Here is a 113,207-nt window from a genome sequence, read left to right on the forward strand (position 1 = left end):
GACAGCATTGCCTTCTATATCGATTTTTACAACAACCGCCGGCCTTGCTCAGTGATCGGCAACATCCCCCCGTCAGAGTACCGGCAGCAGCGCCAGAAGGAGAAACAGGAAACGGTGTCTTGAATGCTGCTGATTACGACAGAAATTTTTTCGAGAAATTGAAAAGCCGGATGCCTAAAATAATTCCGTCTTACATCTGTCCAAGAAATCCATACCAGTTCACGCGCATCTTCATGGCGCACGGGAGCGGCTTTGCAGTATCATGCCTTTTGGCTCGAAATAAGCGTTAATAGCTAATTCACCGCCTGCCGCCGCGGCAACTGGAGAATCGTTCAAATGAAAGAGACAAAAAAGAAACCTCAGCCGATCTACAAGCGAGTCCTGCTCAAGCTCTCCGGTGAGGCTCTGATGGGGCACGACCAGTTCGGCATCAACCGGGATACGCTGCACTACATGGTCTCTGAAATCAAGAAGATTCTGGACATTGGCGTCCAGGTCGGCATCGTGGTGGGAGGCGGCAACATCTTCCGCGGCGTCGCTCTCGGTGCAAGCGGCATGGATCGGGCGACCGGAGACTACATGGGAATGCTCGCCACCGTGATGAACGCCATGGCTCTGCAGGATGCCTTCACCAAGGCGGGCATACCGGTGCGCATTCAGTCGGCCCTTCACCTTGAGCAGGTGGTGCAGCCCTACATCCGCGGCAAGGCTCTGCGTTATCTCGACCAGGGGCGCGTCGTGATTTTCGCCGCCGGCACCGGCAACCCGTTCTTTACCACCGACACCACGGCGGCCCTGCGCGGCGCCGAAATGGGTGCCGAGGTGGTGCTCAAGGCGACGAAGGTCGACGGGATCTATACCGCCGATCCGATGAAGGATCCGACGGCAACCCGCTTCTCCGACATCACGTTCGATGAGGCGATGAAGCGCGACCTCAAGGTGATGGACGGGACGGCTTTCGCCCTGTGCCGTACCAACGGTCTGCCCATTCGAGTCTTCAATATCGGCCGTCCTGATGCTCTGTTGCGCGTTTGCACGGGCCATGAGGAAGGCACGCTGGTTCATCTTTGAACCGTACCCTGTTTTAACTGTCACAAAGGAAAGAGTTTCAAATGGCAACCATTCAGGAAATCCGCACCCAGGCGGAACACAAGATGCAGCGCAGCGTCGAGGGCATCCGCGAGGAATTCCGCAAGATCCGCACCGGCCGCGCCTCCACCGGGCTGCTTGACTCTATTTCAGTGGATTACTACGGAGTGCGCACGCCCCTGAACCAGTGCGCCACGGTGAATGTGGCCGACGCACGCACTCTGACGGTCCAGCCGTTCGACCGCAGCCTGGTCAAGGCCATTGAAAAGGCCATCTTGGAAAGCGACCTGGGGCTCAACCCTGCTACGACCGGCACGATGATCCGCATTCCGCTGCCGCCGCTCACCGAGGAGCGCCGCCGCGAGATCACGAAGGTGGTCCGCCGCATCGCTGAGGAGGGGAAGATCGCCGTTCGTAACGTCCGCCGCGATGCGAACGAGGCGGTCAAGAAGATGCTCAAGGACAAGGAGATTTCGGAGGACGAGGCGCGCGGCTCTGATAACGACATTCAGAAGCTGACCGACAAGTACATCGATCTGGTCGACACGGCCACAGAGGAGAAGGAAAAGGAGGTCATGACCGTCTGACCGGCCTGGAAGGCGGTTTTCCCTTCATGAATTTTTCCAAGATCTCCGAACAAAGCCTGCCCGGGCACGTTGCTGTCATTATGGACGGCAACGGACGATGGGCGAAGCAGCGCCGCCTGCCGCGCGTGGAAGGGCATCGCCGCGGCGTGCGCGCGGTGAACGCCTGCACGGAGGCCGCGCGGCGGGCCGGGATCCGCTCGCTCACGCTCTTTGCCTTCAGCAGCGAGAACTGGAAGCGCCCGGCCGATGAGGTGAGCGCCCTGATGTCTCTTTTCGTGCAGGTTCTGCGCGTTCAGCAGCCGCGGCTGCTCAAGTACGACATCAGGCTCCGCGTGGCGGGTGACACCTCGGTTTTCAATCCGGAGCTTCGAGACCTTATCGCTGAAACCGAACAGGCAACGAGCGGCTGCCGCGGCATGACTCTCACCATCTGCGCGAATTACGGCGGCCGATGGGACATCGCCCAGGCCGTGCGCCGTCTTCTTTGGGAAGAGCCGCTTGCGGCCTCTCACCCGGAGATGATCGATGAGGAGTCCATCGGCCGGCATCTCGCGCTCGACTGGGCGGGCGACGTCGATCTGCTCATCCGCACGGGGGGCGAGTCGAGGCTGTCCAATTTCCTGCTCTGGCAGTCGGCTTATGCCGAGCTTTATTTCACTCCCGAGCTCTGGCCCGACTTCACCGAGAAGAGTTTCCTCGCCGCGCTGCGCTGGTATGCGGGGCGCGAAAGGCGCTTCGGTCTGACCAGTGAGCAGGTGGCGAGCGGAGCTCTTCCCTCCGGCCGCGGCTTTTAATTTCTCTCTTTTATTGCTGAGGCGTGCGGTGACGGAAGACCGCACTGGATCCATATGCTGAAACAACGCGTGCTTACCGCCACCGTCATGCTTGCCGTGCTGGTGGCCTCCATCCTCATTTCCCCGCTCGCCTTCTGCGCCGTCATGACATTCTGCGTTTCCGCGGCTCTTTGGGAGTGGCTGCGGATGCTTCATGTGCGCGCGGCGCTTCCTTTGGCGGCGGTCATTGGCGCGACTCTTTACGTCTCCTGGCTGGCGGGGCTGCGGATTCCCGACGGGGCGCTGCTCGCGTTCACTGCGCTCGACAGTCTGGTCTGGCTCGTGATTGCCGCGGGGCTCTTCCGGCACCGCGTCAGCGGCTACCGTCTGCCCGTTCCTCTGCAGGCCGTCTTTGCGTTCACCATGCTGCCTCTGGCCTGGTGCAGCCTCATGCGGCTGTTTGAGTCGGGCTCCTGGCAGCTCGTCCTTTCCGTGCTCGTGATCGTCTGGACGGCGGACATAGCCGCCTATTTCTGCGGACGGGCTTTTGGCCGGCACCGTATGGCGCCCGCCATTTCCCCGAAGAAGACCTGGGAGGGGGCCGCGGGCGCCTACCTGTTCGGGATTGCTGTGGCGGCTGCTCTTGCCGCAGTGTTTGCCGGCCGCTCCGATGTCTTTCAGGTTCTCATCTTCAGGCGGGTCGGGTTCGTTGCGGCTTTCTTCATCATCGTCTTTCTCACCTTCTTCTCGATGGCCGGCGATCTCCTCGAATCCGCCGCCAAGCGTCAGGCGGGCATCAAAGACTCAAGCAATCTCCTTCCGGGGCATGGCGGATACTTCGACCGGCTCGACGCCTGCATCCCTGTGATGCCTGCGGCGGTGCTGATCCTGCTGCTCACCGCTTGAAGTCTGAACCGGCCGCCTTCGCGAAGCCATGAGGGACGGGTTTCTGTGACGTTTGTGAAGAAGCACTTAACAGAGGCACTCCTATAGGAGTAGGATTAACAGAATCTGCTGACGGCTAATCGAGACGCCAGCCGCCCTTCCTGAGACCCGGCGCCCGCCGGGCGGCGGGGAGAACTCTGCGGGCCACAAGCTGCAGATGCGTTTCCGATCAGGAACGGACTCCGGCCCCGGCGGACCGGTTTAGGCACAAAAAATGGATTGCAGGATTTTTTATTAAATCCTGAGTTTTTGGTTTAAAGGTATGAAGATGGAAAAGAAAAACATAGACTGGAGCAGCCTCGGCTTCGGCTACACTCCTACGGATTATCGCTGGGAGACCCGCTGGCACGACGGGGCGTGGGAAAAGGGCGGCCTGACCACGGACAGCACGATTACGCTGTCGGAAGCGGCCTGCGTTTTCCATTACTCTCAGTCCTGCTTTGAGGGACTCAAGGCTTATACGACCCGCGACGGCCACATCGTGACCTTCCGTCCTGATCAGAACGCGAAGCGCATGCAGGACTCCTGCCGCCGCCTTGAGATGCCTGTGCTGCCTGTCGAGACTTTCCTTGAAGCCCTCGACGCCACCGTGAAGGCCAATGCGGCCTGGGTGCCTCCGTTCGGCACCGGCGCAACCCTCTACATCCGTCCTCTGATGATCGGCTCGGGCCCGCAGATCGGCGTGGCTCCCGCTCACGAATTCCTCTTCCGTCTGTTCTGCATGCCGGTGGGGTCCTACTTCAAGGGCGGCGTGAAGCCGATCAGCCTTCAGGTCTCCAAGTACGACCGCGCCGCCCCGCGCGGCACCGGCCACATCAAGGCCGGGCTCAACTACGCCATGAGCCTGTATCCGACCATGGAAGCTCACCGCGCGGGTTTTGCCGAGAACATGTATCTCGATCCTGCGACCCGCACTTACGTCGAGGAGACGGGCGGTGCGAACATCCTCTTTGTCGATCAGGACAACAATCTCATCGTCCCGAAGAGCGACTCCATCCTGCCGTCCGTCACCCGCCGCTCGCTCGTGTATGTGGGCGAGCATTACCTCGGGCTCAAGGTGATCGAGCGCAAGGTGAAGTTCTCCGAAGTGAAGGACATGAAGGAGTGCGCCCTTTGCGGCACGGCCGCCGTTCTGGCGCCTGTGGGCCGCATCCACAGCGACGAGGGCGACATTTACCTGCCCTCCGGCATGGACAAGATCGGCGAGATCTCCGGCAAGATCCGTGAGACGTTGCTCAAGATCCAGTCCTGCGAAATCGAGGCTCCGGAAGGCTGGATCCGCCGCATCCTCTGATTTTCAGAGCGTGCCTCCCTCCGCATGCGGGAGGCGGACGCCCCGGCGTCCGCTTTCCTCTTGCGGCGCACTGCGAAAGCCGCTGATTCCCCCCTGAAGGGAGCCAGCGGCTGTTTTTATCCAGGAAAAGCCTGGAGGCGGTGAAAGGAAAGAGCACGGGGCCTGCCGGGCCCGTCAGGCGGTCCGCAGCCCCTTCCTCAGGACAGAGGCCGGGGACCGTAGGTGTTGCTCTGCCTGCTGCCGGGAAGCATCGCGGCCACGAAGAGAATCAGGAAGGCTGCCGTCGAAATCCACCGCAGCCAGGCGTACTGCTCGTAAACCGCCAGGGCTGAGGTCGCGAGGCTCAGCAGGAAGACGGCAGCGACCCACCGGCCTGACAGCCCGACATCATGAAGCCTCCGTACGAGGGCTGCGGCGTAAGGGCAGATCGAAACCAGGGCGAAGCCGCCGATTGCGGCGCTGCCCAGCGATGGAACGAGAGCTGCGAAGACGATCAGCAGGGCGTTGCAGGCAAAATACGCAAGAAAAAACCACCAGAACTCGGAGCGGCTCGAGCGGCCCTTGAATCGGGCGTACTTATAGTAGGCGCAGTTTTTAACCGCCTCTGTGAAACGCATGGATAAAGTGTCCTTTCCAAATCGGAGTGCTTAAAAACCCAAAGCGGTCCTTTCGGCCGTGTTTTATTTAGAGGCTTCAGAGCCGGAGGCTGTCCCCTGGCCGGCCGGCCCGTTGCCGTGCTCCGGCTGCTGCGCGGACCCGGGCTTTGCGGCGGCAGCCCCGGAATCGTCCGGCTGTGCGGCCCGGCCCCGCCTCCGAGCGCCGAAGGAGAAACGTCCGGAGCGTCCGGGAGCCTTGCCGCCGGAAGGCGTGAGAAACGGATAAAAGCCGATTGGGAGGTTTTCCCAGAGCACTCCTGGCAGCGCCGCCCAGGCCCAGGAGAGGAGCATGTAGCGCCAATCGATCCAGGCGACGCGCTTTTTGGCCAGGATCGCCTTGACGATTCGGTCGGCCGCGTAAGGCAACGGCATCGTAAGAGGATAGCGGTGCCCGGCGATCAGAGGCGTGTCAATGAAACCTGGCCGGATGTCGGTGACGTAGATGTCCAGCCCCCGGGCCGCGGAGCGCTGCCGCAGGGCTTCCAGGTAGTTTTTCTGCAAGGCCTTGGTAGCCGAGTAGGCCGGCGCGATGCCCAGTCCGCGGGTGGAGGCGACCGAGGAGATCGCGGCGATCTGAGCCCCGTAGGGCTGGCTTCTCATGATGGTGAAGACCGCATCGATGCAGCGCACGAAGCCGTCGGCGTTCGTGGCTAAGGTGTTCAGTTCAATTTCCGGGGTGAGGTCGGGATTTTCGGAGCCCACGCCTGAGGCGTGGATGTAGAGGTCAACGCCCCCCAGCTCTCTGACGAGATGCGACAGCCCGAGGGGCGCCTCGTCTGAGCGGACGTCGATCTTCTCCCAAATGACTTTAGCGCCGGTTTCGGCCTGGAGCTTTTCCGAGATCTGCCGCAGCCGGTCCTCGCGTCTGCCGGCGATCGCAAGGTCGCAGCCCAGGGCCGCGAAACGGCGGGCGAGTTCTTCTCCGATGCCAGATGTGGCGCCCATGATGACGACGTTTTTTGCCATGGCTCTAGTCCCATTAAAAGAGCGGCGGCCGCGTCCGAGGAGCAGACATCTCGGCAGCCCGTTTCGGTTGTTATGTATGATAGACAAAGATTTTAAGGCCTCAGATTCGGATTATGACAAGCTCTGCTCTCGCAAGCGTTCCCTCGCTCCGGCGCTGGAAATTTGTGGACGGCGCAGGCACCCTTGCCGTTCTGTGCGCTGCGCTGGCGGCCGTGCCGGCCGCCCTGGCCGATCCGTCCGAGGATCCCGTCGAGGCCTTCCTGCTGTCCGCAGCCGCGGCAAAGGGCAGGCCCGGCGCCTCCCTGAGGCTTTCAGATCTTCAGGCTCGAAGGGATGAGTCTCTGCATTTCTCGCTGCTTCCTCCGGCCGCAGCCGCCCGAAGCGCCGCTCCGGGCGAGTCTCTGCTCTATACCCGGAGTCGGGCGGGCTTCCTGCAGGACGAGCCCGCCCCGGCTCCAGCCGAGACGCCGGGCATCGCGGTGACTCTGCGCGAGAAGAACTCCTCGATTGTGAGGGAATCCGACGGTGGGCTGCAGCTCGCGGGGCTCGGCCCCCTGAGTCTGGTGGGCTTCTACGGCTTTGGCGGCATCACCCGCGACAACGGCTACCACTTCACCGGTACGGGCTACTCAAGCATCGACGGCACTTCCCGGGTGCTTCCCGCGTCGCTGTCGCTTGCCGGCTTTACGGCTGATCCGAGGCAGAACATTTATTCGGCCGAGATGCGCGCGGAGGCCCCGATGCAGATTTCCGGCCAGACGCAGGTGGTTCCGTTCATTGGCTACAGGGCTGTTCTCACGCAGCAGTCCGATGCGGGGCTTTTCAATGCGTTGGGGGGAGAGGGATCCGCAGACTCGGGCCAGAAGAGCGCCCGGCAGATTCCTCTCGGCGTGGGGCTCGTCCACACGAGGCAGGTCGATGCGAAAACGCGGTATCGCTTCAAGAGCGTTCTCGGGGCGGTGACGAGCGTTCCCGAGGGCTCGGGGGCCTCGGGCGAGGAGGCGGGAAACTCGGTCACCGGCATTGGGTCGCTGGGCATCGAGCTGCAGCGCGGCACATGGAGTCTGGAGGCGGGGGCGGATCTCGGTGTTTCAAGCGAGAGCCGGAGCGAGAAAGGGCTTTCGATTAATTTCAAGCGGGCCTTTTGAAGGCGCATCCCGGGGACGGGGCGGGCCGCGGGGGCAGGGTTTTCCCACACGGGTCGGAGGAACACCATTACAATCACACCACTATGACTAAGACCGTGAATATTCTCGGAGCGACGGGATCCATCGGCCGCTCTGCGCTGGACGTGCTTTCGCGGCACCGCGGCGAGTGGCGCGTGCGCGCGATAGCCTCGGGCAGCCGCGTTCGGGAGCTGGCTGAGGCTGCGGCCGCCTGCGGCGCCGAGGCCGCCGCCGTGGCCGACCCGGCCCTGAAGGATGCGCTGGCCGCGGAGCTGCGGGCGAGGGGACTTGCCACCGAGGCTTTGGCCGGCCCTGAGGCGCTCTGCTCGATCGCCGGCGACCGGGGCGCAGATGCCGTGGTTCTTGCGGCAAGCGGCGCGGCGGGCCTGCCCCAGGCTTTTGCCGCGGCGCGTGCGGGCAGAAGAATGCTTCTCGCGAACAAGGAAAGCGTCGTGTGCGGAGGAGCGCTTCTGCAGTCCGAAATCAGGCGCCATGGCGCGTCCGTTTTCCCGGTGGACTCCGAGCACTCTGCCATTTTCCAGTGCCTCGCGGCGGCTACGCCGGGGCAGCGTGCCTCGGCCGTGATCTGGCTCACATGCTCGGGCGGGCCCTTCCGGACCCGCCGCGACCTCTCGGGCGTCACGATTGAGGAGGCGAGCACGCATCCGCGCTGGAAGATGGGGCGGAAAATCACGGTGGATTCCGCCACGCTTATGAACAAGGGCCTGGAGGTGATCGAGGCCCGGTGGCTTTTCGACATCCCCGCCGAGCGCATCCGCGTCGTGGTGCACCCGGAAAGCGTCATTCATTCGGCCGTGGCTTACTGCGACGGGGCGGTGATGGCCGAACTCGGGGTTCCGGACATGAGAACCCCGGTCGCGGTGGCACTCGCCTGGCCGCAAAGAATTGAATCGGGAGCTCAGCCGCTCGATTTCCTGCACCTGAAGCCGCTGACCTTCGAGGCTCCGGACACGCAGCGTTTCCCGCTGCTTGCCATGGCCTACGAAGCCCTCAGCGAGGGCGGCGGCGCTCCCATCGTGCTCAACGCCGCCAATGAGGTGGCCGTGGAAGCTTTTCTCGGCGGCAGGATCCCCTTTCTGTCCATTGCGGAGGTCTGCCGCAGGACCCTCGACCAGGTGCATTTCGGTTCTCCGGATTCACCCGAGGAGATCCTTGAGGACGACCGCAGGGCCCGCGAGGCTGCCCGCGGCCTGATCGACTCATCCCTGCGATAGGCAGATGGAGCCCCTTCCCGGAGGAAATGCACTCGTGAGCCTGCTCATTACTCTTGTTGCCTTTTCCGTGGCGCTCGAGCTTCTCGTCGTCGTTCACGAAGGCGGGCATTTCGCCGCTGCGCGGCTCTGCGGCGTGCGTGTGCTGCGCTTTTCCGTGGGCTTCGGGCCCGTCCTGTTCAAGCTCACCGGCCGGAGGAGCGGCACGGAGTACGCCCTGTCGCTGCTGCCTCTGGGCGGCTACGTGAAGATGCTCGACAGCCGAGATCCTTCGATGCGCGAGCAGTCGGAGCAGCATCCGCAGGAAGACTTCAACCGCAAGCGGCTCTGGCAGCGCGCCCTGATCGTTTTCGCGGGCCCCTTCATGAACCTTGTGCTTGCCGTGCTGATCTTCTGGGGCATCGGTATGGCGGGAACCTATGAGTTGTCGTCGCGAATCGCCCAGCCCGCAGAGGGCACGCCTGCCGCTGCGGCCGGACTCCGGGGCGGACAGTACGTGACCGAAGTCGGGGGACTTGAAGTGCACAGCTTCGAAGACCTGCAGATGAAGGTGCTGCGCGCCTCGGGCGGGCCTTCGACGATTACGGTGAGGGACAGCGGCGATGAAAAGGGCGAGAACGCTACGCGCTACCCCATCGATCTCAGCTCCATCGGCTTTGAGCAGGATCCGGCCAAGTCCCGGCCCATGGAGAAGGTGGGGCTGCTGCCCTGGCAGGGGCCGCTGACCGTGGTGGAGGTGCTGCCCGGGTCGGCCGCTCAAAGCGCGGGTTTTGCCGCGAAGGACCGCATCCTCGCGGTGAACGGCGAGCCCATGGGCGGCGCCCTCGACTTCATGAAGGCGGTCTCCGCCCTGGGCGGCCGGCAGGCTGACATCAGGATCGAGCGGGCGGGCGCCGAGCAGACGATCCGCCTCGAGGTGCCGGAAGCGACGGACTCGAAGACCGGGCAGAAGGTCGGCCGCATCGGTGTGAGGATCAGCGGCCTGCCCGACGTGGTGAGGGTGCAGCTCGGGCCTCTGGAGGCCTTTACAACGGGAGTCTCCAAGCTCTGGGATACGACGGTGCTCTCCATGCAGGTGATGGGCAGGATGCTGATCGGGCAGGCTTCGGTGAAGAACCTCTCCGGCCCTGTGGCCATTGCGGACTACGCGGGGCAGGCGATGCAGGTGGGGCTGCTGCCTTATCTCACTTTCCTTGCGGTTATGTCGGTGAGCCTAGGCATCCTCAATCTTCTGCCGGTCCCGGTCCTGGACGGAGGGTACCTTGCCATTTATGCGGTCGAGCTGGTGATCCGGCGCAGGCCTTCCGAGCGCGTCATAGGAGCTGCCCAGCGCATCGGGCTCGTCCTCATTCTGCTTCTTACGCTGATCGCGCTCACCAATGACCTCACCAGGCTGATGGGCGGTTAAAATAAAACAACTTTTTGACTTCTTCCAATGCCCGGCACTGGTTCGCGGATCCGAAAGAGCCTTTTCTGGGGAACTGCGATTCATTCTGCGGAATTAACTCATGACATTGAAGACTTTTACCATTAAGGCTGCGGCGGCTGGCGTCATCGCGGCCCTATCGCTTTCTGTTTTTGCCCAGCAGTTCAAGATCAAGGACATCCGGGTCGAGGGTATTTCCAGAACCGAACCGGGCACGGTGTTCTCTCACCTGCCCTTCCGCGTGGGCGATGACTACACGCCTGAAAAAGGCGCGCAGGCGATCCGCTCGCTCTACCAGTCCGGGCTGTTCCGCGATGTGAACCTGACCCAGGACGGCGACGTCATCGTCGTGAACCTGACTGAGCGTCCCGCGGTGGCCACGATCCAGACCAACGGCATCAAGGCCTTCGACAAGGACGAGGTGGAGAAGTCTCTGAAGGGAGCAGGGCTTGCCGAGGGACGCATATTCAACTCGGCCACGCTTGACAAGGCGACGCAGGAGCTGCGCCGCCAGTACCTCGCCAAGGGCTTCTACGGGGTTGAGGTTTCGACCAACGTGACGCCTCTTGAGCGGAATCGCGTGCGGGTGACGATTTCAGTCGACGAAGGCTCTTCCTCCTCCATCAAGCAGATCCGCTTCACGGGCCTGCACGCTGCTGACGAAGATGATCTGCGCGATGTGATGCAGCTGGGCACCCCCAACTGGTTCTCCTGGTACACGAAGCGCGACCAGTACTCGCGCGAGAAGCTCGCAGGAGACCTTGAGGCGATCCGCTCCTGGTACCTGAACCGGGGCTATCTCGACTACAGGCTCGACTCCGTGCAGGTGACGATCGCTCCGAACAAGGAGGACGTGTTCATCACGATCAACATCGAGGAAGGCAAGCCCTACAAAGTCGCCTCGGTTAAGATCGAGGGCGAGGAGCTCGGGCTCGACAAGGAGCTGCAGGGGCTTCTCAAGCCGGTGAAGATCGGCAGCACCTACAGTGCCGAAACCGTGAACGCCGTGGGCGAAAGCCTGAAGGAGAAGTTCTCGACCCTCGGCTACGCCTTCGCCAAGGCGACGCCCAATCCTGTGACCGATCGGCAGAAGGGCACGGTGGACGTGATCTACACCATTGACCCAGGCCGCCGCGCCTACGTGAGGAATGTGATCATCACGGGCAACACCCGCACGCGCGACGAGGTGGTTCGCCGCGAGGTGCGCCAGTACGAAGCCTCCTGGTTCGACTCCGACAAGGTGAAGATTTCGAAGGACCGCATCAACAGGCTCGGCTTCTTCGATGACGTGACGGTGGAGCCCGCTCAGGTCGCGGGCACCCGCGACGAGGTTGACCTGAACGTCCACGTGAAGGAGCGCCCGACCGGCAACATCACGCTTGGCGCGGGCCTGTCCTCCTCCGACGGCATCATCTTGTCGGCTGGCATTTCGCAGACGAATATTTTCGGCACGGGCAATTCCGCGAGCGTCGAGGTGAGCAATTCGGATTCCACCCGCACTTACGCGCTTTCTCTCACCCAGCCGTACGTCACCCCAGAGGGCGTCTCCCGCACGATCGACATCTACGACAGGCGGGTGGACCTCGATGAGCTCGACGTCTCCAACGTCATGTACGAAACGCTCGGCGCGAGTCTGAGCTATGGCGTGCCGGTGACCGAGCTGGACCGCATCTACCTCGGCGCGAAGGTCGAGCAGACCAAGGTGACGCTGCGAGGCTCCCGGGACGCCAACGGCGAACCGATCGGCGACTCCTCGCCGCGGCGCTACTGGGACTACGTCGACAATTTCGGCAAGGATCCGAAGTCGGCGGCGCTCACCTTCGGCTGGTCGAGGGACTCGCGCGACAACGCGCTTGCGCCTAACAAGGGCCGCTACCAGCGCTTGAGCGGCGAGGTGACGCTGCCGGTGCTCGACCTGCGCTACTACAAGGCGAGCTACCAGTTCCAGCAGTACTGGCCGGTGGCGAAGTACGTGACGGCCGCCTTCAATACGGAGATCGGCTACGCCGACTCCTACGGCGACAAGGAGTACCCGTTCTTCAAGAACTTCTACGCGGGCGGCATCGGTTCGGTGCGAGGCTTTGACAGCTCGTCACTTGGGCCGCGCGACAGCAACGGCGACAACCTGGGCGGCCAGAAGATGTTCAACTTCTCGGCCGAGCTCTACGTGCCGCTGCCGGGCGCCGACCGCACGCTGCGCGCCTTCGGCTTCTTCGATGGCGGTTGGGTCTGGGGCAAGGGCGGCTCCAATCGCTATGAGGGCACCGACACGAGCAATGTCAGCCTCTCCGACCTTCGCTACTCCGTGGGCGTGGGCGTGGCCTGGATCTCTCCGCTCGGGCCGCTCAAGTTCTCGATCGCCTTCCCGCTCAACGACAAGAAGGGCGACGACGTGCAGCGCTTCCAGTTCCAGATCGGTACCGGTTTCTAAGGGTCGAAAGGGCGTAGAATCGGGCTGTTTCCTGCGGCGGGCGCGGAGCCTGCCGGAGGCTTTCGTTTAGAAGGTTTTGACAAAATGACAAGAAAGTTAGTTTCTACGGCTGTTCTCGCGGCTGCTGCCTGCGCGGCCATCGCATTGGCGGGTTCGGCGCCGGCCTTCGCCGCAGAGACGGCGCAGAAGATCGGCGTAGTGAGCCTCGACCGCGTCCTGCACGAATCGGCTCCGGCCAAGGCCGCCGCGGACAAGCTCCAGAAGGAGTTCGCCCGCCGCAAGGCTGAGATCGACAAGATGTCAGCGGACTTTAAGGCCAAGGCCCAGGATTTTCAGAAAAACGGTCCGACGCTCACTCAGAGCCAGCGCATTAACGAGCAGCGCGACCTCGCAGAGGCTGAGCGCGCGCTCAGCCGGGCCCAGCGCGAGTTCCGCGAGGAACGCGGCCAGCGCGAAAACGAGGAGATCCAGATCGTGATCGCCCGCGCCAACCAGGTGATCCAGGACCTCGCGCGCCGCGAAAACTACGACCTGATCTTCCAGGACGCCGTCTATGCGAGCCCCCGGGCCGATATTACCGACAAGGTTCTCAAAGCCATGAAGTGAGGGCCGGAAGCCCTTCCGGGCTTCGGAGGTCCTGCGGAAAGCCTGATCCGGCAAGCGCCCGGGCCAGGCTTTCTCCGTGAATGAACGCAGCCGTTTGATTTGAAGAGGTGCCCATGAAAGAAGCTGGCCAGTCGTTTTCGGTGTCCCGCCTGATCGAGGAGGTGAGCCGCCTGTCGGGCGGCCGCCTCGCTTCGGAAGCGAAGGCGGGGGCCGGGTCGTGCGAGGTCGAGGGCTTTGCTCCGCTCGAGGAGGCGCAGCCGCGCCACATCGCCTTCGTGGCCGGCCCGAAGACGATGAAGCCTGCGGCCGCGTCGAAGGCGGGCGTGCTCGTGCTCCGCGAGGAAGAAGCGAGGGCGGGCGGCGAAGCTTTTGCGGCGCGGCCCCTCGTGCTTACCGCCAACCCTTACGCTTGGTTTGCCTGGGCCTCCCAGGCCATGGAGGGAGAAATCCTGCCGCCGCCTGAGGCCGGCATCCGCCCGGGCGCCTTTGTGGCTCCTTCGGCCCAGGTGGATCCGAGTGCAAGGATCGACGCCGGCGCGGTGGTGGAGGCCGGTGCGAGGATCGGTCCGAGGGCCTGGATCGGAGCCGGGGCCTATGTGGGCGAAAATGCCGAGATTGGCGAGTCGGCGAGGCTTTATCCGCGCTCCCTCGTGGGCAGCCGCTGCCGCATCGGAGCGCGAACCATCCTCAACATGGGCTGTGCGATCGGAGGCGACGGCTTCGGCTTTGCGCCTTTTGGCGGGGAATGGGTGAAAATCCCGCAGGTGGGCGCAGTCACGGTCGGCTGCGACGTCGAGATCGGGGCCAACACGACGATAGACCGCGGAGCGCTTGACGACACCGTGATCGGCGACGGCACGAAGATCGACAATCAGGTGCAGATCGGGCACAACTGCCGCATCGGGCGGCACTGCGTGATCTGCGGCTGCGTGGGCATCGCCGGCTCCACGACGGTGGGGGACCACTGCGTGCTGGGCGGCGCGGCGATGATCAACGGCCACATTTCCATTCCCGCGGGCTCGATGGTCGGGCCCGCCACCCCCGTGATGAGTTGGGGCGAAAAACCCGAGGTGATGACGGGGATTTTCCCGTCGCAGCCTCACAAGGACTGGGAGCGCACGGCGGTCATGATTCGCCGCCTGCCGCAGATGCGCCAGTCCCTCAAGACGCTTGCCCGGGACGTTGCGCAGCTCAAGTCCGGGCAGGATCGTTAACCCGCGCCCGGGTTTTCTCCGGGCTTTATGGAGCGGACAACCCCGAAGAGAGGGCCTATTTCCCCCGGGGATCCGATGAAAAAATGATAAAGATCTACGAGATCATGGATCTGCTTCCCCACAGATTCCCTTTCCTGCTTGTTGACCGTGTAGAGGAGGTGAGCGAGGACCTCACGACGATTACGGCCTACAAGAACGTGACCGCGAACGAACCGCAGTTCACAGGGCACTTTCCCGGGGCCCCGGTGATGCCGGGGGTGCTCATTATCGAGGCGTTGGCGCAGACCTGCGGCATCCTCGCCATGATGAGGCTGGGCGAAGAGGCCCGCAAGGACAAAGACTCGCTTTATTATTTCGCCGGCATCGACAAGGCCCGCTTCAAGCGCGTGGTGCTGCCCGGCGACAGGCTCGTGATGAAGGGACGCTATCTGAAGGACCGGCTGGGCATCGGCTGGTTCGAATGCGAAGCCTCGGTCGACGGCAATTCGGTGTGCAAGGCGACGCTCATGTGCGCCCGGCGCAAAATCCACGAGTAAGGCCCGCCAGGGGTTCACACGGCGCGGACGCTTCCTTCCCGCGGAAAACGGCCTTTGAGGAAGAGGCTTTTCCCGCGCCGTCCGCATGAAATCAAGATTAAGAGGTGCTCATGGCAAAAATCCATCCGATGTCGGTGGTCGATCCGGCCGCCGAGATTGACGAAGGTGTGGAGATCGGTCCCTTCTGCGTGGTCGGACCCCATGTGAAAATCGCTTCAGGCACGGTTCTGATGAGCCATGTTTCGGTGCTCAACCGGACCACGATAGGCCGCAACAACAAGATCTTCGCGGGAGCCTGCATCGGTTGCCTGCCGCAGGACAAGAAATACGCGGGCGAGGACACGAGCCTCGTGGTGGGCGATGACAATGTGATCCGAGAGAACTGCACGATGTCGATCGGCACCGTTCAGGACGAGGGCATCACGCGCGTCGGCTCCCGGGGCCTGTACATGGCGAACGTGCATGTCGCCCATGACTGCCGCGTAGGCAATGACGTCATTCTTGCGAATAACGTGGGACTTGCGGGTCACGTGCATGTGAAGGACTTCGCGATCATAGGCGGACAGGCGGGCGTGCACCAGTTTGTGCACATCGGCGAGCACGCGATGGTGGGCGGCGGCTCCATGGTGGTGCGCGATGTGCCTCCTTTCGTCATCTGCTCGGGCTATCCGGCCGAGCCTCACGGGCTCAATTCGATCGGGTTGCGCCGGCGCGGCTTTACGACCGACCAGCTCTCCGCCCTCAAGCACTGCTACCGCATCATTTACCGGGAAAACCTCACGGTTGCGGAGGCGAACGTGAAGCTGCAGGCTCTGGAGGCCGAAGAGCCGCAGTTCCGCGAACTGATTGAACTTATTCGAGTCGCAGTGGTCGACAGCCCCCGTGGCATCATCCGCTGAAGCGCCGGCGGGGGGCTCCGGGGCCTCTCTGGCCCTGCGGAGCCGCCGGGACAACACAGAGGAAGCATCAGATATGGAAGGATCGCCTTCGAAGACAAACCCAGAGGAGACGCTCTCGCCCGACCTGGCGCACCGCAGCGGCGTGATGTGGCTTGCCGGGGAGAAAAGCGGCGACGCGCTTGCCGCTCTTGTCCTTCCGGCCGTGAGAGACCGCATGGGCGGGGCGCTTCAGTACGGGATCGGGGGCGAAGCGATGGTGCGCGCGGGGCTCTCGGCCTGGAAGGGAATCGAGGCGCTTTCCGTCCGCGGCTACGTCGAGGTGCTCCGGAAGCTTCCCTCCCTGCTCAAGCTGCGCTCCGAGGTGATCGAGCGCGCCCGTGCGGCTTCGCCGCGCGTCTTCGTGGGGGTCGATGCTCCGGACTTCAACCTCGGGGTCGAGGCGGAGCTGCGCCGCAGCGGCATCCCCACAGTTCACTTCGTAAGCCCCTCGATCTGGGCCTGGAGGCCCGAGCGGATTGAAAAAGTCCGAGCGGCCGCCGACCTTGTGCTTCTCGTCTTCCCGTTCGAGCAGGCTATCTACGACCGGGCCGGCATTCCCGCCGTCTACGTCGGCCATCCGATGGCAGCCCAGATTCCCGAGAAGCCGGATTCCTGGGCCGCCCGCAAGCGCCTCGCGATCGATCCGCAGGGGCCGGTTTTTGCGCTCCTGCCGGGGTCGCGCTTCGACGAGATCCGCTGGAACGGGCCGTGTTTTTTAGAAACTGCCCGGAAGGTGCTCCGCAGCGAGCCCGAGTCTCTTTTCCTTGTCCCTGCCGCAGACGAACCGAGGCGCCTGCAGATTGTGAGCCAGCTCTCCGGGTTTCCGGACGTCGCAGCGAGGGTCCGGATTTTCCTCGGGCGCAGCCATGACGTGCTGGAGGCCTGCGACGCGGCGCTCATCGCCTCCGGCACGGCAACGCTCGAGGCGGCGCTTTACAAAAAACCCATGGTCGTGAGCTACAGGATGCCCGCCCTCTCCTCGATCATCATGCAGAGCAAGGGCACCACCTCGTGCGTGAGCCTGCCCAACATCCTCGCGGGCCGGAACATCGTTCCGGAGTTTCTGCAGTATTACGCGCAGCCCCAGTTCATGGCGGTGAGTCTGCTCGAGCAGCTGCGGCCCGAGCGGCGCGAAGCCCTGCTCCCGGTTTTCGAGCGGATGCATGAGTCGCTGCGGCGCGACACCGCGGCGCTCGCCTCCGAGGCCGTGGCCGGAGCCGCCCGGCGGGCGCCATGAGACGGCGCCCGTCAGCGCCGGATGCGTCCGCCTTCATGGGGGATCTTTTTGGCGCAGAGGACTGGTCGGGGGAGGTTGTTGCCGGGGTCGATGAAGCAGGGCGCGGACCGCTGTGCGGCAATGTCGTTGCTGCCGCGGTGATCCTTGACCCCCGCAGGCCGATCGAGGGCCTGCGGGACTCCAAGAAGCTCACCGAGGCGCGGCGCGAGCAGCTCGCGCCTGAGATCCGCGAGAAGGCGGCGGCCTGGGGCGTGGGAGAGGCGACACCTCAGGAAATTGATGAGCTCAACATCCTGCAGGCGACGATGCTCGCCATGCGGCGTGCGCTCGAGGCGCTGCCGGAGAGCGCGCGGCCGACCCTGGTGCTGGTTGACGGCAACTGCACGCCGAAACTCGACATTCCCTGCCGCGCGATCGTGAAGGGCGATGACCGGGTGAAGGCGATCTCGGCCGCCTCGATCCTCGCAAAGACTTGGCGGGACGCCGAGCTGCGGCGGCTTGATCAGGCTTATCCGCAGTACGGCTTCGCCCGCCACAAGGGCTACGGTACGAGTCAGCACCTCGAGGCGATCCGCCGCTACGGCCTGATCGAGGGCGTGTACCGCAGGAGCTTTGCGCCGATCAGCGCCATCACGGGCTGGAAAAGGGAGAAAAAATGATCAGGGAGTGCTCCATTTCAATTACAAGCGAGGCCAATGAGCGCGTGAAGGGCTGGAAAAAGCTGGCCGCTCAGCCGCGGCAGATCCGCCGCGAAAGAGTCTGCCTCGCCGAAGGGCTGCACATCGCCATGTCGGCGCGCGACGCCTCATTCCCTGTGAATGCATTGATCCTGAGGGACGGGCAGGCTGCGCCGGAGGCCGAAGCGCTCGTCCGCGAGATTACCGGCGCAGCCTGCAGATCCGGCCGCAGACCGCCCCGTATCTACCTCCTTGCGCCCGCAGTCTACGAGTCCATCGCTCCGGTTGAAAAGGGCTGCGGACTCATGATGGAGCTGCCGCTGCCGCCGGAGCCGGCGGCCGGGGACCTGCGCGGCCTTGACGCTCTTTTTCTCGACGGCGTCCAGGATCCGGGCAACGCCGGCACGCTGATTCGGACGGCCGTCGCTTCGGGAGTGCGCGTGATCGCCGCAAGCCCGGGCACGGTCGAGCTCTGGTCTCCCAAGGTGCTTCGAAGCGCCATGGGAGCGCATTTCGGGGCTTGTATTCTGGAAAACGTGAAGGCCTCCGAGCTCGCTCTCCGGTTTGCCGGCCGCAGAATCGCAGCCGACGCCCGCGGCGGACTCGATCTCTACGACACCGAGGGCTGGGAGTCCGGTCCCGTGGTCTGGCTCATGGGCGCCGAGGGCCCGGGGCTCTCCCAGCAGGCGCTTGCAGCGGCTCAGCTGCGGCTTTATATCCCGATCGAACCGGCGACGGAAAGCCTCAACGTGGCCGCGGCAGCCGCCGTTTGCCTTTTCGAGCAGCGGCGCCGCAGGCGCTTTGGAGCAAACGGCGCCCGCCGGGGCTGATTCCCTTTTTTGTCAACTCTTCACATTTTTTCAGGCGACAATCCTATGCATCCCTGGCTGGATTTCAAAAATTACCGCAACCCCCTGCAGTTTTTCATCCGCGAAGCGCTCCTTGCGGCCGCCTTCGTGGTGCTTGTCATTCTGAAACCTTTTCTCAACTCTCTGGTGAATTCGGGGATGTCGGAGGGCTTTGCCTCAATTATCGTGGGCGTGGTGGGCTTCCTGATCCTGCTGCTCATGGAAAGGGTCTGGAAGCAGTTCGGGCCGGCCGGGGACGGCGGAAAGAAGCGCCCCTGAGGCTTCGCAAAAATGCGCAGGCCCCCGCACGCATCAGCGCGGGGGCCTGCGAGGGGCTTTTAAAGCGCTTTCCGGGCTTCTTGCCGGGGCTGCGCCGCCGCCTCTCTCAGTGCGAGAGGATCTTCGAGAGGAAGTGCTTCGCGCGGTCCGACTTCGGGTTGCTGAAGAACTCGTCCTTCGGAGAGTCCTCGAGGATCTCGCCCGCCTCGAGAAAGATGACGCGGTCGGCCACGTTCTTCGCAAAGCCCATCTCGTGGGTGACCACCATCATCGTCATGCCTTCGTGCGCGAGCTCGACCATGACGTCAAGCACCTCGTTGATCATTTCCGGGTCGAGCGCCGATGTCGGCTCGTCAAACAGCATGCATATCGGATCCATGGCGAGGGCCCGGGCGATGGCGACTCGCTGCTGCTGGCCGCCGGAGAGCTGTCCGGGGAACTTGTCCGCCTGCTTGCCGAGCCCGACGCGATCGAGAAGCTTCAGTCCCTTCGCGGTGGCCTCTTCGCGGCTGCGCTTGAGGACCTTCATCTGGGCGAGCACCAGGTTCTCGCGGATCGACAGGTGGGGAAAAAGCTCGAAGTGCTGGAAAACCATTCCCACGTGGCTGCGAAGCTTCGTGAGGTTCGTTTTCGGGTTGGTCACCTCGACGCCGTTGACGAAAATCTTTCCCTCCTGGACGCTTTCAAGTCCGTTCACGGTCTTGATGAGGGTGGACTTTCCGGATCCCGACGGACCGCAGACCACCACAACCTCGCCCTGGCGTACCTGGCAGCTGCAGTGCTTGAGAACCTGAAAGCTGCCGTACCATTTCGAAACGTTCTGGATGTCAATCATCAGGGCGTTTTTGTCTTCAGAGGTCATGTTCAATTTCCTAAGCGGTTAAAGGCTTTTTCAGCGGATGATAGCTAGTTTTTTCTGCATGTGCTTCACGCCCGAGGACAGGGTGAAGGACACGACGAAGTAGCACACGGCGGCAAAGCAGTACATCAGCGTGAGCTGGCTGTCGCGCTGCGCGATTTTCGAGACCGCCCCCATGAAGTCGGTGGCCGAGAGCACGTACACGAGCGAGGTGTCCTGGAAGAGCACGATCGTCTGCGTGAGCAGCACCGGGCCCATGTTGCGGAACGCCTGCGGCAGGATCACGTGCCTCATCGACTGCCAGAAAGTGAGTCCGAGGGCCTGGCAGGCGTAGAGCTGGCCCCTGGAGATGGACTGGATGCCCGCGCGGATGATCTCGGCGTAGTAGGCCGCCTCAAAGAGAATGAAGGTGATGAGAGCCGTTTTTTCCGGTCCCACGGGGACGGGGATCGGAGAACCGGTGAACCAGGCGATGAACACCGGAACGAGGAAGAAGAACCAGAAGAGTATCAGCACGAGCGGCACGGCGCGCATGAGGTTCACGTAAGCCGAGACCGTCAGGGAGAGCAGGCGGTTTTTTGCCATCTTGCCCAGGGCGAGGAACGTGCCGAGGATGATGGCCCCGAGGGCGGCCGAGGCCGTGAGCTCAAGCGTGTAGGCGGCTCCGCGAAGAATGAAGGGAATGGAGCCCGTGATCGAGGTGAAGTCCATGTTCTCTCTCCCCTGCTTCAGCGGTGTATGTATCCGGGAATCGCCACGGCGCGCTCGAGGGCGGCCATGCTGCGGTTGATCGTCATCGAGATCACGATGTAGACGATTGTGGCGAAGCAGAACGCGACGAAGAACTGGAAGGTCATCTCGCCCATTTCATGCGAGCGCAGCGTGAGGTCGGCCAGTCCGATCGTGAGCGAGGTCGCCGTGTTCTTCATGAGGTTCATCGCCTCGGAGTTAAGAGGCGGCAGCGTGATCCGGAAAGCGACCGGCAGCAGCACGTAGCGGTAGGCCTGGGCCGTGGTCATGCCCAGCGCGTAGGCTGCGGAGAGCTGCCCGCGAGGCAGCGACCGGATGCCCGACTTCACGTTTTCCGCCACGCGCACGGAGGTGAAGATTCCGAGGCACATAAAGGCGCAGAAAAACTCCCCGTAGACCGGATCTGTGCTGATCATCCAGTTTTTAAGCGGAGGGACGAACTCTGGCAGCACGAAGTACCAGAGAAAAAGCTGGACGAGCAGCGGGACGTTGCGGAAGACCTCGACCCAGGTTTCTCCGAACCAGTTGAGAAAACGGTTCGGCACCGTGCGGATCACGCCGATCAGGGTTCCAATCGCGAGCGCGAGAGCTCCAGCCGAGAGCGTGAGGGCAATCGTGATCACCGCGCCGCTCAGCATGTACTCCCACCAGGGTTCGTCTGCGAGGTCGCTCATCGCCAGCAGCGTGGACCAGTCCATGTCGAGACCCATAGCGCCTGACTCCTTTATCTGTGTTTTTATCAACTGCCTTTCGCCGGCTTCCGGGGCGGGAGGGTGAAGGCCGTTTCAGGGATTGCAAAAGGGCCTCGCCTCGGACCGTTCAATCCGGGGCGAAGCCTGAGGGCTGCTGCGGCACGCCGGCCGCGCTTAGATGCCCTCCGAGTTCGGGCTGGCGAAAGCGCGCTTCGTCGGCTCGTTCATCGGGAAGTTGAGGTTCACGTTGTGCGGCTTGATCGGTTTGGTGAACCAGGTGTCGTAGAGTTTCTTCATTTCGCCGCTCTTGATCATGCCGGTGATCGTCTTGTCAACGAGTGCCTTGAACTGCGGATCCTTGCGCAGCATCGGCCCGTAGGGCTCCTCGGAAATCGACTCCTTCAGCAGCCTGAAGTCGCCCGGCTTCTTGGAGTTCGCAATCTGCCCGGCAAGCAGGATGTCGTCCATCACGTTGGCCACGACGCGGTCCTGGGCGAGCAGCTGGAAGGCCTCGGCGTGGTCCTTGGCCGGGGTGACGCGCGTGACGATGCCTTTCTTCCTCAGGTCGCGCAGCAGCGTGACGGAAGTGGTGCCGGCCGTGGTCGACACGTTCTTGCCGTTGAGGTCCTTGAAGGAGTTGATGGAGGAGTTCTTCTTTACCGCAGCCGTGACGCCGATGCGGAAGTAAGTCGTGCCGAAGTCGACCTGCTTCTGGCGCTCTTTCGAGTTGGTAGTCGATCCGCATTCGAGGTCGTAGGTGCCGTTGAGCAGCAGCGGGATGCGGTTTCCGGAGGTGATGGGCTGCCACTTGATCGTGAGCTTGCGGCCCACGGCCTTGCCCACTTCGGCGGCGACCCGCTTGCAGATCTCCATGCCGTAGCCGATAGGCTTGCCGTCGGCGTCGAGGTAGGAGAAGGGCACCGAAGAGTCGCGGTAGCCGATCGTGAAGATGCCGGTGTCCTTCGCCTTCTTGAGCGTGCCGGTGAGGGCGGGGGCGGCGGCCGCTGTGCCGGCGACGGCGAGGCTGACGAGGGCAACCATGACAGTGCTGAGCTTCATAACTATCTCCTTCGAATGGAATCGGTTCTGGGTGAATAGAACTGCTTGGTGTCATGCTTTATTCAGCAAGTAGCGTGCCAGATCCGGCCTGAATCCCGGATATTGTATTCAACCTATTGAGTTTTCTTATTAAAATTAAAATATCTAGTTCTTGAGAATAATCGCAAAATTGCGATAACAAGAACAAACAAAATCTTGTAATCACAAGAGTGGTGCAAATTATCACTATTTTTGTGCATAAAGGCCGATTTTGCCCCGCGATGGTGATCGGCCCGACGAATGGCTCGAATCGTGTTAGCCTCACCGCAGGAGCCGTCCCGAATTCGCGGGCGGCCAATGTTGGGTTACAGGCAGGACTCGCTTCAATTGTTCAAACTTCTTCACACATCGGACTGGCATCTCGGCAAGGAGCTGCTGGGGGAAAGCACCATCGAGGTAAGCCGCGCCATGCTTGAGTGGCTTCTCGGGGTGTGTAAGGAGCGTGCAGTGGACGGCCTGGTCGTCGCGGGCGACGTCTTCGATGTCTCCACGCCTTCCAATCAGGCTCAGAAGATCTACTACGGTTTTCTCGCCCGGGTGCAGCGCACGGGCTGCCGCCATGTGGTCATTACGCCGGGCAACCATGACTCTGCCAATTTCCTGCGTGCGCCGGCCGAGATGCTCTCCCAGCGGGGCATCATCGTCTCAGGCCCGGACCCGGAAAGCGAGGCCGTGGTGCTGTGCGACGCCGCAGGCCGTCCGGAGCTGGGCGTGGCCGCGGTGCCGTTTCTGCGCGAGAGCGACATGCGCGCGAGTGTTGAGGAAATCACGGAGGGGGAGCGCTGGGCGCTTTACGGCCGGGGAGTGGCCGCGCATTACAGCAGGGTGCGTGCGGCGCTGGAGCGCAAGATGGGGGAGAGCTCCGCGCCCAGGATTGCGACCGGGCATTTTTTCGCCACCGGCGCAGCCGTCACTCCCGACCCGGACACCGGTGAGGCGCCTGTCACCGTCGGGACCCTCGGGGCTGTTCCGGTTTCCGTGGCGGGCGGGGACTGGGACTATGTGTGCCTGGGGCACATCCATCGCCCGCAGAAAGTCGGGGGCGATGCCGTGCGCTACTGCGGCTCGCCTTACCCGCTGTCCTTCCGCGAGGTGGACAACAGCAGCCAGGTGGTGCTTGTCACGCTGCGCGGGCACGGTGAACCGCCTGAAATCGAGCCGATCCCCGTGCCGCGCTTCCAGCCCATGGTGCGGCTGGAGGGCGATGCGGATGCGCTGCGGGCGGCCTTGGACCGTGTCTCGCGCGAACAGCCCGGAGCCTGGGTGGAGGCCAACTACACGGGGGTGAGCGAGCAGCTCGAGCTCAACGAGGAGCTTGGCAGCCTCGCCGGGCGGCTCGGCGTGAGGCTGCTCGCGGTGCGCAACCAGCTCGCTTTCCGAAAGGCGCTCGAAGCCACCGCGGATGCGGTGTCCCTCCACGATTTCACCCCCGAGCAGGTTTTTCTCCAGTTCCTGAAGGACGCGCACGCCGACGAAGCCTCAACGCGCAGGATGCTTGGAACTTTTCGCGAGGCTGCGGCCCTGGTTGAAGCCGATCGGGCTGCCCGGCGCGCATCCTCCCGAGACGACGGCCCCGCGCAGCCGCAGCCCAAGGAAAGCAAATGAAGCTGCTCTCGATCGCCTTTGAAAACATCAACTCCCTGGCTGGCGCCTGGAAGATCGACTTTACCGACCCGGCCTACCGCGACGGGATTTTTCTCATTACAGGACGCACCGGCTCGGGCAAGACTTCGATTTTCGATGCGGTGACGCTTGCGCTGTTCGGCAAGACCGCGCGGCAGTGCGCCGAGCGGGTGAGCCGCGAGGATCGCCGCACGGACTCCTGCCCCTTCATGACCAAGGGGGCGCTGCACTGTTGGGCCGAGGCCGTGTTCGATTCCTGCGGCAGGAGCTGGAAGTCGCGCTTCAGGATCGATCGCTCCGAGCGGCGCGGAACGCTCACGAAAACCTGCGAGCTCGCCGTGAAGGACGGCGCCGGCCCCTGGCAGCCGGTGGCGACTTCGCTGGAGGAATGGAAGCAGAAGACCGCCGAGGCGGTCGGGCTGCATTTCCAGGAGTTTCTGCGCTGCGTGCTGCTCGCCCAGGGCAGCTTCGCCGAGTTTCTCCACGCCAAGGGCAACGAGCGGGCCGTGATCCTCGAGGGCATTACGGGAACGGATATCTATAAGGATATTTCGCGCCGGATTCATGCCTGCGCGCGCGACAGGCAGCTCACGCTTGAGGCCTGCCGCGCCCATCAGGAGGGCATCCGGCTGCTCGCGCCTGAGCGGCTGCGGGAGCTGAGGGATCGCCGGCAGGCGCTTCGCGACGAAATCGAGGCGCTGCGCCGCAGCAAGGAGGAGCTTGCCGCCAGGCTCGAGGCGCTGCGGCGGCTTGAGGCGCTCCGGGGCGAGCAGGAGCGGGCGAAGGCCGAGCTCGATCGGGCGCAGACCGAGGACCAGAATTTTTCCGCAACGCGCGCCAAGCTTGAGCTGGCGCGTCTGGCGCGGCGCTACGAGCCGAAGTACTTGGAGCTGCAGCGGCTCGAGCAGCAGCTTGCGGGCGAGAAAAGGCTGAGCCAGGATCTTTCGGACGTGGAAAAGGACAAGCAGCGGCTGGTGGAAAAAATGCGGCCGCAGATCGAGGAGGCGGGCCGGGAGCTTGAACGCGAGCGTGATGCTCTGGCTGAGCTCGAGCAGAAGGCGCCGGAAATCCTCCGCCTGGACGAGCAGTGCGCGGTTCTGTCGACGCGCCTCGAAGCGGCTCGTGAGGCGCTGGAGGCTGCCAAAAAGGAGAACGCCGGGCGAAGCGCCTATCTGAAGGAACTCGAAGGGCGTCAGAGCAGGCTCCTGGCCGACCGGGACCGGATCGCGCAGAGTCTGAAGAAAACGCAGAAGAACGATGCTCTGCTTGCGGGCTTTTCCGGCCTCGAGGCCAAGGCCTCGAGGCTCACCGAGGCGAGCTCGCAGCTGGAGAGCCTGAAAGCGCAGGAGCGCTGCGCCGCGGCAGCCTCGGCGGCAGCCGCGGCATCGGCGCGCGAGTCCGAGCGCCGGGTCGCGGCCGCCCGCGACGGACTGGACCGCGCCCGAGAAAAGGCGGAAACTGCCCGGGTGAACCTCCAGGCCGCGCAGGCCGGGCAGACCCAGACCGGACAGATGGCGGCCCTGGTCGAGGTGCAGGAGGAGATGGCGCTCGCCGGCTCGTTCATCACGGCCCGAAAGGAGCTTGAGCGTGCTTCGATTGCCCTTGAAAAAGCCGAGGGCAAATGCCGCGCCGCCGAGCAGGCGAGCCAGGAGAGCGAGCAGCGGGCGCAGCAGGCGAAGCGCTCCGGCATTGAGACCGCCGTGAGCTTTGCGCACGTCGCTGGCGAAAAGGCTGAGCGGCTTCGCACCATCAAAAACGACGAGATCCCCCGCTGCAGAACCGAAAAACTCGCGCGCGAGGCAGCTCTGTCGCGCCTCGCTTCGGGGAACCCTTCTCTTTTCAAGCGCTTTCAGAGCGACGGTGCAGCCTTGGCGCAGCAGCTGGTCCGGCAGCGCGACGCGATCCTCACCTGGACCCGCCAGACGGAGGCCTCGGCGAAGAAGGTCCGCGAGGCCGAGAAGGCTGTGCAGGAGGGCAGCCGCAGGCTCGAGGAGCTTAAGGAGGCGCAGGCCGGATTCCGCTCGGAAGCCTCAAGGCTCGGCCAGGCCGCGCAGACCGCCGCGGACCAGCTCGAGGCCGCCGGCGCGCGCTGCGCCGAAATCCGCAGCGACTGGGAGGCGGCCCTTGAGCCCCTGGGGATCGACGGTTCCTCGCTCTCCCCGGATCTGATCATGCAGCGTCTCTCAGAGCTGCGCGCTTCCAGGCTCGAGGTGCTGCGCGAGCGCGACGAAAACGAGCAGGCTCTTTCCTCTGGCCAGTCGCTCATCGCCCGGGCGCAGTCCGAGCTGCAGGACGCCGCCTCGGCTCTTGACTCGGCCCTCAAGTCCGAGGCCGAGTCGCGCGCACGCCAGCAGTCGGCGCAGGCTGAGCGGCGCGCGCTTTTCGGGACGGCTAGCCTGCAGGACGAGCGCAGGGAGCTTTCCGGACGCCGGGACCGCGCGGCCGCCGCTCTTGAGAGCGCCCGCGCATTGAGCCGGAGTGCGGAGGATGCGCTGCGGGACGCCCGCACGCGGTCTGCTCAGCTTGCCGGGCAGATCGCTGCGCGCGAGCAGGAGCTGCGGGCCCTCGATGCCGGTTTCGAAAACGCCGTGAGCGAGTCCTTCGAGAGCCGGCAGGCTTTTCTTGCCGCCCGGCGCGACCCCGAGATCATCACGCGGTGGGAAAACGAGGACGCGGTGCTGCGCAGCAGCGTCAAGAGCATTCAGGAGAGGCTCTCGGCCCTCAGCCGCAGGCTCTCCGAGCAGACGGCCGCCATCGCCCGCCCCGCGGGGGTGAAGGACGTGCAAAAGGAGATCGAGCAGACGGACGATCGGCTGCTTGCCGCAGCGGGCGAGGCCTCTTCCGTTGAGACCGAGCTCTCGGCTGACGAGGCCCGGCGCCGGGAGGCCGAGGAGGCGCGCCGGCTCACGGCCGAGGCCGAGGCCGACTACGAGCGCTGGCAGGAGCTCAATGCAAGAATCGGCAGCGAGGACGGCTCGCGCTTTGCCCGGTACGCCCAGTCGCTTACTTTCAGGCGGCTGCTACATTTCGCCAATGAGGAGCTCGGGCGGCTTTCGCGCCGCTTTGTGCTGGAGCCTGCCGAAGGAGACCCCCTTGACATTCAGGTCGTGGACAACGCGCTGAACTGCATGAGGCGTTCGGCGACCAACCTCTCGGGCGGAGAGTCTTTTCTAGTGAGCCTCGCTCTGGCCCTCGGCCTTTCCCGCATGAGCAGCGAGAGCTCCGAAGGATGCCTACGGGTGGACACCGTGTTCCTCGACGAGGGCTTCGGCACGCTCGACCCCGAAATGCTCGAGAATGCGCTTTATGCGCTCTCGCAGCTGCGTGAGCAGGGAAAGCTGGTGGGCCTCATCTCCCACATTGAGGAAGTGCGCCAGAAAATCCCGGTCCAGATCGAGGTGTCGGCCAATTCCACGGACGGGCACAACACGATTTCGGGGCCTGGGGTGAAGAGGCTGGGGAGCGCCTGAGGGTTCAGGCCGCCCGGCCTGCGGCCGGAGGGGCGGGCACAGTCCAGTCCGCTCGGTCATTCTGTGACGGCGGAAGCCGCCGCAGAAAAGTCCCGGGCTTCAGCGCAGCGGTCTTTTCAGCGCCTGCCCGGTCCCCTCGGCGGAGGCGGTGGCGGGGGACGGTGGCCGCGCGGCGGCGGCCACCAGAACATCGGCCCACCGAACCATCCGCCCCAACCCCAGCCGTCCATCATCTCGAGGTCTCTTTCTGCCGCTTCAGCCCGCGCTCGTTCGAGATCGGCCCGGCGCTGCGCGTTGCGAAGCGCGGTCCTCAGGTCGTTTTCCAGCCCGGGCGCATCCTTTGGTCTGTCAAAGCGGATCTGAAAGGTGACGTCCCGCGAGCCGCCCGGATCGCAGAGCTCAAGCGGGGAGGCGCTCGCGGCCTTCGCGCCCGACCCCCAGACCGCCTCGTAGCCTGAAGGCAGCCGGTAGCAGCCGGGCCTTGTCATCAGGTTTGCGATCTTGTCGCGCTCCATCGTCACCGTAAAGGGGGTGGTGCCTACGACTGAGCCGCTGTCGAGCGCCTTTACAACCGCGCCTTCCGGGTCCGAAACGAACTGGAACGAGGCGGTCGCGCAGCCTGTAAGCGCAACGGCTGCGGCTCCCAACGAAACAAGGGGTCTGGCAATGCGATGATTCATGGCGATCGCCCTGAAAACGTGATATCTGAAGTGAGGCGGCGGCAGCCTGCCGCCGCCTCCTCCTTAATGTAGCTCGAGGAACCGCCCGCGGATTTTATTTTTTGTAAGAAATTTCTGAAAGGGCCGTTCCCATCCTCAGCCGATGCGCTCGTGCTTTTCAAGATGCAGCGTCGCGATGATCGTGGCGGCGATTTCCTCGATCGACTTCGTGGTCGAGGAAAGGTAGGAGATGCCGTTGCGGTTCATCATCGCCTCGCAGGCCGCAATCTCGGCGCGGCAGTTCTCGAGCGAAGCGTAGTGCGAGTTCGGACGCCTTTCGTTGCGGATGTCGTGCAGCCTCTCCGGGGCGATCGTAAGCCCGAAGAGCTTGTCCTTCACCGACTGGAGCGCCTCGGGCAGGGTCCCGCGCTCGAAGTCCTCGGGAATGAGGGGGTAGTTGGCGGTCTTGATCCCGAACTGCATCGCGAGGTAAAGCGAGGTGGGGGTTTTGCCCGAGCGCGACACGCCCACGAGGATCACCTCGGCTTCCTCCAGCCCGTAGTCGGTCTGGCCGTCGTCGTGAGTGAGCGTGTAGTCGATGGCGGCAATCCGCCGGTCGTAGTTCTCCTCGTTGCGGATGCGGTGGGTTTCGCCCACCTGATGGGAGCTTTCCATGCCGAGCTCTTCCTCGAGGGGATTGACGAAGCTGCGGAAGAGCTCGGTTACATAGCCCGTGCATTCCTCGCAGAAGGCCTCGCTGATCGTCTTGCGCGAAAAGGTTGAGAAGACGAGCGGGCGCATTCCGGTGCGCTCCTGCACCTGGTTGATCCGGTCTGCCGTCGCGGTGGCTTTTTCCACCGAGTCGATGAACGGAATGCGGCGCTGTTCATAATTGAGGTTCGGAAACTGCGTGAGCACAGCCTGGGCGAGAGTCTCCGCTGTGATGGCCGTTCCGTCCGAGACAATGAAGACGGGGCGCGGCGCGGTCTGATTGGGGCTGTTAGAGATGGTCATAGGATTCCGGAGGGGCGGGATCGCACGTTTTGGGGCGTGGATTTGCGCCTGCTAGTAAAATTAACGATTACAATCCCGTTCGATTCTAAACAATCCCCGGTTCGGGGGCAGTTAAAGAGGACAAGGTATGCAGGGTACGTACGTTATTCCGTTCAGCGAACTGAGATACAAAGACGTCGACCGCGTAGGCGGCAAGAACGCTTCTCTCGGAGAGCTGCTTTCTCAGCTGACGAGCGCGGGAATTCGCGTGCCCGACGGATTCGCTACAACCGCGGATGCTTTCCGCCTGTTCCTGAAGGAAGGCGGGCTTGACAAGCGCATTGAGGAGCGCCTGAAGGACCTGAACGTCGAGGACGTGAAGGAGCTGGCGAAGGCCGGTGCCGAAATCCGCTCCTGGGTTGAGCAGGCCCCGTTCCCCGCCGCCCTCGAAAAAGAGATCCGCGAGTACTATGACTGGCTTTGCGCCGGCGAGAAGATCTCCGTGGCCGTGCGTTCCTCGGCCACTGCGGAGGACCTGCCTGACGCGTCCTTCGCCGGTCAGCAGGAAACCTACCTCAATGTGAACGGCATCGATCAGGTGCTCGCCCGCATGCGCGAGGTGTTTGCCTCGCTCTACAACGACCGCGCCATCTCCTACCGGGTGCTCAAGGGATTCGATCACTCCAATGTGGCGCTGTCCGCGGGCGTGCAGCGCATGTGCCGCTCCGACAAGGGCGCGGCCGGCGTGATGTTCACGCTCGACACCGAGTCGGGGTTCGATCAGGTGGTGTTCATCACCGCTTCCTACGGCCTGGGCGAGACGGTGGTGCAGGGCGCCGTGAACCCCGATGAGTTCTATGTACACAAGCCCATCCTCGAGCAGGGCAAGTACCCGATCATCCGCAAGAGCCTCGGCTCCAAGCTGATCAAGATGGAGTTCAACCCCGAGCCTGGCGCGAAGGAGTCTGTCCGCACGGTGGACACCACCGCCGAAGAGCGCCGTCACTTCGCGATTACCGACGAGAACGTGATCGAGCTCGCCCGCTTCGCGCGGCTGATTGAGAAGCACTACGGCTGCCCGATGGACATCGAGTGGGGCAAGGACGGCATCGACGGCAAGATCTACATTCTGCAGGCGCGTCCCGAGACCGTGAAGAGCCGCCAGAACAAGGCTGAAGTTCAGGAGCGCTTCGCCATCAACACCAAGGGCCTCAAGGCTCTGGTCACCGGCCGCGCGATCGGGCAGAAGATTGGTGCGGGTCCGGTTCGCGTGGTGCTCTCCGCCAAGGAGATGGACCGCGTGCAGACCGGCGACGTGCTCGTTACCGACATGACCGATCCCAACTGGGAGCCGGTGATGCGCCGCGCCTCCGCGATCGTGACCAACCGCGGCGGACGCACCTGCCATGCGGCCATCATCGCCCGCGAGCTCGGCATTCCGGCGGTCGTCGGCTGCGGCAACGCCACCGAGACGCTCAAGGAGGGCGAGGAGGTGACGGTCTCCTGCGCCGAGGGCGATACGGGTCACGTTTACGCGGGCATCGTGGATTACCAGAAGTCCGAGGTGAAGCAGGGCGCGCTGCCCGAGATCCCCGTGAAGATCATGATGAACGTGGGCAATCCTCAGCTCGCCTTCGAGTTCCAGAAGATCCCCGCGAAGGGCGTGGGTCTCGCGAGACTTGAGTTCATCATCAACAACAACATCGGAGTGCACCCGAAGGCCTGCCTCGAGTACCCGAACATCCCCGGAGAGATCCGTGATGCGGTCGAGCGGCTTTCTGCGGGCTACGCTAATCCCCGCGAGTTCTACATCAGCAAGATCGCCGAGGGCGTCGCCACCATCGCCGCCGCCTTCTATCCGCGCAAGGTGATCGTGCGCATGTCCGACTTCAAGAGCAACGAGTACCGCAAGCTGATCGGCGGCAAGCTCTTCGAGCCGCTCGAAGAGAACCCGATGCTCGGCTTCCGCGGCGCCTCGCGCTACATTTCGAACTCGTTTGCCGAGTGCTTCGAGCTCGAGTGCCTCGCCATGAAGCGCGTCCGCGACGACATGGGCCTCACGAACGTCGAGCTGATGATCCCGTTCTGCCGCACGCTCGATGAGGGCCGCCGCACGGTCGAGATCATGAAGCAGCACGGCCTCGTCCAGGGCGTGAACGGACTCAAGATCAACATGATGTGCGAGATTCCGAGCAATGCGCTTCTGGCCGACGAATTCCTCGACATCTTCGACGGCTTCTCCATTGGCTCGAACGACATGACGCAGCTCACCCTCGGTCTTGACCGTGACTCGGGACTCGTTGCCGCTTCGTTCGATGAAAGAAACGAGGCCGTGAAGAAGATGCTTTCCATGGCTATCAGCGCCTGCCGCCGCCGCGGCAAGTACTGCGGCATCTGCGGTCAGGGCCCCTCGGACCATGAGGATCTTGCCCGCTGGCTGATGGAGCAGGGCATCGAATCGATGTCGCTTAATCCCGATACGGTCGTCTCTACCTGGAGGCGGCTGGCCGAGCCGAAGGCCTGACGGGAAAAAGCCTGCCGTCTGCCGGATAACCCGGTAGACTAAGGGAAAGGGGCTGCAGCGCGTGTGAAAGCCGCTGCAGCTTTTTTTCTCGAAGGAGTAAACGACAATGCCGATCTGGATCTGGCTGGTGGCGGCCGGCGTGCTCGGGGCGGCCGAACTGCTCACGGGAACCTTCTACATGTTGGTGCTCGCAGCGGCCTCGCTGTTCGGCGCGGCCGCCGGCGCCCTGGGCTGCGGGCCCGAGCTGCAGGTGCTTGCGGCCGCAGCGGCTGCCGTGCTCGGCTGTGCCCTCGTGTGGAAATTCCACCGTTCAGCAGGCGCAGCGGAACCTGCGCAGTCCTCGCTCGACGAGGGCCAGAGCGTGGAGGTGCGTTCCTGGCGCGAGGACGGTACCGCCGAGGTGAAGTACCGCGGCGCCGTCTGGACGGCGGTGGCGGCCCCCGGCAGCAAGCTCGTCCCCGGGATCTGGGTGATCGTGCGCACCGAAGGCCCGCGGCTGCTTATTTCACCCGGCCCGCGCAGCGGCACCGGTCCCGCCTGACCCTTTCTCTTTTTTGTCAACTTTAGGAACAGCAGCTATGTCATCTGGTTTGATTTTCACGCTGGTGCTCGCGCTGATTGCAGTCATCATCGCCTACAAGGGCATCTGCGTGGTGCCTCAGCAGACGGCCTGGGTCGTGGAGCGGCTCGGGCGCTTTCATGTCGTGCTCAACCCCGGTCTCAATTTCATTGTCCCGTTCGTCGACCGGGTCGCGTACAAGCATTCACTGAAGGAGGTCCCGCTGGACACCCCGCAGCAGGTCTGCATCACCAAGGACAACACCCAGCTGTCTGTCGACGGGGTGCTCTTCTTCCAGGTGACCGATCCCCAGCGCGCCTCCTACGGAACCAGCAACTACGTGATTGCCATCACTCAGCTCGCACAGACGACCCTGCGCTCGGTGGTCGGCCGCATGGAGCTCGACCGGACCTTTGAAGAGCGCGACGCAATCAACCATTCGGTGGTCTCCGCCATCGATGAGGCCGCCCTCAACTGGGGCGTGAAAGTGCTGCGCTATGAGATCAAGGACCTCACGCCTCCTTCGGTGATCCTGCAGGCGATGCAGCGCCAGATCACGGCCGAGCGTGAGAAGCGCGCCGTAGTGGCCGCCTCCGAGGGCAAGAAGCAGGAGGAAATCAATATCGCCGAGGGCGAGAAGGCGGCAGCGGTCGCCCGTTCCGAGGGCGAGAAGCAGGCGAAGATCAACGTGGCAGAAGGACAGGCCGCGGCCACCGTGGCGCTCGCGCGCGCCACGGCCGAAGCACTGCGTCAGGTCGCGGCGGCCACGCAGGAACCGGGCGGCATGAACGCGGTGAACCTGGATGTGGCCAAGAAGTACGTCGAGGCGTTCAGTAAAGTGGCCGGCTCGAGCAACACGCTGGTCGTTCCCGCCAACATGGGCGACCTCGCGAGCCTGGTCACTTCGACCCTGGCCATTGTGAAGGGCGGGGATGCGAAGAGCTCCGCCGGCGGCTCGCCCAGGGCCTGAGTGAGCGCGGCTTGTCCGGCAGGGGGCGAAGGCCCCCTTTTTTCTGACTCGCCCGGGCTGCGTGAAGGCCCAGGCGGTTTTTCGAAAATAAACAGAAAGGCTCAGGGAAAAAAAAGTGGAAAACGACAGCAATGATGAAGCCCGCAGCGCCGGGCAACCCGAAGCGCAGGCGGTCCGGCTCTCACTGGGTGACCGCGATGACGTTTACCAGATCTGCTTCGCATTTATCGAGAACGTGAGCGAAATCCTCGTTTCGGCCTCGGCCGGCGAAATCACAAGCGAGGAGGCTGAAGAGCGCATGGCCTCCGTGAATCAGTGGCTCACCGCTGCGCTGCTGGGAAAGATTCCCGGAATCAAGGCCGAGCCCGGCTGGACGGGCGCACCGCTTGCCCGTAGCCTCGCCTCGCAGCTCGCCTCGGAGCTCTCGCGGTTGCCGCGCGAGGCCCAGGAGGAGCTCTCTTCTGTCGAGGGCGTGCTGATGTTTACCTCGATGGTCTTCATGCACGAGGTTCAGGAGATGGTGAGCGGCATCAACCACGTGCCCGAGTCCGAAGCCGAGAAGGCCGTGGAACGCCAGGGACGAGCCATGCACGAACTCTGCTCGAAGTGGGCGGAACGCTTCACGGGCGGTGGCCGCCCTGATATCATCATTGCTTCGTCATAATCCGAACCTGGCCCGGGGCCCTGGCTCCGGGGTGCGGTTCCCGTACATCTAGAAGGAGGCTGAAAGAAATGGCAGAAGAAAAGAAGGCCGAACAAGAAACCGTTGAAAAGAAAGAAGAGGTCGCGAAGGTTCCTGCCGGCAAGCCCCGGTTTGTGCACCTGCTGGTTCTCGGCGTGGGCGGAACGACGCGCAACGTGCAGCTCGTCACGGACTCCGCCCAGATTCCGAAGCCCTTTGCCGAGTTCATCAACGGATTCCGTTCCGGCAAACTCGATCTGATCTGGACGCCCACGCCCTCCAACCCGGTGTTTGCGATCCGCATGAATTCGATCGACTTCTATGAATACCGGTCAGGCCAGGCTCAGGAAAACCCTAAGGGCTCGCTTTCCTGAAAGCGCGCCGACAGCGGGCTTTCTGTGAAAAAGCCGAACGCCGCCGGCCTGAGGCTCTGTGCGAAAAAAGGAGGCTGCCGCCATGAGACCCAAGCCCATTCGGGCGGGCTACAGCCCGTGCTGTCCGGCCCGCTGCCGCCTCGATCTGTCCTCGCACCGCGATCTGGGACCGCACCTGACCGATCCGCAGGTCATTGAGGAGATTGTGCGCGCCGTCGTCTTGAAGACTTCCATGCGGCTGCAGGCTTGTCAGGAGGGGCGCATGAGCCCGCAGGAGCTCAGCGAGGCCGACCGGAAGCTCAGGGAGTGGCTCACCGTCACTCTGATGGGCGAAAACGGCAGCTTCAGAACCACGGAAGACTGGAATCCCTCGGGGCTCGCGCGCTACCTGCGGGAGACCATCCCTGAGGCCCTCCGGCAGGCCTTGGGGCGGTCTCCGGAAAATGATCTGGAAACCATCAGCGCTGCGGTTGAACTGCTCGTCGCGGAGGTTTGGTCGGCCGTTCGGCGGGGCGGTGCGGAGGCCGAAAGCGTGCCGCTGTGGTGGTCCTCGCTCCTCACCGGGGAGCCCGATCCCTTGCCTTGAAGGAGGCAGCAAAAAAACGGCGCCGAAAAAACGGTGCCGTTTTTTTGTAGCGGGCCCGGCAGGGCCGGTGTCCTGAAGTGCGCAGGCTCAGAGGGGATCGCCGCAGCGCATCAGCAGCCTCGCGATTTCGGCGGCGTTGTGAATCTCGAGCTTGCGGTAAGCCGAACCGCGGTGCACCTGAACCGTCTTCTCGGAAATCCCGAGACCTTCTGCGACCGCCTTGTTGGAGGCTCCCTGCGCGACCATGCGAATCACCTCGCGCTCGCGCTGCGTGAGCGACTCAAGCTTGGCGCGGAAGCTGGCTACTTCCGCATCTGCGCGGCGCTCGTTCAGATTCTTCAGAACTGCGTTGTTGATCGCCTCGAGAAGCTTTCGGTCGTCAACGGGCTTCTGTAGGAAGTCCATGGCGCCGCTCTTGAGTCCCCGGACCGCCATGTCGATGTCGCCGTGTCCGGAAATAAAGATGATCGGCAGGTCCACACCCTTTTCCTTCAGGGCGTCCTGAAGTTCCAGTCCGCTCATTCTCGGCATTCTCACGTCCAGCAGCAGGCAGCCCGGGCGCGCGAAGTCATTGGCCGCGAGGAAGGCGAGCGCATTTGAATAGGTCACGACTTCCCAACCTTCGCCCTCGATCAGAAAGGCCCAGGAACGGCGCATGGCGTCATCGTCATCAATGACGCGGATGAGTGGTTTTAAGGTTTCCACAGTTGGTCTCCATGTCGTTTTCGGGATGACCGGCCTTACAGCCGCGTCCCGTCGTGCGGCAGCTTCGGGCTGCATGTGCGTCCGAGCCTCCGGCTCGGGCGTTTTCCGAAGTTCAGCTCCGCCGCCGCATGATATAAGCCGATTTTAATCAAACCGGCCTTTAATGTAAGAAAACGCCCGGTAAAGCGCGGGATGGTCCCGCCAGGGGCCGCGCCGGACCGGATTCGGAACAATTCCTTCAGTTATATTGGTCTATTCAAGAGCAACCTTATTTTTTGCATAACACCCATAAAACCCTGTCATATCTAGGTGTTTCATAATGTAACAGCCTTGTCTAAAGGAAATAACGGAACTTATTTAACGAAAAAATAAGCTTTTTAGTTTCATAATATCCTTACTTAAAAGACAGGGAACAGGTTTCCCGCGATTCGAGGAGTCAACCAATGCTGATGCATGATATCAACCTGCTTCTTCCCTCTGCGATTCGGACGATGCGTTCTGCTCTGAGGGATATTTCCCGTCAGCAGATTCCCTTCACCATTGAGGGGCTGGTCAAGCAGGGGCTGCCGCAAAAATTCGCAGAAATGCTGAGGGCTTCCGTGAAGCAAAGCGGCGGCGAGCGTCTGGTGGTCGCGCGCTTTATCGCTGACCTTTTCGCCATGAACCATGAGGACTACAGGGCCAGAGAATCTCTGAAGCGCTGGCTCGACAGCCATGAGGGAGAGCACCGCGAGGCGGTGAGAGCTCTGACCCGTTCGGTTTTGAAAAACTGGTATCGGGACGAGTTCGGGCCGGGGCAGCCCGAGAGCATCGAAATTTCGGACAACGAGGCTCCGGCCTCCCGCTCGAAAGCCCGCTCCGTGGTTTTTCGCCTGTTTTAATTATTCCTTCAAGCGACTCTGAAGCCGAAGGCCGGCCCGTTCACGGGCCGGCCTTTTTTTATGGGCGGTTTTCGCCAGCAGCAGCCTTTTTCTTTTGCGCCGGATGGGGAAATGAGTCCGCACGTTTTTTAAGCGCCGGGCCGGCCCGTCGGGCTTCCCGCCAGGGCGCGTCTGAAAGGGGGAAGGCGCGTAAAGAAAAATAAATGGAAGTAGAAATAATTCTCAATATGGATTAATATGCAGGCATCTCTCGGCGCCGGCAGCTGCCGGTTTGTCTTTTCAACAGGGGGTGGGGAAATTGGTTAAGCCGCTGTCCAAACAGGAACTGAACGTTCCTGGAACCGTTGCCTTTCTGCGCGGTTCCGACAAGGACCTGAAGTCGCTCAAGGACCTTGGACTACGCACGGGCTCCCAGATCACGGTGCTTCATCGCGGAGAGGGCGATTCGCTGCTCGTGGCGATCGGGGACACGCGCATCGGCATCAATTTTGAGCTGGCAAAAAACATCCTCGTTAACTGAATTCTTTCGACACAAAAAGAGCATGAGATGAAACTCAATGATTTAAAAGTGGGAGAAAAAGGGAAGATTCTCGCCTTTAACTCCGGGGCTCCTGATTACCGCCGTCATCTCCTGATGATGGGGGCGACTCCGGGCTCGAACTTTGAGGTCGTGCGCGTCGCCCCCATGGGAGACCCGATCGAAATTCGCGTCCGAGGCTCCATGGTTTCCGTGCGCAAGCATGAGGCTGCCATTGTGGAAGTCGAAAAACAGTAAGGGGGTGAAAAGTGGCTCAGCACAGAATCTGCATTGTAGGTAATCCGAACTGCGGCAAGACCACGCTTTTTAATGCTATGACGGGCTCGCGCCAGGAAGTGGGCAACTGGCCCGGCGTGACGGTTGAGAAGAAAAGCGGTTTTTACCGTTCCGGAAACCGGGAAATCGAGCTCGTCGATCTGCCCGGCATCTATTCCGTCACTCCTTCCCGCGCGACCGGCGAGGACGAACGAATCGCCCGTAACTATCTCGTGTCGGGAGAGGCCGAGGCGGTGGTGAACATTGTCGATGCGAGCAACCTTGAGCGTAACCTCTATCTCACCACTCAGCTCACCGAGATGAGGATCCCGATGATCGTGGTCCTCAACATGATGGACATTGCGCGGCAGCACAAGCTCTCCATTGACCTGGAGGCGCTGTCCGCCTCTCTCGGCTGCCCGGTGCTCAGCGTTGTGGCCAGCCGCGGCACGGGCGTCGAGGCCCTCAAGCACAGCATTGACGAAATGCTGGAAAAGAAGACTGTTCCGCCGCTCAGGCTTCATTATCCGACGGACATCGAAGGGGTGATTTCTCTGTTGGGCGGGCGTCTTGAAAGAGCCGGTCAGAAGCATGGCCGCTGGAATGCCACCCAGATTCTGGAAGGGGCGGAGCCGGTCGAGCCCATGCCAGCCGAAATTGAGGCTGACCTCGCGGAAATCCGCAAGCCGCTTGATCACTACGGAGAGGATCTCGACATCGAGATCGCCAACGCCCGCTATCAGTTGGTATCCGACATCATCGCGAGGGTCGTCCACCGCAAGGGCGAGATCGGCGCCACGATCACCGATAAAATCGACCGCGTCGTGCTCAACCGCTGGCTCGGCATCCCGATCTTCCTGTTCATGATGTACCTGATGTTCGTCTTCGCCATTAACGTGGGAAGCGCGTTCATCGATTTCTTTGACATTCTGGTGGGCGGAGTGCTGGTCGATGGCTTTGGCGGCCTGCTGGAGAGCCTCGGAACTCCGGGTTGGCTCAAGACCCTGCTGGCCGACGGCGTGGGCGGCGGCATTCAGACCGTCTCGACCTTCATTCCGCCGGTGACCTGCCTGTTCCTCTTCCTGTCCATACTGGAAGATTCGGGCTACATGGCCCGTGCGGCTTTCGTGATGGACCGCTTTCTGCGGGCCGTCGGCCTGCCCGGACGCGCCTTCATTCCGATGATCGTGGGCTTCGGCTGCGGGGTTCCTGCCATCATGTCGACCCGCACGATGAACCGCGAGTCCGACCGCATCATGACGGCCATGATGGTGCCGTTCATGTCCTGCGGCGCGAGACTTCCGGTGTATGTGCTTTTTGGCGCAGCCTTCTTTGCAGGCTCCGGTTCGCTGCTGATCTTCACGCTTTACCTGATCGGCATCATCGTTGCCATCATCACCGGGTGGCTGCTCAAGAAGAACACGTTCCCGGGCGACAACGCTTCCTTCATTATGGAGATTCCTCCCTATCACATTCCGACCCTCAAGGGGGTGCTCACGAACACCTGGGAGCGCCTGCGTGCCTTCATTAAGCGCGCCGGCATTGTGATCACGGGCGTTGTGGTGGCCATTTCGTTCCTCAACTCCTGGGGCACGGACGGGACGTTCGGCCATGAAGACAGCGACTCGAGCGTCCTGTCGGCCATCGGCAAGACGATCATTCCGGCTTTCGCTCCGATGGGGCTGCAGCCTGACAACTGGCCGGCGTCTGTGGGCATCTTCACGGGCGTGCTCGCCAAGGAATCGGTCATCGGAACGCTCAACTCCCTCTATGGAGCCGCTGCTGAGCGCGAAAACGCCCACGCCGGCAAGGCCGAGGAGGAGAAGCCCGATGAACCCTGGAGCTTCACCGACACGCTGCAAAAGGCTGTCGGCTCGATCGGCGAGAATCTCTCCGGTCTGGGCGACCAGCTTGCCAATCCGTTCCTCCAGGGCACCAGCATCGGCGATCTTTCAGACACCGAGGCTGCTGTTGAGGAGGCCGAGGGCACGATGACGACGGTCACGATGATGCAGAAGCTCTTCGTAACCAAGACCGCCGCGTTCGCCTACCTTCTGATGGTGCTACTGTACATGCCCTGCTGCGCTGCGATCGGCACGATCTGGCGTGAAGTCGGAACCCGCTGGACGATTTTCGCCTGCGTGTGGACCACCGGCGTCGGCTACAGCGCGGCCACCATCTTCTACCAGCTTTCGACCTTCGCCTCGCACCCGGCTTATTCCGTCGAGTGCCTTGCCGGAGTGCTGGTGTTCCTCGCGGTCATGATTTTCTGGATGCGCTCCATGAAAAAGAAGGCTGACGAGAAAGGCCCGAGAATCATTCCGATCCGTCTGGCCTGAGGTCCGCGATGGCTTTATCCCGGCGGCCTGCGCCGCCGGTTTCTTGAAAAAAAGGAGACTCCGCGGGGCCTCCTTTTAACTCTGGAGAATCTAAGGATGGTTTCGCTTATGGAACTGCGCGACTTCGTTCGCAGCAGAGGCTCAAAAGTGAGCCTGATTGAACTGGCCAACGAATTTCGCGCGAGAAAGGAAGCGATTGAGCCTATGATGCATAGCCTCGTGGACAAGGGACAGGTGGAAACCTGGGAAAGCACCCCGGTGACCTGCGGCTGCAAAAGTTCCTGCGGCTGCCAGGAAGCACCGGCCGAAGGCCCCATTCGGTTTTACCGCTGGAAAGTTCAGTCCTGAAGCCCGGGGCCAGCCATTCGGAAAACATCGGCCTGAAGGGGAGGGCGCAGGCCATTCACCTGCTCTGAAGCGAGGATTCCAGCAGGGGAATTCCGCTTCGGAAGCCGCACCTCAGGCCTGCGGCGCGGTTTCAGAACCGGCGGGCCCGGATCCTGCGGCCCTCCTTCCGTTTTTACGCTCGCGCTTCGCACGAAGGTTTAGTCTGCACGGGCAGAGCCTCGTCGCTTTTCTTCTTTTTTCATCTCCTGCTCGTCCGTTTCAGGACGAGTTTCAAACTTTTTAGATCTAATCCTGAAGGACAGCAGCGGAGCTCTTTTCTGTACCACCGCTCCTGCATTTCCTTACGCTGAAAAAACTACCTCTCCTGGGAGAAAGGGAAAAGTGTGCCCATTAAATGTGTATTTTAAATACATTTTTTAAGTGAAAGAAAAAAAACACGACCAGCTGAAGCCGCAGCCAGGTCTGAGCCGCTCCCCGCCCTTAGTCGTTTGGAATATGGCGCTTTTTTCAGCCCTCACCTAGACTGCGCACCGCTGTAACAGAGAAGCGCACCCGCTTGCCGGACGCGTTGATTTCATTGGTACTTTCCAAGGTGCTGTCGGACCGAGGAACACAGCCTTAACCAGAAGACCCCGCAGCCGCGGCCGCTTGCAGCTTTCCGCGCCGTCGAGCCGGGCAGAGCGAATGAACAAAACTGACTTCAGATTGAACGGCACGCCGTCACAGGCGCTGGCCGCGGCGACCCTGGGCTTTTTCTTCGGCGCCATGGCGATTTCCCTTTTCGGCCCTACGGCCCGGGCCCTCAGTACTTCCATGGGGCTGTCTCCGCTGCAGGTGGGGCTGCTTGTGGCCGCCCCGTCGCTCACCGGGTCGCTTTTACGCATTCCCTTCGGCGCCTCGGTTGACGTCAACGGCGGGCGGCGCTCCTTCAACTTCCTGATGGCGGTCTCTGTGATCGGGCTGATCGGCCTGTCCGCGCTCTTTTCGACCCGCTACCCGGACCGCATGGACGGGCTCTACGGGCTCGTGCTGCTGCTCGGCTGCCTTGCCGGCTGCGGCATCGCCACCTTCTCGGTAGGGGTCTCTCAGGTGTCCTACTGGTTTCGCAGGAAGGAGCAGGGCTTCGCGCTCGGCTTCTTCGGAGGTCTCGGCACGGCTTCGGCCGGTGTGCTCGCGCTGGGTCTGCCGCTCCTGCTGGCCGGTTTCGGGTTCGTGTGGGCCTATGACATCCTCACCGGCATCATGCTCGCCGGAGCGCTGATCTATTTCTTCCTCTCCTGCAACGCTCCGTATTTCCAGCTCAGGCAGGCAGGGTTCAGCGAGACGGAAAGCAGGCAGCGGGCCGCGGACCTGGGCCAGGAGCTTTTCCCCGCCGGCAACATCAGGGATTCGCTCAGGATCTCGGCGGGCATCCCCCAGACGTGGCTGCTGGTCGGCACCTATTTCACGACCTTCGGAGGCTTTATCGCACTCACCGCGTGGTTCCCCACGTACTGGCAGCAGGCTCAGGGGCTCTCCGCGATTCACGCGGGTGTGCTCACCATGGTGTTCTCGGTTCTGGCCGCGCTCATGCGGGTGCCGGGCGGCGCGATCGCCGACAGGCTGGGCGGCGTGAAGGTTTGTTTCGGCGCGCTTGCTGCGGCCGCTGTCTCCTGCGTGCTCATGAGCCTTGATCTCGGCTGGCCGGGGCTCTTCGCTGTGTCCGTCGTGATGGCTGTGGCCTTTGGGTTCAACAATGCGGCCGTGATGAAGCTTATCCCGGTTTACGTTCAGAAGTCGGTAGGCGGAGCCTCCGGCTGGATCGGCGGACTGGGTGCATTCGGCGGCTTCGTGTTTCCGCCGCTTCTCGGACAGCTTGTGGCGATGTCGCCCGAACGCGGCTTCGGCTGGGGCTTCCTGATGTTTGCAGCGCTGGCCGTCCTCAACATGCTGCTGAACTATTTCGGCATGGTGCGCAGGGCCTGAGCGTACCCGAAGCGAAACCCAAAAACAGAAAAAAGAACTGCAAGTGCCGGAGACCGCTCCGGCTTCAGGAGAAGCAATGACAGATCCATTTTCCAGCTACCGATATTTTTCCCGCAGGGACACGGACAGCCGGACCTGGGAGAAGTTCTACCGCAACCGCTGGCAGCACGACAAGGTTGTGCGGTCAACGCACGGCGTGAACTGCACCGGCTCCTGCTCCTGGCGTATTTTCGTGAAGAAGGGCATCGTGACCTGGGAGCTGCAGGAAACCGATTATCCCCACACGGCCGACGGCCTTCCGAACCATGAGCCCCGCGGCTGCCCGAGGGGAGCGTCCTATTCCTGGTACCTGTACAGCTCCGGGCGGGTGAAGCACCCCATGATCCGCCGCGAGCTGCTTGAGCTCTGGGAGAAGGCGAAGCGCGAAAAGAAGGATCCTGTGGAGGCCTGGGGTTCCATCGTCTCGGATCCCGCGAAGAAGCTCGCCTACAAGAAGGTGAGGGGTCTGGGCGGATTTGTGCGGCTCGACTGGGACAGCGCCCTCGAAATCATGGCGGCGGCCAACATCTGGACCACCAAGGTCTACGGTCCGGACCGCAATGCGGGTTTCACCCCGATTCCGGCCTTCTCCCAGGTTTCCTATGCGGCCGGCATCCGCTACCTCTCACTCATCGGCGGCACGAGCCTTTCCTTCTACGACTGGTACTGCGATCTGCCGCCCTCGTCTCCCCAGACCTGGGGGGAGCAGACGGACGTGCCCGAATCGGCCGACTGGTACAACAGCGCCTTCCTGATGCTCTGGGGCTCCAACGTTCCGGTGACCCGCACGCCTGACTCGCCCTTTCTTACGCAGGTCCGCTACAAGGGCACGCAGGTCGTCGTCATTTCCCCGGACTACAGCGATGCTTCCAAGTTCGCCGACGTGTGGCTCGCGCCCAAGCAGGGCACGGACTCCGCGCTCGGTATGGCCATGGGCCACGTGGTGCTCCGGGAGTTTTTTGTGGAGCGCAGGACGCCGTACTTCGAGGACTACGTGAAGAAGTTCACCGACCTGCCGTTCATGGTGAAGCTGGAGAAGCGCAAGGACGGCTTCGTGCCGGGACGCTTCCTGCGTGCGTCCGACTTCGAGGGCGACCTCGGCATTGAAAGCCGGGCGGATTTCTACCCCGTGCTCACCGATGAGAAGACCGGGGAGTGGGTCGTTCCGAACGGCACGATTGGCAGCCGCTGGTCGGGCAAGGGACGCTGGAACCTGAAAAACGAGGACTACCGCACGGGGCGGCCCTTTACGCCTCTGTTGTCGCGAAAGGGCTGCGAGGACGCCCGTCTGACGGTTCTTTTCCCCTATTTCGGCGGAGAGACTTACAGCAACCCCAACTTTGCCTTCACCCGCCACCAGGACATCCTGAAGCGCGTTGTTCCCGCCAAAAGAATCGTCGGCAAGGACGGCCGCGAGATCTGGGCTGCCAACGTCTATGACCTGATGCTCGCGCAGTACGGCGTCGACAACGGTTTGGACGATCCCGGCACAGCCAGGAGCTACGAGGACGACATTCCCTATACGCCGAAGTGGCAGGAGGCGATCACGGGCGTGCCGGCTGAGCGCGTCATTCGCGTGGCGCGCCAGTTCGCAAGCACCGCCGAGAAAACCCGCGGCCGGGCGATGATCATCATCGGAGCCGGGGTCAACCAGTGGTACAACACGGACATGACCTACCGGGCCGCCATCAACCTGCTGATGCTCTGCGGCACCTGCGGCGTGAACGGCGGGGGCTGGTCCCATTACGTGGGCCAGGAAAAGGTCCGAGCCGCTGCCGGCTGGGCGCAGCTTACCTTCGGGCTGGACTGGATCCGTCCGGCTCGTCAGATGAACACGACGAGCTTCATCTACATGCACTCCGACCAGTGGCGCTATGAAAAGGTCCAGGTGGCGAACCAGCTCTCCCCGCTGGCCGACAACCGGGATGAGTGGAGCCGCATGACGCTGGTTGACTGCAACATCCGCAGCCAGAGAATGGGGTGGCTGCCGGCCGAGCCCGAGCTGTCGCGCAACCCGCTGCAGCTCGCACGGGAAGCGCAGGCCGCCGGCAAGCCGGCCGCGAAGTACATCGCCGAGGAGCTGGGCGCCGGTCGTCTGCAGCTCGCCTCCGAAGACATCGACGCCGAGGGCAACTCGCCCAAGACGCTGTTCATCTGGCGCGCCAACCTGATCGGCTGCTCGGCCAAGGGCATGGAATACTTCATGAAGCACCTGCTCGGCTCTGAAAATGCCGTTCTCGGCCAGAACATCGAGCAGTGCGGACTGCCGCTGCCGGAGTTCACGAAGTGGCGCAGCGAGGACGTGACCGGCAAGCTCGATCTGGTCACGACGATCGACTTCCGCATGACGACCTCCGCGCTGTACTCCGACATCGTGCTGCCGGCCGCGACCTGGTACGAGAAGGAGGACATGAGCTCCACCGACATGCACTGCTTCCTGCACCCCTTCAGCAAGGCGGTGGAGCCGGCCTGGGAGGCCCGCTCCGACTGGGACATCTTCAAGGCTCTCGCCCGGCGCTTCAGCGAGTTCTGCAGAGGGCATCTCGGCGTCGAGAAGGATGTCGTGATGACGCCCCTGCAGCACGACTCACCGCAGGAGACGGCCGCCCCGATGGTGGAGGACGACTGGCGCGTGACCTGCCGCGAGCCAGTTCCCGGCGTCACGATGGGCAACCTCGTCACGGTCGAGCGCGACTATCCGCACACCTACGAGCGCTTCACCTCCGTGGGCCCGAACCTGCGCGACAAGGGCATTGGCGTGAAGGGCTTTGCCTGGGACAGCCGCCCCGAGTACGAGCTGCTCAAGGGGCTCAACGGCGTGGTCCAGGAAGGCCCGGCCAGGGGAGCCCCGAGGCTGGACGACGCCGTCGACGGCGTCAACATGATTCTCACGCTCGACCCGACCTCCAACGGCCGGGTGAGCCGCCGCTCCTGGAAGGCTCTGGAAAAGGAGGTGGGGGTGGAATTCGCCGACAGGCTCTGCGAGGAGCTGGGCGACACGAGGTATACCTACCACGAGCTTCAGGTCCAGCCGCGCAGGGCGCTGAACACGCCCGTCTGGAGCGGCGTGAACAGCGGCGGAAGCACCTACACCGCGAACTGGACCAACGTGAACTGCCTGATTCCGTGGCGCACCCTCACCGGCCGCCAGAGCTTTTACGTGGACCATCCTTGGCTGCTTGCCTTCGGGGAGGGGCTCGCGGGCTACAAGCCGCCGCTGTGCAAGCAGGAAATCAACAACCTGAAGGAGCGGCTTGGCATCACGGGGCCCACTCTGGCGCTCAACCTGCTCACGCCGCACAACAAGTGGACGACGCATTCGACCTGGTCGGACAACCTCATCATGCTCACGCTCGGACGCGGCGGCCCCGTGATCTGGATGAGCGAGAAGGACGCTGCCAAGCTCGGCATCGCCGACAACGACTGGGTGGAGGCGCTCAACGACAATGGCTCCACCGTCGCCCGGGCCTGTGTCTCACAGCGGATCCCGGAGGGTGCGCTCTTCATGTACCACAACCAGGGCCGCACGGTGAATGTTCCGCTTTCCCCGACCACCGGCCGGCGCGCCGGCGTGCATAACTCCATTTCCCGCGTCTGTCCGAAGCCCACCCACATGGCGGGCGGCTATGCGCAGTTCAGCTTCGGGCTGAATTACTACGGCACGATTGGAGCCAACCGCGACGAGTTCGTGCTGCTGCGGCGCCTCGATCGCGTCGAGTGGTGAACGGGAAATCGAAAAGGAATCGAGGAAACGATGGAAATGAAAGTTCAAGCTCAGATCTGCATGGTCCTCAATCTGGACAAATGCATTGGCTGCCACACCTGTTCGGTGACCTGCAAAAACGTCTGGACGAGCCGCAGGGGCATGGAGTACGCATGGTTCAACAACGTTGAGACCAAGCCCGGAGTCGGCTATCCCAAGTCCTGGGAGGACCAGGAGAAGTACCGCGGCGGCTGGGTCGTGAAAAACGGCAGGGCGGTGCTGCGCCACGGCGGGCGGGCGGCCGTCATGTCCAAACTTTTCAGCAATCCCAGCCAGCCGCAGGTGAACGACTATTACGAACCTTTTACCTTCGACTACGAGAGGCTGAAGGAGTCTCTGCGGACCCGGACCGCACCGAGCGCCAGACCCTATTCGCTCGTGACCGGCAGGCTGATGGACACGGTGAAGGACGGCCCGAACTGGGAGGACAACCTAGCCGGACCGTTTGCGAAGCGGCGCGCGGATCCGGATCTCAGGGGCATGGATACCGCGGGCTTCGAGGCCTTCGAGGCTTCCTTCATGTACTACCTGCCCCGGCTCTGCGAGCACTGCCTTCATCCGGCCTGCGCGGCCTCCTGTCCCTCCGGAGCAATTTACAAGCGGGCCGAGGACGGCATCGTGCTCATCAACCAGGACAAATGCCGCGGCTGGCGCCAGTGCATCAGCGCCTGCCCTTACAAGAAGATCTACTTCAATCCGGCCCGCAGCAAGTCCGAGAAGTGCGTCTTCTGCTATCCGAGGCTTGAAAGCGGCGAGCCCACGCTTTGCGCCGAGTCGTGCGTGGGCCGCATTCGCTACATGGGCGTGGTGCTCTTTGACGCTTCCCGGATTGACGAGTACGCCTGCGCGGATGAAAAGGAGCTTTACGAGAAGCAGCTTTCGCTCATCCTCGACCCGAACGACGCCGAGGTGATCCGGGCCGCGCGGGAGCAGGGCGTCGCGGACAGCTTCCTTGAAGCTGCGAAAAAGTCCCCGGTCTACAAGATGATGAAGGACTGGAAGATCGCCTTTCCGCTGCACCCGGAATACCGCACCATGCCCATGGTCTGGTACGTCCCGCCGCTTTCACCGCTAGGCGGCCAGGATATTCCCGGGGATTTCTTCGCGAAGCTCGACCAGATGCGCATTCCGGTCCGGTACATGGCGAGGCTGCTCACCGCGGGAGATGAAAAGCCGATCCGCAGGGCCCTGATGAAGCTGATGGCGCTTCGCGCCTACATGCGCTCAAAGACGGTGGAGGGCTGCGAGGCCCCGGCCGTGCCTCCTGAACTGGGGCTGAGCACCAGGCAGTACGAGGACATGTACCGCTATCTCGCCATCGCCGATTATGAAGACCGCTTCGTGATTCCGACCGCCCCGGCGGTGCACGAGCAGACGGATCTGTTCTCGCTGCGGGCGGGACTGGGCTTTGAAGACGAAGAGGGCTGCCGCACCCTCTTTGGCGGCCGTTGAAGTGGAGAGGGCGAAAATGCTGAAAACCTACCGTATTCTTTCGGCCCTGCTCGACTACCCGTCCGAGGAAACGTGGAAAGCGGGCGGACTTGTTGGACCGCTGCTGGCCGAAGAGGGCGTGCTGAATGCCGGGCAGCAGGGCTGCATCGGGCAGTTCCTCGCCTGGAGCGGGTCCTTTCCGGATCTCCGGTCCTGGCAGCAGGCCTACTGCTCGCTTTTTGATTCGGCCGCCCGGGAGAGCCTCTATCTCTTTGACCTCGTCTACGGGGAAAACCGAGAAAGAGGCCAGGCCATGGTGGATCTGCGCGAGACCTATGAAAAGTCCGGAATGATTGCTGCCGACAGCGAGCTGCCCGATTACCTGCCGCTTTTTCTCGAATATGCGGCGAGTCAGCCTTCGAACGCCGACGCGCTTCGAATGATGGGAGAGGTCGGCGGCGTGCTGCGCGTCATGGAGCGAAGGTTTCTTGAGAGCGGGAACCCCTATCTGCCTCTGGTCACCGTGCTTCGCGAGCTCTCCGGCGCGCAGCCCATGAAGACTCCCGCGCGGATCATTCCAATCGAGCCGGCGCAGCGCCGTCCGGCTCCCTTCGGGCGTCCCGACGCCGATTTCTGAAAAGGTGACTGACATGGAACAGACTCTCAGCCCGGCCGCAGTCTGGGCGTATACGTTTTTCTTTGCGTACTATCCCTATCTGGCTGCGGGCATCTTTTTCAGCGGCCTTGCCTGGAGGCTGACGCACGAAAACAAAACCGTGCAGGCGCTCTCCACGCAGTTTCTGTCCAACGACAGGGCGCTGCGCTGGGGCAGTAGCCTTTTTCACTTCGCCGTGATCGGCGTCTTTTTCGGTCATATCTTCGGCCTGCTCGCTCCCGAGCCGCTCTACATCTGGCTCATCAGCAACGAGACCAAGCGCGCTCTCGCGGTGGCGATGGGCGGAGCGGCCGGACTCGTCGCCTTTGCCGGCATCGTGCTGCTCTTCGTCCGCCGCTTCCGCAATGAGCGCGTGGCGGCCTTCAGCACGGCCGCCGACCGGGCGGTCGTGACGCTCATTCTGCTGCAGATCGCCACGGGGCTCGGCGGCACGATGGTGACCGCGGTCTCGCCGCTCGAGTCCTATCTCGCGATTGATCACTGGGCGCAGGGGCTTGTCGTCTTTCAGCCCGAGGCCTGGAAGTGGCTTCTGGACGCAAGCGCGGTCCACAAGGTTCACATCCTGCTCGGCTTCCTGATCGTCTGCATCTTCCCGTTTACGAAGCTGATGCACATGGTGGCGGCGCCGATCCTCTACTTCGTGAGGCCCAACCGGGTGGTCAACGGCGGGGGCATGTGACGCCGGCCCCCGGGGCAGACTTTTCCGGCTCCGGTAGAATGCTGGAGTCGATCCCCGCCGGGGCCGCCCCGCGGCAACTTCGGCCCTGGGCCCCCGGCCCGGGGTGCGTCCGGAGAGGACCGTTGTTTTTCTCTTTCCCGCATCCGGCCGGAGAGTGAAGCAATTGAAGAAGCCCGAATACAAACGTTCCAGAGCTGAGACAGCCGCCCTTTTGCGCAGGGCGGCCGGACTCGCGGCGGCGCGATTCCGCGAGACCAATATCGTCGAGGTGGCCAGTTCGATGACGCTCGCCACGTTGCTTTCGATCGTTCCGCTGCTGGCCGTCGCGCTGGCCATGTTCTCCGTGGTGCCCGCCTTTGCGCCTTACAGAGCGAGCCTCGAGGAGTTCTTAAGCGGGGTCATTCCAGGCCAGTACAGCGTTCAGATTTTCCACTACCTGCGCTCCTTTTCCCAGCACGCGAGCGGGCTGTCCGTCTTCGGCGTGGCAGGCCTTGCGGTTTCGGCCTATTTCCTGATAGACAAGCTGTTCGTGACTCTCAACCGGATTTTCCGCGTCCGTCACCGCCGCACAGTGATTCAGAACGCCATCCTCTACTGGGCGATTCTCACGCTCGGCCCGCTTGTGGCCGTAGCGAGCATCTCGGTCACCACGTACCTGGCGAAAATGGCCCTGTCTGGGCTGTCGAGCGGAGCGGCCGCCTGGGGGCTCACGTTCTTCACGGTTGCGCTGCAGGGGCTGTTCTACACCGCGCTCTACACGCTCGTCCCCAACTGCTACGTCGAGTGGCGGCACGCCCTTGCGGCGGGCCTGTTCACCGCGCTCGCCGGACTTGTCGTGAAGCGCTGCTTTTCGATCTACATCAGCAGCGGCACGCTCACAAACCTCTACGGGGCCTTTGTCGCGCTGCCCGTCTTCATTCTGTGGATCTACGTGACTTGGATTCTGGTTTTCGGCGGCGCGGCGCTCGCGGCCACGCTGCCCATGGTCCGCTCGGGGCGCTTTGCGGACGCCTTCAGACCTGGCAACGATCTCGCCACTGGAATCGCACTGCTTTCGGTTCTTCTGAGCCGCAAGGATGCGGGCTGCCCCGTGGTTCCGCTCGTGCAGCTGGCCCGCGAGGCGGGCAGCTGGCCGGAAGCGGCGGAGACGGTGCTCGAAAAACTCGCCTCCTCCGGCTATGTCGCGGAAGTAAAGGGAGCGGGGCGGCCCAGAAGCGGCGCCTGGGTGCTGATCGCAGATCCGGACCGGACGACGCTTCGGGCGGCTTTCGATTCGATGGCGATAGATCCGCGGATCAGGTTCTTTCATCCGCAGGGCGGGAAGGCTCCCGCCTGGTACAGCGGGCTCGCTTCGAGCCCGGCGCTTTCAACGCCGCTGCGCAAGCTGCTTGAGCCGGGCGCCGGGGTCGGCCGTCCTGAAAAAGCCCCGCCTTCGGCTGCTCCGCAGAGGTAAAAGAGGGCGGCGCGGGGCCGCGGGGGCGTCCCTCGGAAGCCTTCCGCGCCTTCTAACGGGGGAGAAACGTGCTGCCCAGCCGGATCAGCACCTGGCCTACGATGTGGATGAGCTTTTCAAACTGTCCGGGGCGGCAGCGCCTTGAGCGGTAGGCCGAGTTGTCAAATTGCAGCAGCACCGAGCCGTCGGGCTCGGCCGCGATGCGGGCCAGCGCCCCTTGGTTCTGCCAGTAGACCAGATAGACGGCCCCGAAGTGCAGCTGCGGCTGCTCGGTGATGTCGACCACGATCTGGTCGCCGGGGCAGATGGATGGCGACATGGCGTCGCTGCTCACCGTAAAGAGCCTGCAGGCTTTCGGGTCGTGCCCGAGAAAACCGCTTTTGGGAATCACGGCGTCGATCAGGCTCTCGTCGGGGACGATTTTCGGGACGAGCGGCGAGCGCCCCCGCACGAGCCGGCAGGCCGGAACCGAGGCGTAAAGCCGGCAGCGGTCCTCGCATTCGCTCTTCGTCCTCGGGGCAGCCGGCGCCTCGGCCTCCTCCGGGCACGCGGTCTGCGCCGCTTTCTGCGCTTCGCCTGACTCAGGAGGCAGGTCAAGCTCAAGGGTGTAGCTTTCAGCCCGGGGCCGGGAGTGGCCGCGCTTGGCAGGAGCCGGCTGGGCGCCGGCTGCGGGCTGCGGCGCCGGGTCCTGCTCTGTTTCGTGGATCCAGTCGTCTGCTGCGCTCACCCAGGGCTGGCCCTGGCCATCCGAAAGCCACCGGGGGTTGACGTTAAAGAGGTCGGCCAGCCTGAAAAGAACGTCGGCCTGGACTTTTCTCGTGTCGCCGGCCAGCCACTTCGCCACGGCGGGCTGCGACACCCCGACCTGCTCGGCCACGAATTTCTGCTTGAAATTCATCCGCGCCATGCAGTAGCGCAGCCTGTCGGCGAAATTGTTCTGCCTGTTTGCCATCATGCGCTCCAGCGGTTCAGGAAAAAACGAAGCGCTCGATCCAGCGCAGCGCCGCGGTCAGGGCGCAGAAAATCACTGCGAAGACGGCGGCCATCGCCGCGATCTGCAGCGCGTGGTTCTCGGTCAGCCTGAGCACCGCCGGGCCAATGCGCTTCCAGGCGGCAAGGAAAAGCGGACAGGAGAGCGCAAGAGCGATAACTATAGTGATGATTTCAGCCATCAGGAAGCCACATTGCTATAACTGCGGGAATTTTAAAGCACATGCGGGAAGGTATGCGAGGCCGCGGTCTTCGGGCCGGGGCCCAAACTATTGCCTTTAGACAATAGTTAAGCAAAAAGTCTACCGTTTTAGTCTATATGCAAGATAATAGGGGAGCGGTTATTCAAACCGTTTCAGCACTAATGGAGAGAATATAAGATGCAATTCACTTTCAAGCCTGTACTGATTGCGGCAGCGCTGGCCCTGGCCGGAACTTCCGCACTGGCTGCTCCGATGAAGGCGGGCACCTACACCGCCAAAGTCACGGGACACAACGCCCCGATGACGGTGAAGGTGACGGTTGACCAGAACAAAATCGTCTCCATCGACACTTCCGATAACTTGGAAACCATCGGCGTGGGCAAGGTTGCCCTGAAGAAGGTTTCCGACAAGATTCTGAAGTATCAGTCCGCCGGGGTTGACTCCGTCACCGGCGCGACGATTTCCTCCATGGCCCTCAAGCAGGGCGTCGAGGACTGCCTCAAGCAGGCTGGCGCCGACATGAAGCAGTTCACGAAGAAAGTAGAGAAGCATCCGATCAAGAATCAGACGCTTGAAGCCGACGTGGTCATCGTGGGCGGCGGCGGGTCAGGCCTCGCCTCGGCCATTTCCGCCATGCAGGCCGGCGCCAACAAAGTGATCGTCCTTGAAAAGCTGGGCTATCTCGGCGGCTCCACGAACGTGTCCGAAGGCGCGCTGAACGCCGTCGACCCGAAGCGCCAGAAGGCTCAGGGCATTGAGGACAGCGTCGATAAATTCTTCGCGCAGACGCTGCGCGGCGGCCATGATCTGGGCGACCCGGCCCTGGTCGATTATCTCACGAGCCATTCCATGGACGCTGTGAACTGGCTGGAGAGCCTGGGTGTGAAGTTCAGTGACCACATCGGCGCGGCCACTGGCTCGCTCTGGCAGCGCTCCCACTACACGACCACGCCTTCGGGCAACTCCTACATTCGTGTCTTTGAGAAGGTGATCGCAGACTCCAACGGCCGAATCCAGGTTCTGCTTGATACGCCGGCCAAGGGCTTGATCCAGGATAAGACCGGCCGTGTGACGGGCGTCATCGGCAACAACTTCGGCTCCAAGATCACCGTGAAGGCGAAGAAGGGCGTGATTCTCGCCACCGGCGGGTTCGGCGCCAACGTGAAGCTGCGCCAGCAGGTGAACACCGGCGTCTGGAAGCATGTGAAGCTGGACAACTCGATCGGCTGCACGAACATCCAGAAGGCCGCCCAGGGCGACGGCCTTGTGCTGGGCCGCAAGGCCGGAGCCCAGGAGATCGGGCTCTCGGACATTCAGATTCATCCCTGCGGCACTCCGGGCACCGGGCTGATGGAGAACATCCGCACGTCCGGCCGCAACCGCATCTTCGTGAACTCTGACGGCGACCGCTTCGTGAACGAAGGCGCTCCGCGCGATGTGCTCGCCAACGCCATCTTCCGCCAGAAGGGCGGCACCTACTGGGTGGTGGTGAACAAGCTTCGTTACCCGAGCCGCGACTTCGTGGACCGCAACGGCGCCTCCATCAAGAACATGGTGGCCTTGGGCTCCGTGGTTGAGGCCAACACCCTCGATGAGCTCGCCGCGAAGACCAAGATGAATCCGGCGAAGCTGAAGGCCTCCATTGCCGACTACAACAACATCGTCGCCGGCAAGGAGAAGGACAAGCTCGGCTTTGTCGCCAACAACAAGGACGACAAGCAGATGACCGAAGGCCCCTGGTACGCCTGCAGGAAGGTCCCGACCGTTCACCACACGATGGGCGGCCTGAAGATCACTCCGAAGTCTGAGGTCGTGAGCACCAAGGGCAAGGTGATTCCGGGTCTGTACGCTGTGGGCGAAGTGACCGGCGGTATTCACGGCTCCAACCGCCTGGGCGGCAACGCCATCGCCGACGTGATGACCTTTGGCCATGCGGTCGGCCCGCACATCGTCCAGGGGAAGTAAAAAGTCCTGAAGGACGCTGTGAAAGGCTTCGCCTGCCTTTACTCCGCGCAGCGCGGCAGTGAAGGCCGGGAAGACTGAAAGCACATGGCCCGGCCGGGGCTCATCTCCGGCCGGGCATTATTCTGCAGGCTGATAAACATATACATATATACACACATTATAATATGTATGCTTATATCAGCCGAATGCATGCTTTTTTCCGCCTTCTTTCCCTTGCTGCCCAGAGCTCAAAACCGCCTAGAATGAAGCACTGCAGCAAATAAGGAAGGGATCGCGATGGAGGATTTGCGCCGCACAAGGCTTCTAGGTGCGCTTGCGGTGGCGGGCGCCTCGGTGCTCTGGGGAACAACGGGGGTGTCCGCCTCTTTTGCTCCCGAAATGCCGGCGATGGCGATTGGGGCGGCTGCGATGGGCGGCGGGGGGCTGCTTCAGGCGCTCGCGGCGTTTCCGCAGATTGTCCGCTCGGCCTCCAGGCTCTGGAGCAGGCGCCTGTTTGTTTTCTGCTCGGCCCTGATGGTGGCGCTCTATCCCCTTGCTTTCTACAGTTCAATGCGGCTTGCGGGCATCACGGCTGGCACGGTGATCTCGATAGGCTCGGCCCCGATTTTCGCCGCCCTGATCGAGTGGGCGGCCGAGGGCGTGAGGCCGTCCCCGCGGCTGTCCGCGGCTTCGGCTCTGGGTGCAGCGGGCATTGCGGTGCTGTCCTTCGCAAGGTCCAGCGGCTCTGCCGGTCCGTCAGTGAGCGCCGGCATTGCGCTTGGGCTTGCGGCGGGCTTCACGTACGCCGGCTACAGCTGGGCCGCAAGGCGCCTGATGCGCGCGGGCATTCCCTCGCGCGCTGCGATGGGGGCGCTCTTCGGGACGGCCTCCGTCATGCTGCTGCCGGTGCTTCTGGCTGTCGGCGCGCCTTTCCTTCATTCGGCCGTGAATCTGTCGGTAGGACTTTACATGGCTTTCGTGCCCATGTTCCTCGGCTACTTGCTCTTCGGGGCAGGGCTGGCGAGAATCAGCGCTTCGGAAGCAACGGCGATTTCTCTGCTTGAGCCCACGGTGGCGGCGTTTCTTGCCGCGCTCATTGCGGGCGAGAGGCTGAGCGTCCCCGCCTGGGGCGGCATCGCGCTCATCTTCGCCTGCCTTGCGCTCGTTGTTTCTCCCCGCGGCAGGCGCCCGCCCCGGGGATGACGGCTGCCCGGCTTCAGGAACCGGCCTGCTCGAGTTTTTCCGAGACTTCGAGCCATTCCTCCTCAAGCGAGTCTTTTTCCTCGCCTTCGGCCGCGCGCTGCTTCAATACGGCCTGCACTTCTTCGGGGTTGCCCTGATAGAAGGCGGGATCGGCGATTCTGCTGTCGAGCTCCGAGAGGGACTCCTCAAGCTCGGCCACTCGGGATTCGATTTCGGAAAGCCTTTTCCTGAACGGCTTTTTGAGTTCGGCGATGCGAGCCCGCTCGCGGGCCGCCGCCTTCCTCGCCTCGCGGGGCGTCTGCTGGGCGTCGGAGGAAGCGGCCTTTGCGGCCCGGGCGGCGCTTTTTTCATCCCGCCTCGAGGCGAGCACCAGCTCGGCGTAGTCGTCCAGGTCCCCCTCGAACTCAGTGACGCGCCCTTCGTGCACGAGCCAGAGCCGCTCGGTTGCTGCCCGCAGAAGGTGCCGGTCGTGAGAGACGATGAGCACGGAGCCGCCGAAGGTGGACAGCGCCATCGTAAGCGCCTCGCGGGTTTCCATGTCGAGGTGATTGGTCGGTTCGTCAAGAACCAGCAGATTGGGCTTTTTCCAGGCAATGAGGGCAAGAGCGAGCCGCGCCTTCTCCCCGCCGGACATGGAACCCGCCTGTTCGTTCACTTGATCGCCGGAGAAGCGGAATCCGCCGAGGAAATCCCGAAGATCCTGCTCGCGCGTGTCGGGAGAAAGCCTTCGCAGATGCTCAAGCGGCGTCTCGTCCAGCCTCAGCGCGTCGAGCTGGTGCTGGGCAAAGTACCCGATCGAGAGGCCCTGCCCGCGCCACAGCTTGCCGGCCATCAGCGGGAGCTCGCCGCACAGCCCCTTCACAAGCGTGGATTTACCTGCGCCGTTGACGCCGAGTACGCCGATGCGCTCGCCCGAGCGGATGGAAAAAGAAACGCCGCTGAGCACCTCGCGGCCCTCGTAGCCGAGCGACATCCCTTCGGCATCGAGCAGGTGCTCGGGCAGCCGCTCGGGGGCAGGGAACTCGAACCGCCATTCGGAGCGGGCGCGTACGGGCTCGACCGCTTCGAGCTTTTCAAGCATTTTGATGCGCGACTGGGCCTGGCGGGCCTTGCTCGCCTTATAGCGGAAGCGCTCGATGTAGGCGCGAAGGTGCTCCGCGGTGCGCTCGTAAGCTTTCGCGCCGGCCGCCTGCTGGCGCAGCCGCTCGACCCGCAGCTGCTCGAACGCAGAATAATTGCCGGCGTAGCGCCGGATTGTTCCGTCTTCAACCGACCAGATGGTGCTCACGCACCGGTCGAGGAACTCGCGATCGTGCGAGATGACGACCACTGTGGCCCGCACGTGCTTGAGCCAGGCCTCGAGCCAGATCACGGAATCGAGGTCGAGGTGGTTGGTCGGCTCGTCAAGCAGCAGGAGGTCAGCCGGCCGCATGAGGGCTCGGGCAAGGGCGAGACGGTTGCGCCAGCCGCCTGAGAACTCGCGCACCGGAAGCGCGGCCTGCGCGTCGGTGAAGCCCAGGCCGTGCAGAATCGTATGTGCTTCGGCGGAAATCGCCCCTTCGTTGAGTTCGGCCAAGGCTGCGGCGGCTGCAGCGAGCTGCATGTCGTCGCCGCCAGCCTTGGCCTCTGCATAATCGCTTTTCGCGCGCATGAGCGGAGCGTGGCCGCTCATGACAAACTGCAGCGCGGTCTCGTCCACCGCCTCGATGTCCTGGGCCACGTGGGCGATCCGGTCAGGTTCGGGCGCCTCGATCTCTCCCGATTCTGGCGCGAGCTCTCCCAGAACCGCGGCAAACAGCGTCGATTTGCCGCAGCCGTTCGGCCCGACCAGCCCGATGCGCTCGCCGTCGGAGGCGATGAGGCTCGCTTTTGAATACAGAACCCGGACCCCCCGGGCGAGGCTGATGTCTAGCAGTCGCAACACTTCAGAAAAGTCCTTCTTTTGCTTTGTGTCTTGCGGGGCGGCGGGGGCGCCGGGCGAAAGCGCTTCCCCGGTGTGTCCGGCCGCCTTTTTCAGGCCGTCGCCTCGTGCGGGCCGAAATACTCGCGCAGATCCCGGGCGGTGGCGAGGAAGACGAGGTTGTCGCCCGCGCTCACCGTGAGCCACGTGAGCGGCAGGTCAGGCCAGATCGCCTCGAGCGCTTCGCGCCCGTCGCCCACCTCGACCACGAGAAGGCCGTTGTTGGTCAGGTGCCGAGAGGCTTCCGGAAGGAGCCTTCTCACGACATCCATGCCGTCGCCGCCCGCTTCAAGGGCTAGCGTGGGCTCATGGCGGTATTCGTCCGGGAGGCTCTCCATCGAGGCGGTCGTGACATAAGGAGGATTCGAAATGATGAGATCCCAGCGCCTCGATTTGAGCTCCGGCATGTCGAAAAGATCGGACAGCACGAGCTCCATGCGGTCTTCGAGTCCGTAGTCGCTGCGGTTCACCCGCGCGACCTCCAGGGCGCTCGGGCTGATGTCGACGCCGGTCACGCGGGCGTTGGAAAACGCCTCAGCCAGCAGCACCGCCAGGCAGCCGCTGCCCGTGCACATGTCCAGGGCGCTGCCGATTTCCAGAGGATCCTGCACCCAGGGCTGCAGATGCTCTTCAAGCAGCTCGGCGATGAACGACCGGGGAATGAGCACATTCTCATCGCAGTAGAAGCGGTGGCCGACCAGCCAGGCCTCGTGCAGCAGGTAGGGCACGGGGACGTGCTCGGTCACCCGCTCTTCGATCAGGCAGGCGATCCTGCGCACTTCCTCTTCCGTGAGGTTTGCGTCGAAGAACGCGTCGAGCTTGTCAAAGGGCAGCTTCAGGGCTCTCAGCACAAGAAAGGTCGCTTCCTCCCAGGTGTCGTTCGTGCCGTGTCCGAGCGAGATCCGGGAGTCCTCCATGCGGGTCATGGCCCAGCGCACCAGGTCCCGTATCGTGTGCAGGCTCGAGGCCGCTTCAATCGAATTCTGTGGCATTTTGCGCTTTGTTCCTTGCGTTTGTTGTTGTCTCGCTGCCGGAGGCAGCCCTTCCCCCGCAGCCTTCAGGCGAGCAGCCGCTCGAGCAGGCCCCGGTAGATCCGCTTGAGAGCCTCGGGCTCTTCGGCGCCGATGTTTTCGTTGGGGGAGTGAATGGTTGAGTTTGTGGGCCCGAACTCAAGAGTCTCCTCTGAAATCGGCGCGATGAATCTCGCGTCAGAGGTGCCGCCCGTGGTCGAGAGCTCCGGGCGTAGCCCCGTTTCGCTTTCAATCGCCGCCGCGAGCGCCTCGGCGAGCGATCCGGGGCCGCGCCGCAGTGTGATAAAGGGCAGGGCGTCAATCCTCCAGGTGAAGTCCGCTCGGACCCCGGTCCCTTTGAGCACCCTGTCAGCCGTCGACTCGATCTCGCGGATCAGGTCCTGCGGCTTCCAGGCCGCGCTGTAGCGGAGGTTGAATTTGACCTCGGCGTGCCCCGGCACCACGTTGACGGCTCCCACTCCCGAGCGGAAGTTGGAGACTTGGAAAGAGGTCGGAGGGAAGTCGGCGCTGCCTTTGTCCCAGACCCGGGCGGAGAGCTCGGCAATCAGCCTGGCGGCCGCATGGATCGGATTGGCGCATTTGGCGGGATAGGCCACGTGCCCCTGGCGCCCGTTGAAGACCACAGCGGCGTTGAGCGAGCCGCGCCGGCCTACCTTCACCGTGTCGCCGAGCTTTTCGCTTGACGAGGGCTCGCCGATCAGGCTCCAGCGCGGACGCACGCCCGCCTCGCGCAGCTGCCCGACGACGCGTTTGGTGCCTTCCTCCCCGTCGCCTTCCTCATCGGAGGTGAGCAGCAGCGCGATGGAGCCACGGTGCTCAGGATGAGCCGAGACGAATTCAGCGGCGGCTGCGGCGAAAGCTGCGTCCGAGCTCTTCATGTCGGAGGCTCCCCTGCCGTACAGGCGGTCGTCCCGCAGCTGCGGCTCGAATGGCGGCGAAGTCCACAGTGAGGCCTCTCCGGGGGGCACGACATCGACGTGGCCTGCAAAGACGAAGAGGGGATCGGCCTGGCCGCGCCGCAGCCACAGGTTGGTGGTTCCGTTGGGCGTGAGCTCCTGCCGGGCGGAAAAGCCCAGGGGCTCGAGGAGCGCCCTGATCGGGCCGTAGGCCCCGGCTTCGCGCGGAGTCACAGACTCGCAGGCGATCAGCTGTTTGGCGAGCTCCAGGGCGTTGAAATTTTTCTGCATAGGTGCTTGCTGCTTGGGTTGGGATGGGCAGAAAACGCAGGACTGCGCAGGGGGAGCGCAGCGCGCGCCTTCCGCCCCTTTTCCCTTGGGGGCGGGAAGGGCGCCGGGCGGCTTTTAGTCCCTCAGGAGCTCGTTGATCGAAGTCTTCGAGCGCGTGCGTTCGTCAACGTGCTTGACGATGATGCAGGCGTAGAGGCTGTACTTGCCGTCGCGCGGCACGTTGCCCGACACGACGACCGAGCCCGCCGGGATCCGGCCCTTGAAGGTCTCGCCCGTGGTGCGGTCGTAGATCGTGGTGGACTTGCCGATGTAGCAGCCCATCGAGATCACGCTGTTGGCGCCCACAATCACGCCCTCGGCGATTTCAGAGCGCGCACCGATAAAGCAGTTGTCCTCGATGATGGTGGGGCCGGCCTGCACAGGCTCGAGCACGCCGCCGATGCCGACGCCGCCCGAGAGGTGGCAGTTGCGGCCGACCTGAGCGCAGGAGCCCACGGTGGCCCATGTGTCGATCATGGTGCCGGTGTCCACATGGGCGCCGACGTTGACGAAGGAAGGCATGGCCACCACGCCCGGGGCGAGATAAGCGCCGTGGCGCAGCACGCAGCCCGGAATCATGCGCACGCCCGAGGCGAGAACGGCCTCGTCGGTGAGCGCTCCGAATTTGGGCGAGAGCTTGTCGCACCAGGCGAAGGGGCCCGCCCTGAAGACCTTCTGCTCGGTGAGTCTGAAGGAAAGCAGCACGGCTTTCTTGATCCACTGGTGGGTGACCCACTCGCCGTCGATTTTCTCGGCGACGCGCACTTCGCCCTTGTTGAGGCGCTCGAGCACCTCGTCAACGGCTTCGCGAAGCCCCGCCGGAGCGCTCTCGGAGGTCCACTCAGCCCGGTTGTCCCAGGCAGAATCTATGATGGTTTCAAGTTCGGTCATTTTCTTTTCTTCCTGCTGTTTGGAGTAGTGAAAGGATAGTTGTTCAATAGGCGCGCTCAATCGGGCGGATCAGAGACGCGTCGAACTGTTCGAGCCGCTTCGTCCCCTCCAGGATTTCCTTTTCCGTTGCGACCAGCGCGATGCGGACGTAGCCTCGCCCCGGCACCGTCCCGTCGGCCGTCTCACGGCTCAGGAACGTGCCGGGCAGCACCTTGATGCCCACCTGCTCGTACAAAGAGCGGGTGAAAGCGAGGTCGTCCTCGACGGGACTCTTCGCCCAGAGGTAGAAGGAGGCGTCAGGCATCGGGGCCTTGAAGTACCGGTTGAAGGCGGGTTGCCCGACCGCAAAGGCCCGGCGGTAGAGCTCCCGGTTCTCGCGGACGTGCTCTTCATCCGACCAGGCCGCGGCGGAGGCGGCCTGAGTGGCCGTGGGCATGGCCGAGCCATGGTAGGTGCGGTAAAGCAGGAACGACTTCATGAAGCGGGCGTCCCCTGCGCAGAAGCCGCTTCTCATGCCCGGCACGTTGGTGCGCTTGGACAGGGACTGGCAGATCACGATGTTCTCAAACCGGTCGTTGCCCCGGCGGGCCGCGGCCGTCAGCGCGCCGAGCGGCGGGCGCGACTCATCAAAATAGATTTCGGAGTAGCACTCGTCGGAGATCAGCGTGAAGCCCCAGCGCTCGGACAGTGCAAGAACCTCGTCCCAGTGCTGCTGGGTCATCACCGAGCCGCAGGGATTGTTCGGGCTGCAGACGATGAGCGCCTGAACCCGCTTCCACTGCTCGTCCGTGATGGAAGAGTAGTCGGCCTGGAAGTGGTTTTCAGCGCTGAGCGGAACGTAAAGCGGCTCGGCGCCCGCAAGCAGCGCCGAGCCCTCGTAAATCTGGTAGAAGGGATCGGGTATCACCACGATCGGCCTGCCGCCCGCAGCGTGCCGGTCGACAAGCGTCTGGATGATGGAAAACAGCGCCTCGCGCGAGCCGTTTGTGGGCACGATCTGTGTTTCCGGGTCGGCCTTGACGCCGTAGCGGCGCTCAATCCACTGAGCGATCGAGCCGCGCAGCTCCGGTGTGCCCTTGGCGGCCGGATATCGGGCAAAGAGTGGGAAGGCCCGCTCGTAGGCATCGAGCACGAACCGCGGGGTCGGGTGGCGCGGCTCTCCGATCCCGAAGGAAATTTCCTCCATCGCGGGCTGGATCCCCTTGAGCAGTTCGCGCAGCCTCGCGAAGGGATAGGGGCGTGTAAGGGCCAGTTCGGAATTCATGACGTTGAACCTCCGCAGGAATGTTTCGGCTTCTCAGCCCCGCATCGGGGAGTTGGTTTCAAAGTCAGGGAGATGGACCACGGGGGCCGGCGTCCAGCCGGGCTTGCGGTGCTCTGCAATCACCGTGGTGTAGATGCCCCCGCGGACCCACCAGCGGGCGCGGATTCTCATGAAGCGCGGGCTGATCGCGGCCACGAAGTCGCTGAGAATGCGGTTCGTCACGTCTTCGTGGAAGGCCCCGAGCGAGCGGTAGGTCCAGGTGTAGAGCTTGATGGATTTCAGCTCAAGGCACTTCCGGTCCGCGATGTAATCGACAATGAGTGTGGCGAAATCGGGCTGGCCTGTGAGCGGGCACAGGCAGGTGAACTCCGGAATTTCCATGTGGATCACGTAATCGCGTTCTGGAGCCGGGTTGTCGAAGGTTTCCAGTTTTTTTTCTGGTGACGAGGGCATAATGTCACTCCATTCAATAAGGCGGTTCTCTGCAGGCCTGCCTTGAGGATCTCCTACGCCTGCGCTCCGCAGGCGGGACGCAGGCAGGTGCGGACGGCCTGCAGAATCGAACTATTATAGTGGTCTGCGCGCTCCGTTCACCGTCCCCATGCCGGGAAAAGCGCCCCAAAGGCGCAGATCCGGGCGGCAGGGCTTTCTTTTCATCCATATGCATCTTCGCCAGGTCAAAATTTCAGGCTTCAAAAGCTTCGCCGATCCGACCGTGATTGAATTTCCGAGCGGCTTTGTGGGCATCGTGGGTCCGAACGGATGCGGCAAGAGCAATGTGATTGACGCCGTGCGCTGGGTGATGGGGGAGGGACGTGCCGGGGAGCTGCGGGCGACCAGCTCGATGACGGAGCTCATTTTCGCAGGGTCGGCAGGCCGTGCGCCCGCGGGCAGGGCATCGGTGGAGATGGTGCTCGACAACTCCGACGGAACGCTTTCCGGCCCCTGGGGCGCATACTCCGAGGTCTCGATCCGAAGGACCCTCACGCGGGATGCGGCAAGCGCCTACTTCATCAACGGGCAGGCGGTCCGCCGGCGCGACGTGCAGGACATCTTCATGGGCACCGGGCTCGGGCCCCGCTCCTATGCGATCATCAGCCAGGGCATGGTGAGCAGCTTTGTGAAGGCGCGGCCCGAGGAGCTGCGGGTTTATTTTGAGGAAGCGGCGGGAGTTTCCCGCTACAAGGAGCGGCGGCGCGAAGCCGAGGGGAGGCTCTCCCTCACCAGGACGAATCTCGAGCGCGTCTCCGATCTGCAGCAGGTCCGGCGCGCTGACATCGAGCGGCTCTCGGCCGAGGCGCAGACCGCGCAGAAATGGCGCAGCCTCACGCAGCGCCGGGAACGCTTTGCCGGGATGTGGCTCGTGCTGCAGGAACGCGACATCCGGGATGCCCGGGACCGGACGGCAGCGGACATTGCAGAGGCCATGGCCGAGATCGAGTCGGGCCGCACGGCGATGGCTTCGCTTGAGAAACAGGCGGCCCAGGCCCAGGCCGGTCTCGAAGAGGCCAGGTCGCAGGAAGCCTTGAAGCGCGAGGCGCTCAAAGCAAACGAGCTCGAGCTGGCGCGCAGGCAGAGCGCGCTGGCCGCACTGGTTGAAAAAAAGAAGATGCTCGAGGAGCGCGTTCGCAGCGACGGCGAAAAGCTCGAGCGCGCGAGCCGCGGCGCTTCCGATTCCTCGGCGAAGGCCCAGGGTTTTGAAGAGGAGTCCCGGCGCCTCACCTCCGGGATCGCTGAATGTGAGGCGGAGAAGGAAGAGCGGGCGCAGGCGCTGGAAGAAGAGCGCGATGCCTTCGAGCAGGCAAAAGCAAGGGAACGGGCGCTCGCCCAGTCGGAGAAGGAAGCGCAGTCCAGGCTCACGGAGCTCAATTTCACGCAGCAGGCCCTCGGGCGGGAAAAGGCCATGCTTGAAGACCGGCTGGGGAGGCTGGGACAGGAGAAATCGGACTCGGCCGCACCGAAAGAGTCCGAGCTTGAGCAGGCCCGCGAGTACGCCGAAGAGTGCTCTGCCTCGTTAGAGGAATGCGGGCAGCGCAGCGAGCAGGCCCGCGAGGAACTTACCGCAGCCGAGGAGGACTGCCGCGGCAGGCTCGAGCAGAAGAACCGTTCCTCGGAGGCCTTGGCCCGGCTGCAGGCCCGTTCGAGCGCACTGCGCGAGGTGCAGCAGAAGGCCCTTGCCGAAGGCCGCCTTCCCGACTGGATCCGCAGTCACGGCCTCGAGGGGCTTCCGACGCTTGTTTCCGGCATCCGGGTCGAGGAGGGCTGGGAGCGGGCAGTGGAAGCGGCGCTCTCGGCGAGAATGACCTCACTCGAAGCGGGCTCGCTCGCAAGGGCGGTTTCGCTTGCGGCGGATCCTCCGCCGGCCAGGTTTGCGCTGGTCGACGTGCGGCAGGGCGAAGCCCTGCGGCAGTCCTTGGACGAGCAGGGTAGCCTCGCCCAGAAGGTGCTCTCCGTGAGGCCTCAGAGCGCCGCTCTTGTGCGCGTCTGGCTCGCCAGATTCCGCATCGCCCCCTCCCTTGGGGAGGCGCTGCGCCTTTCTCAGTCTGAACCTCAGGCCTCCTTCATCACGAAGGAAGGGCACACGGTGTCGGCCGGCTGTGTCCTCTTTTGGGCCTCCGAGAGCCCCGCCTCCGGGTTTCTGGAGCGCGCGGGCGAACTCTCAAGGCTCGAGCAGCAGCGCGACAGCGAGTCGAAGGCCTATCAGGCTCTGCTCGAGGGCGTCGTGCAGGCCGAGAGCCGCCGGGAGGCCGCCCTCGCTCGGTCCCGCGACGCGGCCGCCGCGCTTGAGTCTTCGCGGCGCGAACAGCAGGCCGCAGCCCTGAGGCTGAGTGAAATGCAGGCTTCCTTCGAGGCATGGTCCAGGCGCGCTTCCTCCATCGAGGCGGAGAGCTCCCGGGCCAGGGAGCGGCTCGAGGAGATAGAGGCTCAGTCCGAGGCTTCGGAGGCGCAGTTCGAGGAGCTTGACCAGGCGCTCTCGAAGGTGTCTCAGGAGCATCAGGACGCAGAGATGGCCGCCGAGGCTGCTCAGTCGAGGCTGCAGGGTGAGGAGGGTGCGCTGCGCGACTGCGAGACCCGCTTGAAGTTGCTCCAGACCGATGCGCGCCACGCTGCGGAGCGGGCCCGCGACGCCCGCACGGCTGCTTTGAGGGCGCAGTCTGAAGAGGCTGAGTTCACGGCGGCAATCGAGGAATCGCGGGCTCTGCTCGAGGAGCTCGACGAAACGGCGGGCAGCGAGGGCGTGCGCGAACAACTTCAGGCCCATGACGCGGCCGAGGCCTCGCTGCGCGAAGCCGAACGGATTGTCTCCGCGGCGGCCGAAAAGGTCGCGGGGCTGGATGCCGAGCGAAGCAGGCTGTCGCTGGCCGAGCGTCCGAAGCTCGAGAGGGTGGGCGAGATGAAGGTTCGGCAGGGGAGCCTTGAAAACGAGCTCTCGGTCCTGGCTACCCAGATCGAGCAGCGCAGGGCGGACCGCGCGGAGCTGCTCGCAGCCGCCCAGGAAGGCGGCTGGAAGCCCGCTGCGGCCCGCCGCGAGGCAACAAAGCTTGAGCATGAGATTGAGCAGCTCGGCCCCGTCAACCACGCGGCTCTTGAAAACCTTGAGGCGGCCCGCCGCGCTCTTTCTGAAACCGATGCCCAGGCTGCCGACCTGCAGAGCGCAGTGGAGACTCTTGAGGGGGCCATTCGAAAGATCGATGCAGAGACCCGGGGCGTTCTGAAAAGCACCTTCGACGCGGTCAATTCCAATTTTTCCGACATTTTCCGCCGCATCTTCAGCGGCGGCGAGGCCTCGCTTGAAATGGTGGGCGAAGAGGTGCTCGAATGCGGCATCGAGATCAGGGCGCAGCCACCCGGAAAGCGCAATGCCTCGGTCAAGCTCTTGTCCGGAGGCGAGCAGGCGCTCACGGCCACGGCGCTCATCTTTGCGATGTTTCGGCTCAATCCGGCTCCCTTCTGCCTTCTCGATGAGGTCGATGCGCCTCTTGACGAGGCCAATCAGGCGCGGCTCGCGAAACTCGTGGAGTCCATGAGCGAGGCGACCCAGTTCGTCGCGATCACCCATCACCGGATTACGATGGAGTACGCCCGGCAGCTGATCGGCGTCACCATGCGCGAGCCCGGGGTGTCCCGGGTTGTGTCTGTTGACATCAGCGAGGCGGTCCGTTACTCTTCGCAGCCTCTTCCTGTCTGAGTAAGCGGGCGCCGGGGCGGCAGGGCCGTCAAAAGTCCTTAGAATTCACACGCCGGTGTTGTTCAGCGCGAAAACTGTCAATACAATGGGGCCATGTCAATTCACGCGCCCGGCAGGCGAGGGCGCTGTCGCCGGCACCGCTTGTGAGGACCGGTACAGGAAATGCTGGAAATATGAGTACAGAAATGCTGCTGGCGGTCGTGCTGATCATTCTTGCCGTCGCCGCTGTCACTTATTATTGCATTGGGCGCAAAAGCCGCACGGACGGCAGCCGCCAGGGCACTCCTTTCGAACATGTTGATCCGAAAGTGGAATTGTCAAGCCTTAAGCCTGACGCCGGACAGCAGGATGCGGGGGCCCGGCAGACTGAGCCCGGGGTGAAGCGCGACGAGCCCAAGGCGGGAGCCGACTCTCCGGCCGAGCTCCGCCAGCCGGAGCCTGCGGCCTTGGGCGAAGAGAGCCTGACCGAGCAGCCTGACATCGACCAGATGACAGAGGTCGTCGTGCGGCTCAGCTGCAAGGTCCCGTTCAGCTCCAATCAGGCGCTTCTTGCAAGTCAGCCGCTTAGGAGTCAGGACTTCGGCGTGCCGCTCCGCATCCAGGTGAAGAACCAGTTCACCAAGCTCTGGGGGCCCATCCAGCGCGGCAGCAACACCTACACGGACATGATCATCGCACTGCAGCTCGCGACCCGCCGCGGCCGGGTCGATGAGCTTGCCGCCGGGAACTTCGCGGCGGCCGTGAACCAGGCGGTGGGGACGCTGGACGCCGACGCTGATGTGGTCGACGTCCCGAGCATTGTGGCGCAGGCGAAGTCAGTGAAGGCGCTGATTGACCGCTACAGCATGAGACTGTCGATTGGCGTGAAGGGGCCGTTGCCCGTCTCGCAGCAGATGGCGATGGATATCGCGCGCGGCTGCGGATTCGACATCCGCGGCAAAAGCGTTGAAAAGCGCGACCGCGACAGCGGCGCGCCATGGCTGCGGATGCTGCCTCATCCGCAGGTGCCCAATATGGTTGTGTTTGAGCTCATGCCTGCGCTGTGCACGCCTTCCTGCAATCCGCTCGGGGCCCTGTTCGGCGTAGCTAACGATGCGGCGGCCCGGCTAAGCGGCCAGATTACCGATGCATCGGGCCGGACTCTGTCGGTTCCTCAGATTGTGGAGATCTCCCGGCAGCTGCAGTTCTTTTATGCCGCGATGGCGAAGCAGGGGCTTGACGCCGGCACGCGCCGAGCAAAGCGCCTCTTTTCCTAAAAGGGGCGGCCCCGCGCTGCGGGGCACCCCAAATTCTGTCTTAGCTCCTGCCGGGCTCCCGTTGCCCCTGCGGCCTGGACGCCCGGAGCGCCGTCCCTGCGCCTAGAGCCGGTGCGGGAAGAAGGTTTTCATTACGGCCAGGTCCACCTTCGGGCCCGTCACAGCCCCCAGGATTGAAAACACGAGTCCCGCGAGCACCCCGAAGACAATGTTGTGAAACCCCCAGAGATTCACGCCGCAGATCATCAGGACCGTGTAGAGTCCCAGCCCTGCCAGTGAACCGGCTAGGGCGCCCCGGGCATTCATGCGCGGCCAGAAAAGCCCCAGAACCACGGGCCAGAGAAAAGCGCTTTCAAGTCCGCCGAAGGCAAAAAGGTTGACCCACACGACGATGGTTTGAGGGTAAAGAGCGAGGAGGACGGAGACTGCACCCAGCGCCAGCGTGACCGTGATGCTCACGACCCGGTGAGACTTTCTGCTGTTTTCTGCGCTGTCTGGCCTTGCAGGGAAGACCTGACGCCAGAGGTCGCGCGCAACCGCTGAAGACGCGGCGATCAGTAGCGAGCTCACGGTGCTCATGGTGGCGGCGAGCGGCCCTATGATCGTTATTCCGGCGAGCAGCGGGTCCATGTGGTTCACAATGAGGAGCGGGATCACTGCATCCGTGCCGGCGGCCGGCTTTTCAAGGATGGTGCCGCGTGAGAGCACCCCAAGAAGCGTCATGCCGATCATGAGCGCGCCGCAAATCACGGTGGCGACGACCATCGCCCGCGACAGATCTGCGGTGGTCCGGTAGCTCAGGCATCTGACCAGCGACTGAGGCAGCCCCACGGTGCAGAACCCCACAAGAAGCCATGAGGAGAAGAGCAGGGTGTAGGGCAGCGCTCCACCCGCATCGGGGGTGAGGAAGCTGCTTCGGCCGGATTCGCCGATGCCGGCAGAAGACAGAGTCGACATGATCCCCTCCATTCCTCCGCCGCTTGTGATGATCGTCCAGCCCAGCGTGGCCATGCCGGTGAGCATCAGCACTGCGCAAACCGCATCGGTGAGCACGACGGCGCGAAAGCCCGAGGAGGTGTAGATCACGGTGACGGCCGCAAAAAGCAGCAGTCCCAGCTTGTAGTCGAGTCCGGTAATGGCGGCGAAAATCTGCGCTCCGCCCATGAACTGACCGACAACCATGGCGGTGAAGAAGACGATCATGACCAGGGCAAGGAGCACGGAAAGCGCCCTGCTGCCGTAACGGGCCTGGAGGATGTCAATGACGGTGAGCGACCCGGTCCGACGGGCGATCACCGCCAGCTTCTTGCCTACGGTCCCGAGCAGCAGGAATCCGGTGATGATCTGCGGGGCAGCGAAAACGACCCATCCAAACCCCAGTTTCCAGGCTAGCCCCGGGCCGGAGACAAAGGAGCTCACGGACCCGTAGGTCGCAACGAGCGTCATGGCGAGGACCACGCCCCCCAGGCTTCGGTTGGCAATGAAGTAATCCCGGTCGAAGTCTCCCGAACGCCCGAGGCTCCGTCCTGCATAAAGCCCGATGACGAGAAGGAGCGCCAGAAAGACCATGACCGGTACGAGCACTTCGTCGTGCGGCGTCATGATCGGGGCTCCTTCTGGGTCTCCAGCTCCTCTCCCAGGTCAAAATCCTTGAAGAAGCGCCTGACCAAGAAAATGACTCCCGCGATGGAAAGAAGGTATCCGCCGATGCATGAGACCGTGAACCACAGCGGCATGGCCAGAAGCGTCTCAGCGCTGTCCTTAAGCAGAAAAACGGCGAGCCAGAAGAAGGCCATGATGATCACTGCCAGGGCGAGCGTTGCGGCAGCCTCCCGATCCATGATCCGGAATTTTTCCCGATAGTCGAGCTTTTGGAACATCTTTTGCATGCTTTTGATTGAAGTTCGTTCCATTGTAGGCGGGCTGCGGCGGCTGCCTGCCAAGAAAAGACTAGCAGGTCTTCATTAATCCCGTCAGTAATGAGACAATGAACGGTGAGCGGCCGTCCCGGCACAGGGCGCGGCTGTATTTTTTTTCTAACGGGACAGGGACAGGTATGCCTGAAGATAACAGTCCGAACAGGGCGGAGAGCGGTGTTGTTCTGGGGCCTCTTTCCGAGGCGGCTGCACAGGAGATGCGCTCGCTCGAGGCTGACATTGAGCGCTGGAACCGGGAGTACTACGTCGATGACAACCCAAGCGTGTCGGACGCAATTTACGACCAAGCCTTCCGGAGGCTCCAGCAGCTTGAAGCCCAGTATCCGCAACTCGCAAGCCCTGCTTCGCCGACCCTCCGGGTGGGCGGAGCCGCTCGCTCTGACATGGCGAAGGTGGTTCACCGCGTCCCCATGCTCTCGATCAGGACGGAAACGGATTTTTCCGCCGCAGGCGCAAAAGCTTTCGATGACCGGGTGAGAAGCGCTCTCGGGCTTACGGATAAGGATCCGCCGGTCGAGTATGTGGCGGAACTCAAGTTTGACGGACTCGCGATCAATCTGCGTTATGAGAATGGCCTGCTCGTGTCGGCCGCTACGCGCGGCGACGGAATCACCGGCGAGGATGTGACGGCCAACGCGAGGACCATACGAACCATTCCGCTTCGCATCAGCGGCCCCTGTCCGAAAATTCTTGAGGTCCGCGGCGAGGCGATCATGCATACGGCGGATTTCGAAGCGCTCAATCGCAGGCAGAAGCAGGAGGGGGGCAAAGTTTTCGTCAATGCGCGAAACGCTGCCGCTGGCTGCCTGAGGCAGCTCGATCCCTCAATCACGGCGAAACGCCGGCTGCATTTTTACGCTTACAGCCTGGGAGAGGTTTCTGAGGAGCAGGGGCCGTTTGCCGAAACTCAGGACGGGCTGCTGCGCCGTCTGGAGTCCATGGGCTTTCCGGTGGCTCACGAAAGGCGCATCTGCCGCTCGCCCGAGCAGCTCGAGGCGTTTCATCAGCACGTGCTTGAGATTCGCAAGACGCTGCCTTTCGGGATCGACGGCGTCGTCTATAAGGTCAACAGCCTGCGGTTGCAGAAGCTGCTGGGGTTCATCGCGCGGGAGCCTCGCTGGGCCTGTGCGCACAAGTACCCGCCCGAGGAGGCTCTCACGCGGGTGACGGCGATCGACGTTCAGGTGGGGCGCACCGGGCGGCTCACCCCGGTCGCCCGGCTCGAGCCGGTATTTGTGGGCGGAGCGACGGTGTCGAACGCAACGCTGCACAACGAAGATTTCATCCGCGATCTCGGACTGATGATCGGCGACACCGTGGCCGTTAGAAGAGCAGGGGATGTGATTCCGGAAATTGTGCGGGTGCTTCCCGAAAAGCGCCCGCAGGACGCCCGCCCCTTCCAGATGCCGCGCTTCTGTCCGGTCTGCGGCTCGGCAGTCATCAGGGATGAGGAGGAAAAGGATACCCGTTGCACGGGCGGTCTGTTCTGTCCGGCTCAGGTGAGGCTTTCGATACTGCACTTCGCGAGCCGCAGGGCGATGGGAATCGACGGCATGGGCGAAAAGCTCGTCGATGCGCTGACGGATCTGGGACGGGTCAAAACGCCGGCAGATCTTTACGCGCTGACTGAAAAGGACCTTCTTGCCGTTCCTCGGATGGGGGAGAAGTCAGCAGCCAACATTCTCGCTTCAATTGAAAAATCGAAGACGACAACGCTCGGGCGGTTTATATTCGCGCTGGGCATCCGGCACGTGGGCGAGGCGACGGCCCGTGATCTTGCCTCTCATTTTGGGACTCTGGGCAGGCTGGAGAACGCCACGGTTGATGACTGCCTCGAGGTCAGCGATGTGGGCGAGGTGATAGCCGAGTCGATCACCGGGTTTTTCGCCGAGCCTCGCAATCGGGAGGTGCTTGAAAAGCTTCTGGCCGCCGGAGTGCACTGGCCGACAGTTTCGGAGACCGCCCCGACTGCGGCCTCCGAAGTCGCAGGCAGGACTTTTGTTCTTACAGGAACCCTGCCGACGCTGTCGCGTGATGAAGCTTCGGATCTCATCCTCGCTGCAGGCGGCAGGGTTTCCGGCTCCGTATCCAAAAAGACGAGTTATGTGGTGGCCGGCGAGGCGGCCGGATCCAAGCTTGAAAAGGCAAGGGCTCTGGGAATACCGGTGATAGACGAGGCAGAGCTTCGCCGGATGCTTTCCGGCAGCGCCCCTTCGGCGGCGGGGGAAGCCTCCGGCGGTCCCGGCTCTCAGCAGGAGCTCTTTTAGGTGGGGGGAGAAGAAATATGGCGGCAGACAGTCGGGCAGCTGTAGGGATTATCGGAGGTTCCAGCTTTTCCGACGGTTGGCTGGAAAAAGCGAGTTCGGAGGCCTTTTTCGGCGAGACGCCTTACGGCCTCCCCTCATCGCCCGTTCGTGAGGCCGAAATCTCGGGCCGGAGGGTTCTTCTGCTGCTGAGGCACGGGCTTGGACACCGCTTTCCGCCGCATGCCGTTCCATATGCAGCCAACCTTTGGGCTTTGAAGAAGGCAGGAGCGGAGGCAGTTATTGGCCTTGCTACGGTAGGTGGAATCAATGAGGCCCTTCCCCCAGGGGCCCTTTGCGTGCCTGATGACCTGGTCGACCGCACATGGGGGCGGGAATCGACTATCTACAGCAGTGCGAAGACCGGAGTCCGTCATGTCGATTTCACCAGGCCTTTTGACGAGGAACTGCGCCGCAGGCTCATTCTGGCCTGCCGCCGCGCCCGCGTTTCTCGTCTTCTGGAGGGCGGAGTCTATTGGTGCAGCCAGGGTCCGAGGCTCGAGACCGCTGCCGAGATTCGGGTGATCAGAGCGCTCGGAGGGGCCATGGTCGGCATGACGGCGGCGACCGAGGCCGCAGTCGCCCGGGAGCTGGACGTCCCTTATGCACTCCTTGCCCTTTGCGTCAACTGGGCGGCGGGCCTGCACAGTTCGTCGGATAAAGTTTCGTTGGAAGTCTGCGGTGGAGAAAACGGCTGCTCCTCAGAAGACATCCGCTGCGTATTAGAGCAGTTTCTGGCCCTCTGAGTTCTTCCCGGAGAACGACTCCGGCGCCCTGCTCTCAAACAGGATTCTTTCCTGGGCTTCTTTCACTGCCCGGTCTACGGAAAGATAGGACAGGCGGTCCGGCGAAAGAATCGGATTGGCCGCGCCTACAAGAACCTCCCTGGCTCTTCGGTGCATGCGGCACAGCGTGAGCGTGCAGCCCGCTTTTTTTACGAACTGAGCGAATTTAAGCACTTCCTCCACGCAGGTTCCGTCCAAGTCTGCGGCTTCCTCCATGCTTACGACGATCTCTTTGACCGGCTGTCTGCGGAGCTGCTCGGTAAGGAGGACTCTTGCTTTTTTGAAGCTTTCCTCGGCATTGGCAAAGACGAGCGGCTGGTCCATCCGCAGGACAAGCACCCCGGGGATGGGGACTGTGTCAGGAAACAGCTTCGTATTCACAAAGCTGTGGGAGCCTGGAAGTTTTTGCATCACCGACACATGCGGTTGCGATACCCGTATGAGGATCAGGGCGACGGAGAGGACGACCGAAATGAGAAGTCCGTTCAAAACGCCGAGAATCGTTACCGAGCAGAAGGAGGCGATTACAAGCAGGCGGTCCCTTTTCCATTCAAAGTACGGCCGTATGGGCTCGGGTGATAATCCGCCGCTCACTGCCTTGATGACGACAGCAGCCAGGACAGGCTCAGGGATTCTGCTGATCTGCGGCATCAGAAAGGCGAGGGCGAGGAAAAGCACCGCAAGGGCGAAAAAATTCGATACCCGACTCCGGGCGCCGGAGTCAATGTTGAGGCTGGTGGCTGAAAAACCGGCGCCCACTGCGAGACCGCCGAAAAATCCTGAGGCCATGTTGGACAGGCCGATCGCAACGATGTCCCTGTTGGGCACCGTCTGCTGCCCGCTTCGTTCTGCTGCGGCATGGATGCTTGAGTAGGATTCGGCGTAGACCATCAGGCACAGAGCGGCGCTCATTTGAATTGTGCCGATCCAGTCGGCCCCTGCCAGTGTTTGAAAGGAGATCGCGGTTCTTTCAAGGCTGAAGGGGCCCACGAGCTCGATGCCCAGCGTTTCAAGCGGGACGAAATAGGACAGGAGCACGGCAGCGGCTACGACGATGAGGCTGCCGGGCAGACGCTGCCATCTCCACAGCAGGAGGACTGCAAGAGAACCAAGGCCAAGGGCGGCGGCTGATGGTGAAACCTCATGAATGTGAGAAATAGTGTCAAGAAGCCTGCCCCAGAGGCCGGATCCTGTCGCGTGCAGGCCGAACAGTTTCGGCAGCTGCATCAGCGTGATAGTGAAGGCAAGCCCCATCGTCACGCCGCGCAGGACGGGCTTGGCAATGAAGCTGCTTGCCCGTCCGAAGCCCAGGAGCCGGGCGAGGATGAACCAGAACCCCGTCATCATGACCAGTACGGCAGCAAGGGTTTCGGGATGGGCCTGTTGGTGGGTGGCGAGCAGGCTTGACACCGTTGCGGCGAGCACCATCGCGGAGGATGACGTGGCCGAAACGACCGCCGTTCGGCACGAGCCCACCGCTGTGTAGATGAGGAGCCCGCAGATGAGAGCAATGAGGCCAGCAGACGGAGGCAGGCCTGCGATGCCCGCGTAGGCCACGGCTTCCGGAATCAAAAGGCCTATAAGCGAAAGTCCGGCTGAAAAGTCGCAGGCGTGGCTGCGACAGAACTTCACCCACTCAGAGGGGTTGAGCAGATTTGTTGCACGGTGTCCCATCAAGGTCATTGTTGCTTCCTTATGCGGCACGGCCTGCTCTTTTGGCTATACCCTCCGCTGTGGAATCTGGACGATTACGATGGCTATTCCCATCAGTACACAGCCTATGATTTCCCGGGCTGACAGGGTTTGGCCGAGAATGATCCATCCCGAGAGGGCGCCAATGACGGACTCAAGGCTCATGGTCAGAGAGGCGATGGCAGGATTGGCGCCTTTTTGGCCGATCACCTGACAGGTGTAAGCGAGTCCGTTGGAGAAAATGCCGACGTACAGCATAGCGGGCAGTGCAAGCATGACGGCCTGAAGCGTAGTGCCTTGCTCGAAGATAGAGGTGAAGATCAGGCCAAGCACGCCGCCCGTTAAGAACATCACCCATGACATTTCGACTGCGTCCGCCTTGGGCACGTAATAGTCGATCGCCATGATCTGAGCAGAATAAAGGAAAGCGCAGATAAAGCACAGCAGCTCGCCCAGACCGATGGTGAAATCCTCCTTAATGGACAGGCAGTAGAGCGCGGTGACGGCAATGGCGACGGCGATCCAGAGCAGGCCCGAGCTCCTGATGCCGCGGATTCTGGCCAGAACGGGGACGATGATGATGTACAAGGCTGTGAGAAAGCTGGCTTTCCCGACGGTTGTGTAGACAAGTCCGAACTGCTGAAAGCTCTCTGCCGCAAAAAGCGCACAGCCCGAGACAATTCCGCCGATAAGGGTATTGCGGCGCACTTCGGGCTGGCGTTTTCTGGCTCTTTTTACCGGTGACTCGAATCGATCCAGGAAAAAAATGACGGGTATTAAAAAAAGGCAGCCAATTAATGACCGGCCAGCCGTGAAGGTAAAGGGAGCGACATAGCCCACGCCGATTGCCTGACCGACAAAAGCGGTGCCCCAGAAAAAAGCGGCAAGCAGCAGGAAAACGAAATTGCGTGTGGGCATGATGGAGTTAATTTCCGTAATTTGAAGTGTCTTCATCAGATTCTAGACATTAAGATCAAATCTGTAGTAGAAAGGCTACTTCTGCGGCTTCTGCGCTTGAGGAAGCGCGCTTCCTCTTTCACTGTGCGGCCGCAGCGCAAAGCGCCGCATCATAAAAAGGCGGCGGAACATATATTTTCTGCAGGCATCTCACAGGTGACTACATCGCAAAAAGATTTGAGAAGGGACGGCAGCCCTTTTCTTTATGGGTTTCCTCCGGTGGCGGGGACCAATCCTGCCTGTCTGATTCTCGGATCGATGCCCAGCGCACGCTCACTGGCAGAGAATCACTACTATGCGCATCCCAGAAACCGTTTCTGGCCTTTGATGAGAAGTCTTCTGGCCGCGCGGTGCGGCGCCATGTCCTATGACGAAGAGCTCGAGATGCTTAAAGTCTCAGGCATTGCTCTCTGGGACAGCATTGGCTCCTGCCGCAGGGAGGGCAGCCTCGACTCTTCCATTCAGGATCTTTCACCCAACCCGATCGCAGATTTCCTGCAGATTCACTCAAGCATTCGCAGCATTCTTTTTAACGGCCGAAAGGCTCAGTCTGTGTTTGAGAGGGCTTTCGGCGCCGCCTTTATTGATCGGCATCAGCTCCAGGCCTTTGCGCTTCCGTCGACGTCTCCCGCCAACGCTTCCTGGGGATTTGAAAGGCTCAGAGATGAATGGGGGCGTGTGCTCGCAATTTGCGGAATAAAAATCATTGAGTTGTGAATTTTTTTCTTGGTTCTTCAAGGAATAGCGGGAAGAACTACCTCAAATCGAATATCGCTCTCGCTCGCAAGCAGCCTGCAGCGAGCCATTTGAAGCGTTTTCCGGATCAGGGAATTCGGGACTAGAAAAAGGACAAAAACGAAAGGCGGTGAACGCCGTTAAGATCATTGAAGTCACCACACTGTCAATGTAACGACGCCACCGCTCTTGTCCAGTTTAACAAATTCATCCCTGCCGCCTAAACTCGATTTTCTCTCCCAGCTCCGCTACCCCGGTTCTTTCATCAAAGACATGAAACGAGAAGCGGACGGAAGCATTCACATCTACTTGGAACCTGTGTGCGAAGCAGTCTGCCCCGCTTGCGGTAAACGGTGTTTCTCAATTCACGAAAGCACGCGACGGATTGTGAGAGACGCGCCTCTGATCTACAAAAAGCATCTCTGATTGAGACAGCCCAGCTCCCTTCCGGCCGGAAGGGAGCTTTTTTGTTCGTTTTCTCCCGAACTCCGCTCCTGTAAGTGCGGAAAGTCAGCAAGAGACAGCGGTCTGCAGGGACTGCCGCCGGGCATCCGCACTTCAAAGACTGCCGGCCGCGACGGCAAGAACAAACAGCGGGCTGACAATGCCGATCATGATTCGGACGAACAAAAGCATGCCCCTGCCCATCGGGCGGGCGCTCTGCAGCTCCTGCTTCATGGATTTCCAGCCGGCCCATGCCGCCGCTATGGCAATGCCAAAGCTCGAAAGAGGCATGCCGATATTGCTGGTCACGTAATCCAAGATATCGAAGATATTCTTTCCAAAAAACTTGACCTCACTCCAAGGACCGAAAGAAAGCGTAGCGCACAGCCCGACGACGGCACACCCCACCAGGGTGATCAAAATGGACTTCCGGCGGGAAAGCTCAAAGCGCCGTGTCATCAGTGCCGTACACGCTTCAAGCATGGACACTGAAGACGTCAGCGCTGCTACAAACAGGCAGATATAAAAGAACACCGCAAAAAACTGACCCAACGGCATCTGGGCGAAAATGGCCGGCATAGTTACAAACGTCAGCCCTGGGCCGGCCGTCGGGTCCAGATGAAAAGCAAAAACAGCAGGCAAAATCATCAGGCCGCCCAATATGGCCGAAGCGATCGCCAGCGTGGCAACCCAGGCTACGGAATTAGGCAGGTCGGCTTTGGGATCCAGATATGAGCCGTAGGTGATCATCGTGCCTGCTCCGAGCGAGAGGGAAAAGAAGCAGAAGCCCATGGCATTGAAAAGCGCCGAGGCATTGAAGTCTGACCATCGGGGAGCAAACAAATATTTGACGCCTTCAATCCCGCCTGGAAGCGTGACGCCACGAACAATAAGAATAAGCATGAGGATAAACAGCGCCGGCATCAGGATTTTCGCGACGCGCTCTATCCCTGACTGAATGCCCCGAAGGACCACCAGGGCCGTGGCCCCGAGAAAGGCCAGCAGATACAGATAGCTCTCAGGTGCGTTGGAAACAAAATCTCCGAAATACGATCCCAGCAACGACGCATCGCTGATCAGCCCGCGTCCCGACAAAGCGTCAATCAAATACTTCAGGCACCACCCGCCAACGCAGGAATAGAAGGACAGAATTAAAAATACGGTGAAAACGCCTATGCCGCCGAAAATACCCCAGCCCCGCCCGCAGACCCGGTTCAGGCTTTCCATTGGTCCTGCCCGCCCCGCCCTTCCCATGGCAAATTCCGCCAGCAGCAGCGAAACGCCGATCGTCAGCGTGAAAAAAATATAAGGGAGCATAAAAACCGAACCACCGTTGGTCCCCGCCATATAGGGGAACTTCCAAATGGCTCCAAGCCCCACCGCGGAACCGGCGCTGGCCAGAATAAAACCAAGCCTCGATCCCCAGACTGTCTGTTTTTCCGCCATGTGTTTTCCTAGACTCTCAAAAATTGAACCACCCCGGATTGACGAACAGGGCAAAACGACAAATGAACTCCAGCAGAAATATAGACGTTTTTGCAGCAGTTCTGAGAGAGCGCCTCTTCACCATCTGTCCTGCGAAGAGGAGAAGCACGCTGTTTACTGGACCCGGAAAATACGGACCTGTCTTGTCCTGAAAAAAGTTGACTCGCAAACAGACGAGTCACTATGTTTAAATACCAAACTGAGAAGCAACTCCTGTATTACAACAAGATCACCCAACTCCGCACAGAGAAAGGCCTGAGTATCCGGCAGCTCTGCAGGCTGTTCCCTGTCTCAGACAGCACTATGAAGCGCTGGCTGCGCAATCATGATGAAGAGAATCTTCGGAAAGGACCCAAGGCAATGCCCAAATCTCCAGGAAACCGCAGCAGCAGTGCTCCGAAGACAGCTGAGTCCGAACTGATCAGAACCCTTCGGGAGGAAAACGGCCCCAGAATTCGCCAGCTGCTGCTTTACATGCTGATTTTGCTTTTGGGCGGGACGCTGTACGCCTGGAGCGTCTTCTGCGAGCCCCTTGCAGCCAACCTGAGCGCTCTGACCGGTAGACCGGTGACCTCCTCCAGCCTCTCGCTCGCCTTCAGCCTGTCCTTTGTCGGCTCTCCCGCGGGGATGATGCTGGCGGGCGCAGTGCATCGCAGGGCGGGGCTTCGGGCCGGGATCGCCGCAGGCTCCGCGATGTTTATTATCGGAATGGCCGGTACGGCGTTCAGCCCCTGGCCCTGGCTGCTGATTCTGTTTTACGGCATTTTCTTCGGCATAGGCTCAGGCATGATTTTCTGCAGCGCGCTGTCCGGAGCCGTGGCCTTGTTCCCCGGGCACCACGGGGTCGCAGGCGGCCTTGCCTCGATGTCCTGGGGGCTCAGTTCAATGCTTTATGCGCCGCTCGCCTCGGCGCTGGTGCAGGCGGTCGGCATCACGACAACGATGGCGGGCATTGCGGTCTGCTCCGGGGGTCTGATTTGGCTTTTGACTTTTCTTCTCCGGGCGGATCTGTGCGGCGGCCCTGCTGCACGAACGGAAAGCATCGCTTCGGGGCACGAGGTCGTTTGGAAGGACATGATCCGCACGTCGGAGTTCAGGCTGATGTGGATTTTCATGATGCTGAGCTGCACGGCGAGCCTTATGCTTTTCTCCAGCTGCGTTCCGATTGCCACCAGACAGCTGGGCATTTCGGAGATGCAGGCCTCCTTCGTGGTGGCGCTGCTGGCCCTGGCCAGCACCTGCGGGAGATTCTGCGGTGGTCTCCTTTCTGATTTCCTGGGACGCATCAATACGCTGCTGCTGGCAGTGGTCATTTTGGTCTTCGGGCTGACGGCCATGCTTTTCTCTTCGCAGGGGCAGGTCGCGCTTTTTGCTCTGGGTTGCATCGGTCTGGGCGTTACCTACGGCTCCGTCAATGCGATCTATCCCAGCTTTGTGGCGGATGTATTCGGGGTCCGGGAGCTGTCCAGAAACTATGGATTCATGAATCTGGCCTGCTGCGCCGCGAGTTTCGCAGGGCCGGCGCTGCTATACCTGACGTCGCGGGAGGGCGGTTACGCCCTGACGTATGCCTCAGCCATCGCCGTCAGCGCTCTGGGTCTTTGCACAGGCTGGCTGCTTAAAAGGCAGTTAAGGCCGCGGAGGAACCCCTGAAGCCGTTTCTCACTGCATATAGAATTTGGACGGTCCGCGTCCCCGTCATTGCTTTGTCATTAAAGCTTTACGAGGCTGTAACACCCTCTCTCTAACATGTGGCTCAAGTGAAAAGCCGCTGGTTTGGAAGGCCTTCCAGAACCGGCTCAGCGAAAACCAGGGAAGGCCGTTAGAGAGAAAAATGAAACGTCGTCTGTTTATCCAGTCTGCTCTGGGCGCCCTGATCGCGCCCGCCGCAGGGCCCCTTTTTGCCAAAACGGTCACTTCTGGGGCGATTCAGCTTCCCCCGAGAACCGAAATCGTCTCGCGTTTCGGGTTCGTGACGGATATCCATTACTGCGTCGCTCCCGTGCGCAGGATCCCGAGCGAGGACTCCATTCGTGTTTACCGCGATTCTCTGGTCAAGCTGCGCCAGGCCACGGATCTCTTTAACGTAAGCGATCTGGACTTCGCGATCGAGCTGGGGGACTTCAAGGACTGCAACGACGATGGCGACCGGGAAGGGACCCTGCGCTATCTGCAGACGGTCGAGTCGGCCTTCAGCCGGTTTAACGGCCCCCGCTACCATGTCTGCGGCAACCATGACTTTGACAAGATCAGCTACCAGGACTTTTTAAGCAATGTGGTTAACCACGGTCCCGCCAACGGGAAGTCCTACTACAGCTTCATCTCCGGCGGAGTGAAGTACATCGTTCTTGACGCCTGCTACAACAACGCCCGCGGCGAGCATTACTCTAGTGGGAACCTGAACTGGAAGGTTGCCGTCATCCCGGATGCGGAAAGAGCATGGCTGAGCAAAGAGCTTTCCAGTGGAAAGGAGCCGGTGATCGTCTTCACCCATCAGCTGCTGAATTATTGGGATGTGAATCCGAATCTGCCGGATGATTTCATCATCCGGGATGCCAAGTCAGTGGTTGAAATGCTCGAAAAGAGCGGACGCGTGCTGGCGGTCATTTCCGGTCACTACCACCGCGGGTATTATTCCGCCCGCAACGGCATTCACTACGTTGTGAATCAGGGCATGGTGGAGCGGCCGCTTCCCCGCAACGTGCTGGGCATTGTGAGCGTTGACAAAAACCAGAACGTTTATGTAGAAGGAATCTACAACGAACGCTCGCATGTCTGCCGCAGGGCCTGACAGTTGTACGCTGCCTCCGGGGTAGGGCATGCTCCTGGAGGTGCCTGCAGCATCCAGGAGCATGCCCATTTTGTAATCTGTTTTCTCCTCCGGTTCATCGGTTTTGCCGTGCAGGGATCCTCCCGCACGGTTTTTTTCTGCCTCAGGCTGCGGCGGTTGAACCGAAGGCCGCGGCTGCGCTTAGCCCTTTGAGCTCAGCAGTGCGTCCACTTTTCCCTTGAGAACCTCAGGGGCGATGGCTCCCAGCACGCTGTCGACCATTTTCCCGTCCTTGATAAGCGCGAAGAAAGGGATGCTTCTCACGTTGAACTGGCTTGCAAGCTCCGGCTGTTCGTCTACGTTGACTTTGCCGACTTTAATCCGTCCCTCGTACTGATCGGCCAGATCCTTAACGGTCGGCATCATGAACTGGCAGGGACCGCACCAGTCCGCATAGAAGTCCACCAGAACAGGAATGCTGCTGTCCAGAGCTTCAGACTGGAAGTTGTCTTTATCAAATTTATATTCCATGTTTTTTCCCTAGTGAAAGATCACTTTTGATATTTTTATTGTATATGGTTTAAAATTTATATCAAGTATTAAGAATATATTTACTTGGTCAGAAAAATTAAACTGGAGACGAAATGGGCAGACACATATCACCATGCGAGAACATGGCGGGAGAAGGCTGCGGCCTCAAGAGGGTTCTGGATCTAATCGGCGGAAAATGGAAAATCCTGATCCTATGCGTCATTTACGCCGAGGGGACTGTCCGTTACGGAGAGCTTCGCCGCCGCGTTTACGGCATTACGAATACGATGCTCGCCCACAGCCTGCGCGAGATGGAGCGCGACGGTCTGGTTGAACGGCATCAGTTTGATGAAATGCCGGTTAGGGTTGAATACAGTCTTACTGCGAGCGCCGGCAGCATGATTCCCATTCTTCTGGAGCTCAAGCGGTGGGGTGAAGAGCACCTGGAGCATGAGGGGCTGCCGTCCTGAGGTACGGCTTCGCCCTGCGTTAGTATATGATTAGCGGTATCTGGATGACACCTTTTACGGTCGCAGAAAGGGCCCTCGAATGACTCTCAATAACAAGACGCTACGTTTGATTTTCCCGGACTGGCAGAACGGCGCCAGCTCCAGCTCCGGCTTTGTCCCCAGGCTGCTTGCCACGATCGCGCCTCAGTGCGATCAGTCGGAATCAGTCGAAGTGCCTTTGCCGGAGTCGATGCTTGGTCATCACAGCACGGACCTGATGTCCGCGCAGGCCTCGAACCTGCTTACGGAGATGGATTTCCGCGGATTCTATACGGCCACCCGGCGGATCCTGGATGAGAAGAAGCCGGCCCGCGTCATTACCTTCTCAACGGACGGAACGGTCACCCTGTGTTCGACCGACTATCTGCACGAGCAGTATCAGGATCTTGGCCTGCTCTGGCTGGACCTCCATCAGGAGCACATTACGCCCGAGCGCTTCTGGCGCAAACGGGTCATCGTGACGAACGCCTTAACGGGCGGCTGCGAGGAGCTTTCGGGGCTGATTCACAAGCCCATGGATCGCGAGCGGATTCTTTACGTCTGCCGGCAGGCCGATGAAATTCCGCCGGGAGATCGCCGCGAGTTCCAGCACCAGGGCATCTCCATGGCCGGTTCTGAAGCCCTGGAGGCTGACAGCAGGAAGATTGCCGACTGGATCCGCAGCCTTGGCCTGCGCCACCTGTCGGTGCATGTTGACCTGGATTCGGTCGGCGCCGCAGACCTTCGCTCCGGTATTCTGAGGGAGGAGAATCTGCGCAATATCTCCGAGGAAGTTCAGAGCGACGTGGACAAGCTGAAGGTCCTGTTCAAGGAGATTCTGAAAGAAACGGACATAGTCGGTTTCGATTTGATGGAGTACGAGCTCTTCCAGTCCGAGAAGTTCACGGAGCTCATGAAGGAACTGCCGATCTTCAAAGAATGAAAACATTCTGAGCGCCCCGTTCCCGCAAAGCGGCGAGGGCCGGGCGTTCGGAAAACGAAACGCCTTTTGTGCCCGGACCCTGCGTTTTCCGGCTTCCTTGCGGCTGTGAGCAGGGGCTTATGTAGAATTTATTTTTTGTGGTCCGGCGGCGTCTTTGCATTGCCGCAGACTCGCTTTGGGCCGCTTCGCATATCCGGTGGAGAAAATAGAGAATGGATCATAGCAAGCTTGCCTCGACGCGCTGGCTCGAGTCTCAGAATGCGCTCACCAAGGGTGTGGCTGTTTTGTTTGGATCCCTGCTTTTGACTGCGGGCTCCTACATTACGGTGCCCATGGTTCCGGTGCCGATGACCATGCAGACTTTTGCCGTGATGGTGATTGGCGCGCTCTTTGGATGGAGGCTTGGAGGGCTGACCGTGGTTTGCTGGCTGCTGCAGGGTGCGCTGGGTTTGCCGGTGTTCGCTCCCGGAGCGGCGGGCGGAATCGCTCGCTTTTTCGGCCCGACGGGCGGGTACCTGCTGTCTTTCCCGCTGGCTGCCATGCTGACCGGCTGGCTGGTTTCCCGCGGTTGGGACGGCAGCCGCTTTATTAAAGGCTTTGCAGCGATGCTGGCGGGCAATCTTTTCGTCCTTGCTTTTGGCGGCCTCTGGCTGGCAGCGCTTGTCGGTCTGGAAAAAGGGATGGCTCTTGGAGTGACTCCCTTTATTGTCGGCGCTGTGACAAAGTCCGTGCTTGGTGCGGCTGTCCTTCTCGCGGTTTCAGCCAGGCGCTTTGACCGGCGCTGACGGTCAGCCTGCAGCGTCGCTGCAGGGGCGCTTTTAAGCTACCTTGTTCTGTAATCCCCGATTTTGGAAACATAGTCGGGGATTTTTCATGGCTATGCCGGGAACGAGAGGCTGCCGGGCTGTGTTTAAAGCCGTCCCTGGGTGAATGGAACCGCAGGCGCAGGCGGGCCTGCTGGCGGGCCATGGGAGGTGAGACCGCCTGTTTAAGCGGTGGCTTTGCCAGACTGGCATCCTTTTTGGGCAAAAAAGCAACCGCTCCCGCTGTGGGCAGGATCGGCAGGCCTTTGACAGCGAAGCGGGAGGCCTGCGCGGCTCTTCCTCTCGTTGAAAGCCTGCCAGGGGCAGAAAAAATCCCGCAGAAACCTTTTTGACGGGGTTTCTGCGGGAGGAGCGTTCAGTCTGTTATGACTCAGCCGCTCAGTAGTTCTCTTTTCTCACTTCGAAGAAACTGCGGGGGTGCGTGCAGACGGGGCAGACTTCCGGAGCCTTCGTCCCGATCACAATGTGGCCGCAGTTGCGGCACTCCCAGACGGTGACGCCGCTTTTTTCAAAAACTTTTTTCTCTTCAACGTTTTTGAGCAGCTTGCGGTAACGCTCTTCGTGGTTTTTCTCGATGGCTGCGACGCCGCGGAAGCGGGCGGCCAGTTCCGGGAACCCTTCTTCATCAGCGTCGCGCGCCATCCGCTCGTACATATCAGTCCACTCGTAGTTTTCGCCTTCGGCCGCGGATTTCAGGTTCTCGGCCGTGTCGCCGAGGCCGCCGAGCTCCCTGAACCAGAGCTTGGCGTGAGCCATTTCGTTATCCGCGGTTTTTTGGAAAAGCGCGGCAATCTGCTCATAGCCGGCCTTTTTGGCCACGGAAGCAAAATAGGTGTATTTGTTCCGAGCTTGAGATTCACCCGCAAAAGCCTCTAGAAGGTTTTTTTCAGTCTTGGTGCCTGCATACTTGCTGTTTGTCATGCTGGGATCCTTATTAAAGTTAGCGTTGGTGAAAGCAGCTACTACAACCACAACCTCGATAGTCTATCCGAAGGCGTCAAGGCTCATGAGGCCCTGAAGGCTTCCGAGAGTGCAGTTCGAATGACCTGTTCGCTCGCCCGGTAGGAGCCCTGAACGAAACCGCCGCTGCCGCCGCCGCGGCCGTTGAGCCGCTGGTTGAGAGTTTTGCTCACGTCCCGCAGCTTCGGGTCATCGCTGTGGATCACGTAGTTGAAGGCGGGGCCTTCGGACTGGGGACCGGAGGGGGAAAGCACCGCGACGGCGCCTGCCTTGAAGCTTTCGGCAAGAAGGCCGCAGAATTTCCTGCACTCAAGCGGGGACAGCCCTTCCTCCACATCCACAAGCAGAGGGCCCTCTGCCCGCAGTGTGTCAGCCTTGAGGCGGAAATAGCGCTCATTGAGGGCCGCAATCCTCTCATCGCGTTCCTGCACTTCCTTCAGCACCTTGGCAACGCCCGCAGCCGTGGCGTTGGGTTTCACGGAAAGAAGCTGGGAGACCTGGCGGGCCTGCTCGACTTTGAGCGTATAGTCGTGCAGGGCTCTGGCCCCGCAGACAAATTCGACCCGGGTGCCGCCGCGATGCTTCATGGCTCCGAGGATCTTGAAGATTCCGACTTCGCTGGTGTTCCTGACATGCGTGCCGCAGCAGGCGCAGCGGTCAACTCCCGGAATGTCCACGATGCGGACCCGGCCCTTCAGCTCCTTTTTGCTCCTGTAGTCCATTTGCGAAAGCGCTTCCGGACCGGGAAAGAGCGTTTGAACGCTGATTCCGGCCGCTATGGCCTCGTTGGTTTCCTTTTCAAGCTGCCGCAGATCCTCTTCGCCGATGGGGCCGTTGAAATCCACTGTGATGACGTCCTGGTCCATATGGAATCCGACGTTGTCGTATTTGAAGCGGCGGTGAACCAGTCCAGAGAACATATGCTCCCCCGTGTGGTTCTGCATGTTGTCAAAGCGGCGCGGCCAGTCCAGTTCAGCCTTGACGGTCATTCCGGGCGTGAGCGGGCGGTCTGAAAAGTGAATGATGACATCGCCGTTGCGGCGGACGTCATTGATCACGGCATCGCCGATTTTTCCATGGTCGGCAGGCTGGCCGCCTCCCTCGGGATAAAAGGCGGTGTCGTTCAGGACGATCTCATAGCCCTTGCTGCCCTCGGTGCAGCTCACGACGACAGCTGAAAAGGAGCGGCAGTAGGGGTCCCGGTAAAACAGCTCATTCATGCTTTCCATGTTGCTCAGACTTCCCTGGTAAGAAAAAACATCCGCCGGCGAAGCCGGTTCGGTGCGGAAAGTTTACTGCGCCTGCCAAAGCCCGACGCGGGACTCAGGCTTTCGGGAGAAGTGCGAGGAATTTTTTGAGAGAAGGGTCGGGGCAGCGCTCGTTCCATGCGGCGCAGATGATGAGCTCGAACCCGCTTTCCAACAGATGAACGGCGCGGACGGGCGCGGGCAGAGTTCTCGCGCAGCTTTCGGGCACGAGCGCCGAGCCCAGCCTGCAGCTCACAAATGCGATCTGGCGCGCGATGGAATCCACGGTGAACCGGATTCGGGGAGAAAAGCCGGCGGCTCGGAAGAACCCAGTGATTCGGTCCCCGTAGTCGGGGCTCTTGTCTCTGCCGGTCACAATCCAGTCCCGATCGGCCAGATCGCTCAGGCGGACGGAGGAGGCCGCGCAGACGGCGTCGGAGGACGGCACGATGAGCACGGGCTTTTCGCGCTGCAGCACCCGAAGCTTCAAGTTCTTGTTTTTGAATCTCTCGAAACGCCCGATAGCGAGGTGAAGCTCATTCTGGGCGAGCTTGTATTCAGCCTCGCAGGAGTCAATTTCCTCGGTGAAAACGGAGATATCAGGCAAAGCGTACGCCGCTTTCTCTAGGATGCGAGGAACCATGTCCGTCATGGCTTCATAGACGGCGCCGATTCGGATCACGCCGCGGGTCTTCTCCGAGATGGTTCTGGCGGAATAGTCCAGCGCCTCGGCCTGGGAGATAAGCGCTTCAATTTCCGGCATGAGCGCTTCGCCCGCCGGGGTGAGTCTGACCCCGGTGCGGCCGCGGATGAGAAAGCGGACCCGCAGCCGGGACTCAAGCTCGTTGATCTGGGCAATGAGCGGCGGCTGCGAAATGGCAAGAAGCCGGGAGACGCGGCTGAAGCTGCCGCTGTCGGCAACTGCGGCAAGGATCAGCATCTGGCGGATCAGCCTGTAGTCGAATCGATGCATGAGTGGTTTTCAGCTGAGAAAGCAGGTCAGCTCATTTTCAGGCCCGGCCGTCGCCTTGGCAAGGGCTTCCCCGCTGGGCCTGCGTTCGGTTGAAAATGAAAGTAATTTTCATTAATATTTGTTTCGCTGCAATTTTCGTTTAATAAAAAAGGCAGAAACATGAAGAAGACTTTGCTAGCCGCAGCGATGCTTGCGGCTTTTTCGGGCGCCGCATCAGCCGCTTCGGTGACGCTCTACGGCACGATCGACACCGGGCTGCTGTATCAGCACCAGAAGGCCGACGGCATGGACTCGACTAATACCGTTAGCATGGAAACAGGGCAGAAAGACACTTCCGTCTGGGGATTGACGGGCAGTGAGAAGATTGGGGATGCAGAGGTGTCCTTCAAGCTCGAGAATTCCTTCAACTCGGATGACGGCACCCGCACGGACGACCGGCTCTTTGACCGCGAGGCTCAGGTTTCGGTCTCCGGACGCTACGGCACTTTGTCGGCGGGCCGCCTGGGCGCGCTTTCGGCCGCGGTGGGAACCTATGACATGGTATATCTCGTGGGCGACGCCTACGACGGCGGCGACGGGGACGCCTTCGGCCTGGCCGCGGCGCCCACTCTGGACAACGCCCTTGCTTACCAGACTCCTTCGTTCGCCGGTTTCAAGGCGACACTCATGTATTCCTTTAACGCCGACCAGGTGTCCAACAGCAGCCGCGAGAATACCTCGATGGTGGACCGCTACTTCGGCGGTGCCATCAATTACGAGAAGGGCAATTTTCAGGCTGTCCTCGCTTACGAATATCTGAACCGCGCGAGTGCGGGCGACGCCGCCTCTCCTCTTTCGAAGAATGGCCAGCTCGTCAATCTAGGTTTCAACTACAACTTTGAAAACGTGGCCCAGGTCTTCCTGCTCGGGCAGTACTTCAAGGGCTGGGATCTGTCTGCGGCAGGAGGCGAATCCCTCACCGACAGCTACGGCGTCGATGCGGATGACGTGCTGGGCGCCTATGACAAGGGGCTTGAGGGCTGGGGAGCGCATCTCGGTGCGATTTTCCCGGTGGCAGGCGGCGATCTTACGGGCGCCCTCTACTACGTGGACTCCAAGGCGAAGTCCTCCCAGGGGCTGAAAGACGCGGATCTCACCTACTTCGGCGCTTCGGTCCGCTATTCCTACCCGCTGTCGAAGCGGACCTCGATCTACGCCGGCGCCCGCTACAGCCAGGCCAAGGCGAAGGACTTCGATGCCAAGCTGCAGACGACTTCCGTCTACACCGGGCTGTCGCACTCCTTCTGAGGCAGCCTGAAGTCTGATCAACGGACTTTTTGAGCCCCCTGCGAAGTTTTTTCGCAGGGGGCGTTTAAATATGGGAAAATACAGCCGCCCGGCAGTCCGCCGGGATTTTTTTGGCGTTTGAGGACTGGTCGCAGGGGGCGGCATGGCAGAAGGTGCGTTGGAGAGTCTTAAGCAGCGCGATTTTGAGGAGCCGCTGCCGCCCGGCATGCAGATGCCGGTGCCGGAGGCGGACTCGCCCGAGCGCCGCGCGGTCGTTCAGTCTGTGGCCGCGGGGCCTTCCTACGCCGCCCTCAGCTTCTCGCGGCTTCTTGGTACGGGCGCTCCGCTTGCTTCCTGCGGCAGGGTCTTGCCCAGCCTCACGGGCATCGAGGATTTTCTTGTGACGCCTGGCGGCGAGCGCATCCCTGTGCGCTACGCCGTGGTCGAGTCCGAGAGGCTCATATCAAGGCCGGTGTCCGAGGATCTCTTCTCCCCGGGCCGGAGCCTTTACTCTGCGGAGCTGCCGCTTCTCGTGGTTTCCGGATTCCTCAGAGCCGTGGGGCTTGATGAGGCTTACCGCGGTGGCAGGGCGGAGGACTACCGCAGGCGGCTTCTTGAGGATGCGGGGTTCCTGGGCGTTTCAGCCCGCAGGACAAGGACGCTGCACCGCCCCGTGCTCGTCAGGCTGATGCCTGCGGAGCGGGTTTCACCTGCGCTTTCCCTTCTGGGCAACGAACCCGCGTTCCAGCTCGAGCCGCTGCCGGAGGAGCAGGCCGCTCCGATTTCCGCCCAGCCGGAGTTTCCGACGCAGAGCGCGCCGGCCCGTCCCATTCCCACGCTCTGGCTGGAGGACGACGGACGGCCCTCGCTCGCATCTTATCTGGAATTTATACGCCGGCGCGCAGTCGGCGATCAGGCCGGCTGCTGGGACGCGGTGGGACTGCCGCGGACCTGGGTCTGCGAGTCTTTCAGGAGAACTGAGCTTCTGTCGGCCTTCGGAGAATCGGTGGAGCCGCTGCTCAACGCGGCAGTTAAAAGCGGGGAGCTTTCAAGGGTGGCGGACGCCATGCTCGCGGCCGTTCCGCTGGCTCAGGGGCTTGAAAGGGCCGGCGTTACGGCGCTGACGAGCCTGTTTTCAGAGGCAGCCTCCTATGCGGTCTGCGCCACGGGCCGCGGTGTGCCTTTGCTTGAAAAGCTCCGGCAGGGCGAGCTCACGGTTTCGCTGCCGGCCCAGTACTGGCTGTTTCATGCCGCCTCTTCGGGGCGGGAGGAAAAAAAGGACTACAGAGCCTGTCTGAGGCGGCTCGAGGAAACCCTCTCCCGGCGTTCAACGAGACGTGCGAGGCACCTGCTCGCTCAGAAGGTGGCAGAAAATTTTGCCTTCTGGCTGATCAGCGCGGTTCCGGCCCGGATGCAGGCGTTTTATCGGGGATGAAAGCCTTGGAGTTCCGTGTCAAGGTCCGGGGGCCGTGAATTCCTGTTTTTGCATTACTATGTACTTAAAGCCTGCAAAGGGCGGAGAGGAAAAAATGGCAAATTACATGAAGCACATTAAGCCGGTCGATTTGAATGAAGGCACTCTGAGGCTGCTCAACCTGGGCGAGACTATCGTGATTTCAGCCTCCGACGGGAAGGAGACGGACGCCATGACTGCGGCCTGGTGCTGCAATCTGGACATGAATCCTACGAAGCTCACGGTTGTTCTTGACAAGTCGCACAAAACGCGCGAGATACTAGAGCGGCAGCCCAAGGGGGAGTTCATCATTCAGATCCCGAATGTGAAGACGGCTCCCGTCGCCTTTGCCCTGGGTTCTGTGTCCGCTCACGATGATCCGGACAAGCTTGAGCACTGCGGCGCGAAGTTCTTTGATCCGGAAGGACTCGGGCGCCCGTTCCTCAAGGGCTGCAACGCCTGGATCGTTTGCCGTCTGATTCCCGAGCCTCAGAATCAGAAAAAATATGATCTGTTCATTGGCGAAGCGGTGGCGGCCTGGGCAGACGACCGGGTGTTTGACGGCCGGCACTGGCATTTCCGGCAGGCCGGCCGCGCCTGGCGCACGATTCATTATGTGCAGGGCGGGCGCTTCTACATGATCGGCAAGGGCTTTGATCTCTGAGTGATCTCAGAGCTTCAGCCAGGATCCGTGCGATCCTGGCTGAGGTCTCAGTGATTCAGTCTAAGCAATATTATTTTTATCAGATTTTTCACCGGAGAAGTCCGTTTCAGAGGGTGGATTCTCATGCTGCGCCGTTTTGCGTTTCGAAATTTCCGTTCCTACAGCAAGGATGCGAAATTGGTTCTGACCGCGTCCTCCCGGCTGCCGGAGGCCAGGGAAGGTCATGCGCTCAGCCGCTCGGGCGTGCTGCCTGTTGCGGCCCTGTTCGGAGGCAACGGCAGCGGGAAGTCCAACCTGATTCGGGCGCTAGCCGTGGCAGTTGAGGGAGCGCGCGGCGAAGGGCGCTTCCAGTACCCGGTGGCCGAGCCCAGCCTTTTGTGCGAGGGGGATGAAGCCGGGGAATCGGGCTTTGATCTCGAGCTGGACGCCCCTGCCGGGAGCCGCTACCGCTACGGGCTCAGTCTGGATGCGAAGGGCGTCTGCGCTGAAAGCCTGGAGGTGAAGGAGCGCGGCGGCTGGGAGCTTGTTTTCTCCAGGTCCGACGATGCGCTTGAGCTCAGCGGGCTCACGCCGGCTGCGGCTCAGGCGGCGCTTTCCGGCGTGATCCGCCGCGAGACGATGGTGTCCGCTCTCTCCTCCGTCCGGGATCCCAGAATTCGAGGCTTCCGCGAACTGCTGGGAGGCTTCCGTTTTGTGAATTCGGAGGAAGGTGTGGAGCTGCCGACGGATTTTGGGAGGCGCCTGCGCACGCTGCAGGCCCGCTCGAATCTCGCGAAGTTCCTCGCTTCGTTTGACGCTTCCGTCACCGGCTGCGGCCTTGAGCCGGCTCAGGTCGGACAGAAGGCCGCCCGTCTCCTGATCAGGCACGGCACTGGCGCGGCCGGGCGGGATCTGCAGCTGCCGGTGACCGAGGAGTCGGCCGGCACCCGGCGCATGGTGTCGCTTTACTTTGTGCTCAGCGATGTCCTGCAGCGCGGAGGCGTCCTGGTGGCCGACGGGCTGAACGTCGGCCTTCATCCGCTGCTCACCCGCGAGATCGCGCGGCTGTTTGCAAGCGCGCAGGACAATCCCCGGGGGGCGCAGCTTTTGTTTTCGACCCAGGACTCCTCGCTTCTGGGCTTCAAGGAGCTCCGCCGCGATGAAATCTGGCTTGTTGAGAAGTCGCCGAAAGGAGTCTCTTCATTGAAGCGACTTGTGCGCAGCAGGAGCGGGCGCAAGCCCCGGGCCTCCAAGCTTGAGAAGGCCTATCTTACGGGCAGGCTCGGAGGAACACAGGCTGTAAAGGAGCTGCCTCTGCCGAATCTGCCGGGCAGCCGGCCCGCCCGGCCGAATCCCTCCCCGGAGCTCAAGGACTCGGTCATTCTGGTGGATGAGGACACCTTCCGAAAAATCACCGGACGCAAATAAGCCCTGCGGGGCGGACCGCTGCCCGGGATCCGCGGGCCGGGGCGGCAGCTAAGACCCGAAGCGGGGGCTTGGCTGCCTTTTTTCTGGCTTCGCCGCGGTCCGAGGATCAATGCTTCTCAGGGGCGGCCTGTATCAGAGCGAGGGCGTGGCGCGATAGCGGGGTCTGCCGGTCTTCGCACCAGGCGAGCGATAGCTCTATCACCGGACCGGCGTCGGACAGGTGCACGGCTTTGACCGAAGGGGGCACCATGCGAGTGAAAAAGGCGGGAACCAGCCCGATGCCCTGGCCGCAGCCCACATAGGCTATCTCCCGCATGGTCGTACTGACCTCGTGGCGAATCCGGGGGGCGAATCCAGCAGTTCTGCAGGCGCCGATGAGCGAGTCCACGAAAAAAGGCGAAATGCTGCGCGCCGGCAGTACGAACTCCTCGCCGGAAAGGTCCGCCAGCCGAATGCGGCCCCGGCCTGCCAGACGGTGGTCCAGGGGAAGCAGGGCGACGGGCTTTTCCCTGAACAGTAGCGCCCTTTGGATGAAAGGGCTGCGGGGGCGCCCGAAATAACCGGACGCAAAGGCAATCCTGCCCGACAGCAGCTCGGACTCCGCGTCCCCCGAGTCGATTTCCTTGGTGTAAAGAGCAAGGTCCGGCATGGCCTTCTTCAGCCGGTAGCGGAACTGAGGCACCCACCCCAGCATGGCTTCCAGAACGGCGCCCACATTGAGCACGCCGCACTGGCCCTCGCGGATCTGCCGTACGGAATAATCGAGCTTCTCCGCCTCGCCGATCAGGCGCAGCACGTCAGGCATCATCGCTTCCCCGGCCTGGGTCGGGGTGACGCCCCGCGCATTTCTCTGCAGCAGCTTCATGCCGAGCCTCGCCTCGAGTTCGTCGAGCTGGGCCGACAGCGGAGGCTGGGACATGGCAAGCCTTTTGGCGGCCCGACGAATGCTTTTTTCCTCGACGACGACGGCAAAAAGCAACAGCTGCCTGATCAGGCGGTAGTCGAAGCGTTTGACGATCATGACGGTATTGAGCGAAGAGTGATTCGGTTCCTTTGCTTCTATGCGATAAATTTTGAATCACTGCTGATTTTAATAGTTAATAAAATATTGCGTATATCTAATAAAAACGAATCATCCGCATGTCAAACAGTCTTCTGATGTATGCCTTTGTGGCGCTGGTCACGAGCCTCACCCCCGGGGCGGGCGTGCTCTATACCGTGAGCAACGCCTTTCGATTCGGAAAGAGCAACGCCTGGCGCTCCCCCGTGGGCAATGCGCTCGGCGTGGCCTTCATGTCTGCCGTGTCGGCCACCGGGCTCGGGGCGGTCATAGTGGCCAACGCCCTTGCCTTCACGGCGATGCAGGCAGGCGGAGCTCTGGTGCTGGTCTGGCTGGGATGGAAAAACTGGAAGGCGCCCGCAGTGGATCTCGCGCGGATCGGGCAGGCCGGCAGCCTTTCGGCGGCTTCCCGGCAGCTGCCTGTGCGGCGGGTGATTCCGAGCGCCGCCGTGCTGCAGGTGTCAAACCCGATGCTGATCGTTTTTCTTCTTTCGCTGATGCCCCCCTTCATCAGCCGCAGCGCGCCCTATGGGCCGCAGGCAGCGCTGCTGTCAGCGATTTTTGTGCTGATCTGCCTTCTGGTTCATCTCGTCTACAGCTATACCGCCTGCTTTGCGGGCCGCTATCTCGGGGGGCCGCGCTTCAGCTGGTGGCTCAACCGCATCAGCGCTGTTTTATTCTGGCTTTGTGCGGTCGGCGTGCTGTGGCACCTGGCTCGACCTTGACCGCGGAGAGTCCTGAAGCCCTTCCTGCGCACAGAAAGGAGAGCCCCCTGGAGGCAAGGGGGTTTTATCGCGGCCCGCGCGCATGGCCTCAGGCGTTAGCGGGGGCGGGCAGAAAGCCGCAGCCCTGCAGGAGCGTCTGCCCTTCAGGAGAAAGCAGCAGGGCCTCCAGCTCTTTTTTGAGAGATCCGGGCGCCTTGCCCGTTCTGGGGAAGCAGCCCCAGCAGACGATCTTCGGGCATACGCCGTCCGGAATGGGATGAAGCAGCAGGCCTTCCGCCTTCATGCGCTCCGCGGCGCTTTCAAACACCACCGCTGCGTCGATGCCTTCATGGCTGAGCATGAAGTGGGCGCCTGTCTCCCGATCCAGCTGCTCGTCCGTATGATTGCCCCCGATCAGGGCCACGGCATGCTGGCCGACAATGCGTGAGCCCAGCCGCCCGGGGAGCGCCTTGGCGATGTTTTTGAAAAGCAGGGCGGACCAGTCGCCTTCGGGCGAAACGCGCGGAGTGCTCATGCCGATCGTTGTGGAAGGATCGCAGAGGATATCCGCCCAGTCCTGGTTCTGGAAGCGGCGTTCGCTGCGTGTGGCGACAACCAGCCGGTTGCCTGCGAAGGCAAAGAGTTCGTGCGCTTTCACGGCTTTCTGAAGCGCGGCCGGGGAGGCCTCGTCTGCGGAGCAGAAGACATCGCAGGGCATGAGTCCCTCGATGTCAGTCCGCAGGGCTCCGGACTGACCGAAGGTGAGCTGAAGCGAACAGCCGCTTTTTTCCTTGAACAGCGGCGCGATTTTTGCAAAAGCGTCCTCGAAGCTGGCGTCGGCGAAAACCGCGAGAATTTCTGGCTGAGTCATGAATGTTGTTCCTCTGGCTGGGGAAAAGGATCAGGCTTTTTCCCCTCCTGCGAGAGCGGCGCCGCGTCGGGCGCAATGCTCTCTACAATTTCTCTGCTTATCTTAAGGCATTCGGCTGGATCCTTAAGTGGCGCGCCGTCAATTTGGAAGATGTCCTCGGCTCTCTCGCCAAGCGTGGAGATCCGGGCAGTCTGCAGATTGACGCCGGAGCGGGAGAGCACGCTCGAGATGGTGTAGAGCAGTCCGGGCCGGTCATTGCAGACGATGGAGAGCAGCCAGCTGTTGCCCAGGGCGTCAGGCTCGATGAGAACGACCGGACGGATGGGGAAGTGCCGTGAATGTCTCGAAAGGGGGCCGAGCTTCACCGGCGGCAGAGGCTTGTCCGAGGAAAGCGCGCGGCTCACGGTCTCGGCGATGGCCTGCGCGGCCTCCTGCGGATCCGGACGCCTGCCGAGATCCATGACCAGGAATGTATCTAGAGCCCGCCCGTCGCGGGTGGTGTGTATCCGGGCGTCGAGCACCGAGGTGCGGCACCGCTGCAGGCAGCCCACCAGCGTGGTGAAAAGGCCTGCGCGGTCCGGAGCGCAGACGAGAACCTCGAGGCCTGAGAGCCTGGGGGCGGGGCGCGCCCGCACCAGGGCCCCGCTGCCCGGCCAGGACGATAGCGCCGATGCGTGCCAGGCAATATCCTCGGCCGAGTGGCGCAGGAAATAGGCCACGTCGAGAGAGGCCCATATTTTTTCGCACTCCTCGGTCGTGACTCCTGCGCTGCGGGCGAGATCCAGAGCCGCGGCCTTGCGCAGCTCGAGCAGCGAGCTGCGCGTCGGAAGGTTTCCGCCGAGCTGGGCGAGCGTGGCCCGGTAGAGCTGCTCCAGCAGCGCTCCCTTCCAGTCGTTCCAGACCTTGGGGCCAGTTGCCCGGATGTCGCAGACCGTGAGCAGGTAAAGAGCCTTGAGCCGCTCCGAATTCTTGACGACCGAGGCGAAGGCTTTGATAACTTCGGGATCGGCGATGTCCTGCTTCTGCGCGACGTGGCTCATTGTGAGGTGCTCGCGCACGAGAAACGCGATGAATTCCGTGTCCTCACGGCTGATTCCGCACGCCTCGCAGAAGGCGCGGGCATCGGTTTCCCCGAGCAGCGAATGGTTCCCTCCCCGGCCCTTTCCGATGTCGTGAAAGAGTGCGGCGACAATGATCCGCCAGGTCTCGGGCAGCTCACCCATGATTTCCGACAGGAGGGGGAACTCGTGGGCGTGCTCGGCGTAGACAAGGTGCCGCAGACCGCGGATCACCTGTATGGTGTGCTGGTCGACGGTGTAGACATGGAAGAGGTCATGCTGCATCTGGCCTTCGACCCGGCTCCAGGCAGGCAGGATGAGCGAGAGCACTCCCCAGGTGTTCATGGCGTGCAGCGTCCGGTAAACCCCAGTGGGCAGTTTCAGAATGCTGAGGAAGACCGAGCGGCTCTGCGCGTCGGCCGCAAACCGGGCGTGAGGGTTGTGGACGGCGTGCCAGAGCTCGCGCACCAGGCCGATGGACGGACGCTGCACAAGAGGGTTCGTCGCGCGCAGATAAAAGCCTCGAAGGATGTTAACGAGGCTGTCATCGAGCGCGCCGCGGCGGCGCAGGTCGAGCTCCTCGCCCCGGGCCTGGAAGACCTCGTCGATGGGCACCGCTGGAGCCGAGGAGCGCCCGGCGAACCGGTCCGAGAGCGCCTGCAGCTGGATCAGGCAGAGCTGGATCACGGACTTGGCGTTCCGATAGTAATCCTTCATCAGCATTTCAGAGGGGCGCAGGTCGCCTGAGCCTTCGATTCCCATGGAGCGCGCGACAGCGTTCTGAAGGTCAAAAAGGAGACGGTCCTCGTGCCGTCCGGCCGCAAGGTGCATCTCTATGCGCAGACGCTGCAGGAACATCAGGCAGCGGCGCATGGCCTCAGCCTCCCGGGTCGTGATGAGGCCGTTGACTGAAAAATCGTAGAGTGAATCCCCGAAGCCCGAGGCGCGGGCGATCCAAGCGAAGACCTGCAGGTCCCGCAGTCCGCCTGGATTCTCCTTGACATTGGGCTCGAGCGCATACGGGGAGTCGCCTGTGCGCGCGTGCCGCTGGTGCATCTCCAGCATCTTGTCCCGGAAAAAGTCCCGGGGGACGAGCCGCTCGAGGAACTCGCTTTTCATCAGCGAGTAGAGTTCGCTGCTGCCTCCGATCAGGCGTGATTCAAGCAGAGCGGTTGCCACTGTGATGTCGCTGCTCGCCTCGAGGCACTCCCGAACCGTTCTTTCCGTGGCGCCTACCGTGAGTCCGAGGTCCCAGAGCGAAGTGAGGAAGGAGCCGACCGGCGCGCGCTGCTCTTCGCTCCAGTGCTCGGGCACCAGCACGAGGATGTCGAGGTCGGAGTAAGGGAACATTTCTGAGCGGCCGTAGCCTCCTACCGCCACCAGGGCCAGAGTCTGGGGCAGCCCCTGGGCGGCGGCCTGGCGCATGACGGCCTGGTCGGTGATGGCCGAGAGCCTGTTCAGCAGGGAAGGCGCGTCCCCGCTGTCTTTGAAAACACTGAACGCGTGGGCTCTTTCCTGATCAAAACGCCTGCGGTTTTCGGAGAGAATTCTCATGGCCGGCTTCCTTGCTGAGGCTTTGGACGATGCCGCGCCTCAGCCCCATGGCGCTTTCCGGTCGCGGGGTCGGCCCTTTGCAGAAAATAATTTCTAAGGGCGGCAGGCGGGCCGGTTCGGCGCAAATCTGACATAGCCCGCCGGAGGGCGGGCAAAGAATGCTTCACAACGTGATCAAGTGTACTCAAGCCGGCTTCCCGCGGGGGCTTGAGCAGCGTTCCGGCGCCCTTCGGGGCGGACCCAGAGCGCAGGGGCCGGAGCGGCCTGAGCCGGCATTTTCTCCCGCGCCGGATCCTGGGCGGTCGGCCAGGTCCTACAATAAGAGCTTTTATTTAGTGCTTAGCTTTAGCTTCGGGAGCAGGCTCTGCGGCTTCCGGACTCTTTCAGACCTATCATGACTACCCATCTCGCCGGCCCTCTCTACATTCTTGTCAGCGCTTTGTTCTTTTCCGTCACGGGCACCCTCCAGGCGCTTGCTCCCTCCGGGGCGACACCCTGGGTCGTGGCCGAGGTGCGCATGCTGGGTTCGGCTGTGGTCCTTTTTCTCTGGTGCCTTGCGGCCGGGAGGCTGCCGCGGCTGACGAAGAACCTGCCCTGGAAGGCCATCCTTGTCTGTTCTTTCTGCACCTGCTGCTACCAGATTTTCTTTTTCTACGGGGCTTTGAAGCTCGGGGTCGCGGTGGGCACCGTGGTCTGCGTCGGCGCAACTCCGGTGATGTCGGCCGTGATTGCACGGATTTTCTTCGGCCAGAAGCCCCGGCCGGTCTGGTATCTGGCCACGCTCATTGCCGTGGCGGGCATCGCGCTGCTTAATGTGAAGAGCTTTCAGGCCGGCAGCCTCGGGTGGGTGATTTTCCCGCTTCTCGGCGCTTTCGTTTACGGCATTTACATGAACGAGAGTCCGCAGGTCTCAGCCGGAATGGAGCCCGAGGCCGGCATCATGATCTCGCTTTTCATCATTTCGATCGCGCTTCTGCCGGCGCTTTTTGTTTTCCCCGCGGACTGGATCTGGGGCAGCGCCCGCGGACTGGGCGTCTGCGCGGCTTTCGCGCTTGCGGGCGGCATAGGCTTCGGGCTGTTTTTCATGGGCATGAAGACGACGACGCCCGTTGTTTCCGCGACGCTCTCGCTGGCCGAGCCGATGGGGGCCGCCTGCTGGGGGATTTTTCTGCTGGGCGAGGACTGCAGCCTGCCCACGCTGGCGGGCATTGCGCTCATCCTTGCTTCGATCGTGCTGCTTATCAGGGACGGAGCGAAGGCGCAGAAGCAGGCCTCGTCCTGAGGCCGGGCCGCTGTCGGCAAAGGACAGCGGCGCCGTGCGCGCCGGGCTTCAGTAGGCGATTTTGAGCGAATTGCCGTCCACGGCGCGCCCCGGGCCGTCCGTGATCGGGAAGCTTTCGCCCTCTTTCTGGCCGATCGTATCGCCCGCCTTGAGCCTGACGTGATAGTCGAGCATGTAGGTCGCAGCCGTCACCATCAGGTTGAAAATGTCCTGCGGCTCGTGCAGCGAGCGGATTACCTCCACCTCCCGCGCTCCGAGCCTGGCCAGGCCGAAGGTGTAGCCGTTCATGCATTCCCCGTCCTCGTGGGGATAGAGCCCGAAGTAGACGAGGTTCATCACGGGCACCCGGCCCCGGCGGCAGTCCGCTTCTGCGTTCGTTTTATAAAAGAGGGGTGACATGAAGGTTCCGGCTGTGAGGACGCCGCAGGCGGCCGCCTGCTTGAGAGCGCTCGCCGTGAGCTTCACGGCGAGGCAGCCGGCGTCAAGCGGTTCGTGCCCGTTGTGCTGGACGCTCACCGTCACATAGGCCTGATGGGCTTTCGCCGTCTCCTGGGCCTCGGGCCACAGGTAGTTGGTCTGCGCCTGGCGCTGCGCTCTGCCGTCGGGAACGGGCACGGGCGTCATGGCGACGCAAACCATCATGCCGTCGATCAGCGTCACGAGCGAGCCGTTTTCTTCTCCTACGTCCGAATCCTCGGTTTCAAAGCCCCAGTCAGCCTTCAGGTTCTGGGCGTATTGTTTTGCGGAAAACTCGGGTCTTGCAAGCAGGACCACCGTCTGGGTGGCGGGGTTGTCTTTCGGCGCCTTTTTGTCTTCAGCCATCAGCTCTCTCGAATACAGGAATGAGGTCAGGAGGGCATTTTGACATTTTCCGCCGCCGCAGGGAAGGGCGCGCTCCGGCCCCGGGGCAGCTCGCCGGCAAAAAAAGCCGGCCCGCACAGAGGCGGGCCGGCTGAAGATCGTGTTCGCGTGATCAGTCGAGCACGAGCATCACGCCGCCAATCACCAGAATGGCAACGATATTGATGATTAAGCCCGCCCGCAACATGTCAATGATGCGGATCTTGCCGGTGCCGAACACAATGGCGTTCGGAGGCGTGGAGATCGGCAGGATGAAGGCTGCGGAGGCGGCCAGCGCCGTGCCCATAAGGATCGGCTGAGGCGGCAGCCCCAGGGCCTGGGCCACGGCCGCGAGCAGCGGCATCATCATTGCGGCCAGCGCGGTGTTGGAGGTGACGCCGGTTGCGAATGTGACGATGGTGATGACGCCAAAGAGCACCGCCGGGAACGGCGAGCCCGCCAGAACGGACACCTGGGCTCCGATCAGCTGCGCCACGCCGGTGTGCTGGATGGCGGAGGCGAGGGACAGGCCGCCGCCGAAGAGCAGGAGCACGTCCCAGGACACGGCCTCATTGGCGGTCTTCCAGTCCATGGCCATGGTGCCCTTGCGGTCGACCGGAATCATGAAGGTGAGAACGCCCATGCCCATCGCGATGACCGCGTCGGTAAGGTACCTGAAGGGGCGGAACCCGTCAATGTCGATCGCACGCAGGGTGCTGCCGGAGAACCACAGAATGGCGGCAACGAGGAAGCACGCCCCGACGGCGATCTCGCCGTGGGAGAGGCGGCCCATGCTGCGCAGCTCGTTTTTCACCCAGGCCTTTCCGCCGGGAATCTCACCGCCGATGTCGCGGAACATGACGCTGGTGAGAATGAAGAACGCTGCGAAGAACATGATCAGTGTGACTGGAACGCCCACCTTCATCCAGTCCATGATGCTCACGGTCTGGCCGTACGTCTGCTCCATGAAGCGCATGTAGATGCCGTTAGGGGGAGAGCCGATCAGGGTGGCCATGCCGCCGATGGAGGCGCCGTAGGCGAGGCTGAGCAGGATGCACAGCGAAAAGTTATGCTCCTGGCGGGCGCTGTCAGGGTCATTGCCGCTTCTTGTGGAATGAACGAGCGCGATCAGGGCCATCGCCACAGGAACCATCATGGCCGCCGTCGCCGTGTTGCTCATGAAGGCTGACAGGAAGGTCGTTGTGAACATGAGCCCGAAAGTCATCTTTCTGGGAGTGGTCCCGATGATGCTCATGACGAACAGGGCAATCCGGCGATCGAGCCCCCAGCGCATGACGCCGCCGGCGAGCAGGAATGCCCCCATGAATAGAAACACCGTATCGGATGCGTAGGGGGCCATGGCGGCCGATACTTTGGAAATCTGGAAGAGCGGGAAAAGCACCATCGGGAGCATCGAGGTGACTGCGATAGGCACCGTTTCAAAGCACCACCAGATGGCCATCCAGACCAGAACGCCGAGACAGGCGCGGCCGGCTGAGGAAAAAGTTGCGATGCTGCCGTCAGCCATCGTGTAGGTCGACGGCATCGAGAAGTAGATCAAGGCGCACAGCAGAGGCCCGGCGATCATCGACCCATATCGCATCAACAGATATCGCTGCTGGGCGGTTGTGTCAGACATTTTTGTAGTCCTGTAAATATTGAGGGGCAGGAATGATTTCCCGTTGAGGGCCGGCTGATCGGCCGTGAATCGGGGGAAACTCAGATACATCTTCCCTCATCGTCAGGCTTTTATTCTTTGATTTGGATCAAAACAAAAAGAAAGTCTTTACATAATTTTATAGATAACCTGAAAAGGCTAGGCGGTGCTGCTCAGAAAGATTGATCAAAATAAAAGGACTTCCAGGGCATTGCTTTGGAACTGAATGAATAATATATTGATACAGCCATGAAATCATTCACCATTTTCCTGATCGGCGCCGCCGTGCTCGTGCTCGGAGTCTTTGTACTGGCCGGGCGGAACCGCGACAGCGGTCCTTCCATTGAGAAGGCGCAGGTTCTGCTCGAAAAGGCGAATCAGGGCGACGCCGAGGATGCGCTTGAGCTCGCCCGCCGCTACGGGTTCGGCAACCGGGACCTCAACCAGGACTGGAAGGAGGCGAGACAGTGGGCGGAGCGGGCCGCGGGGCTCGGCAGCGCCTCGGCGAAGACCGCGGTGGCCGCCATGCAGATCCGTGGGCTCGGGGGGCTCGCGGATCCCTCCGCCGGAGAGCGAGAGCTTCGCGCAGAGATTCAGGGCGGCAGCATTGAGGCGGCCTATGTTCTGGGGCGGCTCATGCTCACGCCGGCCTCGGCGCCTGACAAGCGGCTCGAAGGCCTTGCGCTCGTCCGCCGGGCGGCCCGCGGCGGCTTCCACCGAGCCCAGTACACTCTGGGATGCCTGTATCTGTCCGGAGCGGCCGCCCTGTCGATTGAAAAGGACCCTGCGAGAGCCATGAGCTGGTTTGAAAAGGCGGCCCGCCAGGCAGATTCGGACGCCTGCGGGGAACTCGGCCGCGGCTATCTGTACGGGACCGGAGTGGACATGAACTATCGGGAGGCCTACGCGTGGCTGTGCGCCGCCACGGACGCCGATTCGGGCTGGGAGGTGCTCCGGGTGGAGGCCCGGCGCAAGCTGAGCTCCTTTGACGAGCAGGACTACCGGGAGGCTGTTACCTTCACTCGACGGGAATATGGCCCCAGGCGCTATCACCCGAGTCTTGCCGCCCGCGTGGCGGAAGCCGAGACCGTCTTCTGACGGTTCTGCCCAGGAATGGGCGGACTGATCCCCGCGCAGGAAGCGGGGAACGCAGCCGGCGGTTCTGAATCAGGCCGCTTTTTCCAGCGGCCGGAGCCCGCGCCAAAAGAATTTTTATTTTATTGTTCGGCAGCTTTTTCTGAAGCGTTCCTTTTCTTTGGCCTCTGGTGGCAGGCCTTTGTTATTTTTCTGACGAATCATGGGTTTGCCAGCCATCGCATCCCGCGCCGCCGGTTGAATGCGGTCTGCATCTTCCGGCTATTGTGAGGGGATGCGGGCTTTTATCTCAAATTCAGTGAACAGGCGGCATGAAGTCTTATCTTTACGATTCTTTTCCAAAAATATGGAGAGATTTCTCCTTCGGTCACTTTTGCGGCAGAAAATCTTTCGCAGCGCGAATTATAAAGAGTGGTCTAATGAGTTTTTCGTACAACGTCTAGATTAGCCTGATTAAAAGGAATAATAAAAATAGATGTTTTTGAAATTAGCAATGAAGTAAGAAAGTTATTATGTATATGTTTTAGTGATGTAAATTACGGCGCAGCTCAGGCAAAGGCGGCCTGATGGCGGTTATTTCCTGTTTTCGTAAGTGGTGTTGGCCTGTTTGGACACTCGAATTTACTTATTATCAGCAGGCCGATTTTCCACAATCGGCAGGAAAGATAATGAAAAAGAGGGACTTTAATTTGCAATTTTTGTCTTCCAGCTATTAAAATCCGTTTCAAAGATCGAATAAACCCATTTGATAAATTATTTATTCATTGGAAAAAGAGGAATAAATTAATGCTTGCTGAAAACAAGAAGCTTGATGCGAAAATCCAGGAAGCCCGCGAATTGAAGCGGCAGACGGAATCGATCATGAAGCAGATTCGCAAGTCTGCCATCCGCGAAATCCGTCAGTACATGCAGCGCTATGAAATTACTCTTGAGGATCTGAGCGCCGCGCAGACGCCGAGGGAGAGAGCCGCTTCAGCAGCCTCTGAAACGAAGAAAGCCAAGAAAAGCTCCATTAAGGCGAAGTACAGAAGCGATGACGGAAAGCTCACCTGGACCGGCCGCGGGCTGAAGCCGAAGTGGCTCACCGAAGAGCTGAAGAAGGGACGGAAAATTGACGAGTTCCTGATCGACAAGAACTGAGACTCATCGCAGCTCCGCTGATTTGAAGGGCTTCGGCATCCCTGCTGGGATCCGAAGCTTTTTTTCTCTCTGCACGGCGCGGCAGCGTCCCTGCGGGAGGAGTTTCAGGCAGGATTCCGCGCCCGGCTGCCCGGCTCTCAGCGGGGAGCCGGGCGGCGGCACCTTGGAAAGAGCCGGGGACGGTCTAAAAAACGGCTTCAAGGCCGTCTCGCTGCGTCCGCCTGCCTCAGGGCAGCGCTTTTTCAACCTTGGCGATGCGGGCCTTGGAGGAGAGAAACGCCATCATCAGAGTGGGGTGTTTGGCCGCGAAAAGGCGCAGACCCTTCGACCATTCGTCGATGGCCTCCCGGTCTGCCCAGTAAAGGATGGTGATCCATTCCTTCTGCCCCATCGCCTCTTCTAGCCCGAGAAAGCCCCGGGCCTTTGGAGCGGATTCCTTGACAAACTCGATGAGCTTGGTAAAGACCTCGAAAGTTCCCGGCGAGACAATCGTCGTGAATGCGAGGCTGTAATAGGGGGGATTGGGAGTAGTTGCGGGCATGGCCTTTTTCCTTGAAATGGAGTCGTGGAACCGCCATCATAACCCTGCGGATTTCCCTGCGGATTTGCGTAAGGGGCGCGGGGGAGTTCTCTCCTACAATAGAACACTCATTTCAAGTCAGGGACCGGCACATGACGCCAGAGAAGAGAAAACTGGATTCCGTGCGCGCGAGGCGCGCGTTTTTCATCGATATGGACGGCGTAATCTACCACGGGCGCTTTCTTCTACCCGGTGTGAAGGAGTTCATCACCTGGCTCAGGCGCAGCGGAAAGCTCTACCGCTTTGTCACCAATAATTCGCTTTTCACGCCCGAGGAACTCTCCGAACGGCTTAACCGGATGGGAATCGCCACTGAGCCGCGTGAGTTTTATACGAGCGCGATGGCTGCGGCCGAATTCTGCATTTCCCAGCGCGAATCGCCCAGCGCGTGGGTGATCGGGGCCAACGGACTGTACGAGGCGCTTGAGAAGGCGGGCGTGAGGATCACGGATGACCATCCGGATTACGTCATTGTGGGCGAGTCGCTCAGCGAGTACAGCTTTGAGTCGGTGGGCAGGGCCCTCACCCTGGTGCTGGGCGGTTCGCGGCTGATCGCAACCAATGCGGACATCACCGGTCCCGGCTCATACGGCCTGATTCCGGCCACAGGGGCGATGGTCTCCCCCATTGAAATCGCTTCGGGCCAGAAGGCGTATTTCGTTGGGAAACCCAATCCGCTGATGCTGCGCCGGGTGATGGACGGCTTCGGGGTACATGCCTCGCAGTCCGCCATGATCGGCGACTCCATGGGAACCGACATCCGCGGCGGTCTCGAGACGGGCATGTGCACGGTCCTTGTACTCTCCGGGCTTACGAAGCGCGAAAGCCTCGCCGCATACGCCTATCGCCCGGACATTGTGATTGACGGTGTGGGGGACCTGGTGCCCTGAGGCCTGGCCGGCCGGGATGAAGCCGGCACGCTGATAACAGTATGTGTATATCTCAATGCGCTTACCGGTATCTTTTTAAGTGCAGGCTTTTGCTTTAAGATCAGCTGCGCGGCCGGGGGCCGGCTCTTATGCATTTCCAGGGTGGAGAAAATGGCAAAAATCCTCGCAGTGGCCAACCAAAAGGGCGGCGTCGGAAAGACCGCAACAACGCATGCACTGGCCGCCGGGCTGGCGGCCCGCGGCGAGCGGGTGCTGGCCGTCGATCTGGATCCCCAGGGCAACCTGTCCTATTCGCTGGGCCTGTCCGCGGGCCCGGGCGCCATGGCGCTGCTGCAAAAGAGCGCGGCGGCCTCAGAGGTGATCCAGTCCTCGGCCCTCGGGCTGGATGCGATCGGTTCCTCTCCCGACCTTTCGAGCGCGGACATCGCCATTGCTGAAACGGGCAAGGAATACAGGCTGAAGGAAGCTCTCGCGCCGCTTGCAAGAAAATACAGCTGGATCCTGATCGACACGCCTCCGGCCCTCGGAGTGCTGTCGGTCAACGCCCTGACGGCAGCCTCGAAGGTGCTGATTGTGGCGCAGCCTGATATATACAGCCTGCACGGCATAGAACGTCTGGCCGATACCGTGGCTACGGTCCGCCGCTACTGCAATCCGAAGCTGCGCATTGCGGGGATCGCGCTCACGCGGTTCAACCGCCGGCTGATTCTCGCGCAGCAGGCCTCCCAGGCGATCGATGCGCAGGCCCGGGAGCTGGGTACTCGCCTGCTGTCGGCCCGCATTCGCGAATGCTCTGCGGTGAAGGAGGCCCAGGCCATGAAGCGCGACATTTTCTCCTACGCTCCCCGCAGCAATGCGGCGAAGGATTATCAGGCTCTGCTCGATGAGCTTTTCCCGCCGAAGAGGGGTTGAGCCATGACAAAAAAAAATTTTCTGGGCGCGCTCGAAAGCCCGGCCGCTTCCTTTATTACGACTCCTGCGGGCGGAGCTCCCGCGCGCAGACGGCTCCCGCAGGAAGATCCCGCCGTCCCTGCGGAGCCTCAGAGCGAGGCTTCAAGATATGTCGAGCGCCGTGAGCTCAAGACCCGGCGCGTGCAGCTTCTGCTGCAGCCTTCGGTTTACAACCGGCTCAAGGCCATAGCCCGGCAGCGGGGCGTGAGCGTCAATGAACTGTGCAACGAGTTCCTGTCCCAGGCCTCGCTCAGGGCGCTCAAGGAGCATTAAGATCATCTGCGGTTCGGGTGGCCGCAGGCAACCGGAGGATGGAAAATGGCCGAAAACGATAAAGACGAGCAGCATCGCAGCGTCCTGGAGGAAGTCCAGTCGCAGGAGACGCCCGGTGAAGGGGCCTCGCCGGATGCCGGCGCCTCTTCCTTAAGCGGATCGAAGGGGCCTTCGGGCTCTGATGCGGCGCGAAAGGACGCGGGCAGGCCTTTCGAGGCTGCTGTCGAAGAGGCCTCGAGCCTCAGCGGCGAGGCGCAGCCGCCCCGCAGGATTGAAGGCAGTGGCGGCGCCCTGTTTACTCCGTCCACCGTGTCGGATTCGAAGGACGCAGGCGCGTCGGGCTCTGGAAGCGGAGCCGAAGGAGATACGCTCCAGGCGATCTGGCAGCTCTTTTGCGATACCTTCAGCCACCGTTACGCCCAGTTCGACGGCCGCGCGAATCGCACGGAATTCTGGGTCTTCTTTGTGGGCTCGATGCTGATCGAGTGGGTTCTCAATCTACTTGCTGCGCTGCCTCTGATCGGCTGGATCGCGGGCTTTGGCTCGATAGCCTGGTGGATTGCCTCGCTGGTGCCCAACTGCGCCGTGGCCGTCAGGCGCCTGCACGACACGGGCCGCTCCGGCGCCTGGATCGCTGCTCCGCTTGCGGCGGTGATGATCCTGATGCTGATGATCCCGCTCTCGGTGGCCTTTGCGCTTTTCTCACTCATGGCGCTCGGCCCCGTGCTCTTCATCTGCGGGATCCTTTTCGTGGTGGGACTTTTCTTCTGTGCCCTTGCGGGTCAGAAGGGCCCCAATGAATGGGGTCCGCAGCCCCGTGATCTGAAGATCTTTTAAGCAGCAGGCCGTGCGGGCTGCAAGGGCGGGGGAAGACCCGCAGGCAGCGGTCTAAAATGAGGCCTCCCGTTTTATGTTTTCTCCCGCGCGGCTGCGCAGATTTTTCCTATGCCCTTTACTCGTCCCAAGGCTGTATTCTTCGACTTCGACGGCACGCTCATCGACAGCGAGGGCCCGGACGGGCAGCTGCTCGCGGCGATGATGAGCGAGCTCGGCCTGCACTTCACGGCGCTTGACGTGATCAGAATGCTGCAGGGCATAACGCGCGACCTCGTGCCCCAGGTGCTTCACGAACGCTTCGGAGTGACGGTTCCGGAGGAGTGGATGACGCGCTACCGGGCGGGGCGCAGAGTGCTTGAAGACAAGGCCTCGGTTCCTGCCGAGACGCTGCAGAGCCTTCGCAGGCTGAAATGCGCCGGCGTTCCCCTCAGCCTCGTTTCAAACAGCCGTGCCTCGCGGCTCGAGCGCATGGTGAAGAGCTCCGGAGCGCAGGGCCTTTTCGAAGACCGGCTTTTTCACCTCGCGCAGGGTGTTCGCCCGAAGCCGGAGCCGGACCTGTACCTGGCGGCGCTTCGTTCCGCGGGACTGAGCCCCACGGAGGCGCTGGCGGTCGAGGACTCGGTGGTTGGAGTGCGGGCCGCGCGGGCCGCAGGCATTCCCTGCGTGGGATTTACCGGTTTCAACCGTCTGGGGCTTGAGGAGGAATCGGCGCTTAAGGCGGCCGGGGCCTTTCTTCTTGTCTCCCGGATGAGCGATGTTGCGGCCCTGGCTTTGGGCGTCCCCCCGGCAAAGGAGGAGCGGTCATGAAAAGAAAAGGTAAACAGCTGCTCACGGCGGCCTCCCTCATGGATGCGATTTATCGCGCAAACATAGAGATTAAAAGCCGGGCCGCCGCCTTTTTTGATGATTTCACGCGCCACGGCCCCGAGAGGCTGGCCAAGTTTGGCCCGCTCGAGCCGATCGAAGGTGCGGCAGGCTACAGCTGTCTCACGCTCTGGAAAGGCTGGTACGCAGTGCTTTGCAACCCTCTTTCTTCGATCTGGGTTTTCGCATGGGTGGCGAAGAGCCGCGAGGAAGCCTGCCGGTGGGCCCGCACGCACCGCATAGAGGCGAACCCCCGAATTCGGGCGATCCAGATGTTCGAAGAACCCGAGGACGCTGTCCCGGCGAGCGCTTCAGGAAAAGGCTCTCCGCTTTTCAGCAAGGTCTCCGACGGCCTGCTGCTCGATCTCGGAGTGCCTGTGAACCGGCTCGAGCTCGTCCGTTCTCTCTGCTCCGCAGACGAACTGGAGCAGAAGGGCCGCTTCCTGCCTTCCGCGGTCGAAAAGCGGCTTTGGAAAATCGTCCAGGGCACTCCGGCCTCGGCACTCGTCTCCCACGGCGTGCGGCCGACGGCAACCGAGGCGGGGTATCTGGGAAGCGCCGCCACGCGCAGCGCCTTTTACGCTCCCGCCGACAAGGAGGATTTCTCCGAGATCCTGAGGATGCCGCTCGACAAGTGGCGCTGCTACCTTTCCGAGGAGCAGAGACAGCTTGTGGAGGCCGACCGCAACGGGCCTTTCATGGTGGTGGGCAGTGCCGGAACCGGCAAAACGGTTGTCGCGCTGCACCGTGCGAAGCGTCTGGTCGAGCTCCCCGACTGGGGTCCGAAGGATCGCCTGCTGTTCACCACTTTCACGCGCAACCTGGCTCTCGACCTGCGCCTGCAGATGGAGAAGCTCCTGCCTGCCAAGGTCATTGAGAGGACCATGGATATCGTGAACCTGGACGAGTGGGTGCGGAATTTTCTCGTTGAGAACCACATGGGCCGGGAGTACCTGCTGCCCGGACCCGAGCTCGACGCGATCTGGACCGGCGCAAGGAGGCTTTTCCCCGCCCGCATCGGCAACAAGCCCCCGATGCCGGAGTCCTTTTACCGTAACGAGTTTGAGCAGGTGGTTCTGCCCGACAACATCCGTTCCGAGGCGGCCTATCTCCTCGCTGACCGCAGAGGCCGGGGCGTGACGCTAGGAAAGCGGGAGCGCTCCGCGGTCTGGCCGGTGCTTGCCTACGTGCGCCGGGCGATCGATGACACCGGCAAGCTTACGCCATCGGACGCGTACAACACGGCCTCGGCTCTGCTGATGTCCGGGCGTTCGACCAAGCAGTACCGGGCGGTGATTCTTGACGAGGCTCAGGACTTCGGGCGCGAGGCCTTCCGGCTTCTGCGGCAGCTCACCCCTGACCTGTCGCTCTCGAACAGCCCGGGCCACCCCAGGCAGGGCGACATCTTCATCGTGGGCGATGAAAACCAGCGCATCTACAGCCGCGGCAGCGGCTACGACCTCAAGCGTTGCGGCATCAACGTGCGCTCAAAGCGCACGAGAAAGCTCACGATCAACTACCGGACCACCGCCGACATTCGCAGCGCCGCTCTTGTCGTGCTGGAGCACAACCGCGCAAAGGTGCTCGAGTCGAAACTGAGCCGGCGGCCTTACCGCGATGAAGAGTGCGTTTCCACCCGCCGCGGGCCCGAGCCTGTGCTTTACGTCGCGCACGGGCTTGAGGACGAGGCCGGATGGATCGCGGATCGGATTTTTGAGCTTCAGAATCAGGACCGGTCCTACGTTCTCTCTGATTTTGTTGTGGCCGCGCATTCCCGCGAGAGGCGCGACGAATACGCCCGGTGCCTGGCCGCGCGGGGCCTCGCCACAGCCGCCATTGAAGCGGCCGAGACGCCGGCGCGGGACGCGGTGAGGGTGTCGACCCTGCACCGGCTGAAAGGGCTTGAGTTCAAGGTGGTTTTCATTGCGGGCGCCGATGCGGGCAAGATCCCATCGGACTCGGCTGTCGGCCAAGGCTCCGACAAGATGGAAAAAGCCGGCCTATACAAGCGTCAGCGCTCGCTTTTTTATGTGGCGGTGACCCGGGCGCGCGACAGGCTGTTCATTTCATGCCGCGAGCGGCCCGGCGCTTTCATGGCCGCCGTGGCGGATTACCTCAGCCGCTGAGGCCTCCTTCGCGCAGCCCGCTTCCTTCCAGCGCCGGCCTTCTTCCCGCAGCCAGTCGGTCATGTACCGGCCGATGAACTCTGCGGCTTCCTCCGGAGTGTCCTTCTGCAGGGAGTAGAGGTTGTTGGGAAGGCTTTTGCCGAAGGCAAGCAGCGTAAAGACCGGCGAAATGACGCAGAACATGCAGCGCCTCAGCGCCGGGTCATTTTCCGGAATGCCGGAGACTTCGGAGGCGAGGCGCCGGACCAGAGCGAATTTAGGCAGGACCTCAGTGTCAAAAAGCGGGCGCAGGCTCGCCTCTTCATCGAGCAGCCCCCTGAACAGCAGCTTCATTTTCCAGCCGTTTTCACCTGAGGCCTGCTGCAGGATCATCCGGAGCATGCCCTTCACTTTCTGGTCTGCCGGCTGCGGACTATCGACAATTTTCCGCATCTCTTCGATTTGGAAAAGGTCGTGGTGGGCAGCAATGAGCGCGGCGGCGAAAAGGCCGCGGCGGCTGCCGAAATGGTAGTTGATGGAGGCGAGGTCGACATGAGCGCGGGCAGCGATGTCGCGGCATGTCACGTTGGCAAAGCCCCTGCGGCTGAGCAGCCGCGAGGCGGCCTGAAGAATTTTCTCTCTGGTGGCGGCGCCGTCAGCGCGCTGCCGGCGCGTGGTCTCTTGTTGCATTGAATTCCCCTTTTGCCGGGGTTATTATAGAGAAAATTAAATTTAAATTTAATTTAAACTAAGCGTCAGGGCATTAAGCAACCTGTTGTTTTATATAGGCGCAAATGAATAAAAAGATCCTCATTGCGGCGACTGTCCTTGCCGCGGCGGCGGCTGCGGCCGGGTACGGCGTTCATGAAAAGTTCTTCCAAAAAGCCTCCGATGAAATCGTGCTCTACGGCAACGTAGACATCAGGCAGGTGTCGCTCGCATTCGAGGAGGTCGGGCGCATCAGCGAGCTTCGGGCCGAGGAGGGCGACCAGGTGAAGAAAGGGCAGGTGCTTGCGGTTCTCGACACCCGCACGCTGGAGCTTGAGGCCGAGCAGGCCTCCGCCCAGGTCCGTGCGGGAGAGCAGGCGCATTTGAGTCTTCGCAATGGCAGCCGTCCCCAGGAAATCGCCCAGGCGCGGGCTCAGTACCGGGCGGCTCAGGCCGAGGCCGAGCGGGCCTCGCTCGACCTCAAGCGGGCCGAAGCGCTCTGGAACACGCCCCAGGGGCACGCAGTGAGCCGCCAGAGCTATGACCAGGCGGTCAGCGCCGAGCGCGTGGCAAGGCAAAACGAACTGCAGGCGAAGGAGGCGCTGCAGCTCAAGGTGATCGGCCCGCGGGTGGAGGACATCCGGGAGTCCGAGGCGTCGCTTGAGGCATCGAAGGCGAACCTGGCCGTGCTGCGGCACCGCATCGAGCTCGGGACGCTGCGCGCGCCCCAGAATGCCGTGGTCCGCAGCCGCCTGCTTGAGAAGGGCGACATGGCTTCGGCTTCAAGCCCTGTGTTCACGCTTGCGCTCACGGACCCCAAGTGGGTCCGGGCGTATCTGAGCGAAAAGGACCTGGGGCGAGTGAAGCCCGGGGACCCGGCCGAGATCACCACGGATTCGAACCCCGGGGAAAAGGTCCCCGGGCGGGTGGGGTTCATTTCCTCAGTGGCTGAATTCACGCCTAAGAACGTGCAGACCGAGGAGCTGCGCACGAGCCTCGTCTATGAGGTGCGCATACTCTTTGACGATCCCGACTCGAAACTGCGGCTCGGGCAGCCTGCGACCGTCAGGCTTCACCCGGCCGCCGGCGCCGCCTCCGGGGCCACAGCCGGCGGGGTGTGAGGCGATGGCAGAGCAGGCCGTGGCTATCCGGGCCGAGGGCCTCGGGTTGACTTTCAGGGGCACCGGCGGCACCCTGGTTCAGGCTCTTTCTGAGCTGAATTTCGAAGTGCCTGCCGGCCGCCTCGTCACCCTGGTGGGGGCTGACGGAGCGGGCAAGACGACGCTGATGCGGCTCGTCTGCGGGCTGCTTGCGCCCTCGTCGGGCAGGATCGAGGTTCTTGGCAGGGACGTGGCCGCGCAGGCTCAGTGGGTGCAGGACCAGATCAGCTATATGCCCCAGAAGTTCGCGCTCTACGAGGATCTTTCCGTTCAGGAGAACCTCGACCTCTATGCCGATCTTCACGGAGTGCCCCTCGCCGTGCGCGCGAAGCGCTACGAGCGGCTTCTCGCGATGTCGGATTTGGACCGTTTCACCGGGCGGCTGGCCGGGAAGCTCTCCGGCGGCATGAAGCAGAAGCTTGGGCTGATCTGCACGCTCGTGCGCACGCCGAAACTGCTTCTGCTCGACGAGCCTTCCATCGGGGTCGACCCGCTGTCGCGCCGGGATCTTTGGGAAATTGTGCGGCAGCAGGTGCAGCTTGAGCATATCTCGGTGGTCTGGAGCACTTCCTACATGGACGAGGCCGAGCGTTCGGACTATGTTTTTGCACTGCACAAAGGCCGGCTGGTGGCCCAGGGGCGTCCCGCCGAGATCGTAAAGCGCGCCGAGGGTTTCACCGGCACCGCCTGGCCGCGCGGGGGCGAGCCCGCGCGGGACCTTCAGGCCGCCTTGTACGACCGGGGCGATCTCGTGCTGGATGCAGTGCCCTCGGGGGGCGCCGTGCGCTTCATCGGCCGGCCGGGGTCGGACGCCGCGGCGCTCGCTTCCCTTCTGGCCGGGCGGCGCATGGAAAGCCGCCGCCCGGACTTTGAGGACGCCTTCATGCTGATGATTTCGGACAGCGGGGAGGGCTGCAGGACTCCCCGCGCCGGGCAGCAGCCCTTTCCAACCCGGAAGGCGGCTTCTTCCGTGCCTGTCATCCATGTCCGGGACCTTGTGCGGCGGTTCGGCGACTTCACGGCGGTCGCCAGCACGAGCTTTGATGTGAAGGAAGGCGAGATATTCGGCCTTCTCGGCCCCAACGGGGCGGGAAAGACCACCACATTCCGCTTGCTCTGCGGGTTGCTGCCCGCCAGCAGCGGCGTGATCGAGGTGGCGGGCTTCAATCTCCGCAAAGCCCGGGCGGAAGCCCGCGGGCGCATCGGCTATGTGGCCCAGAAATTTGCGCTTTACGGCCTGCTCACGAACAAGGAAAATCTGGAGTTCTTTGCCGGCGCTTACGGACTTTACGGCGGAAGGCTTCGCGAGCGGGTGCAGGCGATGCTGCAACAGTTCGACCTCCAGCCCGGGGATATCTCCGGCCGGCTGCCCATGGGCCCCAAGCGCAGGCTGGCGATGGCGGCCGCGCTTCTGCACGAGCCGAGAATCCTGTTTCTCGACGAGCCCACGAGCGGCATTGACCCGACCACAAGGCGCAGCTTCTGGCGCACCATCACGGAGCTTTCCCGCACCGGCGTCACGGTCATCGTGACCACCCACTTCATGGAGGAGGCCGAGTACTGCGACCGAATCGCGATTCAGGACGCGGGGCGGTTTCTCGCCCTGGGCACTCCGGGCGAGGTCCGCCGTCTTGCTGGTGAGGACTGCGCCGACATGAACAGCGCCTTCATCAGGATCGTGGAAAAGGGCCGGGCCGGGGGAGGAAGGAAAAAATGAAGCATTTCCGCGCATTTTCTGACTCCCGCGGCGCAGCGACCCGGCTGCGGGCTCTTGCCATGAAGGAGCTCCGGCAGATGCTGCGCGACCGCAGCACGCTCCTGCTCGGACTCATGCTGCCAGTCATCCTCATCCTTCTGCTCGGCTACGGCCTGTCGTTCGACGTGGAGCATGCGCCGCTCGCCGTCGTCGACGAATCCTCTTCCGTGCAGGGCGAGCACCTGATCCGGGCGCTCTCCGGCAACCGGTATCTGAAGGTCAGCCGCAAGGCCGGCATGGACGAGGCCGTGGAAGCGATGCGGCTGGGAACGGCGATGGGCATTGTGCGCATCCCCTCGGATTACGCGCGGCGCTCGGAGTCGGGAAGCGCTCCGGTGCAGCTTATTTTGAACGGGGTCGACTCCCAGACCGTGAGGACGGTGGAGGCGTATGTGTCCGCGGCCGTGGGCACCGCGCTCCAGAAACAGTCCGACCGCAGCTCCGTCCGAAGCTCCGGCCTGGAGATTGTGCAGCGGACCTGGTACAACGAGGCGGGGCAGAGCACCTGGTTTCTGGTGCCCGGCATCATCGTGATTGTCCTCACGCTGGTCGGTGCGTTTCTCGCCTCGCTGCTGATTGCCCGCGAGTGGGAGAGGGGGACCTTCGAGTCGCTTTTCGTGACCCCGGTGCGTCCTTTCGAGATCGTGATCACGAAGACGGCTCCCTACCTGCTGATCGGCATCGTGGATATCGCCATCTGCCTTCTTTCCGCGCGCTATCTTTTTGATGTCCCGATCCGCGGGTCCCTCGCTGCCATAGCAGGCGTGTCTTTTCTTTACCTTTTTGTGTCCCTGCAGATGGGGCTGATGATCTCGGGGCTTGCGCGCAGCCAGTTTCTGGCCAGCGAGGTCGCGCTCATTCTCAGTTTCCTGCCCGCCGCTATGCTCTCCGGCTTTGTCTTTGACCTGCGCAATATGCCCGGGTGGCTCACTCCCATCTGCAACATCCTGCCCGCGACGCATTTTGTGAAAATTGTGCGCGAGCTCTTTCTCGTGGGCACGAGGCCGTGGGACCTCGCGGCTTCGATCCTGATTCTCTGCGCCTACGCCGTCCTGTTTGTATCGGTGACGACCAGGACCGTGCGCAAGAGGCTGAGGTAAACGACATGGTGATTAGCCCTGAGGTGCGCCGCTGGCTGCTGCGGGTGCGGTGTCTGATCCGCAAGGAGCTCCAGGTCCTTCTGAAGGACCCGAAGAGCCGGGCGATTCTCATTATTCCGGTTTTCCTGCAGGCGCTGCTGTTCGGCTACGCCGCCAACTACGAGCTTTCTTACGCTCCCTACGTCCTGCTCGACGAATGCCACAGCAAGGCCTCGGACGACCTGCTCGCCCGCATCGACAGCTCCGGCATTTTCGTTCGCAAGCTGACCGTGCGTTCGCAGCGCGAGATGGGCGAGGCGGTTGAAAGCGGGGCGGTTGCGCTTGCAATCAGGGTCCCTTCGGACTTCGCCTCGCGCCTTTCCAGCGGCAGGACCGCCCCGCTGCAGATCGTGCTCGATGGGCGCAACTCCATCACCTCGGGGCTGGCGGGGGCGTACCTCGGCAGCATCGTGTCCTCCTACGCGGCAGAGCTCTCCGGCAGGACCGGCAGCGTCGAGCTCGTACGGCGCGCCTGGTACAACACGAACCTGGATTCCCGCTGGAATATTCTGGTCGCCTTGATCGCGACTCTCGCGCTCATCCAGACTCAGCTCACCGCGGCCTTCACCGTGGCGCGCGAGCGCGAGCAGGGGACCTTTGACCAGCTGCTCGTCACGCCGCTCACGCCCGTGGAGATTCTGGCAGGAAAGGCGCTGCCTCCCATTCTGGTCGGCCTCGTGCAGTCGACCCTCATTCTGCTTGTGATCCGCTTCTGGTTTGAGATTCCCTTCTCGGGCAGCCTGATCACCTTGTATCTGGGACTTCTGGCGTTTAACCTCGCGACAGTAGGCTTTGGTCTGTCCATTTCCGCACTGTCGCTGTCGATGCAGCAGGCGATGCTCTACAACTTC

Annotated in this window: 101 protein-coding genes (1 of these 101 running past the window's edge); 68 read left to right on the top strand and 33 right to left on the bottom strand. The window is 62.1% G+C overall.

The genetic code is table 11. The features are described 5' to 3' along the window. Positions 1 to 18: 18 nt before the first annotated feature. The 6 genes from MAF45_RS11535 (at position 19) to MAF45_RS05530 (ending at position 4,688) form a co-directional block, all read left to right on the top strand. Complete coding sequence (locus MAF45_RS11535) at positions 19 to 123, top strand: hypothetical protein (RefSeq protein ID WP_502568792.1); 105 nt, start codon at positions 19 to 21, stop codon at positions 121 to 123. A gap of 213 nt (positions 124 to 336) precedes the next feature. Next, positions 337 to 1,071 (top strand): UMP kinase, encoded by a 735-nt coding sequence (pyrH, locus tag MAF45_RS05510; RefSeq protein WP_237978557.1) that lies wholly within the window; start codon positions 337 to 339, stop codon positions 1,069 to 1,071. Positions 1,072 to 1,112: 41 nt separating this feature from the next. Continuing rightward, positions 1,113 to 1,676: a ribosome recycling factor gene (frr, locus tag MAF45_RS05515; protein ID WP_237978558.1), complete on the top strand. Its 564-nt coding sequence runs from the start codon at positions 1,113 to 1,115 to the stop codon at positions 1,674 to 1,676. Between the two features lie 26 nt (positions 1,677 to 1,702). Beyond that, a complete protein-coding gene (gene uppS / locus MAF45_RS05520) occupies positions 1,703 to 2,470 on the top strand; it encodes a polyprenyl diphosphate synthase (RefSeq protein WP_237978559.1) in 768 nt (255 codons plus the stop codon). A 54-nt stretch (positions 2,471 to 2,524) separates the two neighbouring features. Then, a complete protein-coding gene (locus tag MAF45_RS05525) occupies positions 2,525 to 3,355 on the top strand; it encodes a phosphatidate cytidylyltransferase (protein WP_237978560.1) in 831 nt (276 codons plus the stop codon). 307 nt (positions 3,356 to 3,662) lie between these two features. Beyond that, positions 3,663 to 4,688 (top strand): branched-chain amino acid aminotransferase, encoded by a 1,026-nt coding sequence (locus MAF45_RS05530; RefSeq protein WP_237978561.1) that lies wholly within the window; start codon positions 3,663 to 3,665, stop codon positions 4,686 to 4,688. A 197-nt stretch (positions 4,689 to 4,885) separates the two neighbouring features. On the opposite strand, the gene MAF45_RS05535 is transcribed toward MAF45_RS05530, so the two are convergent. Continuing rightward, on the bottom strand, positions 4,886 to 5,305 hold the full coding sequence (locus tag MAF45_RS05535; protein WP_237978562.1) for a DUF805 domain-containing protein: 420 nt from the start codon (positions 5,303 to 5,305) through the stop codon (positions 4,886 to 4,888). A gap of 63 nt (positions 5,306 to 5,368) precedes the next feature. Further along, positions 5,369 to 6,310: an SDR family NAD(P)-dependent oxidoreductase gene (locus MAF45_RS05540; RefSeq protein WP_237978563.1), complete on the bottom strand. Its 942-nt coding sequence runs from the start codon at positions 6,308 to 6,310 to the stop codon at positions 5,369 to 5,371. Positions 6,311 to 6,423: 113 nt separating this feature from the next. Here MAF45_RS05540 and MAF45_RS05545 point away from each other — a divergent pair, with 113 nt between their 5' ends. From MAF45_RS05545 to MAF45_RS05600, 12 genes are all read left to right on the top strand, one after another. Then, on the top strand, positions 6,424 to 7,458 hold the full coding sequence (locus tag MAF45_RS05545; protein ID WP_237978564.1) for a hypothetical protein: 1,035 nt from the start codon (positions 6,424 to 6,426) through the stop codon (positions 7,456 to 7,458). Positions 7,459 to 7,541: 83 nt separating this feature from the next. Further along, a complete protein-coding gene (gene dxr, locus MAF45_RS05550) occupies positions 7,542 to 8,711 on the top strand; it encodes a 1-deoxy-D-xylulose-5-phosphate reductoisomerase (protein ID WP_237978565.1) in 1,170 nt (389 codons plus the stop codon). Between the two features lie 34 nt (positions 8,712 to 8,745). Continuing rightward, entirely contained in the window at positions 8,746 to 10,116 is a 1,371-nt protein-coding gene (gene rseP, locus MAF45_RS05555) for an RIP metalloprotease RseP (RefSeq protein ID WP_237978566.1), read from the top strand. 100 nt (positions 10,117 to 10,216) lie between these two features. Beyond that, complete coding sequence (gene bamA, locus MAF45_RS05560; protein ID WP_237978567.1) at positions 10,217 to 12,565, top strand: outer membrane protein assembly factor BamA; 2,349 nt, start codon at positions 10,217 to 10,219, stop codon at positions 12,563 to 12,565. A gap of 84 nt (positions 12,566 to 12,649) precedes the next feature. Then, on the top strand, positions 12,650 to 13,171 hold the full coding sequence (locus MAF45_RS05565; protein WP_237978568.1) for an OmpH/Skp family outer membrane protein: 522 nt from the start codon (positions 12,650 to 12,652) through the stop codon (positions 13,169 to 13,171). Positions 13,172 to 13,284: 113 nt separating this feature from the next. Then, positions 13,285 to 14,385 (top strand): UDP-3-O-(3-hydroxymyristoyl)glucosamine N-acyltransferase, encoded by a 1,101-nt coding sequence (lpxD, locus tag MAF45_RS05570; protein ID WP_237978569.1) that lies wholly within the window; start codon positions 13,285 to 13,287, stop codon positions 14,383 to 14,385. A gap of 83 nt (positions 14,386 to 14,468) precedes the next feature. After that, positions 14,469 to 14,921, top strand: a complete 453-nt coding sequence (fabZ, locus tag MAF45_RS05575) for a 3-hydroxyacyl-ACP dehydratase FabZ (protein ID WP_237978570.1) — start codon at positions 14,469 to 14,471, stop codon at positions 14,919 to 14,921. Positions 14,922 to 15,031: 110 nt separating this feature from the next. Continuing rightward, a complete protein-coding gene (gene lpxA / locus MAF45_RS05580; protein WP_237978571.1) occupies positions 15,032 to 15,820 on the top strand; it encodes an acyl-ACP--UDP-N-acetylglucosamine O-acyltransferase in 789 nt (262 codons plus the stop codon). 73 nt (positions 15,821 to 15,893) lie between these two features. After that, positions 15,894 to 17,096 carry a lipid-A-disaccharide synthase gene (gene lpxB / locus MAF45_RS05585; protein ID WP_237978572.1) on the top strand — a complete coding sequence of 401 codons (1,203 nt, stop codon included), beginning with the start codon at positions 15,894 to 15,896 and terminating at the stop codon, positions 17,094 to 17,096. Between the two features lie 35 nt (positions 17,097 to 17,131). Next, on the top strand, positions 17,132 to 17,755 hold the full coding sequence (rnhB, locus tag MAF45_RS05590; RefSeq protein WP_237978573.1) for a ribonuclease HII: 624 nt from the start codon (positions 17,132 to 17,134) through the stop codon (positions 17,753 to 17,755). Continuing rightward, the gene (locus MAF45_RS05595) at positions 17,752 to 18,603 is read left to right on the top strand and encodes a TrmH family RNA methyltransferase (RefSeq protein ID WP_237978574.1); all 852 of its coding nucleotides are present in this window, start codon (positions 17,752 to 17,754) and stop codon (positions 18,601 to 18,603) included. Before rnhB ends, MAF45_RS05595 begins: the two co-directional genes overlap by 4 nt. Positions 18,604 to 18,648: 45 nt before the next feature. Beyond that, positions 18,649 to 18,900 carry a hypothetical protein gene (locus tag MAF45_RS05600; RefSeq protein WP_237978575.1) on the top strand — a complete coding sequence of 84 codons (252 nt, stop codon included), beginning with the start codon at positions 18,649 to 18,651 and terminating at the stop codon, positions 18,898 to 18,900. Between the two features lie 106 nt (positions 18,901 to 19,006). Here the strand turns inward: MAF45_RS05600 and MAF45_RS05605 are convergent, their stop codons facing one another. The 4 genes from MAF45_RS05605 to MAF45_RS05620 all read right to left on the bottom strand — a co-directional run bounded on the left by MAF45_RS05605 (position 19,007) and on the right by MAF45_RS05620 (position 22,260). After that, positions 19,007 to 19,735, bottom strand: coding sequence for an amino acid ABC transporter ATP-binding protein (locus MAF45_RS05605; RefSeq protein WP_237978707.1), 729 nt, complete (start codon positions 19,733 to 19,735; stop codon positions 19,007 to 19,009). Positions 19,736 to 19,792: 57 nt separating this feature from the next. Beyond that, positions 19,793 to 20,470, bottom strand: a complete 678-nt coding sequence (locus MAF45_RS05610; RefSeq protein WP_237978576.1) for an amino acid ABC transporter permease — start codon at positions 20,468 to 20,470, stop codon at positions 19,793 to 19,795. 17 nt (positions 20,471 to 20,487) lie between these two features. Continuing rightward, positions 20,488 to 21,219: an amino acid ABC transporter permease gene (locus tag MAF45_RS05615; RefSeq protein ID WP_237978577.1), complete on the bottom strand. Its 732-nt coding sequence runs from the start codon at positions 21,217 to 21,219 to the stop codon at positions 20,488 to 20,490. A 156-nt stretch (positions 21,220 to 21,375) separates the two neighbouring features. Further along, entirely contained in the window at positions 21,376 to 22,260 is an 885-nt protein-coding gene (locus tag MAF45_RS05620; protein WP_237978578.1) for an amino acid ABC transporter substrate-binding protein, read from the bottom strand. 366 nt (positions 22,261 to 22,626) lie between these two features. Between MAF45_RS05620 and MAF45_RS05625 the strand changes: the two genes are divergently transcribed. Then, the gene (locus MAF45_RS05625; RefSeq protein WP_237978579.1) at positions 22,627 to 23,904 is read left to right on the top strand and encodes an exonuclease SbcCD subunit D C-terminal domain-containing protein; all 1,278 of its coding nucleotides are present in this window, start codon (positions 22,627 to 22,629) and stop codon (positions 23,902 to 23,904) included. Further along, positions 23,901 to 27,392, top strand: coding sequence for an SbcC/MukB-like Walker B domain-containing protein (locus MAF45_RS05630; protein ID WP_237978580.1), 3,492 nt, complete (start codon positions 23,901 to 23,903; stop codon positions 27,390 to 27,392). Before MAF45_RS05625 ends, MAF45_RS05630 begins: the two co-directional genes overlap by 4 nt. A 116-nt stretch (positions 27,393 to 27,508) precedes the next feature. Here the strand turns inward: MAF45_RS05630 and MAF45_RS05635 are convergent, their stop codons facing one another. After that, positions 27,509 to 28,072, bottom strand: coding sequence for a hypothetical protein (locus MAF45_RS05635; RefSeq protein ID WP_237978581.1), 564 nt, complete (start codon positions 28,070 to 28,072; stop codon positions 27,509 to 27,511). 135 nt (positions 28,073 to 28,207) lie between these two features. After that, complete coding sequence (gene ppsR / locus MAF45_RS05640) at positions 28,208 to 29,065, bottom strand: posphoenolpyruvate synthetase regulatory kinase/phosphorylase PpsR (protein ID WP_237978582.1); 858 nt, start codon at positions 29,063 to 29,065, stop codon at positions 28,208 to 28,210. A gap of 127 nt (positions 29,066 to 29,192) precedes the next feature. On the opposite strand from ppsR, the gene ppsA reads away from it, so the two are divergent. The 6 genes from ppsA to MAF45_RS05670 all read left to right on the top strand — a co-directional run bounded on the left by ppsA (position 29,193) and on the right by MAF45_RS05670 (position 34,739). After that, complete coding sequence (ppsA, locus tag MAF45_RS05645; protein ID WP_237978583.1) at positions 29,193 to 31,568, top strand: phosphoenolpyruvate synthase; 2,376 nt, start codon at positions 29,193 to 29,195, stop codon at positions 31,566 to 31,568. Positions 31,569 to 31,746: 178 nt separating this feature from the next. Then, positions 31,747 to 32,109, top strand: coding sequence for an NfeD family protein (locus tag MAF45_RS05650; RefSeq protein WP_237978584.1), 363 nt, complete (start codon positions 31,747 to 31,749; stop codon positions 32,107 to 32,109). Between the two features lie 37 nt (positions 32,110 to 32,146). Beyond that, positions 32,147 to 33,097, top strand: coding sequence for an SPFH domain-containing protein (locus MAF45_RS05655; RefSeq protein WP_237978585.1), 951 nt, complete (start codon positions 32,147 to 32,149; stop codon positions 33,095 to 33,097). Positions 33,098 to 33,212: 115 nt separating this feature from the next. Continuing rightward, positions 33,213 to 33,761, top strand: coding sequence for a hypothetical protein (locus tag MAF45_RS05660; RefSeq protein ID WP_237978586.1), 549 nt, complete (start codon positions 33,213 to 33,215; stop codon positions 33,759 to 33,761). 68 nt (positions 33,762 to 33,829) lie between these two features. Further along, complete coding sequence (locus MAF45_RS05665; RefSeq protein ID WP_237978587.1) at positions 33,830 to 34,153, top strand: hypothetical protein; 324 nt, start codon at positions 33,830 to 33,832, stop codon at positions 34,151 to 34,153. Positions 34,154 to 34,235: 82 nt separating this feature from the next. After that, entirely contained in the window at positions 34,236 to 34,739 is a 504-nt protein-coding gene (locus MAF45_RS05670) for a hypothetical protein (protein ID WP_237978588.1), read from the top strand. Positions 34,740 to 34,826: 87 nt separating this feature from the next. Here MAF45_RS05670 and MAF45_RS05675 read toward each other — a convergent pair whose 3' ends face one another. Continuing rightward, on the bottom strand, positions 34,827 to 35,444 hold the full coding sequence (locus MAF45_RS05675) for a response regulator transcription factor (RefSeq protein ID WP_326520678.1): 618 nt from the start codon (positions 35,442 to 35,444) through the stop codon (positions 34,827 to 34,829). 443 nt (positions 35,445 to 35,887) lie between these two features. Here MAF45_RS05675 and MAF45_RS05680 point away from each other — a divergent pair, with 443 nt between their 5' ends. From MAF45_RS05680 to MAF45_RS05730, 11 genes are all read left to right on the top strand, one after another. Then, positions 35,888 to 36,325, top strand: coding sequence for a hypothetical protein (locus tag MAF45_RS05680; RefSeq protein WP_237978589.1), 438 nt, complete (start codon positions 35,888 to 35,890; stop codon positions 36,323 to 36,325). A 298-nt stretch (positions 36,326 to 36,623) separates the two neighbouring features. After that, entirely contained in the window at positions 36,624 to 36,845 is a 222-nt protein-coding gene (locus MAF45_RS05685) for a FeoA family protein (protein WP_237978590.1), read from the top strand. A 27-nt stretch (positions 36,846 to 36,872) separates the two neighbouring features. Beyond that, the gene (locus tag MAF45_RS05690) at positions 36,873 to 37,100 is read left to right on the top strand and encodes a FeoA family protein (protein WP_237978591.1); all 228 of its coding nucleotides are present in this window, start codon (positions 36,873 to 36,875) and stop codon (positions 37,098 to 37,100) included. Positions 37,101 to 37,111: 11 nt separating this feature from the next. Next, a complete protein-coding gene (gene feoB, locus MAF45_RS05695; RefSeq protein ID WP_237978592.1) occupies positions 37,112 to 39,457 on the top strand; it encodes a Fe(2+) transporter permease subunit FeoB in 2,346 nt (781 codons plus the stop codon). A gap of 96 nt (positions 39,458 to 39,553) precedes the next feature. Next, positions 39,554 to 39,805: a FeoC-like transcriptional regulator gene (locus MAF45_RS05700; RefSeq protein WP_237978593.1), complete on the top strand. Its 252-nt coding sequence runs from the start codon at positions 39,554 to 39,556 to the stop codon at positions 39,803 to 39,805. A 684-nt stretch (positions 39,806 to 40,489) separates the two neighbouring features. Further along, positions 40,490 to 41,770, top strand: a complete 1,281-nt coding sequence (locus tag MAF45_RS05705; protein ID WP_237978594.1) for an MFS transporter — start codon at positions 40,490 to 40,492, stop codon at positions 41,768 to 41,770. A gap of 76 nt (positions 41,771 to 41,846) precedes the next feature. Then, a complete protein-coding gene (locus MAF45_RS05710) occupies positions 41,847 to 45,533 on the top strand; it encodes a nitrate reductase subunit alpha (protein ID WP_237978595.1) in 3,687 nt (1,228 codons plus the stop codon). A 36-nt stretch (positions 45,534 to 45,569) separates the two neighbouring features. Next, positions 45,570 to 47,024: a nitrate reductase subunit beta gene (gene narH / locus MAF45_RS05715; RefSeq protein ID WP_237978596.1), complete on the top strand. Its 1,455-nt coding sequence runs from the start codon at positions 45,570 to 45,572 to the stop codon at positions 47,022 to 47,024. A gap of 16 nt (positions 47,025 to 47,040) precedes the next feature. Beyond that, positions 47,041 to 47,640 carry a nitrate reductase molybdenum cofactor assembly chaperone gene (narJ, locus tag MAF45_RS05720; RefSeq protein ID WP_237978597.1) on the top strand — a complete coding sequence of 200 codons (600 nt, stop codon included), beginning with the start codon at positions 47,041 to 47,043 and terminating at the stop codon, positions 47,638 to 47,640. 13 nt (positions 47,641 to 47,653) lie between these two features. Next, positions 47,654 to 48,358: a respiratory nitrate reductase subunit gamma gene (gene narI / locus MAF45_RS05725; protein WP_237978598.1), complete on the top strand. Its 705-nt coding sequence runs from the start codon at positions 47,654 to 47,656 to the stop codon at positions 48,356 to 48,358. Between the two features lie 163 nt (positions 48,359 to 48,521). Continuing rightward, positions 48,522 to 49,811 (top strand): YihY family inner membrane protein, encoded by a 1,290-nt coding sequence (locus MAF45_RS05730; RefSeq protein WP_237978599.1) that lies wholly within the window; start codon positions 48,522 to 48,524, stop codon positions 49,809 to 49,811. A 52-nt stretch (positions 49,812 to 49,863) separates the two neighbouring features. Here the strand turns inward: MAF45_RS05730 and MAF45_RS05735 are convergent, their stop codons facing one another. Together MAF45_RS05735 and MAF45_RS05740 are read right to left on the bottom strand one after the other, a co-directional pair. Further along, a complete protein-coding gene (locus MAF45_RS05735; protein ID WP_237978600.1) occupies positions 49,864 to 50,763 on the bottom strand; it encodes an XRE family transcriptional regulator in 900 nt (299 codons plus the stop codon). A gap of 16 nt (positions 50,764 to 50,779) precedes the next feature. After that, positions 50,780 to 50,983: a hypothetical protein gene (locus tag MAF45_RS05740; protein ID WP_237978601.1), complete on the bottom strand. Its 204-nt coding sequence runs from the start codon at positions 50,981 to 50,983 to the stop codon at positions 50,780 to 50,782. A 198-nt stretch (positions 50,984 to 51,181) separates the two neighbouring features. Between MAF45_RS05740 and MAF45_RS05745 the strand changes: the two genes are divergently transcribed. After that, a complete protein-coding gene (locus MAF45_RS05745) occupies positions 51,182 to 52,969 on the top strand; it encodes a flavocytochrome c (protein WP_237978602.1) in 1,788 nt (595 codons plus the stop codon). Positions 52,970 to 53,245: 276 nt separating this feature from the next. Continuing rightward, a complete protein-coding gene (locus tag MAF45_RS05750; RefSeq protein WP_237978603.1) occupies positions 53,246 to 54,151 on the top strand; it encodes a DMT family transporter in 906 nt (301 codons plus the stop codon). Between the two features lie 13 nt (positions 54,152 to 54,164). Here MAF45_RS05750 and MAF45_RS05755 read toward each other — a convergent pair whose 3' ends face one another. The 6 genes from MAF45_RS05755 to queF form a co-directional block, all read right to left on the bottom strand. Next, entirely contained in the window at positions 54,165 to 56,075 is a 1,911-nt protein-coding gene (locus MAF45_RS05755; RefSeq protein ID WP_237978604.1) for an ABC-F family ATP-binding cassette domain-containing protein, read from the bottom strand. Between the two features lie 89 nt (positions 56,076 to 56,164). Continuing rightward, a complete protein-coding gene (gene prmB, locus MAF45_RS05760) occupies positions 56,165 to 57,103 on the bottom strand; it encodes a 50S ribosomal protein L3 N(5)-glutamine methyltransferase (protein WP_237978605.1) in 939 nt (312 codons plus the stop codon). 65 nt (positions 57,104 to 57,168) lie between these two features. Continuing rightward, positions 57,169 to 58,329 carry a succinyl-diaminopimelate desuccinylase gene (dapE, locus tag MAF45_RS05765; RefSeq protein WP_237978606.1) on the bottom strand — a complete coding sequence of 387 codons (1,161 nt, stop codon included), beginning with the start codon at positions 58,327 to 58,329 and terminating at the stop codon, positions 57,169 to 57,171. Positions 58,330 to 58,443: 114 nt separating this feature from the next. After that, positions 58,444 to 59,259 carry a 2,3,4,5-tetrahydropyridine-2,6-dicarboxylate N-succinyltransferase gene (dapD, locus tag MAF45_RS05770; protein WP_237978607.1) on the bottom strand — a complete coding sequence of 272 codons (816 nt, stop codon included), beginning with the start codon at positions 59,257 to 59,259 and terminating at the stop codon, positions 58,444 to 58,446. 43 nt (positions 59,260 to 59,302) lie between these two features. Beyond that, positions 59,303 to 60,523 carry a succinyldiaminopimelate transaminase gene (gene dapC / locus MAF45_RS05775; RefSeq protein WP_237978608.1) on the bottom strand — a complete coding sequence of 407 codons (1,221 nt, stop codon included), beginning with the start codon at positions 60,521 to 60,523 and terminating at the stop codon, positions 59,303 to 59,305. Between the two features lie 33 nt (positions 60,524 to 60,556). Further along, positions 60,557 to 60,976: a preQ(1) synthase gene (gene queF / locus MAF45_RS05780; RefSeq protein WP_237978609.1), complete on the bottom strand. Its 420-nt coding sequence runs from the start codon at positions 60,974 to 60,976 to the stop codon at positions 60,557 to 60,559. Positions 60,977 to 61,184: 208 nt separating this feature from the next. On the opposite strand from queF, the gene smc reads away from it, so the two are divergent. Both smc and MAF45_RS05790 read left to right on the top strand, forming a co-directional pair. Beyond that, positions 61,185 to 64,712, top strand: coding sequence for a chromosome segregation protein SMC (gene smc / locus MAF45_RS05785; RefSeq protein ID WP_237978610.1), 3,528 nt, complete (start codon positions 61,185 to 61,187; stop codon positions 64,710 to 64,712). Between the two features lie 173 nt (positions 64,713 to 64,885). Beyond that, positions 64,886 to 65,968, top strand: a complete 1,083-nt coding sequence (locus MAF45_RS05790; RefSeq protein ID WP_237978611.1) for a hypothetical protein — start codon at positions 64,886 to 64,888, stop codon at positions 65,966 to 65,968. Positions 65,969 to 66,070: 102 nt separating this feature from the next. Here the strand turns inward: MAF45_RS05790 and panF are convergent, their stop codons facing one another. Both panF and MAF45_RS05800 read right to left on the bottom strand, forming a co-directional pair. Further along, positions 66,071 to 67,570, bottom strand: coding sequence for a sodium/pantothenate symporter (gene panF, locus MAF45_RS05795; RefSeq protein WP_237978612.1), 1,500 nt, complete (start codon positions 67,568 to 67,570; stop codon positions 66,071 to 66,073). Next, positions 67,567 to 67,881, bottom strand: coding sequence for a YhdT family protein (locus MAF45_RS05800; protein WP_237978613.1), 315 nt, complete (start codon positions 67,879 to 67,881; stop codon positions 67,567 to 67,569). Before MAF45_RS05800 ends, panF begins: the two co-directional genes overlap by 4 nt. A 143-nt stretch (positions 67,882 to 68,024) precedes the next feature. Between MAF45_RS05800 and ligA the strand changes: the two genes are divergently transcribed. Both ligA and MAF45_RS05810 read left to right on the top strand, forming a co-directional pair. Further along, entirely contained in the window at positions 68,025 to 70,172 is a 2,148-nt protein-coding gene (gene ligA / locus MAF45_RS05805) for an NAD-dependent DNA ligase LigA (protein WP_370659310.1), read from the top strand. A gap of 17 nt (positions 70,173 to 70,189) precedes the next feature. Next, positions 70,190 to 70,954, top strand: a complete 765-nt coding sequence (locus MAF45_RS05810; RefSeq protein ID WP_237978614.1) for an S-methyl-5'-thioinosine phosphorylase — start codon at positions 70,190 to 70,192, stop codon at positions 70,952 to 70,954. Here the strand turns inward: MAF45_RS05810 and MAF45_RS05815 are convergent. Both MAF45_RS05815 and MAF45_RS05820 read right to left on the bottom strand, forming a co-directional pair. Beyond that, positions 70,931 to 72,676 (bottom strand): SulP family inorganic anion transporter, encoded by a 1,746-nt coding sequence (locus MAF45_RS05815; RefSeq protein ID WP_237978615.1) that lies wholly within the window; start codon positions 72,674 to 72,676, stop codon positions 70,931 to 70,933. The two genes, MAF45_RS05810 and MAF45_RS05815, sit on opposite strands and share 24 nt — an antisense overlap. Positions 72,677 to 72,712: 36 nt before the next feature. Further along, positions 72,713 to 73,603, bottom strand: a complete 891-nt coding sequence (locus MAF45_RS05820; protein WP_237978616.1) for a DMT family transporter — start codon at positions 73,601 to 73,603, stop codon at positions 72,713 to 72,715. A 96-nt stretch (positions 73,604 to 73,699) separates the two neighbouring features. Between MAF45_RS05820 and MAF45_RS05825 the strand changes: the two genes are divergently transcribed. After that, a complete protein-coding gene (locus tag MAF45_RS05825; RefSeq protein WP_237978617.1) occupies positions 73,700 to 74,359 on the top strand; it encodes a DNA-deoxyinosine glycosylase in 660 nt (219 codons plus the stop codon). Positions 74,360 to 74,935: 576 nt separating this feature from the next. On the opposite strand, the gene MAF45_RS05830 is transcribed toward MAF45_RS05825, so the two are convergent. Continuing rightward, entirely contained in the window at positions 74,936 to 76,267 is a 1,332-nt protein-coding gene (locus MAF45_RS05830; RefSeq protein WP_237978618.1) for a sodium-dependent transporter, read from the bottom strand. A gap of 399 nt (positions 76,268 to 76,666) precedes the next feature. Here MAF45_RS05830 and MAF45_RS05835 point away from each other — a divergent pair, with 399 nt between their 5' ends. Continuing rightward, positions 76,667 to 77,959 carry an MFS transporter gene (locus tag MAF45_RS05835; protein WP_237978619.1) on the top strand — a complete coding sequence of 431 codons (1,293 nt, stop codon included), beginning with the start codon at positions 76,667 to 76,669 and terminating at the stop codon, positions 77,957 to 77,959. A gap of 181 nt (positions 77,960 to 78,140) precedes the next feature. Then, complete coding sequence (locus MAF45_RS05840; RefSeq protein WP_237978620.1) at positions 78,141 to 79,097, top strand: metallophosphoesterase; 957 nt, start codon at positions 78,141 to 78,143, stop codon at positions 79,095 to 79,097. A 180-nt stretch (positions 79,098 to 79,277) separates the two neighbouring features. On the opposite strand, the gene trxA is transcribed toward MAF45_RS05840, so the two are convergent. Beyond that, positions 79,278 to 79,607, bottom strand: coding sequence for a thioredoxin (gene trxA, locus MAF45_RS05845; RefSeq protein ID WP_237978621.1), 330 nt, complete (start codon positions 79,605 to 79,607; stop codon positions 79,278 to 79,280). A gap of 113 nt (positions 79,608 to 79,720) precedes the next feature. Between trxA and MAF45_RS05850 the strand changes: the two genes are divergently transcribed. From MAF45_RS05850 to MAF45_RS05860, 3 genes are all read left to right on the top strand, one after another. Next, positions 79,721 to 80,077, top strand: a complete 357-nt coding sequence (locus tag MAF45_RS05850) for a winged helix-turn-helix transcriptional regulator (RefSeq protein ID WP_237978622.1) — start codon at positions 79,721 to 79,723, stop codon at positions 80,075 to 80,077. A gap of 79 nt (positions 80,078 to 80,156) precedes the next feature. Further along, complete coding sequence (locus tag MAF45_RS05855) at positions 80,157 to 81,038, top strand: arginase family protein (protein WP_237978623.1); 882 nt, start codon at positions 80,157 to 80,159, stop codon at positions 81,036 to 81,038. 212 nt (positions 81,039 to 81,250) lie between these two features. Further along, positions 81,251 to 81,823, top strand: a complete 573-nt coding sequence (locus MAF45_RS05860) for a biotin transporter BioY (protein ID WP_237978624.1) — start codon at positions 81,251 to 81,253, stop codon at positions 81,821 to 81,823. 417 nt (positions 81,824 to 82,240) lie between these two features. Here the strand turns inward: MAF45_RS05860 and rbr are convergent, their stop codons facing one another. The 3 genes from rbr to MAF45_RS05875 all read right to left on the bottom strand — a co-directional run bounded on the left by rbr (position 82,241) and on the right by MAF45_RS05875 (position 85,042). Then, positions 82,241 to 82,783, bottom strand: a complete 543-nt coding sequence (gene rbr, locus MAF45_RS05865; RefSeq protein WP_237978625.1) for a rubrerythrin — start codon at positions 82,781 to 82,783, stop codon at positions 82,241 to 82,243. 83 nt (positions 82,784 to 82,866) lie between these two features. Next, the gene (locus MAF45_RS05870) at positions 82,867 to 84,051 is read right to left on the bottom strand and encodes an alanyl-tRNA editing protein (protein WP_237978626.1); all 1,185 of its coding nucleotides are present in this window, start codon (positions 84,049 to 84,051) and stop codon (positions 82,867 to 82,869) included. A gap of 94 nt (positions 84,052 to 84,145) precedes the next feature. Beyond that, positions 84,146 to 85,042: a LysR family transcriptional regulator gene (locus MAF45_RS05875; protein WP_237978627.1), complete on the bottom strand. Its 897-nt coding sequence runs from the start codon at positions 85,040 to 85,042 to the stop codon at positions 84,146 to 84,148. A gap of 159 nt (positions 85,043 to 85,201) precedes the next feature. Here MAF45_RS05875 and MAF45_RS05880 point away from each other — a divergent pair, with 159 nt between their 5' ends. The 4 genes from MAF45_RS05880 to MAF45_RS05895 all read left to right on the top strand — a co-directional run bounded on the left by MAF45_RS05880 (position 85,202) and on the right by MAF45_RS05895 (position 89,832). After that, entirely contained in the window at positions 85,202 to 86,329 is a 1,128-nt protein-coding gene (locus MAF45_RS05880; protein WP_237978628.1) for a porin, read from the top strand. A 142-nt stretch (positions 86,330 to 86,471) separates the two neighbouring features. Continuing rightward, on the top strand, positions 86,472 to 87,743 hold the full coding sequence (locus MAF45_RS05885) for a hypothetical protein (protein WP_237978629.1): 1,272 nt from the start codon (positions 86,472 to 86,474) through the stop codon (positions 87,741 to 87,743). A 94-nt stretch (positions 87,744 to 87,837) separates the two neighbouring features. Further along, positions 87,838 to 88,425, top strand: a complete 588-nt coding sequence (locus MAF45_RS05890) for a flavin reductase family protein (protein ID WP_237978630.1) — start codon at positions 87,838 to 87,840, stop codon at positions 88,423 to 88,425. 123 nt (positions 88,426 to 88,548) lie between these two features. Further along, positions 88,549 to 89,832, top strand: coding sequence for an AAA family ATPase (locus MAF45_RS05895; RefSeq protein WP_237978631.1), 1,284 nt, complete (start codon positions 88,549 to 88,551; stop codon positions 89,830 to 89,832). A 106-nt stretch (positions 89,833 to 89,938) separates the two neighbouring features. On the opposite strand, the gene MAF45_RS05900 is transcribed toward MAF45_RS05895, so the two are convergent. Then, on the bottom strand, positions 89,939 to 90,853 hold the full coding sequence (locus MAF45_RS05900; protein ID WP_237978632.1) for a LysR family transcriptional regulator: 915 nt from the start codon (positions 90,851 to 90,853) through the stop codon (positions 89,939 to 89,941). A 119-nt stretch (positions 90,854 to 90,972) separates the two neighbouring features. On the opposite strand from MAF45_RS05900, the gene MAF45_RS05905 reads away from it, so the two are divergent. Further along, positions 90,973 to 91,617, top strand: a complete 645-nt coding sequence (locus MAF45_RS05905) for a LysE family translocator (protein ID WP_237978633.1) — start codon at positions 90,973 to 90,975, stop codon at positions 91,615 to 91,617. Between the two features lie 88 nt (positions 91,618 to 91,705). Here the strand turns inward: MAF45_RS05905 and MAF45_RS05910 are convergent, their stop codons facing one another. Both MAF45_RS05910 and glnD read right to left on the bottom strand, forming a co-directional pair. Next, positions 91,706 to 92,467: a substrate-binding domain-containing protein gene (locus MAF45_RS05910; protein ID WP_237978634.1), complete on the bottom strand. Its 762-nt coding sequence runs from the start codon at positions 92,465 to 92,467 to the stop codon at positions 91,706 to 91,708. Beyond that, on the bottom strand, positions 92,464 to 95,079 hold the full coding sequence (gene glnD, locus MAF45_RS05915) for a [protein-PII] uridylyltransferase (RefSeq protein ID WP_237978635.1): 2,616 nt from the start codon (positions 95,077 to 95,079) through the stop codon (positions 92,464 to 92,466). Before glnD ends, MAF45_RS05910 begins: the two co-directional genes overlap by 4 nt. A gap of 394 nt (positions 95,080 to 95,473) precedes the next feature. Here glnD and MAF45_RS05920 point away from each other — a divergent pair, with 394 nt between their 5' ends. Next, positions 95,474 to 96,361 carry a DMT family transporter gene (locus tag MAF45_RS05920; RefSeq protein ID WP_237978636.1) on the top strand — a complete coding sequence of 296 codons (888 nt, stop codon included), beginning with the start codon at positions 95,474 to 95,476 and terminating at the stop codon, positions 96,359 to 96,361. Between the two features lie 48 nt (positions 96,362 to 96,409). Here the strand turns inward: MAF45_RS05920 and MAF45_RS05925 are convergent, their stop codons facing one another. After that, on the bottom strand, positions 96,410 to 97,183 hold the full coding sequence (locus tag MAF45_RS05925) for a DUF4261 domain-containing protein (protein ID WP_237978637.1): 774 nt from the start codon (positions 97,181 to 97,183) through the stop codon (positions 96,410 to 96,412). Positions 97,184 to 97,334: 151 nt separating this feature from the next. Continuing rightward, positions 97,335 to 98,840: an SLC13 family permease gene (locus MAF45_RS05930; protein ID WP_237978638.1), complete on the bottom strand. Its 1,506-nt coding sequence runs from the start codon at positions 98,838 to 98,840 to the stop codon at positions 97,335 to 97,337. 267 nt (positions 98,841 to 99,107) lie between these two features. Here MAF45_RS05930 and MAF45_RS05935 point away from each other — a divergent pair, with 267 nt between their 5' ends. The 3 genes from MAF45_RS05935 to MAF45_RS05945 all read left to right on the top strand — a co-directional run bounded on the left by MAF45_RS05935 (position 99,108) and on the right by MAF45_RS05945 (position 101,093). Continuing rightward, on the top strand, positions 99,108 to 99,956 hold the full coding sequence (locus tag MAF45_RS05935; RefSeq protein WP_237978639.1) for a tetratricopeptide repeat protein: 849 nt from the start codon (positions 99,108 to 99,110) through the stop codon (positions 99,954 to 99,956). A 15-nt stretch (positions 99,957 to 99,971) separates the two neighbouring features. After that, a complete protein-coding gene (locus MAF45_RS05940; protein WP_237978640.1) occupies positions 99,972 to 100,223 on the top strand; it encodes a hypothetical protein in 252 nt (83 codons plus the stop codon). A gap of 516 nt (positions 100,224 to 100,739) precedes the next feature. Then, a complete protein-coding gene (locus tag MAF45_RS05945) occupies positions 100,740 to 101,093 on the top strand; it encodes an H-NS histone family protein (RefSeq protein ID WP_237978641.1) in 354 nt (117 codons plus the stop codon). Between the two features lie 226 nt (positions 101,094 to 101,319). Here MAF45_RS05945 and MAF45_RS05950 read toward each other — a convergent pair whose 3' ends face one another. Continuing rightward, positions 101,320 to 101,634, bottom strand: coding sequence for a hypothetical protein (locus MAF45_RS05950; protein ID WP_237978642.1), 315 nt, complete (start codon positions 101,632 to 101,634; stop codon positions 101,320 to 101,322). A 131-nt stretch (positions 101,635 to 101,765) separates the two neighbouring features. On the opposite strand from MAF45_RS05950, the gene MAF45_RS05955 reads away from it, so the two are divergent. The 6 genes from MAF45_RS05955 (at position 101,766) to MAF45_RS05980 (ending at position 107,614) form a co-directional block, all read left to right on the top strand. After that, on the top strand, positions 101,766 to 102,563 hold the full coding sequence (locus tag MAF45_RS05955) for an HAD-IIA family hydrolase (protein ID WP_237978643.1): 798 nt from the start codon (positions 101,766 to 101,768) through the stop codon (positions 102,561 to 102,563). 150 nt (positions 102,564 to 102,713) lie between these two features. Further along, a complete protein-coding gene (locus MAF45_RS05960) occupies positions 102,714 to 103,475 on the top strand; it encodes a ParA family protein (RefSeq protein ID WP_237978644.1) in 762 nt (253 codons plus the stop codon). Between the two features lie 3 nt (positions 103,476 to 103,478). Further along, a complete protein-coding gene (locus MAF45_RS05965) occupies positions 103,479 to 103,787 on the top strand; it encodes a hypothetical protein (RefSeq protein ID WP_237978645.1) in 309 nt (102 codons plus the stop codon). A 45-nt stretch (positions 103,788 to 103,832) separates the two neighbouring features. Further along, positions 103,833 to 104,624 (top strand): DUF805 domain-containing protein, encoded by a 792-nt coding sequence (locus tag MAF45_RS05970; RefSeq protein WP_237978646.1) that lies wholly within the window; start codon positions 103,833 to 103,835, stop codon positions 104,622 to 104,624. 108 nt (positions 104,625 to 104,732) lie between these two features. After that, positions 104,733 to 105,431 carry an HAD family hydrolase gene (locus MAF45_RS05975; RefSeq protein ID WP_237978647.1) on the top strand — a complete coding sequence of 233 codons (699 nt, stop codon included), beginning with the start codon at positions 104,733 to 104,735 and terminating at the stop codon, positions 105,429 to 105,431. After that, positions 105,428 to 107,614 (top strand): 3'-5' exonuclease, encoded by a 2,187-nt coding sequence (locus tag MAF45_RS05980; RefSeq protein ID WP_237978648.1) that lies wholly within the window; start codon positions 105,428 to 105,430, stop codon positions 107,612 to 107,614. Before MAF45_RS05975 ends, MAF45_RS05980 begins: the two co-directional genes overlap by 4 nt. Here the strand turns inward: MAF45_RS05980 and MAF45_RS05985 are convergent. Beyond that, a complete protein-coding gene (locus tag MAF45_RS05985) occupies positions 107,555 to 108,283 on the bottom strand; it encodes a TetR/AcrR family transcriptional regulator (protein ID WP_237978649.1) in 729 nt (242 codons plus the stop codon). The two genes, MAF45_RS05980 and MAF45_RS05985, sit on opposite strands and share 60 nt — an antisense overlap. Before the next feature lie 104 nt (positions 108,284 to 108,387). On the opposite strand from MAF45_RS05985, the gene MAF45_RS05990 reads away from it, so the two are divergent. The 4 genes in view from MAF45_RS05990 to MAF45_RS06005 are tightly spaced (at most 5 nt apart) and all read left to right on the top strand, a layout consistent with a single transcriptional unit that may run on beyond the window. Then, the gene (locus tag MAF45_RS05990) at positions 108,388 to 109,422 is read left to right on the top strand and encodes an HlyD family secretion protein (protein ID WP_237978650.1); all 1,035 of its coding nucleotides are present in this window, start codon (positions 108,388 to 108,390) and stop codon (positions 109,420 to 109,422) included. Positions 109,423 to 109,426: 4 nt separating this feature from the next. Then, entirely contained in the window at positions 109,427 to 111,178 is a 1,752-nt protein-coding gene (locus tag MAF45_RS05995; protein WP_237978651.1) for an ATP-binding cassette domain-containing protein, read from the top strand. Further along, positions 111,175 to 112,317 (top strand): ABC transporter permease, encoded by a 1,143-nt coding sequence (locus MAF45_RS06000; protein ID WP_237978652.1) that lies wholly within the window; start codon positions 111,175 to 111,177, stop codon positions 112,315 to 112,317. The genes MAF45_RS05995 and MAF45_RS06000 overlap by 4 nt, the downstream gene beginning before the upstream one ends. Positions 112,318 to 112,322: 5 nt before the next feature. Next, positions 112,323 to 113,207, top strand: the 5' portion of a protein-coding gene (locus tag MAF45_RS06005; protein WP_237978653.1) for an ABC transporter permease. The gene runs 240 nt beyond the window's last position; 885 of the gene's 1,125 nt are visible here — the first part of the coding sequence; its start codon is at positions 112,323 to 112,325; its stop codon lies off the right edge, out of view.

This window comes from Mesosutterella porci (genome assembly GCF_022134585.1).
GTDB lineage: Bacteria > Pseudomonadota > Gammaproteobacteria > Burkholderiales > Burkholderiaceae_F > Mesosutterella > Mesosutterella porci.

Excerpts from the sequence above, each read along its gene's own strand:
- smc (WP_237978610.1), top strand. The coding sequence starts at position 61,185 with ATGCATCTTCGCCAGGTCAAAATTTCAGGCTTCAAAAGCTTCGCCGAT.
- MAF45_RS05970 (WP_237978646.1), top strand. The coding sequence starts at position 103,833 with ATGGCCGAAAACGATAAAGACGAGCAGCATCGCAGCGTCCTGGAGGAA.
- frr (WP_237978558.1), top strand. The coding sequence starts at position 1,113 with ATGGCAACCATTCAGGAAATCCGCACCCAGGCGGAACACAAGATGCAG.
- MAF45_RS05945 (WP_237978641.1), top strand. The coding sequence starts at position 100,740 with ATGCTTGCTGAAAACAAGAAGCTTGATGCGAAAATCCAGGAAGCCCGC.
- lpxB (WP_237978572.1), top strand. The coding sequence starts at position 15,894 with ATGGAAGGATCGCCTTCGAAGACAAACCCAGAGGAGACGCTCTCGCCC.
- MAF45_RS05855 (WP_237978623.1), top strand. The coding sequence starts at position 80,157 with ATGACTCTCAATAACAAGACGCTACGTTTGATTTTCCCGGACTGGCAG.
- dapC (WP_237978608.1), bottom strand. The coding sequence starts at position 60,523 with ATGAATTCCGAACTGGCCCTTACACGCCCCTATCCCTTCGCGAGGCTG.
- ligA (WP_370659310.1), top strand. The coding sequence starts at position 68,025 with ATGCCTGAAGATAACAGTCCGAACAGGGCGGAGAGCGGTGTTGTTCTG.
- MAF45_RS05600 (WP_237978575.1), top strand. The coding sequence starts at position 18,649 with ATGCATCCCTGGCTGGATTTCAAAAATTACCGCAACCCCCTGCAGTTT.
- MAF45_RS05920 (WP_237978636.1), top strand. The coding sequence starts at position 95,474 with ATGACTACCCATCTCGCCGGCCCTCTCTACATTCTTGTCAGCGCTTTG.
- lpxD (WP_237978569.1), top strand. The coding sequence starts at position 13,285 with ATGAAAGAAGCTGGCCAGTCGTTTTCGGTGTCCCGCCTGATCGAGGAG.
- MAF45_RS05630 (WP_237978580.1), top strand. The coding sequence starts at position 23,901 with ATGAAGCTGCTCTCGATCGCCTTTGAAAACATCAACTCCCTGGCTGGC.
- trxA (WP_237978621.1), bottom strand. The coding sequence starts at position 79,607 with ATGGAATATAAATTTGATAAAGACAACTTCCAGTCTGAAGCTCTGGAC.
- MAF45_RS05610 (WP_237978576.1), bottom strand. The coding sequence starts at position 20,470 with ATGGACTTCACCTCGATCACGGGCTCCATTCCCTTCATTCTTCGCGGA.
- glnD (WP_237978635.1), bottom strand. The coding sequence starts at position 95,079 with ATGAGAATTCTCTCCGAAAACCGCAGGCGTTTTGATCAGGAAAGAGCC.
- MAF45_RS05655 (WP_237978585.1), top strand. The coding sequence starts at position 32,147 with ATGTCATCTGGTTTGATTTTCACGCTGGTGCTCGCGCTGATTGCAGTC.
- MAF45_RS05830 (WP_237978618.1), bottom strand. The coding sequence starts at position 76,267 with ATGGCGGAAAAACAGACAGTCTGGGGATCGAGGCTTGGTTTTATTCTG.
- MAF45_RS05670 (WP_237978588.1), top strand. The coding sequence starts at position 34,236 with ATGAGACCCAAGCCCATTCGGGCGGGCTACAGCCCGTGCTGTCCGGCC.
- MAF45_RS05885 (WP_237978629.1), top strand. The coding sequence starts at position 86,472 with ATGGCAGAAGGTGCGTTGGAGAGTCTTAAGCAGCGCGATTTTGAGGAG.
- MAF45_RS05800 (WP_237978613.1), bottom strand. The coding sequence starts at position 67,881 with ATGGAACGAACTTCAATCAAAAGCATGCAAAAGATGTTCCAAAAGCTC.
- MAF45_RS05710 (WP_237978595.1), top strand. The coding sequence starts at position 41,847 with ATGACAGATCCATTTTCCAGCTACCGATATTTTTCCCGCAGGGACACG.
- narJ (WP_237978597.1), top strand. The coding sequence starts at position 47,041 with ATGCTGAAAACCTACCGTATTCTTTCGGCCCTGCTCGACTACCCGTCC.
- MAF45_RS05705 (WP_237978594.1), top strand. The coding sequence starts at position 40,490 with ATGAACAAAACTGACTTCAGATTGAACGGCACGCCGTCACAGGCGCTG.
- MAF45_RS05990 (WP_237978650.1), top strand. The coding sequence starts at position 108,388 with ATGAATAAAAAGATCCTCATTGCGGCGACTGTCCTTGCCGCGGCGGCG.
- MAF45_RS05595 (WP_237978574.1), top strand. The coding sequence starts at position 17,752 with ATGATCAGGGAGTGCTCCATTTCAATTACAAGCGAGGCCAATGAGCGC.
- MAF45_RS05615 (WP_237978577.1), bottom strand. The coding sequence starts at position 21,219 with ATGGGTCTCGACATGGACTGGTCCACGCTGCTGGCGATGAGCGACCTC.
- narI (WP_237978598.1), top strand. The coding sequence starts at position 47,654 with ATGGAACAGACTCTCAGCCCGGCCGCAGTCTGGGCGTATACGTTTTTC.
- MAF45_RS05905 (WP_237978633.1), top strand. The coding sequence starts at position 90,973 with ATGTCAAACAGTCTTCTGATGTATGCCTTTGTGGCGCTGGTCACGAGC.
- MAF45_RS05875 (WP_237978627.1), bottom strand. The coding sequence starts at position 85,042 with ATGCATCGATTCGACTACAGGCTGATCCGCCAGATGCTGATCCTTGCC.
- MAF45_RS06000 (WP_237978652.1), top strand. The coding sequence starts at position 111,175 with ATGAAGCATTTCCGCGCATTTTCTGACTCCCGCGGCGCAGCGACCCGG.
- MAF45_RS05820 (WP_237978616.1), bottom strand. The coding sequence starts at position 73,603 with ATGCCCACACGCAATTTCGTTTTCCTGCTGCTTGCCGCTTTTTTCTGG.
- prmB (WP_237978605.1), bottom strand. The coding sequence starts at position 57,103 with ATGCCACAGAATTCGATTGAAGCGGCCTCGAGCCTGCACACGATACGG.
- MAF45_RS05540 (WP_237978563.1), bottom strand. The coding sequence starts at position 6,310 with ATGGCAAAAAACGTCGTCATCATGGGCGCCACATCTGGCATCGGAGAA.
- MAF45_RS05790 (WP_237978611.1), top strand. The coding sequence starts at position 64,886 with ATGAGTACAGAAATGCTGCTGGCGGTCGTGCTGATCATTCTTGCCGTC.
- MAF45_RS05620 (WP_237978578.1), bottom strand. The coding sequence starts at position 22,260 with ATGAAGCTCAGCACTGTCATGGTTGCCCTCGTCAGCCTCGCCGTCGCC.
- dapD (WP_237978607.1), bottom strand. The coding sequence starts at position 59,259 with ATGACCGAACTTGAAACCATCATAGATTCTGCCTGGGACAACCGGGCT.
- MAF45_RS05680 (WP_237978589.1), top strand. The coding sequence starts at position 35,888 with ATGCTGATGCATGATATCAACCTGCTTCTTCCCTCTGCGATTCGGACG.
- rnhB (WP_237978573.1), top strand. The coding sequence starts at position 17,132 with ATGGGGGATCTTTTTGGCGCAGAGGACTGGTCGGGGGAGGTTGTTGCC.
- panF (WP_237978612.1), bottom strand. The coding sequence starts at position 67,570 with ATGACGCCGCACGACGAAGTGCTCGTACCGGTCATGGTCTTTCTGGCG.
- MAF45_RS05605 (WP_237978707.1), bottom strand. The coding sequence starts at position 19,735 with ATGATTGACATCCAGAACGTTTCGAAATGGTACGGCAGCTTTCAGGTT.
- MAF45_RS05960 (WP_237978644.1), top strand. The coding sequence starts at position 102,714 with ATGGCAAAAATCCTCGCAGTGGCCAACCAAAAGGGCGGCGTCGGAAAG.
- narH (WP_237978596.1), top strand. The coding sequence starts at position 45,570 with ATGAAAGTTCAAGCTCAGATCTGCATGGTCCTCAATCTGGACAAATGC.
- MAF45_RS05900 (WP_237978632.1), bottom strand. The coding sequence starts at position 90,853 with ATGATCGTCAAACGCTTCGACTACCGCCTGATCAGGCAGCTGTTGCTT.
- MAF45_RS05850 (WP_237978622.1), top strand. The coding sequence starts at position 79,721 with ATGGGCAGACACATATCACCATGCGAGAACATGGCGGGAGAAGGCTGC.
- MAF45_RS05745 (WP_237978602.1), top strand. The coding sequence starts at position 51,182 with ATGCAATTCACTTTCAAGCCTGTACTGATTGCGGCAGCGCTGGCCCTG.
- MAF45_RS05880 (WP_237978628.1), top strand. The coding sequence starts at position 85,202 with ATGAAGAAGACTTTGCTAGCCGCAGCGATGCTTGCGGCTTTTTCGGGC.
- MAF45_RS05750 (WP_237978603.1), top strand. The coding sequence starts at position 53,246 with ATGGAGGATTTGCGCCGCACAAGGCTTCTAGGTGCGCTTGCGGTGGCG.
- ppsA (WP_237978583.1), top strand. The coding sequence starts at position 29,193 with ATGCAGGGTACGTACGTTATTCCGTTCAGCGAACTGAGATACAAAGAC.
- MAF45_RS05950 (WP_237978642.1), bottom strand. The coding sequence starts at position 101,634 with ATGCCCGCAACTACTCCCAATCCCCCCTATTACAGCCTCGCATTCACG.
- MAF45_RS05700 (WP_237978593.1), top strand. The coding sequence starts at position 39,554 with ATGGTTTCGCTTATGGAACTGCGCGACTTCGTTCGCAGCAGAGGCTCA.
- MAF45_RS05525 (WP_237978560.1), top strand. The coding sequence starts at position 2,525 with ATGCTGAAACAACGCGTGCTTACCGCCACCGTCATGCTTGCCGTGCTG.
- MAF45_RS05535 (WP_237978562.1), bottom strand. The coding sequence starts at position 5,305 with ATGCGTTTCACAGAGGCGGTTAAAAACTGCGCCTACTATAAGTACGCC.
- ppsR (WP_237978582.1), bottom strand. The coding sequence starts at position 29,065 with ATGACCATCTCTAACAGCCCCAATCAGACCGCGCCGCGCCCCGTCTTC.
- MAF45_RS05815 (WP_237978615.1), bottom strand. The coding sequence starts at position 72,676 with ATGACCTTGATGGGACACCGTGCAACAAATCTGCTCAACCCCTCTGAG.
- MAF45_RS05935 (WP_237978639.1), top strand. The coding sequence starts at position 99,108 with ATGAAATCATTCACCATTTTCCTGATCGGCGCCGCCGTGCTCGTGCTC.
- MAF45_RS05545 (WP_237978564.1), top strand. The coding sequence starts at position 6,424 with ATGACAAGCTCTGCTCTCGCAAGCGTTCCCTCGCTCCGGCGCTGGAAA.
- MAF45_RS05975 (WP_237978647.1), top strand. The coding sequence starts at position 104,733 with ATGCCCTTTACTCGTCCCAAGGCTGTATTCTTCGACTTCGACGGCACG.
- MAF45_RS05810 (WP_237978614.1), top strand. The coding sequence starts at position 70,190 with ATGGCGGCAGACAGTCGGGCAGCTGTAGGGATTATCGGAGGTTCCAGC.
- MAF45_RS05735 (WP_237978600.1), bottom strand. The coding sequence starts at position 50,763 with ATGGCAAACAGGCAGAACAATTTCGCCGACAGGCTGCGCTACTGCATG.
- MAF45_RS05635 (WP_237978581.1), bottom strand. The coding sequence starts at position 28,072 with ATGAATCATCGCATTGCCAGACCCCTTGTTTCGTTGGGAGCCGCAGCC.
- MAF45_RS05940 (WP_237978640.1), top strand. The coding sequence starts at position 99,972 with ATGGGCGGACTGATCCCCGCGCAGGAAGCGGGGAACGCAGCCGGCGGT.
- MAF45_RS05985 (WP_237978649.1), bottom strand. The coding sequence starts at position 108,283 with ATGCAACAAGAGACCACGCGCCGGCAGCGCGCTGACGGCGCCGCCACC.
- rbr (WP_237978625.1), bottom strand. The coding sequence starts at position 82,783 with ATGACAAACAGCAAGTATGCAGGCACCAAGACTGAAAAAAACCTTCTA.
- MAF45_RS05665 (WP_237978587.1), top strand. The coding sequence starts at position 33,830 with ATGGCAGAAGAAAAGAAGGCCGAACAAGAAACCGTTGAAAAGAAAGAA.
- dapE (WP_237978606.1), bottom strand. The coding sequence starts at position 58,329 with ATGCAGAAAAATTTCAACGCCCTGGAGCTCGCCAAACAGCTGATCGCC.
- MAF45_RS05910 (WP_237978634.1), bottom strand. The coding sequence starts at position 92,467 with ATGACTCAGCCAGAAATTCTCGCGGTTTTCGCCGACGCCAGCTTCGAG.
- uppS (WP_237978559.1), top strand. The coding sequence starts at position 1,703 with ATGAATTTTTCCAAGATCTCCGAACAAAGCCTGCCCGGGCACGTTGCT.
- MAF45_RS05840 (WP_237978620.1), top strand. The coding sequence starts at position 78,141 with ATGAAACGTCGTCTGTTTATCCAGTCTGCTCTGGGCGCCCTGATCGCG.
- MAF45_RS05925 (WP_237978637.1), bottom strand. The coding sequence starts at position 97,183 with ATGGCTGAAGACAAAAAGGCGCCGAAAGACAACCCCGCCACCCAGACG.
- MAF45_RS05650 (WP_237978584.1), top strand. The coding sequence starts at position 31,747 with ATGTTGGTGCTCGCAGCGGCCTCGCTGTTCGGCGCGGCCGCCGGCGCC.
- lpxA (WP_237978571.1), top strand. The coding sequence starts at position 15,032 with ATGGCAAAAATCCATCCGATGTCGGTGGTCGATCCGGCCGCCGAGATT.
- MAF45_RS05890 (WP_237978630.1), top strand. The coding sequence starts at position 87,838 with ATGGCAAATTACATGAAGCACATTAAGCCGGTCGATTTGAATGAAGGC.
- MAF45_RS05860 (WP_237978624.1), top strand. The coding sequence starts at position 81,251 with ATGGATCATAGCAAGCTTGCCTCGACGCGCTGGCTCGAGTCTCAGAAT.
- MAF45_RS05995 (WP_237978651.1), top strand. The coding sequence starts at position 109,427 with ATGGCAGAGCAGGCCGTGGCTATCCGGGCCGAGGGCCTCGGGTTGACT.
- MAF45_RS05530 (WP_237978561.1), top strand. The coding sequence starts at position 3,663 with ATGGAAAAGAAAAACATAGACTGGAGCAGCCTCGGCTTCGGCTACACT.
- MAF45_RS05930 (WP_237978638.1), bottom strand. The coding sequence starts at position 98,840 with ATGTCTGACACAACCGCCCAGCAGCGATATCTGTTGATGCGATATGGG.
- MAF45_RS05895 (WP_237978631.1), top strand. The coding sequence starts at position 88,549 with ATGCTGCGCCGTTTTGCGTTTCGAAATTTCCGTTCCTACAGCAAGGAT.
- MAF45_RS05965 (WP_237978645.1), top strand. The coding sequence starts at position 103,479 with ATGACAAAAAAAAATTTTCTGGGCGCGCTCGAAAGCCCGGCCGCTTCC.
- bamA (WP_237978567.1), top strand. The coding sequence starts at position 10,217 with ATGACATTGAAGACTTTTACCATTAAGGCTGCGGCGGCTGGCGTCATC.
- pyrH (WP_237978557.1), top strand. The coding sequence starts at position 337 with ATGAAAGAGACAAAAAAGAAACCTCAGCCGATCTACAAGCGAGTCCTG.
- MAF45_RS05835 (WP_237978619.1), top strand. The coding sequence starts at position 76,667 with ATGCCCAAATCTCCAGGAAACCGCAGCAGCAGTGCTCCGAAGACAGCT.
- MAF45_RS05980 (WP_237978648.1), top strand. The coding sequence starts at position 105,428 with ATGAAAAGAAAAGGTAAACAGCTGCTCACGGCGGCCTCCCTCATGGAT.
- MAF45_RS05740 (WP_237978601.1), bottom strand. The coding sequence starts at position 50,983 with ATGGCTGAAATCATCACTATAGTTATCGCTCTTGCGCTCTCCTGTCCG.
- MAF45_RS05565 (WP_237978568.1), top strand. The coding sequence starts at position 12,650 with ATGACAAGAAAGTTAGTTTCTACGGCTGTTCTCGCGGCTGCTGCCTGC.
- fabZ (WP_237978570.1), top strand. The coding sequence starts at position 14,469 with ATGATAAAGATCTACGAGATCATGGATCTGCTTCCCCACAGATTCCCT.
- MAF45_RS05870 (WP_237978626.1), bottom strand. The coding sequence starts at position 84,051 with ATGGAAAGCATGAATGAGCTGTTTTACCGGGACCCCTACTGCCGCTCC.
- queF (WP_237978609.1), bottom strand. The coding sequence starts at position 60,976 with ATGCCCTCGTCACCAGAAAAAAAACTGGAAACCTTCGACAACCCGGCT.
- MAF45_RS05955 (WP_237978643.1), top strand. The coding sequence starts at position 101,766 with ATGACGCCAGAGAAGAGAAAACTGGATTCCGTGCGCGCGAGGCGCGCG.
- MAF45_RS05690 (WP_237978591.1), top strand. The coding sequence starts at position 36,873 with ATGAAACTCAATGATTTAAAAGTGGGAGAAAAAGGGAAGATTCTCGCC.
- dxr (WP_237978565.1), top strand. The coding sequence starts at position 7,542 with ATGACTAAGACCGTGAATATTCTCGGAGCGACGGGATCCATCGGCCGC.